At 68.5% G+C, this 112,247-nt stretch carries 107 protein-coding genes, 1 tRNA gene and 4 riboswitches (2 of these 112 only partly in view); of the genes, 61 read left to right on the forward strand and 47 right to left on the reverse strand.

All coding sequences use genetic code 11. From position 1 onward, the window contains the following. The 6 genes in view from RCO38_RS15510 to RCO38_RS15535 are tightly spaced (at most 27 nt apart) and all read right to left on the reverse strand, a layout consistent with a single transcriptional unit that may run on beyond the window. On the reverse strand, positions 1–919 hold the 5' portion of the coding sequence (locus tag RCO38_RS15510) for an acyl-CoA dehydrogenase family protein (protein ID WP_308329243.1). It extends 245 nt beyond the left edge of the window; only the first 919 of its 1,164 coding nucleotides appear in the window; it begins with the start codon at positions 917–919; its stop codon lies off the left edge, out of view. Positions 920–944: 25 nt separating this feature from the next. Continuing rightward, entirely contained in the window at positions 945–1,757 is an 813-nt protein-coding gene (locus RCO38_RS15515; protein WP_308329244.1) for a sugar phosphate isomerase/epimerase family protein, read from the reverse strand. 7 nt (positions 1,758–1,764) lie between these two features. Then, entirely contained in the window at positions 1,765–2,391 is a 627-nt protein-coding gene (locus RCO38_RS15520) for an NIPSNAP family protein (RefSeq protein WP_308329245.1), read from the reverse strand. A gap of 19 nt (positions 2,392–2,410) precedes the next feature. Continuing rightward, positions 2,411–4,144 carry an FAD-dependent oxidoreductase gene (locus tag RCO38_RS15525; RefSeq protein WP_308329246.1) on the reverse strand — a complete coding sequence of 578 codons (1,734 nt, stop codon included), beginning with the start codon at positions 4,142–4,144 and terminating at the stop codon, positions 2,411–2,413. Positions 4,145–4,162: 18 nt separating this feature from the next. Beyond that, on the reverse strand, positions 4,163–4,996 hold the full coding sequence (locus RCO38_RS15530) for an IclR family transcriptional regulator (RefSeq protein ID WP_308329247.1): 834 nt from the start codon (positions 4,994–4,996) through the stop codon (positions 4,163–4,165). 27 nt (positions 4,997–5,023) lie between these two features. Then, positions 5,024–6,061, reverse strand: a complete 1,038-nt coding sequence (locus tag RCO38_RS15535) for a Gfo/Idh/MocA family protein (protein WP_308329248.1) — start codon at positions 6,059–6,061, stop codon at positions 5,024–5,026. A gap of 127 nt (positions 6,062–6,188) precedes the next feature. Between RCO38_RS15535 and RCO38_RS15540 the strand changes: the two genes are divergently transcribed. From RCO38_RS15540 to RCO38_RS15560, 5 genes are all read left to right on the forward strand, one after another. Continuing rightward, positions 6,189–6,983, forward strand: coding sequence for a shikimate dehydrogenase family protein (locus tag RCO38_RS15540; protein ID WP_308329249.1), 795 nt, complete (start codon positions 6,189–6,191; stop codon positions 6,981–6,983). Between the two features lie 2 nt (positions 6,984–6,985). Continuing rightward, positions 6,986–8,719 (forward strand): FAD-dependent oxidoreductase, encoded by a 1,734-nt coding sequence (locus tag RCO38_RS15545; RefSeq protein ID WP_308329250.1) that lies wholly within the window; start codon positions 6,986–6,988, stop codon positions 8,717–8,719. 154 nt (positions 8,720–8,873) lie between these two features. Beyond that, positions 8,874–9,887 (forward strand): Bug family tripartite tricarboxylate transporter substrate binding protein, encoded by a 1,014-nt coding sequence (locus RCO38_RS15550; RefSeq protein ID WP_308329251.1) that lies wholly within the window; start codon positions 8,874–8,876, stop codon positions 9,885–9,887. 87 nt (positions 9,888–9,974) lie between these two features. Beyond that, positions 9,975–10,484, forward strand: coding sequence for a tripartite tricarboxylate transporter TctB family protein (locus tag RCO38_RS15555; protein ID WP_308329252.1), 510 nt, complete (start codon positions 9,975–9,977; stop codon positions 10,482–10,484). Continuing rightward, positions 10,481–11,974: a tripartite tricarboxylate transporter permease gene (locus tag RCO38_RS15560; protein WP_308329253.1), complete on the forward strand. Its 1,494-nt coding sequence runs from the start codon at positions 10,481–10,483 to the stop codon at positions 11,972–11,974. Before RCO38_RS15555 ends, RCO38_RS15560 begins: the two co-directional genes overlap by 4 nt. Positions 11,975–12,134: 160 nt before the next feature. On the opposite strand, the gene RCO38_RS15565 is transcribed toward RCO38_RS15560, so the two are convergent. Then, entirely contained in the window at positions 12,135–13,043 is a 909-nt protein-coding gene (locus RCO38_RS15565) for a helix-turn-helix domain-containing protein (protein ID WP_308329254.1), read from the reverse strand. A gap of 106 nt (positions 13,044–13,149) precedes the next feature. On the opposite strand from RCO38_RS15565, the gene RCO38_RS15570 reads away from it, so the two are divergent. Genes RCO38_RS15570 through RCO38_RS15580 form a run of 3 tightly spaced genes read left to right on the forward strand, consistent with a single transcriptional unit; the run spans position 13,150 to position 16,002 of the window. Continuing rightward, positions 13,150–13,974 (forward strand): SDR family NAD(P)-dependent oxidoreductase, encoded by an 825-nt coding sequence (locus RCO38_RS15570; RefSeq protein WP_308329255.1) that lies wholly within the window; start codon positions 13,150–13,152, stop codon positions 13,972–13,974. Positions 13,975–13,984: 10 nt separating this feature from the next. After that, positions 13,985–15,676, forward strand: coding sequence for an FAD-dependent oxidoreductase (locus tag RCO38_RS15575; RefSeq protein WP_308329256.1), 1,692 nt, complete (start codon positions 13,985–13,987; stop codon positions 15,674–15,676). Beyond that, entirely contained in the window at positions 15,673–16,002 is a 330-nt protein-coding gene (locus RCO38_RS15580) for an NIPSNAP family protein (protein WP_308329257.1), read from the forward strand. Before RCO38_RS15575 ends, RCO38_RS15580 begins: the two co-directional genes overlap by 4 nt. 6 nt (positions 16,003–16,008) lie before the next feature. Here RCO38_RS15580 and RCO38_RS15585 read toward each other — a convergent pair whose 3' ends face one another. The 4 genes from RCO38_RS15585 to RCO38_RS15600 are packed head-to-tail and all read right to left on the reverse strand — an operon-like array spanning position 16,009 to position 18,809. Then, on the reverse strand, positions 16,009–16,902 hold the full coding sequence (locus RCO38_RS15585; protein ID WP_308329258.1) for a DMT family transporter: 894 nt from the start codon (positions 16,900–16,902) through the stop codon (positions 16,009–16,011). Between the two features lie 60 nt (positions 16,903–16,962). Further along, positions 16,963–17,604, reverse strand: coding sequence for an FMN-binding negative transcriptional regulator (locus RCO38_RS15590; RefSeq protein WP_308329259.1), 642 nt, complete (start codon positions 17,602–17,604; stop codon positions 16,963–16,965). Positions 17,605–17,609: 5 nt separating this feature from the next. Next, on the reverse strand, positions 17,610–18,140 hold the full coding sequence (locus RCO38_RS15595) for an FMN-binding negative transcriptional regulator (protein WP_308329260.1): 531 nt from the start codon (positions 18,138–18,140) through the stop codon (positions 17,610–17,612). A 24-nt stretch (positions 18,141–18,164) separates the two neighbouring features. Continuing rightward, positions 18,165–18,809 carry a LysE/ArgO family amino acid transporter gene (locus RCO38_RS15600; RefSeq protein ID WP_308329261.1) on the reverse strand — a complete coding sequence of 215 codons (645 nt, stop codon included), beginning with the start codon at positions 18,807–18,809 and terminating at the stop codon, positions 18,165–18,167. Positions 18,810–18,882: 73 nt separating this feature from the next. Here RCO38_RS15600 and RCO38_RS15605 point away from each other — a divergent pair, with 73 nt between their 5' ends. Both RCO38_RS15605 and RCO38_RS15610 read left to right on the forward strand, forming a co-directional pair. Next, on the forward strand, positions 18,883–19,779 hold the full coding sequence (locus RCO38_RS15605; protein WP_308329262.1) for a LysR family transcriptional regulator ArgP: 897 nt from the start codon (positions 18,883–18,885) through the stop codon (positions 19,777–19,779). A 54-nt stretch (positions 19,780–19,833) separates the two neighbouring features. Then, positions 19,834–21,813, forward strand: coding sequence for an acyltransferase family protein (locus RCO38_RS15610; protein WP_308329263.1), 1,980 nt, complete (start codon positions 19,834–19,836; stop codon positions 21,811–21,813). Between the two features lie 6 nt (positions 21,814–21,819). Here the strand turns inward: RCO38_RS15610 and RCO38_RS15615 are convergent, their stop codons facing one another. Continuing rightward, positions 21,820–22,128 (reverse strand): AzlD family protein, encoded by a 309-nt coding sequence (locus RCO38_RS15615; protein WP_308329264.1) that lies wholly within the window; start codon positions 22,126–22,128, stop codon positions 21,820–21,822. After that, complete coding sequence (locus RCO38_RS15620; protein WP_308329265.1) at positions 22,118–22,840, reverse strand: AzlC family ABC transporter permease; 723 nt, start codon at positions 22,838–22,840, stop codon at positions 22,118–22,120. Before RCO38_RS15620 ends, RCO38_RS15615 begins: the two co-directional genes overlap by 11 nt. A gap of 89 nt (positions 22,841–22,929) precedes the next feature. On the opposite strand from RCO38_RS15620, the gene RCO38_RS15625 reads away from it, so the two are divergent. The 7 genes from RCO38_RS15625 (at position 22,930) to RCO38_RS15655 (ending at position 30,943) form a co-directional block, all read left to right on the forward strand. Next, positions 22,930–23,799: a LysR family transcriptional regulator gene (locus tag RCO38_RS15625; protein WP_308329266.1), complete on the forward strand. Its 870-nt coding sequence runs from the start codon at positions 22,930–22,932 to the stop codon at positions 23,797–23,799. A 152-nt stretch (positions 23,800–23,951) separates the two neighbouring features. Continuing rightward, complete coding sequence (locus RCO38_RS15630) at positions 23,952–24,689, forward strand: ABC transporter ATP-binding protein (protein WP_308329267.1); 738 nt, start codon at positions 23,952–23,954, stop codon at positions 24,687–24,689. A gap of 10 nt (positions 24,690–24,699) precedes the next feature. Further along, positions 24,700–27,069, forward strand: coding sequence for an ABC transporter permease (locus tag RCO38_RS15635; RefSeq protein ID WP_308329268.1), 2,370 nt, complete (start codon positions 24,700–24,702; stop codon positions 27,067–27,069). Then, positions 27,066–28,286, forward strand: coding sequence for an efflux RND transporter periplasmic adaptor subunit (locus tag RCO38_RS15640; RefSeq protein ID WP_308329269.1), 1,221 nt, complete (start codon positions 27,066–27,068; stop codon positions 28,284–28,286). Before RCO38_RS15635 ends, RCO38_RS15640 begins: the two co-directional genes overlap by 4 nt. 224 nt (positions 28,287–28,510) lie before the next feature. Next, positions 28,511–29,332 carry a hypothetical protein gene (locus tag RCO38_RS15645; protein WP_308329270.1) on the forward strand — a complete coding sequence of 274 codons (822 nt, stop codon included), beginning with the start codon at positions 28,511–28,513 and terminating at the stop codon, positions 29,330–29,332. Between the two features lie 23 nt (positions 29,333–29,355). Next, entirely contained in the window at positions 29,356–29,904 is a 549-nt protein-coding gene (locus RCO38_RS15650; RefSeq protein ID WP_308329271.1) for a superinfection exclusion B family protein, read from the forward strand. A gap of 85 nt (positions 29,905–29,989) precedes the next feature. Next, the gene (locus tag RCO38_RS15655; protein WP_308329272.1) at positions 29,990–30,943 is read left to right on the forward strand and encodes a hypothetical protein; all 954 of its coding nucleotides are present in this window, start codon (positions 29,990–29,992) and stop codon (positions 30,941–30,943) included. Between the two features lie 66 nt (positions 30,944–31,009). Here RCO38_RS15655 and RCO38_RS15660 read toward each other — a convergent pair whose 3' ends face one another. Next, on the reverse strand, positions 31,010–31,489 hold the full coding sequence (locus RCO38_RS15660) for a VOC family protein (protein ID WP_308329273.1): 480 nt from the start codon (positions 31,487–31,489) through the stop codon (positions 31,010–31,012). A 234-nt stretch (positions 31,490–31,723) separates the two neighbouring features. Between RCO38_RS15660 and RCO38_RS15665 the strand changes: the two genes are divergently transcribed. Further along, the gene (locus tag RCO38_RS15665) at positions 31,724–33,343 is read left to right on the forward strand and encodes a M28 family metallopeptidase (protein ID WP_308329274.1); all 1,620 of its coding nucleotides are present in this window, start codon (positions 31,724–31,726) and stop codon (positions 33,341–33,343) included. Positions 33,344–33,373: 30 nt separating this feature from the next. Here RCO38_RS15665 and RCO38_RS15670 read toward each other — a convergent pair whose 3' ends face one another. After that, positions 33,374–34,273, reverse strand: coding sequence for a LysR family transcriptional regulator (locus tag RCO38_RS15670; RefSeq protein WP_308329275.1), 900 nt, complete (start codon positions 34,271–34,273; stop codon positions 33,374–33,376). A gap of 102 nt (positions 34,274–34,375) precedes the next feature. Here RCO38_RS15670 and speB (RCO38_RS15675) point away from each other — a divergent pair, with 102 nt between their 5' ends. The 8 genes from speB (RCO38_RS15675) (at position 34,376) to RCO38_RS15710 (ending at position 42,487) form a co-directional block, all read left to right on the forward strand. Next, positions 34,376–35,326 carry an agmatinase gene (speB, locus tag RCO38_RS15675; RefSeq protein ID WP_308329276.1) on the forward strand — a complete coding sequence of 317 codons (951 nt, stop codon included), beginning with the start codon at positions 34,376–34,378 and terminating at the stop codon, positions 35,324–35,326. A gap of 16 nt (positions 35,327–35,342) precedes the next feature. Continuing rightward, entirely contained in the window at positions 35,343–36,341 is a 999-nt protein-coding gene (gene speB / locus RCO38_RS15680) for an agmatinase (RefSeq protein ID WP_308329277.1), read from the forward strand. After that, on the forward strand, positions 36,338–37,207 hold the full coding sequence (locus RCO38_RS15685) for a sugar phosphate isomerase/epimerase family protein (protein ID WP_308329278.1): 870 nt from the start codon (positions 36,338–36,340) through the stop codon (positions 37,205–37,207). The genes speB (RCO38_RS15680) and RCO38_RS15685 overlap by 4 nt, the downstream gene beginning before the upstream one ends. A 17-nt stretch (positions 37,208–37,224) precedes the next feature. Next, positions 37,225–38,307, forward strand: a complete 1,083-nt coding sequence (locus RCO38_RS15690; RefSeq protein WP_308329279.1) for an isopenicillin N synthase family dioxygenase — start codon at positions 37,225–37,227, stop codon at positions 38,305–38,307. A gap of 70 nt (positions 38,308–38,377) precedes the next feature. After that, positions 38,378–39,175 carry an ABC transporter substrate-binding protein gene (locus tag RCO38_RS15695; protein ID WP_308329280.1) on the forward strand — a complete coding sequence of 266 codons (798 nt, stop codon included), beginning with the start codon at positions 38,378–38,380 and terminating at the stop codon, positions 39,173–39,175. Positions 39,176–39,208: 33 nt separating this feature from the next. Next, a complete protein-coding gene (locus tag RCO38_RS15700; RefSeq protein WP_308329281.1) occupies positions 39,209–40,756 on the forward strand; it encodes an amino acid ABC transporter permease/ATP-binding protein in 1,548 nt (515 codons plus the stop codon). A 16-nt stretch (positions 40,757–40,772) separates the two neighbouring features. Continuing rightward, positions 40,773–41,525 carry a class II aldolase/adducin family protein gene (locus RCO38_RS15705; RefSeq protein WP_308329282.1) on the forward strand — a complete coding sequence of 251 codons (753 nt, stop codon included), beginning with the start codon at positions 40,773–40,775 and terminating at the stop codon, positions 41,523–41,525. Next, complete coding sequence (locus RCO38_RS15710) at positions 41,522–42,487, forward strand: 2-hydroxyacid dehydrogenase (RefSeq protein WP_308329283.1); 966 nt, start codon at positions 41,522–41,524, stop codon at positions 42,485–42,487. The genes RCO38_RS15705 and RCO38_RS15710 overlap by 4 nt, the downstream gene beginning before the upstream one ends. Positions 42,488–42,667: 180 nt before the next feature. Here the strand turns inward: RCO38_RS15710 and RCO38_RS15715 are convergent, their stop codons facing one another. Next, positions 42,668–43,228 (reverse strand): hypothetical protein, encoded by a 561-nt coding sequence (locus tag RCO38_RS15715; protein WP_308329284.1) that lies wholly within the window; start codon positions 43,226–43,228, stop codon positions 42,668–42,670. A 451-nt stretch (positions 43,229–43,679) separates the two neighbouring features. Between RCO38_RS15715 and RCO38_RS15720 the strand changes: the two genes are divergently transcribed. Both RCO38_RS15720 and RCO38_RS15725 read left to right on the forward strand, forming a co-directional pair. Next, the gene (locus RCO38_RS15720; protein ID WP_308329285.1) at positions 43,680–44,057 is read left to right on the forward strand and encodes a bleomycin resistance protein; all 378 of its coding nucleotides are present in this window, start codon (positions 43,680–43,682) and stop codon (positions 44,055–44,057) included. Between the two features lie 38 nt (positions 44,058–44,095). Then, positions 44,096–44,218 (forward strand): hypothetical protein, encoded by a 123-nt coding sequence (locus RCO38_RS15725; protein WP_308329286.1) that lies wholly within the window; start codon positions 44,096–44,098, stop codon positions 44,216–44,218. Positions 44,219–44,289: 71 nt separating this feature from the next. Here the strand turns inward: RCO38_RS15725 and RCO38_RS15730 are convergent, their stop codons facing one another. Next, entirely contained in the window at positions 44,290–45,177 is an 888-nt protein-coding gene (locus RCO38_RS15730; RefSeq protein ID WP_308329287.1) for an EamA family transporter, read from the reverse strand. A 7-nt stretch (positions 45,178–45,184) separates the two neighbouring features. After that, entirely contained in the window at positions 45,185–46,006 is an 822-nt protein-coding gene (gene aroE, locus RCO38_RS15735) for a shikimate dehydrogenase (protein WP_308329288.1), read from the reverse strand. Positions 46,007–46,084: 78 nt separating this feature from the next. Here aroE and RCO38_RS15740 point away from each other — a divergent pair, with 78 nt between their 5' ends. The 19 genes from RCO38_RS15740 (at position 46,085) to RCO38_RS15830 (ending at position 67,962) form a co-directional block, all read left to right on the forward strand. After that, on the forward strand, positions 46,085–46,738 hold the full coding sequence (locus tag RCO38_RS15740; RefSeq protein WP_308329289.1) for a DsbA family oxidoreductase: 654 nt from the start codon (positions 46,085–46,087) through the stop codon (positions 46,736–46,738). A gap of 81 nt (positions 46,739–46,819) precedes the next feature. Next, positions 46,820–48,862 (forward strand): sensor histidine kinase, encoded by a 2,043-nt coding sequence (locus RCO38_RS15745; protein ID WP_308329290.1) that lies wholly within the window; start codon positions 46,820–46,822, stop codon positions 48,860–48,862. After that, entirely contained in the window at positions 48,859–49,566 is a 708-nt protein-coding gene (locus tag RCO38_RS15750; protein WP_308329291.1) for a response regulator transcription factor, read from the forward strand. Before RCO38_RS15745 ends, RCO38_RS15750 begins: the two co-directional genes overlap by 4 nt. A 150-nt stretch (positions 49,567–49,716) precedes the next feature. Further along, a complete protein-coding gene (locus RCO38_RS15755; RefSeq protein WP_308329292.1) occupies positions 49,717–50,532 on the forward strand; it encodes a type II secretion system protein in 816 nt (271 codons plus the stop codon). A 31-nt stretch (positions 50,533–50,563) separates the two neighbouring features. After that, a complete protein-coding gene (locus RCO38_RS15760) occupies positions 50,564–51,460 on the forward strand; it encodes a pilus assembly FimT family protein (protein ID WP_308329293.1) in 897 nt (298 codons plus the stop codon). Next, positions 51,460–51,939 carry a hypothetical protein gene (locus RCO38_RS15765; RefSeq protein ID WP_308329294.1) on the forward strand — a complete coding sequence of 160 codons (480 nt, stop codon included), beginning with the start codon at positions 51,460–51,462 and terminating at the stop codon, positions 51,937–51,939. The genes RCO38_RS15760 and RCO38_RS15765 overlap by 1 nt, the downstream gene beginning before the upstream one ends. Beyond that, the gene (locus RCO38_RS15770) at positions 51,936–53,225 is read left to right on the forward strand and encodes a hypothetical protein (RefSeq protein WP_308329295.1); all 1,290 of its coding nucleotides are present in this window, start codon (positions 51,936–51,938) and stop codon (positions 53,223–53,225) included. Before RCO38_RS15765 ends, RCO38_RS15770 begins: the two co-directional genes overlap by 4 nt. A gap of 19 nt (positions 53,226–53,244) precedes the next feature. Then, positions 53,245–53,832, forward strand: a complete 588-nt coding sequence (locus tag RCO38_RS15775) for a hypothetical protein (protein WP_308329296.1) — start codon at positions 53,245–53,247, stop codon at positions 53,830–53,832. Further along, positions 53,832–54,515: a hypothetical protein gene (locus tag RCO38_RS15780; RefSeq protein ID WP_308329297.1), complete on the forward strand. Its 684-nt coding sequence runs from the start codon at positions 53,832–53,834 to the stop codon at positions 54,513–54,515. The genes RCO38_RS15775 and RCO38_RS15780 overlap by 1 nt, the downstream gene beginning before the upstream one ends. Further along, positions 54,512–55,306: a prepilin-type N-terminal cleavage/methylation domain-containing protein gene (locus RCO38_RS15785; RefSeq protein WP_308329298.1), complete on the forward strand. Its 795-nt coding sequence runs from the start codon at positions 54,512–54,514 to the stop codon at positions 55,304–55,306. Before RCO38_RS15780 ends, RCO38_RS15785 begins: the two co-directional genes overlap by 4 nt. 50 nt (positions 55,307–55,356) lie before the next feature. Then, positions 55,357–57,075 (forward strand): pilus (MSHA type) biogenesis protein MshL, encoded by a 1,719-nt coding sequence (gene mshL, locus RCO38_RS15790; protein WP_308329299.1) that lies wholly within the window; start codon positions 55,357–55,359, stop codon positions 57,073–57,075. Then, on the forward strand, positions 57,072–58,040 hold the full coding sequence (locus RCO38_RS15795) for a tetratricopeptide repeat protein (protein ID WP_308329300.1): 969 nt from the start codon (positions 57,072–57,074) through the stop codon (positions 58,038–58,040). Before mshL ends, RCO38_RS15795 begins: the two co-directional genes overlap by 4 nt. Next, complete coding sequence (locus RCO38_RS15800) at positions 58,037–59,554, forward strand: AAA family ATPase (protein ID WP_308329301.1); 1,518 nt, start codon at positions 58,037–58,039, stop codon at positions 59,552–59,554. The genes RCO38_RS15795 and RCO38_RS15800 overlap by 4 nt, the downstream gene beginning before the upstream one ends. Then, on the forward strand, positions 59,538–61,211 hold the full coding sequence (locus tag RCO38_RS15805; protein ID WP_308329302.1) for a GspE/PulE family protein: 1,674 nt from the start codon (positions 59,538–59,540) through the stop codon (positions 61,209–61,211). The genes RCO38_RS15800 and RCO38_RS15805 overlap by 17 nt, the downstream gene beginning before the upstream one ends. A gap of 2 nt (positions 61,212–61,213) precedes the next feature. Continuing rightward, a complete protein-coding gene (locus RCO38_RS15810) occupies positions 61,214–62,485 on the forward strand; it encodes a type II secretion system F family protein (RefSeq protein WP_308329303.1) in 1,272 nt (423 codons plus the stop codon). After that, on the forward strand, positions 62,485–64,689 hold the full coding sequence (locus RCO38_RS15815) for a hypothetical protein (RefSeq protein ID WP_308329304.1): 2,205 nt from the start codon (positions 62,485–62,487) through the stop codon (positions 64,687–64,689). Before RCO38_RS15810 ends, RCO38_RS15815 begins: the two co-directional genes overlap by 1 nt. Then, positions 64,686–65,897, forward strand: a complete 1,212-nt coding sequence (locus RCO38_RS15820; protein ID WP_308329305.1) for a type II secretion system protein — start codon at positions 64,686–64,688, stop codon at positions 65,895–65,897. The genes RCO38_RS15815 and RCO38_RS15820 overlap by 4 nt, the downstream gene beginning before the upstream one ends. Beyond that, positions 65,894–67,207, forward strand: a complete 1,314-nt coding sequence (locus RCO38_RS15825) for a prepilin-type N-terminal cleavage/methylation domain-containing protein (protein ID WP_308329306.1) — start codon at positions 65,894–65,896, stop codon at positions 67,205–67,207. The genes RCO38_RS15820 and RCO38_RS15825 overlap by 4 nt, the downstream gene beginning before the upstream one ends. 26 nt (positions 67,208–67,233) lie before the next feature. Beyond that, on the forward strand, positions 67,234–67,962 hold the full coding sequence (locus RCO38_RS15830) for a type II secretion system protein (protein ID WP_308329307.1): 729 nt from the start codon (positions 67,234–67,236) through the stop codon (positions 67,960–67,962). 42 nt (positions 67,963–68,004) lie between these two features. Here the strand turns inward: RCO38_RS15830 and RCO38_RS15835 are convergent, their stop codons facing one another. The 8 genes from RCO38_RS15835 to RCO38_RS15870 form a co-directional block, all read right to left on the reverse strand. Then, positions 68,005–69,558, reverse strand: a complete 1,554-nt coding sequence (locus RCO38_RS15835; protein WP_308329308.1) for a cryptochrome/photolyase family protein — start codon at positions 69,556–69,558, stop codon at positions 68,005–68,007. After that, the gene (locus RCO38_RS15840; protein ID WP_308329309.1) at positions 69,551–69,718 is read right to left on the reverse strand and encodes a DUF2256 domain-containing protein; all 168 of its coding nucleotides are present in this window, start codon (positions 69,716–69,718) and stop codon (positions 69,551–69,553) included. The genes RCO38_RS15835 and RCO38_RS15840 overlap by 8 nt, the downstream gene beginning before the upstream one ends. A gap of 13 nt (positions 69,719–69,731) precedes the next feature. Beyond that, complete coding sequence (locus tag RCO38_RS15845) at positions 69,732–70,337, reverse strand: glutathione S-transferase (RefSeq protein WP_308329310.1); 606 nt, start codon at positions 70,335–70,337, stop codon at positions 69,732–69,734. A gap of 19 nt (positions 70,338–70,356) precedes the next feature. Beyond that, entirely contained in the window at positions 70,357–72,285 is a 1,929-nt protein-coding gene (locus tag RCO38_RS15850) for a B12-binding domain-containing radical SAM protein (protein ID WP_308329311.1), read from the reverse strand. A gap of 43 nt (positions 72,286–72,328) precedes the next feature. Continuing rightward, complete coding sequence (locus tag RCO38_RS15855; protein WP_308329312.1) at positions 72,329–73,717, reverse strand: L-serine ammonia-lyase; 1,389 nt, start codon at positions 73,715–73,717, stop codon at positions 72,329–72,331. Positions 73,718–73,750: 33 nt separating this feature from the next. Beyond that, positions 73,751–75,010, reverse strand: coding sequence for a D-amino acid dehydrogenase (locus RCO38_RS15860; RefSeq protein ID WP_308329313.1), 1,260 nt, complete (start codon positions 75,008–75,010; stop codon positions 73,751–73,753). Between the two features lie 64 nt (positions 75,011–75,074). Next, positions 75,075–75,180: riboswitch (glycine riboswitch) on the reverse strand. A gap of 12 nt (positions 75,181–75,192) precedes the next feature. After that, positions 75,193–75,288: riboswitch (glycine riboswitch) on the reverse strand. A gap of 9 nt (positions 75,289–75,297) precedes the next feature. After that, positions 75,298–76,296 (reverse strand): Bug family tripartite tricarboxylate transporter substrate binding protein, encoded by a 999-nt coding sequence (locus RCO38_RS15865; protein WP_308329314.1) that lies wholly within the window; start codon positions 76,294–76,296, stop codon positions 75,298–75,300. Between the two features lie 39 nt (positions 76,297–76,335). Further along, complete coding sequence (locus tag RCO38_RS15870) at positions 76,336–77,508, reverse strand: M20 aminoacylase family protein (protein ID WP_308329315.1); 1,173 nt, start codon at positions 77,506–77,508, stop codon at positions 76,336–76,338. A 107-nt stretch (positions 77,509–77,615) separates the two neighbouring features. On the opposite strand from RCO38_RS15870, the gene RCO38_RS15875 reads away from it, so the two are divergent. After that, positions 77,616–78,512 (forward strand): LysR family transcriptional regulator, encoded by an 897-nt coding sequence (locus RCO38_RS15875; protein WP_308329316.1) that lies wholly within the window; start codon positions 77,616–77,618, stop codon positions 78,510–78,512. Beyond that, entirely contained in the window at positions 78,509–79,141 is a 633-nt protein-coding gene (locus tag RCO38_RS15880) for a trimeric intracellular cation channel family protein (protein ID WP_308329317.1), read from the forward strand. Before RCO38_RS15875 ends, RCO38_RS15880 begins: the two co-directional genes overlap by 4 nt. Before the next feature lie 51 nt (positions 79,142–79,192). On the opposite strand, the gene gcvP is transcribed toward RCO38_RS15880, so the two are convergent. The 9 genes from gcvP to RCO38_RS15925 form a co-directional block, all read right to left on the reverse strand. After that, positions 79,193–82,177, reverse strand: coding sequence for an aminomethyl-transferring glycine dehydrogenase (gcvP, locus tag RCO38_RS15885; RefSeq protein WP_308329318.1), 2,985 nt, complete (start codon positions 82,175–82,177; stop codon positions 79,193–79,195). A 32-nt stretch (positions 82,178–82,209) separates the two neighbouring features. Then, positions 82,210–82,581, reverse strand: a complete 372-nt coding sequence (gcvH, locus tag RCO38_RS15890) for a glycine cleavage system protein GcvH (RefSeq protein WP_308329319.1) — start codon at positions 82,579–82,581, stop codon at positions 82,210–82,212. Positions 82,582–82,617: 36 nt separating this feature from the next. Further along, entirely contained in the window at positions 82,618–83,754 is a 1,137-nt protein-coding gene (gene gcvT, locus RCO38_RS15895) for a glycine cleavage system aminomethyltransferase GcvT (protein WP_308329320.1), read from the reverse strand. Between the two features lie 68 nt (positions 83,755–83,822). After that, positions 83,823–83,927: riboswitch (glycine riboswitch) on the reverse strand. 12 nt (positions 83,928–83,939) lie between these two features. Further along, positions 83,940–84,039, reverse strand: a riboswitch (glycine riboswitch). Positions 84,040–84,089: 50 nt separating this feature from the next. Beyond that, positions 84,090–84,620: a hypothetical protein gene (locus tag RCO38_RS15900; protein WP_308329321.1), complete on the reverse strand. Its 531-nt coding sequence runs from the start codon at positions 84,618–84,620 to the stop codon at positions 84,090–84,092. A 78-nt stretch (positions 84,621–84,698) separates the two neighbouring features. Then, positions 84,699–86,813, reverse strand: coding sequence for an ArnT family glycosyltransferase (locus tag RCO38_RS15905; RefSeq protein WP_308329322.1), 2,115 nt, complete (start codon positions 86,811–86,813; stop codon positions 84,699–84,701). A 284-nt stretch (positions 86,814–87,097) separates the two neighbouring features. After that, positions 87,098–87,748, reverse strand: coding sequence for a nucleoside/nucleotide kinase family protein (locus RCO38_RS15910; RefSeq protein ID WP_308329323.1), 651 nt, complete (start codon positions 87,746–87,748; stop codon positions 87,098–87,100). Between the two features lie 24 nt (positions 87,749–87,772). Beyond that, on the reverse strand, positions 87,773–89,068 hold the full coding sequence (locus RCO38_RS15915; protein ID WP_308329324.1) for an ABC transporter substrate-binding protein: 1,296 nt from the start codon (positions 89,066–89,068) through the stop codon (positions 87,773–87,775). Beyond that, positions 89,065–90,384, reverse strand: a complete 1,320-nt coding sequence (locus tag RCO38_RS15920; RefSeq protein WP_308329325.1) for a TAXI family TRAP transporter solute-binding subunit — start codon at positions 90,382–90,384, stop codon at positions 89,065–89,067. The genes RCO38_RS15915 and RCO38_RS15920 overlap by 4 nt, the downstream gene beginning before the upstream one ends. A gap of 108 nt (positions 90,385–90,492) precedes the next feature. After that, positions 90,493–92,175: an electron transfer flavoprotein-ubiquinone oxidoreductase gene (locus tag RCO38_RS15925; RefSeq protein ID WP_308329326.1), complete on the reverse strand. Its 1,683-nt coding sequence runs from the start codon at positions 92,173–92,175 to the stop codon at positions 90,493–90,495. 139 nt (positions 92,176–92,314) lie between these two features. Here RCO38_RS15925 and RCO38_RS15930 point away from each other — a divergent pair, with 139 nt between their 5' ends. The 3 genes from RCO38_RS15930 to RCO38_RS15940 are packed head-to-tail and all read left to right on the forward strand — an operon-like array spanning position 92,315 to position 94,499. After that, on the forward strand, positions 92,315–93,097 hold the full coding sequence (locus tag RCO38_RS15930; protein WP_308329327.1) for an SDR family oxidoreductase: 783 nt from the start codon (positions 92,315–92,317) through the stop codon (positions 93,095–93,097). Then, positions 93,078–94,040, forward strand: a complete 963-nt coding sequence (locus RCO38_RS15935) for a DMT family transporter (RefSeq protein WP_308329328.1) — start codon at positions 93,078–93,080, stop codon at positions 94,038–94,040. The genes RCO38_RS15930 and RCO38_RS15935 overlap by 20 nt, the downstream gene beginning before the upstream one ends. A 9-nt stretch (positions 94,041–94,049) precedes the next feature. Further along, complete coding sequence (locus RCO38_RS15940; RefSeq protein ID WP_308329329.1) at positions 94,050–94,499, forward strand: acyl-CoA thioesterase; 450 nt, start codon at positions 94,050–94,052, stop codon at positions 94,497–94,499. A 6-nt stretch (positions 94,500–94,505) separates the two neighbouring features. Here RCO38_RS15940 and RCO38_RS15945 read toward each other — a convergent pair whose 3' ends face one another. Further along, positions 94,506–95,093 carry a peroxidase-related enzyme gene (locus tag RCO38_RS15945; protein WP_308329330.1) on the reverse strand — a complete coding sequence of 196 codons (588 nt, stop codon included), beginning with the start codon at positions 95,091–95,093 and terminating at the stop codon, positions 94,506–94,508. Between the two features lie 81 nt (positions 95,094–95,174). Between RCO38_RS15945 and pcaC the strand changes: the two genes are divergently transcribed. Further along, complete coding sequence (gene pcaC, locus RCO38_RS15950) at positions 95,175–95,552, forward strand: 4-carboxymuconolactone decarboxylase (RefSeq protein WP_308329331.1); 378 nt, start codon at positions 95,175–95,177, stop codon at positions 95,550–95,552. 75 nt (positions 95,553–95,627) lie between these two features. After that, a complete protein-coding gene (locus RCO38_RS15955) occupies positions 95,628–96,611 on the forward strand; it encodes a Bug family tripartite tricarboxylate transporter substrate binding protein (protein ID WP_308329332.1) in 984 nt (327 codons plus the stop codon). A gap of 33 nt (positions 96,612–96,644) precedes the next feature. Here RCO38_RS15955 and RCO38_RS15960 read toward each other — a convergent pair whose 3' ends face one another. Then, the gene (locus tag RCO38_RS15960; RefSeq protein WP_308329333.1) at positions 96,645–97,208 is read right to left on the reverse strand and encodes a PAS and helix-turn-helix domain-containing protein; all 564 of its coding nucleotides are present in this window, start codon (positions 97,206–97,208) and stop codon (positions 96,645–96,647) included. Positions 97,209–97,318: 110 nt separating this feature from the next. Between RCO38_RS15960 and RCO38_RS15965 the strand changes: the two genes are divergently transcribed. Both RCO38_RS15965 and RCO38_RS15970 read left to right on the forward strand, forming a co-directional pair. After that, positions 97,319–98,020: a CoA transferase subunit A gene (locus RCO38_RS15965; protein ID WP_308329334.1), complete on the forward strand. Its 702-nt coding sequence runs from the start codon at positions 97,319–97,321 to the stop codon at positions 98,018–98,020. Positions 98,021–98,031: 11 nt separating this feature from the next. Further along, positions 98,032–98,670, forward strand: a complete 639-nt coding sequence (locus tag RCO38_RS15970) for a CoA transferase subunit B (protein WP_308329335.1) — start codon at positions 98,032–98,034, stop codon at positions 98,668–98,670. A gap of 62 nt (positions 98,671–98,732) precedes the next feature. Here the strand turns inward: RCO38_RS15970 and RCO38_RS15975 are convergent. After that, a tRNA-Gly gene (locus tag RCO38_RS15975) sits at positions 98,733–98,806 on the reverse strand. A 176-nt stretch (positions 98,807–98,982) separates the two neighbouring features. Between RCO38_RS15975 and RCO38_RS15980 the strand changes: the two genes are divergently transcribed. The 5 genes from RCO38_RS15980 to RCO38_RS16000 all read left to right on the forward strand — a co-directional run bounded on the left by RCO38_RS15980 (position 98,983) and on the right by RCO38_RS16000 (position 104,497). Beyond that, positions 98,983–100,314, forward strand: a complete 1,332-nt coding sequence (locus RCO38_RS15980) for a tetratricopeptide repeat protein (protein WP_308329336.1) — start codon at positions 98,983–98,985, stop codon at positions 100,312–100,314. Continuing rightward, complete coding sequence (locus RCO38_RS15985) at positions 100,304–101,710, forward strand: sensor histidine kinase (RefSeq protein WP_308329337.1); 1,407 nt, start codon at positions 100,304–100,306, stop codon at positions 101,708–101,710. The genes RCO38_RS15980 and RCO38_RS15985 overlap by 11 nt, the downstream gene beginning before the upstream one ends. Then, entirely contained in the window at positions 101,688–102,335 is a 648-nt protein-coding gene (locus RCO38_RS15990; protein WP_308329338.1) for a response regulator transcription factor, read from the forward strand. The genes RCO38_RS15985 and RCO38_RS15990 overlap by 23 nt, the downstream gene beginning before the upstream one ends. A gap of 132 nt (positions 102,336–102,467) precedes the next feature. Beyond that, positions 102,468–103,751, forward strand: coding sequence for a DUF3047 domain-containing protein (locus tag RCO38_RS15995; protein WP_308329339.1), 1,284 nt, complete (start codon positions 102,468–102,470; stop codon positions 103,749–103,751). A gap of 254 nt (positions 103,752–104,005) precedes the next feature. Continuing rightward, complete coding sequence (locus RCO38_RS16000) at positions 104,006–104,497, forward strand: DUF1097 domain-containing protein (RefSeq protein WP_308329340.1); 492 nt, start codon at positions 104,006–104,008, stop codon at positions 104,495–104,497. Between the two features lie 34 nt (positions 104,498–104,531). On the opposite strand, the gene RCO38_RS16005 is transcribed toward RCO38_RS16000, so the two are convergent. From RCO38_RS16005 to RCO38_RS16045, 9 genes are all read right to left on the reverse strand, one after another. After that, positions 104,532–106,010: an NAD-dependent succinate-semialdehyde dehydrogenase gene (locus RCO38_RS16005; RefSeq protein WP_308329341.1), complete on the reverse strand. Its 1,479-nt coding sequence runs from the start codon at positions 106,008–106,010 to the stop codon at positions 104,532–104,534. 33 nt (positions 106,011–106,043) lie between these two features. After that, positions 106,044–107,120 carry an ABC transporter substrate-binding protein gene (locus RCO38_RS16010; protein ID WP_308329342.1) on the reverse strand — a complete coding sequence of 359 codons (1,077 nt, stop codon included), beginning with the start codon at positions 107,118–107,120 and terminating at the stop codon, positions 106,044–106,046. A 10-nt stretch (positions 107,121–107,130) separates the two neighbouring features. Continuing rightward, positions 107,131–107,415, reverse strand: a complete 285-nt coding sequence (locus RCO38_RS16015) for a cupin domain-containing protein (RefSeq protein WP_308329343.1) — start codon at positions 107,413–107,415, stop codon at positions 107,131–107,133. A gap of 15 nt (positions 107,416–107,430) precedes the next feature. After that, positions 107,431–108,390 (reverse strand): agmatinase, encoded by a 960-nt coding sequence (speB, locus tag RCO38_RS16020; protein ID WP_308329344.1) that lies wholly within the window; start codon positions 108,388–108,390, stop codon positions 107,431–107,433. A gap of 3 nt (positions 108,391–108,393) precedes the next feature. Next, the gene (locus tag RCO38_RS16025; RefSeq protein WP_308329345.1) at positions 108,394–108,999 is read right to left on the reverse strand and encodes a GNAT family N-acetyltransferase; all 606 of its coding nucleotides are present in this window, start codon (positions 108,997–108,999) and stop codon (positions 108,394–108,396) included. Positions 109,000–109,003: 4 nt separating this feature from the next. Next, complete coding sequence (locus RCO38_RS16030) at positions 109,004–109,822, reverse strand: ABC transporter permease (RefSeq protein WP_308329346.1); 819 nt, start codon at positions 109,820–109,822, stop codon at positions 109,004–109,006. A gap of 13 nt (positions 109,823–109,835) precedes the next feature. Then, complete coding sequence (locus tag RCO38_RS16035; protein WP_374694544.1) at positions 109,836–111,080, reverse strand: ABC transporter permease; 1,245 nt, start codon at positions 111,078–111,080, stop codon at positions 109,836–109,838. Further along, complete coding sequence (locus RCO38_RS16040) at positions 111,080–112,105, reverse strand: ABC transporter substrate-binding protein (protein ID WP_308329348.1); 1,026 nt, start codon at positions 112,103–112,105, stop codon at positions 111,080–111,082. Before RCO38_RS16040 ends, RCO38_RS16035 begins: the two co-directional genes overlap by 1 nt. Before the next feature lie 65 nt (positions 112,106–112,170). Then, on the reverse strand, positions 112,171–112,247 hold the 3' end of the coding sequence (locus RCO38_RS16045) for an ABC transporter ATP-binding protein (protein ID WP_308329349.1). It continues 1,006 nt past the right edge of the window; only the last 77 of its 1,083 coding nucleotides appear in the window; its start codon lies off the right edge, out of view; the stop codon is at positions 112,171–112,173.

Below are 112,247 nucleotides of genomic sequence, written 5' to 3' on the forward strand. Positions count from 1 at the left end.
CTTGGTCCAGCATCCAGGCGGCGTGGTAGACCATCCAGCGCGCGGCGTTGATCTCGATCACGCTGTCGGCCAGCATCTGCTGGACCATCTGGAAATCGCCGATGCGGGTGTTGAACTGCTTGCGGTCGTTCGCGTAGCTCAGCATCACCTCGCACACATGCGTGGCCTTGCCCACGGCGCGCGCGCCCACCTGGGCCAGGCGCACGACGTTGAGCGCGCCCATGGCCAGCTTGAAACCCTGGCCCTGTTCGCCCAGCAGGGCCGCGTCGTCCAGCACCACGTTGTCGAAGAACAGCTCCAGGTGCGGCGTGCCGCGGATGCCCATCATGGCCTGGTCCTTGCCGACGGTGAAGCCGGGCAGGCCCTTGTCCACCATGAACATGCTGATTTCTTTCTCGCCCGTCTTGGCGGAGACGAGGAAGAAGTCGGACCAGAGGCCGTCGCTGATGAAGTGCTTGCTGCCGTTGAGCACCCACTGGCCTTGCTCGTTGCGTTTCGCGTTGGTCTTGATGCCCGCAGCATCGGAACCGGCGCCCGATTCGGTGATGGTGATGGCACAGGTGCGGGTGCCGTCCACCGCCGGTTTGAGCCAGCGCTCCACCTGCTCGCCCTTGCAATGCAGCAGCGGTTCGTACACGTTGCCGAAGGCGCGGCGGATCAGGATGTCGGTGGTGTGGCCGAACTGTTCCTCGCAGAGGATGCGGTCGAGGTTGGAGAGGCCGCCGCCGCCCAGTTCGGCCGGCATGTTCAGCGCGTACAGGCCCAGCTCCTTGGCCTTCTGGTGGATGGCGATCGCCTTGTCCTGCGGCAGTGCGCCGGTGTTCTCCACCTCGTCTTCGAGGGGCTTGAGTTCTTCGGCGATGAAGCGACGCACGGTGTCGATCATCATTTTCTGTTCGTCGTTGAGGGCGAAGTCCATGGCGTGTCTCGTGGGGTTCGTGTGTTCAGCGGTGGGAGGTGAAGGGCAGGCTGGCGGCCAGGCAGGTGGCGGCCCATTGCAGGGGGTCGGCGGTCTTCTCGCGTTCGAAGTTCACCACCTCGACGCTCACCGGCAGGTCGGCGGGCAGGGCGTCGAACAGGCCGCGCACGTCGATGCTTCCGTCGCCGGGCAGCAGGCGCTCGCAGCGCGCGGTGTGGATCATTTCTTCGGTGCTGAAGTGCGTGCCGGCCACGGCGTCGCAGATCTGCGCGTAGTGCAGCAGGCCGCGCGGAATGGCGCGGATGTCGTCGAGGGTGGTGGTGGAACGACCGAAATGCAGCGCGTCCACCAGGATGCCGGCGTTGGCGGGCGTGCCCGCGTTCTGCACGATGCGCAGCGCGCTTCTCGCGTCCTTCACTGCGGTCCAGGGCATGAACTCCAGGTCGGCCGTGAGGCCATAGGGCGCCATCACTTCGCACAGGCGGGCGTAGTTCTGCGTCAGCCGCACCTCGTCCGGGTCGTCGCCGGCCACGAGGATGGCCTTGGCCTTCAGCGCGGCGCAGGCGTCGTAGAGCGGATCCCAGGTGTGCGGGTCGAAGGATTCGCCGATGCGGATGATCTCCACGTCGAAGATGCCCACACCCGTGTCGGCCATGGCGGCCTGCGTCTCCTTCAGCACGGCGGGCTGCCCGATCAGGAACTGCTGCGGCGCGCCCGGCGCGTTGGGCCACAGGCGCAGGCCGACGTACTGGTAGCCCGTGGCGGCCGCCACGCGGATGGCTTCGGGCGGTGTGCAGCGGTGGGAGGTCAGATAGGCGAGAGAGTGGACACGGCTCATGTGACGCTCACTTCAATGGGGACACCGCAGTCGGCAGCGCGATGGTCGAGACCATGTCGGTCGTCAGGTGCGCCGGCCCGCCCTTGGGCGGCCAGATGCCCTGGGCCACCGCGTCGGCGCGCGCCTTGCTGCGTGCGTCCAGCGTGGTGTAGGCCCAGATGTTGGTGAAGCGCAGCGGGCCGTCGAGCGCGACCATGGCGACCACGCAGGGTGAGAGCCGCTCGCGCGGTGGCACGTACTGTTCCCACAGGGCTATGGTGGGCTGTACGCCGCCCGGCTTGATGCCGTAGGTGCGGATCTCGTAGACCGGGCCGGTGATGCCGCTTTCGGCGCTGGGACGCACCGGCTTCATCCACGGGAAGCCCCGGTAGCTGTGCTGTTCCAGCGCCTGGAAGATCTCGCCGCAGCCGAACGGCGAGGCGCTGTGCTGCGTGCGCTCCCGCTCGGCCTGCAGGCTGGCCAGATCGGCGAAGCCGCGCAGCACGATCATCTGGTTCAACTGGCCGATGTCGGTGAACCAGCAGGCCAGCAGTTCGCCACGGGCTTCGGGGGCGGTGCAGAAGGCGCGCACGTTCTGCGCCGCGGTGGCCGCGGTGCCGAAAGGCAGGGTGAGGGTGGCGAGTTCGTAGAACATGGGGCGTCCTTGTGGAAGGTCAGAGAGGCAGGGCGTGGCCGGCCGCATGCTGCGCAGCGATCCAGCCGAAGGTCATGGCCGGGCCGAGCGTGATGCCGCCGCTGGGGTAGTGGCCGGCCATCATGGATTCCATGTCGTTGCCACCGGCGTAAAGGCCGGGGATCGGTGCGCCCCGGGCGTCCAGCACCTGGGCACTGGCATTGACCTTCAGGCCCGCAAAGGTGCCCAGGCTGCCGGCGACGATGCGCACGGCATAGAAGGGGCCGTGTTCCAGCGGGCCCATGCAGGGGTTGGACCAGCCACGTTCGGCGGCGAAGGGCGCGTCGCCCTGCATGCGGTTGTAGGGTGTCTCGCCTCTGGCGAAGTCGGTGTCCTGGCCGGCCAGGGCCATCGCGTTGTAGCGCTGCACGGTGCGTTCGAGACCATCGGCCGCGATGCCGCAGGCGTGCGCCAGTTCGGCCAGGGTGCGGCCCCGTTTCACGTAGCCGTTGGCCAGCATGGGGCCCAGCGGCATGGGGGCGGGCTTGGCGGCGCCCAGGCCGTAGTGGCGCATGAAGGCGTGGTCGCACACCAGCCAGGCCTGCACCGGCTGGCCGGCGGGCGTGGCCCGGAGCAGGGCCTGCATCACGTCGTGGTACGAGTCGGCCTCGTTGGCAAAACGACGGCCGTCGGCGCGCACCATGATCAGGCCAGGCTTGGCGCGTTCGATCAGGTGCGGGAAATGGGCGAATGAGCCGTCGCGCTGCGGCACCAGCGAGACGGGCGCCAGGGCTGCGGCCTGCAGACCGTCGGTGCCGACCCGTCCGCCAGCGCTCTCACCCAGGCGCAGACCGTCGCCGGTGTTGCCGCGGGAGGCTGCTGACCAGTGTTCGGTGCCGGTGGGCGCGTGCGGCAGCAGGGCGCGCTTGCGCTCGGTATCGTGCGGGAAACCGCCACAGGCCAGCAGCACCCCGCGGTCCGCACGGACCTCGACCGCGCCCTCGGGCGTCTGCAGGACCGCGCCGGTCACGCGCTCGCCATCGCGGATCAGCCTGCGGGCCGGGCTGGCGGTGCGGATCTCGACACCGGCTTCAAAGGCCGATGCCGCGAGTGCCGCCACCAGCGCGTTGCCATTGACCAGGCGCATGCCGCGGCCGTGCAGCAGCCGGTCTTTCCAGTGCGCCAGCACGCGCCGCGCGACGTACCGGAACGAGGCGGGCTTGCGCATCGCGTTGAGGAAGTGGCGCAGTTCGGCGCCCGAGGCGATGCCCATGCCCCAGAGCGTGGTCTCGGGCAGCGGCGGTTTGAGGTCGGCGATGCGCGCGCCCAGGCGGCGACCATCGAACGGTGCGGCACAGAGCGAGCGCCCGCCGGTGCACGCATGCGGCGTGCGGCCGTGGAAGTCGGGAATGGCGTTGCCGTCGATGAACTGCAGCGCGGTCCTCGAGCGGAAGAACTCGACCATGCGCGGCGCCGCTTCCAGAAAGGCGCGGGCGCGGACCTCATCGAAACGCTCACCAAGTTCGTGGCGCAGGTAGGCCAACGGTTCATCGATGGGCTCGACGATGCCGGCCTCGACCGCGAGCGGATTGCGCGGCAGCCACATCCAGCCGCCCGACCAGGCCGTGGTCCCGCCGAACCGCGGCTCCTTTTCCGCGACCATGACCTTCAGGCCCAGATGGGCGGCGGTCACGGCGGCTGAGAGCCCGCCGGCTCCGGAGCCGATCACCAGCAGGTCGCAGTGGAGGGAAGCAGCGGGTGACCGGTCGGGCATGAAACGGGGTGAACGCGGTCAGACCGCGTAGATCGGCTTGCGGCCGGAAGCGGGCGCAGTGCCACCCGTTTCGGCAGTGAGGTTGAAGAAGGGCGAGGCCCCGCTGGCGGCGGCCAGTTGCGAGGCCACCGACAGCAGCTCGGGCGCCAGCGTCTGCATGCGCTCCAGGGTGAAGCGCACCGTGGGGCCGGCGATGGTGATGACGCCGATGGCCGGCTGGCCGGCAAAACGCACCGGCGCCGAAATGGCCGACAGGCCCAGGCTGTAGGTGTCCACCGTGAGGCTGTAGCCGCGCGCGCGCGTTTCCTGCACCGCCGCCATCACGGCCTGCAGGCTGGTCGGCGCATTGGGGCCGAACTGTTCGGGCGCACCGAGACCCTGCTTGGCCACGAGGGCCAGCGCGGCGTCGTCGCTCAGCGTGGACATCAGCGCCCAGCCCGAGGACGAACAGGACAGGCGCGCGTCCGAGCCCATGTCGGGGTCGTAGCGCAGGCCCTGGCGTGCGCCTTGTGCACGCGCGACCCAGGTCAGGCGCTCGCCGTCCACCACCGACAGGCGCACCAGCTCGCCCGAGACCTCGGCCAGCTGGTTGAGCAGGGGCTGGGCGATGTCGACGATGCCCGAGTTGCTGAGGTAGGAGAGCCCCATGCTCACCAGCTTGGTGGTCAGCAGGTACTCGCCATGGCCGCGGGCCTGGCGCACATAACCCAGGCGCACCAGGTCGGCCAGCAGGCGGTGCACGCCGCTGCGCGGGATGCCCGTGTGGTCGGCGATGGCGGCCAGCTCCATGCCTTCGCCGTGCTGGGCGAGCAGTTCGAGGATGCCGAGGGTTCGTTCGAGGACGCCGTTCATGGTTCGTGTTCCGTGGGGATCAAAAACCTAGACGTTACACGCGACCGTGCCGCCACCGGAGGCCGCGTCGAGCAGCGCGCGGGTGGCCTGCAGGGTGCGAAGGCCGTCCAGCGCGCTGCACAGCGGCGCCTCTTCGCCGCGGATCACGGCCGCGAAGTGCAGCAGCTGGCGGGTGTAGGGGTCCGCCTTGAGGGCGGTGCGCTGCTCCCGCACGATGGGGCGGTGCCAGTGGCGTTCGCCCTCGTAGCGCCAGAGCGAAAGATCGGGCAGCGAGAGCGAACCTTCGGTGCCGGCGATGAACAGGGCGTTCACGTCCTGGCGCGGGTACTGGTCCTGCTCGCCCGCGCAGAAGTCCCAGCACCACGGGGCGACGGCGGTGTCCGACAGCAGCACCGTGCCCAGGGCGCCGTTCTGAAAGCGCAGCAGCGCGGCGGCCGTGTCTTCCACCGCAAAGCCGCGCACGGCGTTGCTGGCCAGCGCCTGCACCTGCACGATCTCACCGCAGAGGAAGCGCAGCAGATCGATCTCGTGGATCAGGTTGATCAGCACCGGGCCGCCACCCGGCTCGCGCCGCCAGGCCATGTCGAAATAGCCCTGGGGTTTGTAGAAGCAGGCCATGGCATTGGCGCCCACCAGGCGGCCCAGCTTTCCGCTGGCGATGGTTTCGCGCGCCTGCCGGGTGATGGGGTTGTGGCGCCGGTGGTGGCCCACCAGCACCGGCACGCCACAGGCGGCCTGCGCGTCGACCAGGTGCTGTGCCTCGGCCACGCTGTCGGCCACCGGCTTTTCCACCAGCGCCGCGACACCCCGGGTCAGGCAGTCCAGGGCCATGGGTACGTGGGACGGGTTGGGCGTGGCGACGATGGCGCCCTGGGGTGTGAACCGTTCGAGCGCGCTCAGATGGTCGGGTGCCCAAGGCACGCCCAGCGATTCGGCCAGCACGCGGCCCGCGTCCGACGGGTCGGCGATGCCGGCCAGCGCCAGACCGGGCGTGCGCCGGATGCGGTCGATGTGGGTGCGGCCGATGGCGCCGGCACCGATGACCAAAAGACGGGTGGTGTCCATGTGGGGTGTTTGTCTCCGGCCCGAAGTCTAGTCAAAAAAAGAACAACATTCAAGACTTGAACACAATTCCACTTTTTCATATGATCCAGGTCAACCACCCGATCCACACGAGATCCGAGCGAGACAGATGACACAGAACCTCAGCGGCGCCACGCGCCTGCACTACATCGTGGGCGACCCGATCGCCCAGGTGAAATCGCCCGCCGGCGTGACCCAGGCGTTGGCCGACCATGGCCGTGACGCGGTCTGCGTGCCGGCCCATGTGCCACCCGCCCACCTGGCCGACTGGGTGCGCGGTGTTTCGCTGGCGCAGAACGTGGACGGCGTCATCGTGACGGTGCCGCACAAGTTCGCCTGCGCCGACCTTTGCGCCACCACTTCGGACCGCGCGGCCTTCCTGCACACGGTCAACACCATGCGCCGCAACGCCGATGGGACGTGGCACGGCGACATGTTCGACGGCCTGGGCTTCGTCGCCGCCATGCAGGACAAGGGTTGCCAGCCCGCCGGAAAGAAGGCCCTGCTGGTCGGTGCGGGCGGCGCCGGCTCCGCCATCGCGTATGCGCTGGTGATGGCCGGTGTGAGCGAGCTGGCGATCCACGACCCCGACGACCAGCGACGCGCCTCGCTGGTGGTCCGCCTGGCCGGCCTGGGCCGGTGCCCGGTGGTGCACGGCAGCGCCGACCCGACGGGTTTCGACCTGGTGCTCAACGCCACACCGGTGGGCATGAAGGACGGCGACCCGTACCCTCTGGATGTGTCGAAGCTGGCCCCGCAGATGTTCTGCGGCTGCGTGATCACCGCCCCGGCGGTCACCCGATTCATCGCCGCGGCGCGAGAGCAGGGCTGCGGCACGATGACCGGCGCCGACATGTTCGCTCGCGTGCGTGACCTGATGGTCGGGTTCCTGTTGGGCCAGTGACCATGCAAGTCCTGAACGCGCTGACCCAACTCCCGGCCGATGCCGCCTACGACCTGGTCGTGGTCGGCGCGGGTGGTGCGGGCATGGCCACCGCGCTGTTCGCAGCGCTGGATGGCAAGCAGGTGCTGCTGGTCGAACGCACGGAATTCGTGGGCGGCACCACGGCCTGGTCGGCCGGCACCACCTGGGTGCCGGGTACGCACCACGCCGCCAAAGTGAACCCCGGCGACTCGCTGGCCGAGGCGGCGCGCTACCTCACCAACGCCATCGGCGAACGCACGCCCGCCGCCCTGCGCCAGGTCTTTCTGCACCACGGCGCCGCGGCCATCCGCTTGCTGGAAGACCAGAGCGACGTCCAGTTTCGTCCGTACCCGAAGCACCCGGACTACATCTCCGACCTGGCCGGCTCGACGCTGACCGGCCGCGCGCTGGAGCCGCTGCCGTTCGACGGCCGGCGGCTGGGCGAGCTGTTCGGGCTGGTGCGCCCGCCGATTCCCGAGTTCACCGTGCTCGGCGGGATGATGGTCGACCGCACCGACATCAACCACCTGCTGGGGCTGACCAGGTCGTTGGCCTCTTTCAGGCACTCGCTCAGGATCCTCCTGCGCCACGGTCTGGACCGGCTGAGCCACCCGCGCGGCACCCGGCTGGTGATGGGCAACGCGCTGGTGGCGCGGCTGCTGTATTCGCTCTCGAAACAGGCGGGTGTCACGCTGCTGCTGAACACTTCGGTCAGCGGTTTCGAGCGCGACGCCAGCGGTGTCACCGGGCTCACGCTGAAGGGTGGCGGCGAGCAACGCGAGACCGCGGTCCGCGGCGGCGTGGTGCTGGCCAGCGGCGGCTTCAACCGCCACCCGGATCTGCGCGCCCGGCTGCTGCCCGGTGCCGACATCGGCTGGTGCCCGGCCGCGCCCGGCCACACGGGCGAGGCCCATGCGCTCGCCAAAGACGCCGGCGCGGTCTACGGGCAGGGCGCGCTGAGCAACACGTTCTGGGCGCCGGTCTCCCTTCGACCACGCGCCGACGGCAGCACCGCCGTGTTCCCCCACTTCGTGATGGACCGCGCCAAGCCCGGCATGCTCACCGTCAACCGCCGGGGCGAACGTTTCGTCAACGAAAGCACCTCCTACCACCTGTTCGGCATGGCCATGCAGGCGACCGGCAGCGTGCCGGCGTACCTGGTGTGCGACACGGCCGCGCTGAAGAAGTACGGCATCGGCATGGTGCGCCCCGGCGCCAGTCCCAGGGACCTCGCGCCTTTCCTCGCCGACGGCTATCTCACGCAGGGCGCCACGCTGGACGAGCTGGCGCACAAGCTGGGCATTGATGCCGCCGGCCTGAAGGCCAGCGTGGACGAGATCAACCGCTGCGCCGACACCGGCGTGGACCCGCGTTTCCACCGCGGTGAAACGGCTTACCAGCAGAACATCGGCGACGCCACGGCTGGCCACAAGAACCCCAACCTGGGGCCGCTCAAGACCGCGCCGTATTTCGCCGTGAAACTCCACCCGGGTGACATCGGCGCCGCCACCGGCTTCGCCACCGACGGCGATGCCCGCGTGCTCGACGACCAGGGCCGGCCCATCGCCGGGCTCTACGCCGTGGGCAACGACATGCACTCGATCATGGGCGGGGTGTACACCGCACCCGGCATCACCATCGGCCCCGGCCTGGTGTTCGGCCACCTGGCAGCACGGCACGCCGGTGCGCGGGCCGTGGCCCGGTCTCAGGGATAACCCGGTTTCTGATCGATAGTCGATCACTCATGTTCTTTTATCGATCAGACGGCAAGGCTTTCACATGGACCGCCCACAGGCCGGGTCCTACAGTTCCAACCCATGAGTCCGGGTCACAGGGCTTGAACTTTCATCCAACCGAAGGAGACATCTGATGCAGCAGTTCAAACGTCAATTCCTGGGCGCGGCCGTCGCGGTCCTGGCCACGCTGGGCTTCAGCGGCCTGGCCCAGGCCCAGGGCTACCCGGAGCGTGACGTCACGGCCGTGATCCAGTGGGGGGCCGGTGGCGGCACCGATGTGGCCATGCGCGGTTACGCGCCCTACGCCGAAGAGGCCCTGGGCAAGAAGATCGTGCTGCAGAACAAGCCCGGCGCCGCCGGCGTGATCGGCGCCAACTTCGTGCTGCAGCAACCGTCTGACGGCTACACCATCCTCATGGGCGCCGAGCCGCAGGCCCTGTACCGCGTGATGGGGGTGGCCGAGTTCGACTACAACGAGTTCTACCCGATCAACATCGCCGCCGTGGCCAACACCATCCTGCTGGTCGCCAAGCCCGACGCGCCCTGGAACAACATGCAGGACCTGCTGAGCTTCGTGCAGGCCAACCCCAAGAAGGTCAAACAGTACCTGGCTGGCCAGGGCACCGTGCCGTTCACCATGAACGCCATGATGAGCACGCTGACCAAGTTCGAGACCATCAACGTGCCGTTCGACGGCGACGGCCCGGCCATCGCCGCGCTGCAGGGCGGCCACGTGGACATCGGCTTCATCGCCTCGGGCGCTGCCATCGAACACGTCAAGGCCGGCCGCCTCAAGGCCCTGGCCGTGGTGGACACCAAGCCCTACCAGGGCATTGCCCCCGTGACCGATGCGCCCTCGCTGCGCGGCATCAGCAAGTACCTGCCCTGGGGTTCCTGGTACGGCGTCTTCGTGAAGAAGGACACCCCGGACGCCGTCAAGGCCAAGCTCGTGGCGGCCTTCAAGAAGGCCGGGGACAACCCGCAGTACCGCAAGATGATGGAGGGCCGTGGCACCACCATGCTGAACATCAGCGGTTCGGAAGCCGAGGCCTTCATCAAGAAGTTCCAGTCCACCACCGCCTGGCTGTACCAGGGCGCTGGCGCAGCCAAGAAGAACCCGGCCGAGCTGGGCATTCCCAAGCCCTGATCCCCCGGGCTGACAGGGACGGTCTGAGGCGACGGTTCGCCCAGACCGTTTTTTTCACCCTTTGATCACCACAACGAGGAGAACACCATGCACACCAGCCACCCGCGGCTGCCCGGTGAGCTGACCTTCATGGTCCTGATCGTGCTTTTCAGCGCGTTCATGCTCTGGGCGTCGTACAACATTTCCCGCTTCGACTCGCTCTCGTCGCCGGGCTTCTTTCCCATGCTGTGCGCAGCCACCATGCTGGTGACCGGCCTGATGAGCCTGGTCAAGACCGCGCGCTCGAAACTGGCGCTGGCGCCCGATCAGTCCGTGCTCCAGCAGTTCGTGCAGAAGCTGGCGCCGCTGACGCTGGTGCTGTTCACCGCGCTGATCGTGGCCTACATGCTGCTGCTGGAGGTGCTGGGCTTCATCGTCGCGTCCTACCTGTTCCTGCTGCTGTCCATGCAGGTGCTGGGCAGCAAGCGCCTGGGTCTCAACCTGGTGGTCAGCGCCGTGGTGCTGGCGGCCATCTTCATCGTGTTCCAGACGGCCTTCTCCGTGGTGCTGCCCGCCGGCAGCCTGGTCGGCCCCCACCTGCCGGAGTTCCTGAAATGATGGAAGCCGTGGGTTACTTCTTCATGTCCTGGGTGGATGTGCAAATGCTGTTGCTGACAGCGCTGGGCACGTTCGCAGGCATCTACATCGGCGCCATCCCGGGCCTGTCGGTCACGATGGCGGTGTCCATCCTGATCTCCTTCACCTTCAAGTGGGACGTGAACCATGCGCTGGCGCTGATCTCGGGCATCTACCTCGGTGGCGTGTACGGCGGTTCGCGCAGCGCCATCCTGCTGAACATCCCCGGTGCGCCGTCGGCCATCGCCACGGGCATGGACGGCTATCCGCTGGCCAAGCGCGGCGAGGCCGGCCAGGCCATCGGCCTGACCACGGTGGTCTCGGTCTACGGCGGTTTTGTCGGCATCCTGGCGCTGGCCGTGGCGGCGCCGCTGGTGTCGGACCTGGCGCTGATGTTCGGCCCGCGCGACTACATGCTGCTGGCCATCTGGGGCCTGCTGCTGGTGGGCAGCCTCTCGGGCGAATCGCTGGCCAAGGGCATCTTCTCGGGTGCGCTGGGCGCGCTCATCGCCTGCGTGGGCCTGGACCCGATGACCGGCGAGAACCGCCTGACCTTCGGCAGCATGCAGCTGTCGGCCGGCATCGCCTATGTGGCCGCCATGATCGGCTTCTTCGGTGTGTCCGAGGTGATCGCGCAGATCCACGAGCTCAAGCTCACGGCGGTGAAGCAGAACGTCAGCAAGATCATTCCGTCCTGGGGCCTGGTGCGCAAACACCTGGGCCTGGCCACGCGCACCTCGTCCATCGGCGTGGTGGTGGGCGCGCTGCCCGGCGCGGGCGGTGACATCGCCGCGCTCATGGCCTACGACCACGCCAAGCGCACGGTGAAAAACCCGTCGCGCCCCTTCGGCGAGGGCGCCTACGAGGGCCTGGTGGCGCCCGAATCGGCCAACAACGCTGCGGTGGGCGGCGCCTATGTGCCCATGCTCACGCTGGGCATCCCGGGCGATGCGGTCACCGCCGTGATCATCGGCGCGCTCTACATCCACGGCCTCAAGCCGGGCCCGATGCTGATGATCGAGACGCCGCACCTGTTCTGGTTCATCGTCGGCTCGCTGGTGCTGGCCAACCTGTTCCTGCTGGTGTTCGGCTTGACCGGCATCAAGATCTTCGCCAAGATCGTCGAGACGCCCAAGCCGGTACTGCTGCCGCTGATCCTGGTGCTGTCGGCCGTGGGGGCCTACGCCATCAACAACAACCCGGTGGACGTGTACTGGATGCTGGGCTTTGGCCTGCTGGGCTATTTCCTCAAGATGTACGGCTTCCAGGTCGGGCCGGTCATCCTGGGCATGATCCTGGGCCCCATCATGGACCGCAGCTACCGCCAGGCCATGCTGTCCGCGGGCGAGGACGTGGGCGTGTTCGTCACCGAGTTTTTCACCACGCCGCTGTCGGCCATCCTGCTGGCCTGTGTGGTGCTGACGGTCGTCAGCCAGGCGGACTGGTGGAAGAAACTGCGCGGGAGCAAGTAACCCCCCTGCGCGGCTGCGCCGCTTCCCCCCTGGAAGGGGGGACCACGCCTGAGGCCCGGCGGAGCCGGTTCCTCGGCGTGTGCTGGACAAGACACGCGCTCCGGACAGCCTGTGCGCTTGACGAACCCCCGCTGCTGAAAGGCATCGGGGGTTTTCTGTTTCAGGGGCTGTTGGTGTGGGCCAGCTGCGCCAGTGCCTGCGCGCGGAAGGCGCGCGGGCTCAGGCCGGTGTGGCGCTTGAAGAAGCGGCTGAAGTAGGCGTCGTCTTCAAAGCCCAGCTCGGCCGCCAGCTGCTGGATGCTGCCCACGGTGTAGACCAGCTCTCGCTGCGCTTCGTGCACCAGGCGCGCGTGGATGACGTCCAGAGCCGACATGCCCAGCACCTCGCGGCAGACGCGCGAAAGTTGTCCGGCCGTCAGGCCCAGCGCACCGGCATAGGCCTGCACCGGGCGGTGGGCCCGGAAGTCGCGGTCGAGCAGGGTCTTGAACTGCTGGATCTGGCGCTGCTTGCGCGTGCCCGTCGCGCTGCCCACCGGGTCGGCATCGGCCGGCCCCGCCAGCCGCGCCACCTGCACCAGCAGCGCGGTCAGCAGCGCCATTCCGGCCGCGGTCTGGCCGGTGCTGTGGCTGCGCGACTCGCGCTCGATGGCCCCGAACAGCGGCATCAGCGGCTGCAGTGCATCATCGTCGGGCAGCGCGAGCACGCGCGGTGTGCGGATGGTGTCCAGCAGCCCGGGCATCACCAGCGTGGCCAGTGATTCCAGCACCTTCTGCGTCGCGGTCACCACCGGGCCATCGACGTCGTTTGAAAAGCGGAAGCCGTGCGCCGCACCTGCGGGCACGACGATGAGGCAGGGCGCCTGCGCCGCGACGCGCGCGCCGTTCATGCGCACCTCGCCCGAACCCGCCGTCAGGCACAGCAGCTGCACGAAGGCGTCGTGCCGGTGCACCTGGATCTCCCACTGGTAAGGGGCCGAGCGCTGCGGAATCCACTCGAAGTTGAACGAGTTGGACCAGGCGGGTGCGTCCTGGTCGCCGTACAGCGCGTAGTTGGGGATGCGGGCGGCCACCGGGACTCCTTGAAATGCACGAATTGTCCTGGTGCTTGCCGGGATCGTCAAACCCTCGCGAGGGCCCGGTCCGAACAATCGTGTCCATTCCAGACAGGAGACAACGATGTCCGATTCACCCACCCACTGGCTGGGCCTGCAAGGCCGGGTGGCCGCCGTCACCGGCGCTGCCAGCGGCATCGGTGCCGCAACTGCGCGCCAGTTTGCAGGAGCCGGGGTCCATGTGGCCCTGATCGACCGCGACGCCGAAGGCGCCCAGCGCCAGGCCAGCGCTCTCGCGGGCGAGTTCGGGCCGCAGGGCGTGCGCACGCTCGCCGTGGCCTGCGACATTGCCAGCGAAGAGCAGACCCTGGCTGCGGCCCGAAAAGTGCAGGCCGAACTGGGCGACGTCTCGGCCCTCGTCAACAACGCCGGCCTGTTGCGCCCGGGCGTGCTGGACAGCGTCAGCCTGGCCGACTGGAACACCGTGCTGGGCGTCAACCTCACCGGCTACCTGCTGTGCTCGCGCGCCTTCAAGCCGCAGCTCGAACGCACGCGCGGCGCGCTGGTGCACGTGGCGTCCATTTCGGCCAGCTTCCCGCAGACGGGCAGCGGCGCCTACAGCGCGGGCAAGGCCGGTGTGCTGCTGCTCTCGCGCCAGATGGCGGCCGAGTGGGGGCCGCTGGGCATCCGCAGCAACGCCATCTGCCCCGGAATGATCCGCACCGCGCTGTCGGCCAAGTTCTACGAGGAGCCGGGCTTTGAAGAGAAGCGCGCCCGCGTCACCGCCAGCCGACGCATCGGCGAACCGCAGGACATTGCCGACGTCGCGCTGTTCCTGGCCAGCCCGCGCTCGGCCTACATGAACGGCGCCGAACTGGCCGTCGATGGCGGCATGTCGTCGATGCTGATGGACATGGTGCCGCGCCCCGGCTTCAACAAGACTGCATGAGGAGACAGCCATGAACACAACCGAGTGCGACCTGATCGTGGTGGGCTCCGGCGCCGCCGGCCTGTCCTGTGCCATCACCGCGAAAAAGCGCGGCCTTGACGTGCTGGTGATCGAGAAAGAGCCTGTCTTCGGCGGGACCACCGCGCTTTCGGGCGGCGTGCTCTGGATCCCGCTTGGCCCGCACGGCCGCCTGCAGAACCCGGCCGACACGCGCGAGGCCGTGCGCCGCTACATGGTGGAAGAGACCGGCGCGTTCCACGACGAAGCCGCGGTCGAGGCCTTCATCGAGAACGGACCGAAGATGGTCGAATTCTTCGAGCGCGAAACGGCGATGCAGTTCGTGCCCACGCTCTACCCGGATTACCACCCCGACGTGCCGGGCGGCGTGGACCTTGGCCGCTCCATTCTGGCCAAGCCGTTTGACATCCGCGGACTCGGGGCGGACATGGCGCGGCTGAAACCGCCGCTCAGGACCATCACCTTCATCGGGATGATGTTCAACTCGTCCAACGCCGACCTCAAGCACTTTTTCCAGGCGACGAAGTCGCTCACCTCGTTCCTCTACGTGGCCAGGCGCCTGGCCACGCACCTCAAGGAACTTGCGCTCTACCGCCGCGGCATCAACGTCACCAGCGGCAATGCGCTGGCCGCTCGGCTGGCGAAATCGGCGCTGGATCTGGGCATTCCCATCCTCACCTCCACGCCCGCGAAGTCGCTGCTGATGGACGGCGAGGCGGTGCGGGGCGTGCGCAGCGAGAGTGCCACCTTCACCGCTCGGCGAGGCGTGGTGTTGGCCTGCGGTGGCTTCCCGCACGACGTGAAGCGCATCGCACAGGCCTACCCGCACGTGGCGCGCGGCCACCAGCACCTCTCGCCCACACCTGTGGGCAACACCGGCGACGGCGTGGCCCTCGCCGAGCAGGCGGGCGGCGTGGCCGACATCCGCTTCAAGGACAGTGCCGCCTGGATGCCGGTGTCGAAGGTGGAGTACGGCCACGGCGAGATCGGCGTGTTTCCGCACCTGCTGGACCGCTACAAACCCGGCGTGATCGGGGTGCTCAAGAACGGCCGGCGCTTCACCAACGAATCGAACTCGTACCACGACGTGGGCGCCGCGATGATTGCCGCCTGCGCCGACATGGACGAGACCGCGATGTGGCTGGTCTGTGACAAGACCACGCTGGCCAAGTACGGCCTGGGCTTCGTCAAACCAGCGCCCATGCCCATCGGCAGATTCCTTCGCAACGGCTACCTGTTCAAGGGCGACACCCTGGCTGAACTGGCGCAAAACGCCGGCATCGATCCGGTCGGTCTGGAGCAGACGGTCAGGGACTTCAACGTCGGGGCGGTCAAGGGCGACGACCCGGCCTTCGGCCGCGGCCGCACCAGCTTCAACCGCTACCTGGCCGACCCGGCCCACCTGCCCAACCCCTGCGTGGCGCCGGTTCAGACCGGACCGTTCTACGCGGTCAAGGTGGTCATGGGAGACCTGGGCACCTTCGACGGTGTGCGCACCAGCGTGGTGGGCGAGGTGCTGCGGCGCGACGGGTCACCGATTGCCGGCCTCTACGCCGTGGGCAACGACCGCGCCAGCCTCATGGGCGGCAACTACCCCGGCGCCGGCATCACCCACGGGCCGAACATGACCTTCGGTTTCGTCACCGGCAACCATATTGCCGACCAAGCGGGAACACGCGCATGAACCTGCCCCTCATAGATCACCGCACCTACACGATCGCCCTGCGCAAGATGCCCGAGTTCCTGGAGGTGTTCAACCGCCTGGCCATGCCCATCCTGATGAAAACACTGGGCCACCCGCTGGGTTTCTGGACCAGCTGGGTCGGACCGCAGAACCAGTTCGTGCACTGCTGGGCCTACGAAGACCTGGCCGACTACGAGCGCCGCTGCCGGGCGCGCGACGCCCACCCGGACTTTCCGGCCTACCTGCAGGCCTCGGCCCACCTGATCACGGCGCAGGAGACGCGGCTGATCCGCGCCGTGGACATGCCAGGCTGGACCCGGCCCTGAGGCCGGTCAGGGCGCCGGGTCGGTCACCCCGAAGATGCGGCGCAGCGGGTTGAAGCCGGTCACCAGCGCCGAGGCCACCAGCACCAGCGCGCCGCCGACGAAGATGCCCGGCGACAGGGCCTCGCCCAGGAACAGGTGGCCCCAGGCGACGCCGAACACCGGGATCATGAAGACCGGGCTCATGGCCGCCACCGGCGTCACGTGGCGGATGATGCGCAGGTGCGCCCAGTAGGCCAGGCCGGAGGTGACGATGCCCAGCACGGCCATGGCCGCCAGCGTGCCGGGGGTGAAGCGGGCCTGGGGCCATTGCCAGGCCGCGCCCGGCAGCACCACCAGCAGCGCCATCACATGGATGCCCGCGGCGATGGACAGCGGCTGCATGCGCGCGGTGGCGCGCTTCATCACGGGCGTGGCCATGCCATAGCAGGCGGCGGCGCAGACACAGGCCAGGGCCGCGACCAGCGTGGTGCCGTCCAGTGGCACCGGGCCCAGCCGCACGATGAGGCCGACGCCGATGAAGCCGATCAGGCAGCCCAGCAGCTTGCGGGCAGTGAGCGTGTCTTCCTTGAACCAGGCCGAGGACAGCGTGCCGAACAGCACGGCCGTGGTGTTGAGCAGCGCGCTGTAACCCGCCGGCAGGTACAGGCCGGCCCACGCATAGAGCATGAACGGCGCCGCGACGGACAGCACCCCCATCACCGCCAGCATGCGCCACTCCTTCCACGGCCAGGTGTGTCGCAGCACCGACATCAGCAGCACCAGGGTGAGTGCGGCCAGGCCGACCCGGCCGGCGGCCAGCACCCAGGGCCCCATGACCGGCACGGCCATGCGGATGAACATGAAGGAAGCGCCCCAGAGGGCTGAGAGTGCGACGAGCTGCGCGAAGTGGCGGGTTTTCACGCGGTCATTGTCGGCGCTCGCCGGTGCCGGCGGGCCAGGTGACAGACGCTTGCGGGACCCTCAGTTCCCCGCCCTGGGGGATGCCTGCTGCATGGCCTGCGCCAGGTCGCTGTTGCCCAGTGCGGCCAGACCGGCGGCGGCGCCCAGGCGGTCGCGCTCTTCCCGGTTCTGTCCGAGCTTGTACTTGCCCACCAGGCGGGTGATCTGGATCTCCAGACCGACGATCACCTTCAGCAGTCCGTCGATGTAGTCGGCGGGCGCGTCGCCCATCTTCCAGGGCTTCTCCTGCTGCGAGCGGGCCTCGTGCTCGCGCGTCAGCCGCGCCACCAGCCCGCGCAGGAAGCGCTCGTCGTCGCGCACCCGCAGCACGCCGTGCGCGTGGACCACCGCGTAGTTCCAGGTCGGTACGTGGCGGTGGTGTTCGGGCTTGCTCGGGTACCAGTTGGGCGAGATGTAGCCGTCGGTGGCCTGGAAGACCACCAGCACCTCGCTGTCGGCCGCCTGCTGCCACACCGGGTTGGCGCGCGCCACGTGGGCGCGCAGCAGGCCGTGCGGGCCGACGGCGGTGTCGAGTTCGAAGGGAATGTGGTTCGCGTCCAGCCCGTCGGGGCCGTGCGTGACCAGGGTGCCCAGCGGGCGCGCCTGCATGAGGGCGTGCAGGGCCTCGGGGCGGTTCATTTCGAAGGCGGCGGGCAGGTACATGGTGGTCAGTGGGGGGATGTGTTCAGTGCGTGCTGCACGAGCGCAGCCATTGTGCGCGCGGCCTCGGAGCCCGCAGCCCTGAGACCCACGACGGTGCCTTCGCGGTCGGCGCGCGCTTCGTCCTGGCTGGCCTTGAGCTTGCCTTCCAGCCGCTGGATGGCGATCTCGATGCCCGCACCATCGGCGGTCCACCGCACGGTGCCATGGGCATGGACCACCACGTAGTTCCAGGTGGGCACCACGCGGCCGTGTTCGGCCTTGCCGGGGTACCAGCCGGGGGAGATGTAGGCCTGCGGTCCGAGAAACACGACCAGCGACGGCGTGCCGGCCGGCACCGCGCGCGCCTCGGCGTCGTCCGGATCGATCCAGGCGCTCAGCGTGCCGTGGTCGCCGCGCGCGCGGTCCAGCGCAAAGGGCAGGTGGCTGGCGATCAGGCCGTCACCGCCCTGGCAGACCCAGGTGCCCAGCGGGTGGGCGTCGATGAGGTCGTACTGCGCTGCGCGGTCGTCGAACCGGTGGTAAGGGGGGCGGTACATATATGGAGGGAGTGTCGGACTGGCTCAGGTGCCCTGCAGCACGTGCCGCAGCAGCAGCACCGCCAGCGTCCACATGGTCAGGCCGATCAGGCCGTCCAGCACCTGCCAGGCGCGGGGTTTTGCGAACAGCGGCGCCAGCCAGCGCGCGCCGAAGCCCAGGCCACAGAACCAGACCAGGCTGGCCAGGCTGGCGCCGGCGATGAACCAGCCGCGCAGGCCGGCCGGCTGCTGGGCGCCGATGCTGCCCATCAGCATCACGGTGTCCAGGTAGACGTGCGGGTTGAGCAGGGTGAACGCGGCCACCTGCGCCATCGCGGCGCCGCGGCTCAGTCCAGGACCGCCGTCGGCCGCCTGCAGCCGGCTGGCGTGCCGGGCCCGTTGCAGCGCCTGCCAGCCGTACCAGGCCAGGAAGAGGGTGCCCGCCAGCGCCATGGCCTGCGCGAACCCGGGGTGCGCTCCCAGCGCCTGGGCCATGCCGAGCACACCGGCGCTGATCAGCGCCGCGTCGGCCACGGCGCAGAACAGCACCAACGGCACCACGTGCTCGCGCCGCAGCCCCTGGCGCAGGATGAAGGCGTTCTGCGCGCCGATGGCCACGATGAGACCGAAGCAGAGCACCAGACCCTGCATGAACACGGGCAGCGCCTGGGCGAAGGAAGTGGACAACATGACGCCAGCTTGCCAGTGCCTGCGCATGAAGACAAACTGTCTTTCCTTCATCCGCTTAAGGAAAACTGAAATCATGCTCGACTACGCCGCCCTCAACGCCCTGGCCGCCGTGGTGCGCGAGGGCAGCTTCGACCGCGCGGCGCGCGCGCTGCACGTCACGCCCTCGGCGATCTCGCAGCGCATCCGCCTGCTGGAGGAGCGCGTGGGCTGCGCGCTGGTGGTGCGCGGCCAGCCCTGCCGGCCCACCGACACCGGGCGCCGCATGTGCCAGCACATGGATCGCGTGCGTCTGCTGGAGGCGGAGCTGACCGACGCGCTGCCCGCCATCGCGCCCGAGGGCGGGGCGCGGGTGCACTTGCCGGTGGCGGTCAACGCCGACAGCCTGGCCACCTGGTTCGCGCCCGCGCTGGCCGCGTTCGCGGCCGAAGCGCCGGTGCTGGTGGAGCTGAGCGTGGACGACCAGGACCACACGGCCGAGTGGCTGCGCACCGGCGCGGTGGTGGCCGCGGTGACCGGCACGGCGCGGCCGGCCACCGGCTGCAACAGCCAGCCGCTGGGCGTGATGCGCTATGTGGCCGCCGCCAGCCCGGCCTTCATGGCGCGGCACTTTGCGCATGGTGTCGGGGCGGGCAGCCTGGCCCAGGCACCCAGCCTGCTGTTCAACACCAAGGACGAGCTGCAGGCCAGCTGGGTGCGGCGCCTGTGCCACCGCCATGTGGAGCTGTCACGGCACACGCTGCCCTCGTCGCACGCCTTCGTCACCGCCGCGCTGGCCGGCATGGGCTGGGGCATGTTTCCGCAGGGCATGGTCGCGCAGCACCTGGCCGATGGTTCCCTGGTGGAGCTGGTGCCCGGTACGCCGCTGGACGTGCCGCTGCACTGGCAGACCGCGCGGGCCGCGTCCAGCCTGCTCGACGGGCTGACGCGGCAGATGGTGGCCGCCGCGCGGGAGGCCTTGCGGCACCGGTGAGCCGGTGGCCTTTGTTAGGATGCTGCGCCCCCCGTTGTTCCCCGACCCTGTTACATGTCCCACCTGCCGCACGCAGAGAACTACCGTTCCGACATCGATGGACTGCGCGCCATCGCCGTTTCTGCCGTGGTCATCCACCACGCGTTCCCCGAGCTGTTCCCGGGCGGCTTCATCGGTGTCGACATCTTCTTCGTGATCTCGGGCTACCTCATCAGCTCGATCATCCTGGACAACCTGGCCCGCAACCGCTTCAGCTTCGCCGACTTCTACGCGCGGCGCGTCAAGCGCATCTTCCCGGCCCTGTTCCTGGTGCTGGCGGCCACGCTGGTCTATGGCTGGTTCGTGCTCGGGCCGCTCGAATACAAGGCGGTGGGCAAACACGCGCTGGCGGGCAGCTTCTTCGTCTCCAACTTCGCGTTCTGGCAGGAGGCCGGGTACTTCGACGCCTCGGCGGTCGAGAAACCGCTGCTGCACCTGTGGTCGCTGGCGATCGAGGAACAGTTCTACATGTTCTGGCCGCTGGTGCTGGTGGTGCTGCACCGCGTCGGGCAGCCCAAACGCATCTGGATCGCGGCCCTGCTGCTGGCCTCGCTGGCGTTCAACCTCTGGCTGGTGCGTCTGGACGACCCGAACCCGGCCTTCTACAACCCGCTGGGCCGCTTCTGGGAAATGATGATGGGCGCCTTCCTGGCCGCCAGCCGCCCGGCCCCGGGGGCGCCACAGGCCAGCAATGCAAGGGCGCAGTGGCTCTCCACCGCCGGCGTGCTGCTGATGGCCGCCGTCATGGTCCAGCTCGACCCCGAGCGGCGCTTCCCCGGCGGCTGGGCCTTTGCCGGCACCCTGGCCACCTGCCTGATGATCGCCGCCGGCCCCGCCGGCTGGTTCAACCGCTACGTGCTCTCGAGCAAACCCATGGTCTGGATCGGCCTGATCAGCTACCCCCTCTATCTGTGGCACTGGCCGCTGCTGGCCTATCCGCACATCGAACACGGCGGTGTGCCGCCCGTGCTCCACCAGGTCGGCTGGGTCCTGCTGGCCGTGCTGCTGGCCTGGCTGACCTACCGGCTGGTGGAGACGCCGATCCGCTTCGGCCACTGGCGCCAGTGGCGCTTCACCACCGTGGCCCTGAGCGCGGGGGTGGCCATGACCGGCCTGACCGGCTTCACCATCTACAAGCAGGACGGCCAGCCCGAGCGGCTGCAGCGCATGGCGGCCCGCCAGTCGGGGCAGGACGGCACGCCCGAACAGATCCAGGCCCTGATCCAGACGCTCTCGTCCAAAGGCGGCCGGCCCGCCATCATCGAAGGCTGGCGCGACGGCGACTGCATGCTCGACTACAAGCTGCCGGCCAGCCACTACAAGCCCTTCTGCGTCGAGCAGAAGCGCCCGCTGGTCTTCCTCTGGGGCGATTCGCACGCCGGCTCGCTCTATCCGGGCTTCAAGGCGCTGCAGGACAGTGGCAAATACAACTTCGGCCTGGGCGAGCGCACCGCGGCCATCTGCCCGCCGATCCTGGGCATCGACCCGCGCCCGCTGTGCAAGAGCCTGAACGACGACACCATCCGCGTCATCCGCGAGACCAAGCCCGACATCGTGGTGCTCTATGCGTGGTGGCACGAGGGCAAGGTCAAAGGGCGCTACAAGGACACCTCGGGTCTGGAACCCACCGTGGCCGAACTCAAGAAGGCCGGCGTCAAGCGCATCGTGCTGCTCGGCGCTGTGCCCTACTGGCGCGAAGACCTGCCCAAGCTGCTGCTGAAGGTGTGGCGGGAGCAGCAGCGCATTCCGCTGCGCCTGGGCGACGAGTACCTGGACCGGCACGTCAAGGCCGCCACCGCCGAGATGCGCCAGCGCGCAGCGGCCATGGGCATCGAGTTCATCTCCGGCATGGACTATTTCTGCAACCGCCAGGGCTGTCTCACGCGCATGGAACCCGGCTCTGCCGAGCCCCTGAGCTACGACTACGGGCACCTGACGCTGCCCGCGGTGAAGTACTACGTCGAGCAGATCGCGCCGCTGATCCTCAAGCCCTGAGCGCGCTCAGAACTGCCTGAACAGGGCCGCTGCCACAATCCCGGCCGCAATCGCCGGCAGCGGCTTCCTCAGCACCAGCATCACCAGGGCGGTGGTGGCCATTGCAGCGCGGGCGCCGAGGTCGCCCTGCGCGGCCAGCGGCGCCAGCACGGCCACCAGCACCGAGCCCGACATGGCCGCGATGAAGCGCCGCACGCGCGGCCCGATGGGCACGTAGGCCATGACGAACACGCCGCCCCAGCGGGTGGCCAGGGTCACCAGCGCCATCACCGCGACGATCAGCAGCGCGCCCCAGCCGGTGGATTCAACGCTCATCGCTCTCCTCCTTCCACAGCAGGCCCAGCAAGCCGCCGGCCAGCGTGCCCGTCACCACGTGGCTGTTCTCCGGCAGCCAGTGCCAGGCCGCGATCGAGGCGCCGGCCGCCACCGCCCAGATCAGCAGCATGCGCGGGTTCTTCTGCCCGCCGACCACCATGGCCAGCAGGAAGCAGCCCATCACCATGTCCAGGCCCCAGCGCCGCGCATCGGCGATCAGGCTGCCCACCTGCGTGCCCAGCACGGTGCCCATGATCCAGAACACCCACAGCGCCAGCCCACCGCCCAGCAGCAGGCCCAGACCCGGTTGCCCGCGCCCCATGGCCTGCATGGCCAGTGCCCAGTTGGAGTCCGAGGCCAGCGCCATCACGCCATAACGCCGGACGGTTGGCAACTGGCGCAGCCAGGGGTAGAGCGTGGCGCCCATCAGCAGGTGGCGCGCGTTGATCGCGAACACCGTCAGCGCCAGGGTCAGCATCGGCACCTGCGGCCCCCACAGCTCCAGCACCGCGAACTGCGCCGCGCCGGCGAACACGGCCGAGCTCATCAGCACCGTCCAGGTGGTGCCCAGCCCGTGCTGCATGGCCGCCAGGCCGAAGGCCGCGCCGAACACCAGCACGAACAGGGCGATGGGCAGCATCTCGCGAAAGCCCGCCCACACCAGGGGGCGGGTGAGGGCACTTTGTGTGCGCAGGTCGTTGGATGTGGTCATGGCGCGAGACTGTGCCGGCTTTGATGCATCCCGAAAAGCGCAAAATTCACATCGTTTCCATTCGATAAACGCATGCAAGGACGCCCTCCATGAAAGCGCAGGATCTGCAGATCGACTGGCTCCGGTGTTTTGTGGCGGTGGTGGACACCGGTTCGCTGTCGGCCGCGGCGGGCGAGGTGCACCGCTCGCAGTCGGCCGTGAGCATGCAGCTCAAGAAACTGGAAGACGCGGTCGGCCGGCGCCTGCTGGAGCGTGGGCCGCGCAAGCTGCAGCTCACACCCGACGGCCAGACCCTGCTGGGCTACGCGCGGCGCATGCTCGACCTGCAGGCCGAGGCGCAGGCCGCGCTGCACGGCGACGAGCTGACCGGCCGTGTACGCCTGGGCGTGCCCGACGACTACGCCGCGAGGTATCTCACGCCGGTGCTCAAGCGCTTCGCGCCCAAGCACAGCGGGGTCGAGATCGAGCTGCACTGCGAGCAGTCACCCGCACTGATTCCTCGCGTCGCGCGCGGCGAGCTGGACCTGGCCCTGGTCTCGCGCGACCACGCGCGGCGCGGCACCCTGCTGTTCCACGAGCCCATGGTCTGGGTCGGCTCGCCGCAGTTCGAGCTGTGGCGGCGCGACCCGCTACCGATCGCGGTCTACGAGGAGGCCAGTCTGGCAAGGCGCGGCGCGATCCAGTCGCTGGCGCAGCAGGGGCGGCGCTACAAGGTGGTCTACAACAGCTCCAGCCTGGCGGGGCAGATCGCGGCGGTGGACAGCGGCCTGGCGGTGGCGGTGCTCACGCAGTGCAGTGCGCCGCCGCACCTGCAGGTGCTGGGCGCTGAGCACGGCCTGGGGCCGCTGATGCCGATGGAGGTGGGCGTCTACCGCAGCCGCGAATCGCGCGGCAACAAGGCGGTGGACGGTCTGCACGACCTGCTGGTGAGGACTTTGCGGCAGTCGACGACGGGCTGAGCTGTTGGGGCGTGCAAACGAAATGAACCTTCCACCTACTTCGGCCGCCGGGGCGAGACACACGTGGAGCGCTTCCCGGACTGAGCCGAGGAATCTGGCCGGTTTCTGACACAAGTCATTGCAACTCCGGCCATCTGCGCGAACATCCGGGCATGGCTGTCACCACTCCCGAGATGTTCTCCGTCTTCACCGCCCGCGCCCTCACCAAGACCTATGGCGAGGGCGACACGGCCGTGCACGCGCTGCGCGGCGTGGACCTGGACATCGTGCGCGGCGAGTTCGTGGTGTTGCTGGGCGCCTCGGGCAGCGGCAAGTCCACGCTGCTGAACATCCTGGGCGGGCTGGACACGGCCACCAGCGGCTCGGCGAGCTGGACGCACGAAGGCCAGGTGCACGAACTCATCGGCGCGGGCGACGCCGAGCTCACGCGCTACCGGCGCGAGCACGTGGGCTTCGTGTTCCAGTTCTACAACCTCATCCCCAGCCTGACCGCCGAAGAAAACGTGGCGCTGGTGACCGACCTGGCCGAGGACCCGATGGACCCGGCCGAGGCACTGGCCCTGGTGGGCCTGGCCGAGCGGCGCCACCACTTCGTCTCGCAGCTCTCGGGCGGCGAGCAGCAGCGCGTGGCCATCGCGCGCGCCATCGCCAAGCGCCCGGCCGTGCTGCTGTGCGACGAACCCACCGGCGCGCTGGACTGCGCCACCGGCGTGATGGTGCTGCAGGCCATTGAGCGCGTGAACCGCGAACTGGGCACGACCACCGTGGTCATCACCCACAACGCGCCCATCGCCGACATGGCCGACCGCGTGCTGCGCCTGGCCGACGGCCGCATCGTCGAGAGCCATGTGAACCCCCACAAGGTGGCCGCGTCCACGCTGCGCTGGTGACACACACAAGATGAGCACGCTGCACACCAAACTCTGGCGCGACCTCAAGCGCCTGCGTGCGCAGGTGCTCACCATCGCGGTGGTGGTGGCCATCGGCGTGGCCGGCTTCGTGGGCATGTTCGCGGTGCACGACTCGCTCAAGACCTCGCGCGACGCCTTCTACGCCGACAACCGCCTGGCCGACCTGTTCGCCGGCATCAAGCGTGCGCCGGTGTCGCTGGGCGAGCGCCTCCGCGCCATTCCCGGCGTGGCGGAGGTGAAGCTCGACGTGGTGTTCGACGCCCAGGTCGACCTGCCCGAAGTGGTGCAGCCGGTTACCGGCCGCTTCATCGGGCTGGACCTGTCGGCCGCGCGGGCCGGGCGCCAGGGCCTGAACGCGCTCAGCCTCAAACAGGGCCGCTGGCCCGAGCGCGGTGCCCAGCTTGAAGCCCTGGTCAGCGACCGCTTCGCCGCCGCCCGCAGCCTCAAGCCCGGCGACGTGGTGCACGCCATCCTCAACGGCCGGCGCGAGCGCATCCACCTGGTGGGCACGGCCGCCACGCCCGAATACGTGTTCGCCTCGCAGGGCGGCGCACCCGACGACACGGGCTTCGGCATCTGGTGGATCGACGGCGCCCGCATGACCGAGCTGTTCGACATGCAGGGCGCGTTCAACCAGGCCTCGCTGCGGCTCGAAGCCGGTGTGCCCGAGCGCGCCGTGCTCACGCCGCTGGACCGCCTGCTCGAACCCTACGGCAGCATCGGCGCGGTGGGGCGCGACCGCCAGCTCTCCACCAAGATCGTCAGCGACGAACTGGCGCAGCTCAAGGTCATGGGCACGGTGCTGCCGGCCATCTTCCTGGCCGTGGCCATGTTCATCCTCAACGTGGTGCTCAGCCGCCAGGTGGCCACGCAGCGCAGCCAGATCGCCGCGCTCAAGGCCCTGGGCTACACCGACGGCGCCATCGCGTGGCACTACATCCAGCTGGCGCTGGTCATCGCCGGGCTGGGCGTGGCGGTGGGCCTGGGCCTGAGCCAGCTGATTGGCCGCGGCATGCTCAGCCTGTACGACGAGGTGTTCCGCTTCAACCGCCTGGCCTACGCCACCGACACCACCCTGGTGCTGCTCTCGGCCGCCATCGCCGGGCTGGCCGCCGCCGCGGGCACCTGGACCGCGATTCACGCCGTGGTGCGGCTGCGCCCTGCGCAGGCCATGCTGCCGCCAGCGCCGCCGGTCTACACCGCCACCCTGGTCGAGCGCCTGGGCCTGGGGCGCCTGCTCTCCACCAGCGCGCGCATGGTGGTGCGCAACCTCGAACGCCGGCCGCTGCGCGCGGCCTTCACCGTCACCGGCATCGCGCTGGCGGTGGCCCTGCAGATCTCGGGCGCCTTCTGGCTCGACGCCATCGCCCACATCGTGGACGTGCAGTTCCGCCAGGTGCAGCAGGGCGACGTGCTGGTCAACTTCCACCGCCCGGTGCCCGTGACCGTGGTGCGCGACCTGCAGCGCCTGCCCGGCGTGCTCGACGCCGAGGTCTACCGCACCGAACCGGTGAAGGTGACGCTGCGCGGGCGCAGCCACGACACCGCGGTGATGGCCCTGCGCGGCAACGCCAAACTCATGCGCCTGGTCGACGAAGACCGTGGCGCGCTGGCCCTGCCGGCGCAGGGCGTGGTGCTCTCGGGTTTGCTGGCGCGCGAGATCGGCGCCCGGGTGGGCGACCGCATCACGCTGCAGTTCCGCCTGTGGAGCCGGCGCAGCGTGGAGGTGGAGGTGGTCGACATCGCCCGCACCATGTTCGGCCAACTGCTCTACATGAACCTGGACACCCTCAACCGCCTGGCCGGCGATGGCGACGGCGTGGCCGACGCGGCGCTGCAGGTGGACCCGGCCGCCATGCCCGCCTTCTGGGCTGCGGTGAAGGCGGCGCCCGGCATCAACTCGGTGTTCGACAAGGCCAGCTCCATGGCCGAGTTCAACCACCGCACCGAACGCAACATGGGCGTGTTCAGCGGCATCCTCACGCTGTTCGCCGTGGCCATGGCGGTGGGCATCATCTACAACGCGGCGCGCATCTCGCTCTCCGAGCGCGCCTGGGAACTGGCCAGCCTGCGCGTGCTGGGCATGACGCGGGCCGAGGTCTCGGTGCTGCTGCTGGCCGAGCTGGCGGCCGAACTGCTGATCGCGCTGCCGCTGGGCGCGCTGGCGGGCTGGGGCCTGGCCACGCTGATGATGCGGCTCATGGCCAGCGACGCGATCGATTTTCCGGTGGTCATCGAACCGTCCACCTACGCCTCGGCCGCGCTCATCGTGCTGGCCGCCGGTGTGGCCAGCGCCTTGCTGGTGCGCCGCCACATCGACCGTCTGGATCTGGTCTCTGTCTTGAAGGTACGCGAATGAACAAGTCGAACAACGGTGCGGCCAAAAAACGCCGCTGGCTCATCGGCGGACTGGCCGTGGCCGCCCTGGCCGCCATCCTCTGGGCCTCCTACCGCCCGCGTCCGCTGGACGTGGAAACCGCCACCGTGGCCGAAGGCCGCTTCGAGCAGGTGATCGAGGAAGACGGCCAGCTGCGCCTGCAACAGCGCTACCTGGTCACCGCGCCCACCGCCGCGCAACTGCAGCGGCCCACGCTCAAGGTGGGCGACGCGGTGAAGGCCGGCGACGTGGTGGCCGTGCTCGCGCCCAATGCGCCCGGCATGATCGACGCGCGCACCCGCAACGTGCTGCAGCAGCGCGTGGGCAGCGCCGACGCCGCCGTGGCCGCCGCGCGCGCCAACGTGCAGCGCGCCCAGGCCGCGCTGGCCCAGGCCACGCTCGAAGCCGAACGCTCTGCGCAGCTCGCCAAGGACAACTTCATCGCCCCGTCCGCCCGCGACCAGAGCCGTCTGGCGCGCGAAGCCGCGGCCCAGGCCCTGAAAGCCGCGCAGGCCGAACAGGCCGCCGCCGGCCACGCCGCCAGCGAAGCCCGCGCCGCGCTGGGCCGTGCCGAGCCGAGCGGCGCCGTCCAAGGCATGTGGTCACTCAAGAGCCCGGTGAACGGCCGCGTGCTCAAGCTGCACAAAGACAGTAGCGAACCCGTGCAGGCCGGCGCGCCGTTGCTAGAGATCGGTGACACCGGCGCCATGGAAGCCGTGATCGACGTGCTCTCCGGCGACGCGCCGCGCATCGCCGCGGGCGCCGCCGTGCAACTGGCCACCGGCCGCAACCAGCCGCCGCTGGCCGGGCAGGTGGCCCGCGTGGACCCGGTCGCGTTCACCAAGACCTCGGCCCTGGGCATCGAGGAACAGCGCGTCAACGTGACGGTCGCGCTCCAGGCGCCGCCCGAAGAACTGCAGAAACTCGGCGACGGCTTCCGCGTCGACGCGCGCATTACCGTGTCAGCGCAAGACAGTGCGCTGCTCGTGCCCTCGGCCGCACTGGTCAGGCAAGGGGAGGGCTGGCAGGTGTTCGTGGTGGAGGCCGGCAAGGCCCGAGCGAGGGCGGTGAGCTTCAGCGACCGCAACGCAGACAGCGCCTGGGTGAAGGACGGGCTGAAGGCAGGGGAGACGGTGATTCTTTATCCGGGGAGCGGGATGAAGGAGGGGCAGCCGGTGCGGGTCAGGGTGGCTCGCTGACAGCTTTCGACCCGAAGCAGCCTTCCGGAACACTGAAAGCCCAAAAACATCACCTGCAACCGAGGCTGCCGGGTTTCGCGAGTTACATATACCGGTATAACTGTCAGGCGTTCACGCTCAAATGGTTGATCTGATTGCACTTTCGGAGGAATGACGTGACCAGAATATCCCGCACCGTCCAGAATATCCCGCAGTTTCTGCGGGATACATTACGTTAGGCTGCGATGCAGAACGAACCGAAGATTCCAGATCCACCCGAACCAGAAGATGAGGTTTTTGGTGGAATAAACCTACTCACGCGATCATTGCGTGACCTTGATGATCGAGGCTTAGTCCTCTCGTTAGCGGCATTCGCTGAAGAAGCCCTCGGCGAACTACTGAAGGCATTCATGACGCCCTCAGAGGCGACGACACAACTTATCGAGGGTTTCAATGCTCCTCTGGGAGCATTTTCTTCCCGTATTAAGGCAGCTTACGCCATTGGCCTAATCACCAAAGAGCAATTTCTCGATCTAGAGCGCCTGCGTAAAATTCGGAACGAATTTGCTCATAGCTGGAAGCCAGTTGATATTTCAAAGCAGCAGGTTGCGGCGCTGATCGACAGCATGGCCTTCAGTCGCATAGATGATCATTTCCCAGAAACCCCCATCGAGAAGATTCGCAGTTCCATGAGTTGTTTGTTGGTAGAGATTCGTTCATCGACCCATCAAATTCAAAAGAAGGGCCTCCAAGCGAGGCTGGTTGGAAATCATCTCATGCGTGGATTCTCTGGAGAATTTGACACTCAGATTCAAAACGCCCGTGAAGAGCTAACCAACATCTCCAAGAATTTGGACGGTGCTGAAGATAAGAAACGCAATTTCTATCTAACGCTTCTTCTCCGATTCAAGGACAGATTGACTGTATTGGCTAGGCCAGAAAGTCCTGAGCAGAAAAAAGTGCTTAGCGATTTTCTTGAGGAATTTAGTAGTGTGCTGCGTCAAGTCACAGCCCAACAATCCACTCCAGAGGGACGCTACGCCGGCAAGCCGGCTTCGCGCCCCTGAGCTAGTACGTTAGACCTCTCAATATGTTCGCTGACGCCGCCAAGACATTTCTTGAATTCCTGAAGCTCGCTCCACGCTATCTCATAGCGCTTGGTGTCATGGCTGCCTTTCTTCTCTTTGCCAACGAGGAGTTTCTCAAGTTCATCGGAGTATTTGAGCTTGCACAAAACAATCGCCCTATGCTGGGTCTTACCCTCGTTGTCACCGTCGCGCTTTTCTTGGTTTCCGTTATCGGCGACGGCATCGCTCTCGTAAAGCAATGGTGGTTCAGGAGGCGCCGCTATCGGCGTATCGAGGAGCGATTGCAGTGCCTGACCGAAGACGAAAAGCAAATTCTCCGGTACTACCTCGCGGAGAACACTCGCGCAAACACGCTCCGCATCGACGATGGTGTCGTGCAAGGACTCAAAGCCAGCGGCATCATTCACTTGTCCGCTTCGATGGGCAACGCCCTCGAAGGGTTCGCACACAATATCAACGAGTTTGCGTGGGACTATCTCCACGTACACCCGCATTTGCTCGAAGGAACTACCAATACTTACCGCACTGATAAACGGGAGTCGTATTGGTAGCACGAGACCCAACCCTGCAATCCAACGGCGCTGCGCGATAAACCCGCGCAGCGCCGGTGATTTTGAACGTTAGCCTCCAGAAATCATGAATCTTGTTGATACGCTGCGAAAAAAGATCGACGTGCTGGAGGATGGCGATTACGTTCCTGGATTGAAGGCGGTGCTACTTCATATTGAGACGGCCTTCCGACATCTCTCGCGTGGACAAGAGACCGACGACGAAACTGCCTTTACTGACGCAATCTATAGGACAAACCAAGCGTTTGAAGGCAGTGTCAAGGAAGCCTATCGAGTCTTGGCCGGCCAAGACCCTGCAAAGAAGCGTCCCTTCGACATCGAGAACTATCTTGAGCAGAACAACATCTTCCGCAGCAGAGTGCTTAGCCAACTGACTACGTATCGTACGGAGTGGCGCAACCCATCGGCCCATGACTACAAGCTGGATTTTGACGAGAGCGAGGCATTCCTTGCAATAGTTTCGGTATCGGCGTTCGCATGTCTTCTCCTCGATCAGATTGCTGAACGTATCGCTTATACGAGGTCGCTGGCGGAGGCAGAAGCGCAGAAGGCGGTACTCGAAGCGAGCCTCGCCCAAACTGTGAACGCCGACCTGCTGATCAGGCTCACAGATTTACTGAATCAGTTCTGTGCAATCCACTTGCCTTCTACATCGTCCTCCAGCAAAGCAACTGAGTCGCAAGTAATTGGCGCACTCCATGGCTTCTTGTCGTCGGCCGCTCCGGAGCTAGCGGTTGAGACCGAGGCCCGCTTAGATGCGGACAAGCCGTTTCGAGCTGACTTGCTTGTATCGCGTGGTGGGGAAAAAGTCGTCATTGAGATCAAGCGGCGGCTTATGAGGCAAAACTATGCGAATGCTGTCGCGCAGGTGGAGCACTACTTGCTCATTGGTGGTGTCAAGGACGGCATCCTGTTGTTCTTGCCCGATGCACCGAGCGATATGGAGAGAATCGACACAACCATTGCCGGCGTAGATGGTCGTCTTGTCGTACTGTCGCCTGTGGGGTCTAAATTACGTTGAGCGACTGTTTACCCGTTTGATCGAACGCCGCTCCTGGCCGAGAGCTGCCGACCAACGCAATTGCGGTCACCCACGCCAAGCCTTCTCAATCCCCGCCACATCAATCTTCCTCATCCCCATCATCGCGTCGAACGCCCGCTTGGCGGCTGCGCGGTCCGGGTCGTTGATGGCGGCGGTCAATACGCGCGGGGTGATCTGCCACGACAGGCCCCACTTGTCCTTGCACCAGCCGCAGGCGCTTTCCTGGCCGCCATTGCCGACGATGGCGTTCCACAGGCGGTCGGTTTCGGCCTGGTCGTCGGTGGCCACCTGGAACGAGAAGGCTTCGGTCTGCGGGAAGGCCGGGCCGCCATTGAGGCCGAGGCAGGGAATGCCCATGACGGTGAATTCGACGGTCAGCACATCGCCCTGCTGGCCGGAGGGGTAGTCGCCCGGCGCGCGCATGACCGCGCCTACGGCGCTGTCCGGAAATGTGGCCGCGTAGAAGCGCGCGGCTTCTTCCGCGGCGCCGTTGAACCAGAGGCAAATCGTGTTCTTGGCGGGCATGAGCGTCTCCTAGTGTTTTGAAGGGCACCCACGATAGCCGGAATGCACGGCGGTCGTCGAGGGGCGGGTGTTCTGTCCTGCAGAGGTTTCTTCGGTGTCTTTCTGTAAGTCGTCTTGGTGCCGCAGAGCCGCGGGGAGTACGCTGCCCATCCCCTCGCGGTCGGTCAGGCCGGGGTGCCAGTTGTTCGACGGCGGCGGGATCCGAAGCATCAACAACACACACAGGAGATGGACATGGAACACACCGGTTTGATGGGGCGGCGTCTGATGCGAGGGCGATGGGGCGCGGCGTTCGCCGCGACCTTGCTCGTGGCGGCGTGCGGCGGAGGCAGCGACTCGTCCGGCGACAGCGGGGGCGACCTCGCCACCGCCCGGATGCTGACGACAGAGGTGGCCGCAGTGGGAGGGGCGGCGGCCGCTGGATCGTCATCTCCCAGTTGCCTCAACCGGGTCAACAACACGTTCAACAAACTGCTGGAGTGCGTGACCCTGGCCGGTGTCCGGCGCCACCAGCAGGCGTTGCAGACCATTGCCGATGAAAACAATGGCATCCGCACCTCGGGCACACCCGGTTACGACGCTTCGGTGGACTACGCGGCCAAGGTGCTGCGTGACGCGGGCTACCTCGTCACCGTCACCGAGTTCCAGTTCCAGACCTTCATCGCGCTCTCGCCCACGGTGCTGGAGCAGGTGTCGCCGGGCCCCGCGGGTCCGCTGGCGAACAACATCATGGAGTACTCCGGCAGCGGCGACGTGACGGCTCCTGTGACGGCGCTGACACCGCCGCCGGGCGACGGCACCCCGGGCTGCGAGGCGGCGGACTTCGCCGGTTTCCCGGCGGGCAACATCGCGCTCATCAGCCGTGGCGCCTGCCCCTTCGCCCTCAAGGCCACCAATGCCCTGGCGGCCGGTGCGAGCGGGGTCGTGATCTACAACAACGTTGCCGGCGATCTCAACGGCACGCTGGGCGAGGCCTTCACGCTGGACATCGGCGTGACCGGCATCACCCAGGCCCTGGGCCAGCAACTGGCGGCCACGCCGGGGCTGGTGCTGCGGCTCAAGACCGACACCTTCCGCGGTGAGGCGACCACCAGCAACGTGATCGCCGAGTCGCGCACGGGCGATCCGAACAACGTGGTGATGGTGGGCGCGCACCTCGACTCGGTGAACGAAGGTCCGGGCATCAACGACAACGGCTCGGGTGTCGCGGCGATCCTGGAGACCGCGGTGCAGATGGCAAAGGTCAAGCCCCGCAACAAGCTGCGCTTCGCACTTTGGGGCGCGGAAGAGTCGGGGCTGGTGGGCTCCACGAACTATGTGGAAGGGCTGTCCCAGGCCGAGAAGGACCGCATCGCGCTGTACCTGAACTTCGACATGATCGGCTCGCCCAACCACGTCTTCTTCATCTACGACGGCGACGATTCGGACGGCACGGGCGAAGGCCCCGGCCCGGGCGGGTCGGACCAGATCGAGAAGGCCTTCGAGTCGTTCTACATGCAGCGCGGCGTGCCGTTCAAGGGCACAGACTTCGATGGTCGTTCCGACTACCGGGCCTTCATCCAGAACCTGATCCCGGCCGGCGGCCTGTTCACCGGCGCCGAAGGCATCAAGACCGCGGAAGAAGCGGCGCTGTGGGGCGGCACGGCGGGCACGGCCTACGACCCCTGCTACCACCAGGCCTGCGACACCTACGCCAACAACAGCGACACCGCGCTGGACATCAACGCCGACGCCGTGGCCTATACCACGCTGCTGTTCTCGATGAACACCTCGAGCGTGAACGACCAGCGCGGCAAGGGCAACTTCCGCATGCCGGCCCTCAAGCCGCTGCACCCGGAGCGCGTGGGGAACTGACCCCTGCACGCTGCTGCCCGCAGGCCCGATTCAACCCCGCATCTTGCGCAGCAGCAGCTCGCGCATGATCTGGATCGGTGCCTCGCGCCCGCGGCCGCGGCGCGTGGCCAGCATGAAGGGCGACTGGAAGCCGAAGCTGGCCGGCAGCAGCACGCGCAGCTTGCCCTGGTCCATCCACGGCTGGGCGTAGTGTTCGGGCAGGTAGCCCACGTAGCCGCCCGAGAGGATGAGGAACAGCTGCGCCTCCATGCTGTCCACCGTGGCCACGCTGTTCTTCATGCCGTGTTTGCCCAGCTCGGCCTTGCTCCAGTAGCTGCGGCGCACGACGTTGAGCTCGGACACCTGCGCCTCCGCGATGTGGCGCTGGGCGAACAGCGGGTGCTGGTTGCTGCAGTACAGCCACTGCTGTTCCCGGTAGAGGGGCTGGAACACCAGGCCCGGCGGGCGGGTGGGAAAGAAGCCGATCGCCAGGTCCAGCTCGTTGTTGAGGATGCCCTCCTGCAGGTCGTAGGGGTTCTTGACGAACAGGGCCAGGTGCACGGCAGGGTGGCGCTGGTTGAACGCGCCGATGGCGTCCGACAGGCGCAGGGCGCTGTCGGTGACGGTGGAGTCGATGACGCCGATGCGCAGCGTGCCCGAGAGGCCGCCCTTGAGCGAGGCGGCGAAGCTGCCGAAGCCGTCGATCTCGCCCAGCAGGCGCTGCACCTCGCCGAGCAGCAGCTCGCCCTTTTCGGTGAGCGAGAAGCCGCTGCGGCCGCGGTCGCAGAGCTTGAAGCCCAGCAGGCTTTCGAGCTGGCTCATGTAGGTGCTGATGGCCGAGAGCGTGAGGTTGAGCTCCTGCTGCGCCTTGGCGAAGCCCTGGTGGCGGGCGACGCTGGAGAAGATGCGCAGCAGCTTCATGTCCGGCAGCGGGGCGGTGGTTGAGGCCATGGTTGTGAAAAGTCTGAAGTGAGTTTTTGGTTCTGAGCATTTGTCGTGCCAGGGGACGCACGAAGAATGGGCATCAGCACACGACCACCGACCCGGAACCGAATGACCGCTCACTTCAACCAGCCCCAGGGGGGCAACGAGATGCCCCGTTTTGCGGGGCGGGGCACCATGCTGAGGCTGCCCGCCGCCGAATCGCCCGAGGGGCTGGACGCCGCCTTCATCGGCGTGCCGCTGGACATCGGCACCTCGCTGCGCGCCGGCACCCGTTTTGGTCCGCGCAGCATCCGCAACGAGTCGGTGATGATCCGGCCCTACAACATGGCCACCGGCGCCGCACCGTTCGATGGCCTGCAGGTGGCCGACCTCGGCGATGTGCCCATCAACACCTACAACCTGCTCGAATCGGTGCGCATCATTGAGGCGCACTACGACACGCTGCTGCCGCACAAGGTGGTGCCGCTGACGCTGGGCGGTGACCACACCATCACGCTGCCCATCCTGCGCTCGCTGGCCAAGAAGCACGGCCCGGTGGGGCTGGTCCATGTGGACGCCCACACCGACACCAACGACCACATGTTCGGCGAGAAGATCGCCCACGGCACCACCTTCCGCCGCGCGGTGGAAGAGGGCCTGCTGGACTGCAAACGCGTGGTGCAGATCGGCCAGCGCGCCCAGGGCTACACCAGCGCCGACTTCCAGTGGGGCGTGGACCAGGGCTTCCGCCTGTTCACCGCCGAACAGTGCTGGTACCGCCCGCTGGCCCCGCTGATGGACGAGGTGCGCCAGACCATGGGCGACGGCCCGGTGTACCTGAGCTTCGACATCGACGGCATCGACCCCGCCTGGGCACCCGGCACCGGCACGCCCGAGGTCGGTGGCCTGACCAGCATCCAGGGCCTGGAGATCGTGCGCGGCTGCCGCGGCCTGAACCTCATCGGCGGCGACCTGGTCGAGGTCTCGCCTCCTTACGACCAGAGCGGCAACACCGCCCAGCTGGCCGCCAACCTGCTCTACGAAATGTTGTGCGTGCTGCCCCGCGTGCCCGTGCGCTGATTCCAGAAAGCTGCTCATGACGACCACCACGTTCCCCCAGCCGCAGGACGCCGCCCAGGTGCCGCGTTTCGCCGGCCTGTCCACCTTCATGCGCCTGCCCATGGTCGAGCCCGACCGGCTGGACACGGTCGACATCGGCCTGATCGGCATCCCCTGGGACGCCGGCACCACCAACCGCGCCGGCGCCCGCCACGGCCCACGCGAGGTGCGCAACCAGTCGGCGCTGATGCGCAAGGTGCACCACGTCAGCCGCATCGCGCCGTACGACCTGGCGCGCGTGGCCGACCTGGGCGATGTGGCCCTGCCGCCCATGGACCTGATGCTGGGCCTGGACCTGATCGAAGCCTTCTACCGCCGGGTGCACGCGGCCGGTGTGCGCCCGCTGTCGGTGGGCGGGGACCACCTGGTCACGCTGCCGGTGTTCCGCGGCATCGCCCGCCAGGGCGCGGTCGGCATGGTGCATTTCGACGCCCATTCAGACACCAACGACAGCTACTTCGGCGGCCAGCGCTACACCCACGGCACGCCGTTCCGCCGCGCGGTGGAAGAGGGCCTGCTGGACCCGACGCGCACGGTGCAGATCGGTGTGCGCGGCTCGGTCTACGACCCGGCCGACCTCGACTTCGCCAAGGCGGTGGGCATCCGCGTGGTGCAGATGGAAGAGGTGGCGGCCCGCAGCAACGAAGACCTGCTGGCCGAAGCGCGCAGCATTGTCGGCGTCGCGCCGACCTACATCAGCTTCGATGTCGACTGCCTGGACCCGTGTTACGCGCCCGGCACCGGCACGCCCGAGATCGGCGGCATGACGACCTTGCAGGCGCAGCACCTGGTGCGCGGCCTGCAGGGCCTGAACCTGGTGGGCGCCGACGTGGTGGAGGTCAGCCCGCCCTTCGACGTGGGCGGCGTGACTTCGCTGGTGGGCGCGACCATGACCTTTGAACTGCTGTGCCTGCTGGCCGATGCGCACGCCCGGCTCGGCCGCCTGCCTGCAGCCAGCGTGGGGGCCGCCGCATGAAACTCGACCTGTTCCGTTCCCTCTGGGGCTGGCAGGGCGACTGGGCGACCTGCGCCGCCGAGGTGCGCCGCATGGGGGCCGTGGGCGTGGAGGCGCGGCTGCCCGGCGACCCCTTCGCCCAGCGCGCACTGCGCCAGAGCCTGCAGCAGGAGGGGCTGGACTACATCGCCGTGGTGTTCACCGGCGGCGACGTGGTGCCGCGCCAGGACTGGACGCTGCAACAGCACTGGGACCGCCTGCAAGCCAGCATCGGCGGCGCGCAGGCCGTGGGCGCGCGCTTCCTGAACGTGCTGCCCGGCAACGACCGCTGGCCGCTGGCGAAACAGGTCGAGTTCTTCGGCCGCGCGCAGGCCCTGGCGGATGCGGCCGGCGCGGTGTGCAGCTTCGAGGTCCACCGTGCCACCTCGCTCTACAGCCCCTGGGTCGCGCTGGAGGTGATTGCCCAGCTGCCGCAGCTGCGCTTCACCGCCGACATCAGCCACTGGGTGGTGGTGTGCGAGCGCCTGCTGGACGACCCGGCCGACGACCTCACGCCCTTCATCGAACGGGTGCACCACATCCAGGCCCGTGTGGGCTACGACCAGGGGCCGCAGGTGCCGCACCCGGCCGCGCCCGAATACGCCCACGCGCTGACCTTTCACCGCCGCGTGTGGGAACGCATCTGGGCCGCGCAGAGCGCCCGCGGCCAGGCGGTGACCACGCTCACGCCCGAGTTCGGCCCCGACGGCTACACGCACCTGCTGCCCTTCACCCAGGCGCCGGTGGCCGACACCTGGGGCCTGAACCAGTGGATGGCCCGCGCCGAGGCCGAGCACTTCGCCCAGTGGTCCGCCGCCCAGGCCCAACCTGTGTCCCTCGCTGACTGAACCCACGCCAAAACGCCATGCCCAGCACCACCGCCAACTTCGAATCGCTGCCCATCATCGACATCCGCGGCCTGTTCAGCCCCGATCTGGCCGAGCGCCAGGCCGTGGCCGACCAGCTCGGCCATGCGGCCCGCCACGTCGGCTTCTTCTACGTCAAGGGCCATGGCATTCCGGCCGAACAGATCGCCGGCCTGCGCCGCGCCGCGCAGCAGCTGTTCGCCCAGGACCTGGACTGGAAGATGCGCCACCACATCGGCCTGGGCCGCGGCCACAAGGGCTTCGTGCCCGAGGGCGAAGAGATTTATGGCACCGGCAAGCCCGACCACAAGGAGGCCTGGGACATCGGCTTCGAGGCCGCCGACGACCACCCCTTCGTGTTGGCCGGCCAGCCGCTGATCGGTGGCAACAAGTGGCCCGATCTGCCGGGCTTCCGCGAGGCGGTGGCGGCCTACTACGACAGCATCTTCGCGCTCGGCCGCACGCTGCTGCACGGCTTCGCGCTGGCACTGGGCCAGCCCGAGGACGCACTGGACCGCTACGTGACCTGTCCGCCGTCCAAGCTGCGCCTGATTCACTACCCGGTGGACCCGGCGGCCGAAGACACGCCCGGCATCGGCGCCCACACCGACTACGAGTGCTTCACCCTGCTGCTGGCCGACCAGGCCGGGCTGGAGGTGCTCAACGACCAGGGCCGCTGGGTCGATGCGCCGCCGCTGAGCATCGACGGCGAAGAGCTGTACGTCATCAATGTCGGCGACATGCTGGAGGTCATGACCGCCGGCGCCTTCGTCGCCACCACGCACCGCGTGCGCAAGGTGCGGCACGAGCGTTATTCCTTCCCGCTGTTCTTCGCCTGCGACTACGCCACCCGCATCGCGCCGCTGCCGGCCTTCGACCCCACGGGCGAGAAGGCCGCGCAGTACGCGCCCATCGCCATCGGCGAACACATGTGGAGCATGGCGCTGCAGACCTACCGCTACCTGCGCGAGAAGGTGGCCAAGGGCGAACTGCAGCTGCCGGCCAATGCGCGCGGCACCACCAGCTTCGGCCAGTTCAAGACGCTGGACCCGACCCCGGCGGAGCCCGCCACGACGCCCTGAAACCCAGTCCTGTTTGTTTCCCCGTGCCTTGCCCTTCCTTGTCCGTTCCTTTTCTCTCAGGAGTCTTGCCATGTCCCCACTGACCACTTCCTTCTCCCGCACCGCCCTGGCCGCCCTGGTGGGCCTCGGCTGCCTCGCCGGCGCCCAGGCGCAGACCATGGCCCCTGGCGTGCTCAAAGTCGGCCTTGAAGCCACGTACCCGCCCTTCGAGTCCTACGACGGCGACAAGATCGTCGGCTTCGACCCCGACCTGACCGCGCTGCTGACGCGCGAGATGAAGCTCAAGCCCGCACTGACCGACACCAAGTTCGTCAATCTGATCCCCGGCCTGGCCGCCGGCCAGCACGACGCCGTGGTCTCGGGCCTGTACATCACACCCGAGCGCCTGGCCCAGGCCGACGCCATTCCCTACGCCAGCTCGGGCGCGCTGATCATGGTCGCCAAGGACAGCAAAGTGGCGCCCAAGACCGAGAAGGACCTGTGCGGCCTCAAGGTCGGCCTGCAGGCCGGCACCTCCTGGGTCAAGCTGCTCAAGACCCTGTCGGACGACTACTGCAAGAGCGCCAACAAGGGCGCCATCACGGTGATGGAATTCCCCACCGCGCCCGAGGTGTCGCAGGCCATCATGTCCCGCAACGTCGACGCCCAGCTGGAGATCGCTGGCGCCGCCAAGATGATCGTGGAGAAGACCAAGGGCCGCGTGACCATCAGCTCGCCCGACCTGGTCTACCCGCAGACCCTGGGCATCTACGTCAAGAAGGGCAACACCGCGCTCAAACAGTCGTTCGAGACGGCGATGGCCGCGATCCGCAAGACCGGCGAATACGACGCGCTGGTCAAGAAGTACGAGCTCACGCCCGTCAAGTAAGCCGACGCCGCCCACGCCACAAGGACGCCGCCCATGGAACTGGACTGGACCTATTTCTTCTCGCTCTTTTCCATGGGGGCGTTCTACCGCGCCAGCGCGATGGTGATCGCGCTCGGCTCGCTGTCCTGGCTGCTCGGCCTGGTGCTGGGCTTCGGCCTGGCCCAGGCCGAAAGCTCGCGCCACGGCTGGCTGCGCTGGCCGGCCAAGGCCTATGTGTGGTTCTTCCGCAGCGTGCCGCTGCTGGTGCTGCTGGTCTTCGTCTACAACCTGCCGCAGATCTTTCCCGCCACCGGGGTGGTGCTGGGCATTCCCTTTCTGGCGGGCCTGACCGGCATGGTGATGACCGAGGCCGCCTACATGGCCGAAATCCACCGCGGTGGCCTGCTGTCGGTGGCCAGGGGCCAGCGCGAGGCCGGCCACGCCCTGGGCCTGGGCTGGTTCGCCACGCAGACGCGCATCGTGCTGCCTCAGGCCTTCCGCATCGCGCTGCCCTCGCTCATCAACGAGTTCGTCACCATCATCAAGCTCACCTCGCTGGTGTCGGTGATCTCGCTGCCCGAGCTGCTGCTGACCGGGCAGCGCCTGTACACGCAGAACTTCCTCATCCTCGAAACCCTGCTGGCGGTGGCGGTGTATTACGTGGCCATCGTCACCGTGTTCGGCGCGGTGCTCAACGCGCTGGAGCGCCGGCTGGACCTGCAGCGCCGCACGCCCGCGCCGGTGGACGAAGCGGGCCTGGCCCGGCTGCGCGCCGGCCTGCCCGAAGCGCCGGTGGTGACGCCGGCCGAGCGCGGGCCCGGCGCGCCGCCCGCGCTGGACCTCATGGCCATCCACAAGGCCTACGGCGGCCACGCCGTGCTCAAGGGGGTGAACCTGCGGGTCGGTGCCGGCGATGTGATCTCGGTGATCGGCCCCTCCGGCTCGGGCAAGACCTCGCTCATCCGCACCGTCAACGCACTCGAAAGCCTGGACCAGGGCGAGATCGTGCTGTTTGGCGAGAGCTACCTGCTCGGCGCCGCCCCGCAGGACGCCACACGCGTGCGCCAGGGCATCCGCCGCATCGGCATGGTGTTCCAGGGTTTCAACCTGTTCCCGCACCTGACAGTGCTGCAGAACATCCTGCTCGCGCCCGGCCTGCACGGCCAGGGCGACGCCACCAGCCGCCTGCACACCGCGCAGCGCCTGCTCGACAAGGTGGGCCTGCTGGCGCACCTGCACAAGTACCCGCACCAGCTCTCGGGCGGGCAGCAGCAGCGCGTGGCCATCGCCCGCGCCCTGGCCCTGCGGCCCGACGTGATGCTGTTCGACGAACCCACCTCCGCGCTCGACCCCGAGCTGGTGGGCGAAGTGCTCAAGGTGATCCGCGACCTGGCGGAAGAGGGCATGACCATGCTCATCGTCACGCACGAGATGGAGTTCGCGCTGCAGATCTCCGACCGCGTGGTGTTCATGGAAAACGGCCAGCTGCTGCTGGATGCGCCGCCCGAGCGCCTGCAGCGGCCGGACGCCGGCGACGAGCCGGCGCTGGCCCGCGTGCGCCGTTTCATGGGCCTGGACAGCAGCCCCGCCGTTGCGGCCTGACCTTCACGGAGACTTCATGACCCACACCCCCGAGGCCGACGAGGCCACCCTGCGCCGCGACCTGGCAGCGGCCTACCGCCTGGCCGCCCGTTTCGGCTGGGACGACACGCTCTACACCCACTTCTCGGCCCGGCTGCCTGACGGCAAGAAGGGCCAGCAGCGCTTCCTGCTCAATCCCTTCGGTCTCATGTTCAAGGAAGTCCGCGCCAGCGACCTGATCGTGGTGAACCTCGAAGGGAAAGTGGTGCAGGGCGACGCCGCCATGAACCCGGCCGGCTTCACCATCCACAGCGCGGTGCACACCGCGCGCGACGACGCGCACTGCGTCATCCACACCCACACCGTGCCCGGCATGGCGGTGGCTGCGTGTGAACAGGGCCTGCTGCAGCTCAACCAGATCTCGGCCGAGTTCCACCAGTCCGTGGGTGTGCACCCCTACGAAGGCGTGGCCTTCAACCTGGAAGAGCGCAGCCGCATCCAGGCCGCGCTGGCCGACAACATGGCGCTCATCCTGCGGCACCACGGCCTGCTCAGCGTCGGGCCCACCGTGGCCGACGCCTTCTGCATCATGTACTACCTCAACAAGGCCTGCGAGATCCAGCTCGCCGCCGCGCAACTGGCCAGCATCGCCGGGCCGGTCACGCGCATACCGCCCGCGCTCAGCACCCATGTGCGCAAACAGTTCCGCGGCGTGGAACACGAGCGCCAGCTGGTCTGGGCCGCGTGGCTGCGCGACCTGGACCGCAGCGAACCGGACTACCGCCTGTGAATGACGCCGCGCCGACCTTGCTGCTGTGCAGCGAGACCGACGACCTCTCGGGCCTGTGTGGCGAGTTCGAGCGCGCCGCCGCGCGGGACTGCCCCGGCCTGCGTGTGCGGTGCTGGACGCCGGACACCCCGACCACCGAACTGCAAAGCGTGGTCGCCATCGCGGGCTGGTTTGTGCCCATGGGTCTGCCTGCGCGCCTGCTGCGCCTGCGGCTGCTGGCCTCCATCGGAGCCGGGGTGGAACACCTGTTGCGCGACCCGCACCTGCCCCCCGATGTGCCAGTCACCCGCATCGTCGACCCGGCGCAGGCGCGCGGCATGGCCGGGTACGTGCTGTGGGCGGCCTTGCACTTTCACCGCGACCTCGATCACGTGCTGGCACAGCAGGTGCGCCGCGAATGGCGCATGCCGTCGCAGCGCCCGGTCAGCGCCTACCGCGTCGGCGTCATGGGCCTGGGCGCCATGGGCGCCGAGGTGGCCCGCACCCTGGCCGCCCATGGTTTCGACGTGCACGGCTGGGCGCGCAGGCCCGCTGCGCTGGACGGCGTGACGACCTGGGCCGGGCCGCAAGCGATGCGCCCCTTCCTGGCGGAACTGGACATGGTGGTCTCGCTGCTGCCGCTCACACCCGAGACGTGGGGTCTGTTCGACGCCAACTGGTTCGCCACCCTCAAACCCGGCGCCGTCTTTGTCAACTGCGGCCGCGGCGAACAACTGGTGGTGCCGGCGCTGTTGGATGCCCTGCGCAGCGGCCACCTGCGCGGCGCGGTGCTGGATGTGTTTGAACACGAACCCTTGCCGGCCGACGACCCGCTGTGGGCCGAGCCCGGCGTGGTCATCACCCCGCACATGGCCTCGTCCGCGTCCGCCGATGTGATCGCGGGGCAGATCGTGGCCGACGCGGCGCGGGTGCTGGTCGGGCAGGCGCCGCTGCACGCTGTAGATCGTCAGCGCGGCTACTGAGCATCCAACGCCGGGCGCAGCGGACGAATTCTTTGGCCGAGCGCCGGCGCGGGCGTTTGCAACGGATTGAGTGACGGTTGTGCAGCGATAGCCGTCTTTCGCGGCCGCGAACTGGCTTCACGGTGTCGACCCGGAGGCGTCATTCGCGACAGAGCGAAAAGCATGATGTGTTAACAGGCCCTAGTTGGAGTATCCACTCTGGGGTTTCGCAGGAGCCGAGCCATCATCGCTCTCAACGCTCTTAATCAGCATAGATGCTGTCCCTTGTTTGGCCTCGACTTTGGTGTAGGGCGATCCGACTCCCCATCCGGTCGGGGTTTCATTCGGCGCTACAGCAATGATGAACAGCTGCGTTGCGTTGGCAGTCATGTAGCCGACCAGGTTTTCCGAAGGAAAGGTCACGCTGATCGAGTCCACCTCCGTACCCAAAAAGCTGACCTTCGGTCCCAATTGAATAGTTCCGCTGGCAGGATTGGAAATCGCACCCAAGACGTTGTTGCAGGCTGGGTCGGAGTATGCGGTCGAATCGGAGAAGGTAGCGTTCACAGAAGTCGCCGTCGCCTTCTCAAAATTGTTCGTGACCCGTTTAAAGTAGGTCTTGCCGTCATTGCCCTTATAGGAAAAGCAGGCTGACCTCCAGGATCCGACATACCCATCGGCAGGGTCACTTGAGCCCCCACCGCAAGCGGCTAGGATCGTGAGCCCAGTCGTAGCAATAAGCGTTTTGAACAATCGATTCATGAAGCCTCCCTTTGAAAAAAATACCAAACAGTAGGCGGCATGTATGAGCCACACGCGTCTGAAATTAGTCTTGCAAAGTATTCTATTCACTCTTTAGTTGGGTTCGCGGGCATGGTCGATCCCATCAGCACATCAGCGTCAGGCCCGGCGCCATCGCACCTGTCTGAACACTTCGGTTTCCTTGCACGACGACACACGAGAGATGCACTGACAGTCAAAGCAGAAGGTTTGGAAGGGGCCAAGCTTGCATTTGAGTTTCTCGGAAAGATCGCCGTGCAGGAGTTGATGACAAACCCCAGCGTGAACACAACCATCAACGGATTTGAGCGGTTTGTGGATCGACAGGCGATTGACAATGACTTGCCCCCTGTAGACGTACCAATCAAAAGTGGAAGTCCGGGTGACCTGTCATCCCTACCAAATCAGCAATTCATCGACGCGCCCAGAACCCATGGCTCCCCCCCTCCTGCACCTCGCCATTCCGCAACTCCCAAGCGGAGACCTGCAACGCACGGCCGACTTCTTCCGTGACCGGCTGGGTTTCACGGACTTCAAGCTGTTTCCCGAGCACGGGCACCTCATCGTCCGGCGCGGATCGGCAGAGATCCACTTCTGGTTGGCCGCGTCGGAAGACGAGGCGCGGCACCATGGAAGTGCCAGCAGTTGCTACATCAGGGTTCAGCACGTCGAGCAGTTGCACCATGAGCTGGTGCAACTGCAAGCGCCATTTCGCTATGGCCTGACGCGCCAGCCCTGGGGCATGCACGAGATGCAGGTGGACGACCCTTTTGGCAACGCCATCCGCTTTGGTGAAGAGCTCAGCGACTGAGCCAATGACGCTCTTCCGCCCGATCATGTGGGCGCCCCATGAGCCTCGAATGGAGTGACAGCCAGGACACGATCAACCGGCACGAGTTGCAGAACCTCTACCGCCTGGCCCCGCTGGGTGACAAGTCGGCCGAACTGTTGCAGACGGTGTTCACGATTTGACGACCAGGCCGCGGCCATCGCGCGCGGCCACCTGGGCGAGGTCTGAGGCAGTCCGGCGGCGCCGGGTGGCCTCACTGCACGATTTCGTCCGCCGGCCCGCGGTGCGCGTCGGGTTTGGCTGTGGCGGCGCTGCCGGCGGCGGCGCTCATCACCAGCACGATGGCCAGCCACTGCAGGCCTGTCAGATGCTCGTCGAGCACCAGCACGCCCATCAGTGCCGCCACGGCCGGCTCCATGCTGGCCATGACGCCGAAGGCCGCCGGCGTGAGGCGCTTGAGGGCGACCATCTCCAGTGAGATCGGCACCGCGCTGGACACGGCGGCCACGCCCAGGCCGAACAGCAGGATCTCCGGCTGCAGCAGCGCGCTGCCCGCGTGCCAGACGCCGAAGGGCACCACCGTGACCGCGGCCATGGTCAGGCCCAGCGCGACCGAGTGACCGGCGTGCAGGTGGCCGACCTTCTTGCCGAACAGGATGTAGGCGGCCCAGAACACGGCCGCGCCCAGGCCGAACATCACGCCCACCGGGTCCAGGCTGGTCACGTCGTGGCCCAGCGGCAGCAGCAGGCCCAGGCCCACGATGGCGAAGGCGATCCAGAGGTAGTCGATGGCCCGGCGCGAGGTGAAGAAGGCCACGGCCAGCGGGCCGCTGAACTCGATGGCCACCGCGACGCCAAACGGAATCGTCTGGATCGACTGGTAGAACATCAGGTTCATGCAGCCCAGTGCCATGCCGTAGCGCACCAGGCTTTTCGCGTCGGCGCGCGTGGTGGTCCAGCGCCAGGGGCGCCAGATCAGCAGCAGGATCAGGGCCGAGAAACCCACGCGCAGCGCTGTGGTGCCCAGCGCGCCGACCTGCGGGAACAGCTGCTTGCCGAACGAGGTGCCGATGCCCAGGGCCACGACCGAGCCGAGCACGGCCAGCAGGGGCACTGCCTGTGCCCAGCGGTTCGAACTCACGTTGCGATCAGACCAGGGGAATGGTGAAGCGCTCGATGACCGGCTGCGTGTCCGGCCGCACGCCACGCCACCACTCGAAGGCCTCGGCCGCCTGTTCCACCAGCATGCCCACGCCGTCGGCCAGCTGCGTCACGCCCGTGGCCTGCGCCTGCTTCAGGAAGGGCGTGAGGCCCTTGCCATAGACCAGGTCGTAGGCCAGGGCGCCGGGCGCGAACACGCCCGCAGGCAGCGGCAGTTCGTCTTTCGACAGGCCGGTGGAGGTGGCGTTGAGCACCACGTCGAAGGCCTCGCCCGCGAGTTCGTCGTAGCCGCCGGCCTGCAGCGCCGCGTGGGCTGCGAAGTCGGCCTTGAGGCCGTGGGCCTTGGCGGCGGTGCGGTTGGCCACCGCGATCACGGCGGGCTTCTGCGCCGCAATCGGCAGGATGGCGCCGCGCGTGGCACCGCCGGCCCCGCAGATCAGCACACGCTTGCCCGTGAGCGACACGCCGAGGTTGCGCTGGATGTCGTTCACCAGGCCCAAGCCGTCGAAGTTCTGCGCGTAGATCCGGCCGCCCTCGAACTTGAGCGCGTTGACCGCGCCGGCCAGGCGGGCCGACTCCATCGGGTCGGTGGCGATCTCGAAGGCCTGCAGCTTGAACGGGATGGTGACGTTCATGCCTTTGCCGCCGTTGGCGATGAAGGCCTCGACCGTGGCCTTGAAGCCGTCGAGCGGTCCCTCGATGGCGGTGTACTCGATGTCCTGGCCGGTGGCCTGCGCGAAGGCGCTGTGGATCAAGGGGGACTTGCTGTGGCCAATGGGGTGGCCGATGACGGCGTAGCGGTCGGTCATGGTGCGGGACACGGGAGGAAACAGGGGGCTTTGGAGAGGCAGCCTGCGATTGTCGCGCATGGGGACTACCATGCCCCGATGACCAAGACCCTCAAGATCGATTTCGTCTCCGACGTGTCCTGCCCCTGGTGCGCCATAGGCCTGGCCGGCCTGGAGCGCGCGCTGGAACGTGTGCAACCCGACATCGCGGCCGAGCTGCACTTCCAGCCCTTCGAACTCAACCCGCAGATGGGCCCGGAGGGCGAAGACGTGGGCGACCACCTGACGAAGAAGTACGGCAGCACACCCGAGCAGCAGGCGCAGATCCGCGAGACCATCCGCCAGCGTGGCGCGACGGCCGGCTTCACTTTCAACAAGGACGGCCGCGGCCGCATCTGGAACACCTTCGACGCGCACCGCCTGCTCACCTGGGCCGAGGCCGAAGGCGCGCCGGGCCAGCAGCTGGCGCTCAAGCGGGCGCTGATGGAAGCCCACCACGGCCGCGCCGAAAGCCCCTCCGACCCGGCGGTGCTGCTGGCAGCGGTGCAGCAGGCCGGGCTGGACGTGGACCGGGCGCAGCGGGTGCTGGCCAGCGACGAGTTCAGCGACGAGGTGCGCGAGCGCGAGCAGTTCTACACCGGCCACGGCATCCATTCGGTGCCGGCCGTGATCGTCAACGACCGGCACCTGATTTCGGGTGGGCAGCCGGCCGAGGCCTACGAGCAGGCGCTGCGGCAGATCGCTGCGGGGTGAGGCCCGGACCCGGGCAGCAGCCGTGACCCGGGCACGGCGCGGCGGTGATTCGTTGTCTAATTTGCAACAAATTGCCGCACCATGCCCGCCGAAAGTTCCGCCTTCCTGCTGACCGAACCTCCCGACGAGGCCCTTTCGCACCACCCCGTCTCGCTGGGCTGGAGCGGCACGAGCAGCTTCCTGCTCGGCGTCCTGGTCATCCTGTGCATGGTGGTGCTTTATGTGCAGGTGTCGTCCCTGGCGGATGGTGCGCCCAGCCGGGCGCGGCACGGCCTGTACACCGACGAGCGGGCCGAGCTCGACATCACCGAAGTCGCCAGGTTGCCCCAGGGCGCATTTGCCTCGGCGCCGGACCAGGTGTCCCGGGGCTTCACCCGGGCCGCCCAGTGGTTCCGTCTGGAGACGCCGCCCGACCTGGCCGGCGAGGCGGTGGTGGTGGTGCAGCCGAGCTATCTCGACGACGTGCGGGTGTACACGCCCGATCCCGGGCAGGTGACCGGCTGGCGCCTGCACCAGCTGGGCGACCGCCACCCCGCGCCGGAGCGCTCCCGGATGGACCTGGGGTTCTCGGTGGCCTTCAAGCCCCAGGCGGGCGAGGTGGTGTTCGTGCGGGTGAGGACGCTCAATGCCCACAACATCCGCGTGCGGGTGCTTGAGCCGTCGGTCTCCGACCGGGAGAACGCGGCCCTGCTGGTGGGCTTTGGCGTGTACTGCGGGGCGGTTCTCGTGCTGACGGCGGCGGCGGCGGTCGCGGCACTGGCTTACCGCGACCGCCACTGGGCGGCGAATGCGGCGTTCCAGCTGGCCACGCTGGGGGCCATGGTGTTCTTCTTCGGTCTGGGCGGGCAGTTCCTGCTGCCGGACGACCCCCTGCTGGCCGACCAGCTGGCGAGCTGGTTCGGCTTTGCCCAGTATTTCACCGGTGCCCTCTTTTACCGGCAGCTGTTCCGCGAACATGGTGCGCCCGGCTGGCTGCTGCACCTGCAGTCGTTGCTGCTGCTGTTCCTGCCCCTGCAGATCCTGCTGACCATCGGCGGCCGCTTCGACCTGGCGATGCAGGCCAGCAACCTGATCCTGCCGCTGGCGGTGCTGGCCAGCGGGCTCGCGGTGGTGTTCGTGCGCAGCGACGACGTGGTGCTGCTGAACCTGCTGCGCATCAACACCATCAGCACCACGATGTTCTTCGTCCTGGCCTACGCGACCCACCGGGGCCTGATCGAAGCCCGCTTCCTGCACCTCTACCCGGGTGTGTTCATCAGCCTGGTGACGGCGGTGGTGCTGCACCTGACCCTGTTGCGCCGACGCGAGCTGCTGGGCCGGGAGCAGGAGGGGACGCAGCGCACGCTGGCGCTGGTGCGCCAGCAGGTGCAGTTCGAGCGGCGTCGCCGGCAGGAGGATGGGCGCTTCCTGGGCATGCTGATGCACGAGATGCGCTCGCCGTTGTCGGTGATTGCGGTGGCCACGGGTGCACTGGAACGCAAGCTCGGCGCAGAGGGTGGGGGACACGGCCTGGGCAAGTCCGCCGAGCGCGACTTGCGGCGCATCGGCACGTCCGTCGGCCAGATGCGCAGCGTGCTGAAGCAGGTGCAGGCGGTCAGCGAGCTGGAGCACCACATGGGGGGCCACGACTCGTCGGAGAGGCCCGGGTTTGTGCAGGACCGCTGCGAGGCCAGTGCCCTGGTGGGGCGCCTGCGGGCCCTGCTGGCGCAGGAGCCGCGGATGGACACCTCGGACCTGGTGCCCCGTGCCTCCGGGCGGCTGGTGCGCGGGTCCGCCCCACTGGTGGAGATGATGGTCCGCAACCTGGTGGACAACGCCCTGAAGTATTCGCCGCCGGAGTCCACCGTGCGCTGCTCGTGCGAGCTGCGCATCGGTGTCCACGATGAGGTCGGCCTGACGATACGGGTGACCAACCGGCTTGGGCCGGTGGGGGCTCCCGACCCGGCGCGGCTGTTCGGAAAGTACTACCGCGCGCCCCTGGCCCACCAGCATTCCGGCTCGGGACTGGGCCTGTACTGGGTGCGTGGCACGGCGCGCCTGTGCGGCGGTGACGTCGAGTTCGAGCAGAAGGACGATGACGTGAGCTTTGGTCTGGTGCTGACCTTTGTCGGAGAGAACGAATGACCCGGTTGTGGGATGTGCTGGTGTGCGAGGACTTTGTTGATCTGCGCGAGGCGCTGGTCGACTACCTGGAAGAGACGGGCCAGTGGCGCGTCCGCGCAGCGGGCAACGGTGCCGTGCTGCGGCAATTGCTCGTGGAGCGGGTGCCGCAGGTGCTGCTGCTGGATGTGGGCCTGCCACACGAGTCGGGCATCGACATCGCACGCTGGTTGCGCTCGACCTATCCCGAGGTGGGCATCGTGATGCTGTCGGGCCGCTACTCCGCGGCCGACCGGCTGGCCGGCTGGCGGGCCGGCGCCGATGCGTACCTGCTCAAGCCGGCCGAGATGGAGGAGGTCGAGCTGGCGCTCAAGGCCGTGGTCCAGCGCGCCCGACGCACGCCCGATGCCGCGGAGACCGCGGTGCGCTTCAACCGCCGCCAGGGCACGCTGACCGGCACCAGCGGCCAGGTGCACCGGCTGGCGCCGCGCGAGGCGGCGCTGTTGCAGGTGCTGGCGCAGTCGCCGGGGGCCATCGTGGAAGTGCACACCCTGCGGCGGCTGCTCTGGACCGAGGAAGACGCCGAGACCGACGTGAACAACGCGCTGTTCTCCCTGGTGCGCCGTTTGCGCCGCAAGCTGGAGGCCTGCGGACTGGACGAGTCCGCCATTTCCGTGATGCGCGGGCGCGGCTACCGGTTCAGTGCGGTCCTGGCCATCGATTCCTGATCCGCCCTGCGGCGTGGCGAGACGCCGACGAATTTGTCACGGTTCTTCTAACAAGTTGTTACCTGTGAAGGGTTGTGACAGCTTGTGACAGATTGCGTGCATCTGTAGTTCCTAAGCTTCATTCATCGCATCCTTGTCACGGAGAAGCTTATGAAATATGGATTCCGTCGCGGCCACGTCGCATCCGGGCGACAGCGGCAATCGGGTTTTACCCTCGTCGAGCTGGCCGTCGTGCTGGCGGTGATCGGTCTGATCATCGGCGCCATGGCCATCGGCAAGGATGTGCAGCGCAACGCCGAGTACACCAAGATCAAGAACAAGTTCATCGACCAGTGGGAGCAGGCCTACAACCAGTACTACCAGCGCACCGGCGTGGTGGTCGGGGATAGCCAGACCGCCCCGCGCCTGATGGTCAATGGCGCCACCTACACGGCTGCAGGCGGCTTGCCGCTGTCGGGCGGCAACATGGGGGCCGATGGGATCACGGCGTCAAGAGCTTGCGACAAGGCCGACGGTCCCAACATGACCGCGCGTACGGCCACCACCAACCTGCGCACCCTGATGACGCAGACCGGCATCCGCATGCCCCCGGGCCGCGCCGAAGGGTTCGAAGACCGCTACGTCTACCTGGACAGCAACGGCAACCCGCAGGAGGTGCAGGTCTGCTTCCAGTGGAACCAGCCTTCATCGGCTGAAGGTTCGGGCAACGTGATGATCATCTCGGGCCTCACCCCCGACCTGGCCCGCATGCTCGACCAGATGGTCGACGGCAAGCCCGACGCCCAGGAAGGCCGCTTCCGCAAGCAGGCCATCGCCAACGGCACGGCCAACGGTCCGGGTGTGCAGTGGAACCGCACCAACGACGACTCGATCGCTTCGACTGTGGATGCCGGTTCCGGCGACAACACCCGCCTCGACGAGAGCCAGGTGGCCACCCTGGTCGCCGTCTACAAGATGAATCAGTGACCCAGCGTCCAGCGGAACGGAAAGCACGACCATGAAGAAGTTTTCGACCTCCCGCCGCGCCCGCCAGGCCGGTTTCACCCTGATCGAGCTGGCCCTGGTGCTGGCAGTGATCGGTCTGATCATCGGCGCCATCGCCATCGGCAAGGATGTGCAGCGCAACGCCGAGTACACCAAGATCTCGAACAAGTTCCTCGAACAGTGGAAGATGGCCTACGACCAGTACTACCAGCGCACGGGCACGGTGGTGGGCGACTGCCAGCAGGCGCCGACCTATATGGTCAACGGTGCCGAGACCGCGATCGGTGGTTCCGGCGCCTGCGCACGGCCCGGTCAGCAGGCGGTGGCCGGCATTCCCGAGAACTTCACCAACACCGGTCGCAAGATCTGTGAAGGGCAGGGCTACGCGGCCAACCAGACCGGCGGCAGCGACGCCGCGCTGGCGACACAGACCCTGCGCACCCTCATGACCCGCCACGGCGTGCGCATGCCGGCCGGCCGCGGCGAGGGCCACGAAGACCGCTATGTCTACCAGGACACCAACGGCAACTCCACCGAGGTGCAGGTCTGCTTCCAGTGGAACACCGCCGGCACCACCAGCGGCGCCGGCAACGTGATGGTGGTGCGCGGCCTCACGCCCGACCTGGCTCGCTACCTGGACCAGCTGATCGACGGCAAGCCCGATTCGCGCGAAGGCCGTTTCCGCATACAGGGCCGTGCCGGTCACACCCAGGCCGTGGACGCCAACGCGCCCGGCACCGCCTGGGAGGCCAACAACACGGTGGCCAGCAATATCGGCGGCAACAACCAGGTGGGTGGTGACGCCACCGCCATCGGTGCCAACAACCCCGGCGGCGCCACCGCCACCGGCCGCCAGTACGACGAAGACCGCGTGACCCTGCTGACCGCCCACTGGGTGATGGACCAGTGATGGACGCGTCCCGACGTCTGCGTCTGGTCCTGCTCGGTGCCGCCACCCTGGCGCTGGCGGTGGCGGCCTGGTTTGCCTGGCAGGCTGTGGGCCGGCTGGGTCAGGCCCGGTCGGAAGCGGCTTCGGCGCGCGCCGAACTGAGCCAGCTGCGTGGCCTGGTGCCCGCGCTGGAGCAGCACGAGCGCTACGCCAGGGACGCCGAGGACATCAAGGCCATGATCGCCAAGGCCGGGTTCGACCCCGCCAAGTGGTCCAACCGCAAGCTGCAGCGGACCACCGCCATCCTCAGCCGCCGCGACGCCGAAACCCTGCTGGTGCAGCAGATCGGTGCCAACGGCGCGCAATGGTTCGCCGCCGACTACTTTGACGTGACCGTGGCGTCTCCTGGCGCCGGCCTGTTCTCCCCGGTGCTGCCGGACGACCGGGGCTTCAACGTCGAGATGGCCGGTGTCGTGTACTTCCCCCTGGTGAGCCGATGAAGCCCGAGCAGATCCTCCTAGTCTCCCAGCAGGGCTGGTTCCGATTCGCCGCCGGCGAGATGCGCGAGATCGCGCCCTGGCCCGACCTCGCCGGCGCCGCGGTGGTGGTGGTCGACTTCGCGGACTCGCAGGTGGGCATCCAGTCGACCAAGGGCAAGCCCGAGTACGCCGCGGCCCAGATCGAAAAAGTGGTGCGTGCCGAAGGTGCGGTCGAAGGCGCGATGCAGGTCTTCGTGCACAAGCAGGTGCGCCACACGGACAGCTGCCAGACGCTCTACACCGCGGTCGCGCTGGACGACTGGCAGCGGCATCAGGACTGGGCGCAGCGCCAGCCCGACCACTGCATGGTCGTGCCCCTGGTGGCGGTGCTGGCCAGCGGCATCGGCAAGGACGAGCCGCTGCGGCTGGTGCGGACCGGTCAGCAGATCCACGCCTACGGCGAATCCGACAACAAGATGCACTACGCCACGGCGGCGGCCATCGGCAACGACGCGACCGACTTCCTGGCGCCCGTGCGCACGGTGATGGCCCAGCTGCGCGCCAGCGGCTGGAAAGGCTCGGGCGGTGTGTGCTGGGGCGCCGTGCAGACCGAAGACGCTGGCAGCGAGCAGTCGCTGCTGACCAAACTCGGCGAGCTGGGAGCGCTGGAAGCGCGCCTGATGCCGCACGAATCCTTCCGCGCCGAAGGCGGCAAGGCGGCCTCGGTGCTGCCGGGCCTGCTGGCCGGCCTGCCGGTGCGCGGCTTTGTGGCCTCCGGTCTGCAGCGGCTGGCCTGGTTGAGCGAGGGCTATGTGATGCCCCTCGCCGCCATGGTGGCCGTGGTGTCGCTGGGACTTGGCGGCTTCGCCGTCTATGCCGAGCAGTCGGCAGTCCGGGAACAGCAGGCGGTGCGCACGCTGCGCAGCGAAATGGAGCCGCTGCGCGCACGCCTGGCCGCGGCCAGTGCCGCCGGAGGCACCGACGTGGAAAGTGCGGAACTGGCGTTTGCCCGCCAGCTCGGCTTTGCGGCCACCCACGACCCGGTCCGCATGCTCACCACGGTGCGCCAGGCGGCCGGCGCCGGGGTGCGCATCCAGCGGGTGCAGCTGGCCAAGGCCGACCAGGCGTCCAAGGCGCGCTTCAGGATCGACGGCGTGGTGGCCAACGGCTCCAGCGTCGAACTCAGCCGCTTCCTGGGCGCTTTGCGCGCCCAGGGCTGGGAAGCCGAATCGACCACGCCCAACGACGGTTCCGTGGGTGCCTTTGCGTACCACCTGCGCCGGGCGGCGTCGGGTGGCAACAGCTGATGTCCGGACACAACTCCCGATGAAATACGTTGCTCTCACACTGAGCCTGATCGCCGCGGCGCTGCTTCTGCTGGCCGCGGCAATGATCGGCAATCGCATCGGCGTCGAGCGCCACGCGCTGGCGCCGGTGCAGATGTCGCTGCCGCCCCTCTCGCCGCAGGCGGTGGCCGACCAGGCGGAGCTCAAGGCCTCGATGCAGGCCCTGCTGGATGCTGCGGCCCGCCGGCCGATGGGGCTGATGGCGGCCGGTCCGGTGGTGCCCGGCATCCGTCCGCTGGACAGTTACGACAGCCTGTTCGCCCTGCCGCAACAGACGCAGTTGGCCGGGCTGGCGCCCCAGCAGCCCCGTGTGGGCACCGTTCGGCAGCCCCTGTCGGCGGTACCGCTGCCCAAGGTGAGCGTGGTGGTCGAAGGCGCCGAGCGCAAGGCCGTGGTGAACGGCCACCTGGTCCGGGTGGGCGACGCCGTGGGCGACGGTCTGGTGGTGCGCGGCATCCAGGTCGGTGCGGTGACTTTCGGCTATGGCAAGGAAGAGCTGGTGGTGGCGGTGCCCCTGGAGCGCCTGCGCGTGCTGGGTGCCTTCCCCTCGAAGGTAAAGGCCAACTGATGAACAAGGGGGTCCTTGCCGGTGCGGGTCTGGGCGTGGTGCTGCTCGCCTTTCTCGGTGGGTACTGGCTGGCCAACAGCGCCGGGGCTCCCCTCGCAGGCTCCGCATCGGCACCGGCGCCGGTGACGGCGCCAGGCACCACGGGCAGTGTTTCCCCTGCCACCGGCACGGTGACGGCTGGTGCGCAGAGCGCTTCCACGCCGACCGCGCCGTCGTCCACCGTGGCGGACCCGGCCCGTTCCCAGGCCGACGCGGCGCCGCCGGCTGGAGCAGGGGGGTCGGCCACCGCGCCCGCGCAGCCTGTCTCGAAGCTCTCGCCCGAAGAGCGCCGCCAGATCCGTGCCAGCATCCGCGCCAAACTGGCTGCCCTCCAGGCCAAGGGGCCGAACGTCACCATCGCCGAGGTGCAGGCCGTGATGGACGAGGTCGAGCAACTGGGGCGGGGCGAGTTCGACCCCCGCTACTTCAAGGCCATTCGGGACATGCTCGGTTATTCGGCTCGGGTGCAGACGCTGAGCAAGGAGCTGCAGACCATCGCGTCCAGCGCGAATCCCAGGGACGTCGCCCGCCGGCAGGCGATCCTGGCCGAGATGCGCGACCTCAGCGACCAGATCAGCCAGACCTCTGCGGCCGTGCAGTCGTATGCGCGCCCGCTGCCGGCGCCGGCGGGGAAGCAGCCGTGAACACGGCCCTGAAGTTCCGGCACACGCTCGCGCGCGCGGCCCGTGCGCGGCGCGTGAGGGGCTTCTCGCTGGTGGAAGTGTCGGTCGTGCTGGTGGTGGCCGGGCTGGTCAGCTGGGCCGCGTTCTCCGCATTCGACACCGTGTCCGAACAGCAGGAGCGCGAAGGGGCGATGTCCCTGGCGCGGCAGATGCAGGGCAGCCTGCGCGCCTTTGCCATGCGCCACGGCCGCCTGCCGTGCCCGGACAGCGGGGCCACCGCAACCGGCTACGAGTCGCTGACCGGCGGCAGCTGCACCGCGGGCAACCAGGTGGGCTGGTTTCCCTACGTGGCGCTGGACATGGAGGTGCCGCAGGAATCGCTGCGTGCGCGCTACGCGGTTTTTCGCGCCGCCAGCGGCACGCCGGCCTCGGACGCCGACCTCGCCGTGGCGCTGGAGCGCACCGGAGACACCGCCGGTGAGGCCACCCACCTGGACGTCACCGACCTGATCGTGGCGCTGGGCAATGCCGCTGCACTGGCGCTGTCGACCTCGCGCGCGCACCTCACCGGCGACGCCGGTGCGTCCGGTGTCATCGACTGCGCGACCAACGCCGTCATGCCGGTCGCCTACTGGCTGGTGCTGCCGCTGGACGACCGCAGCGGCGACGGCCTGCGCCTGGACGCTCCTCACACCGCGGCGGGTACCTGCGCCGCCAGCCCCAACGCACCGATCCGGTCCACGTCCGACGACGTGGTGCTGGCCGAGTCGCCCGTGCAGCTTGCCGGTTGGCTGAGAAGAAGCATGCCCTGAGCCCGAGCACCGCCGCCCGTCATCCGAATTTCCTCGCAACCACCACCGCCATGCAAAAGATCCAACTGCCCTTCCCGACGACCGCACTGGCAAAGGCCGCCGCCGCCCTTTCGGTGGTGCTGCTGTCGGCATGCGTGGCCCCGCCGCCCCAGAGCGCCAAGTACCTGAGCGACCCCGATACCGAATCGGTCCGGCGCATACAGGAAGTGGCGCAGGCCGAATCACGCAAGCTGCTGGAACAGCAGGAGCGCCTGCTGGCGGAGCTGCGCAAGACGGCCGCGGCCAAGGTGCTGGAGCCGCCGGCACCGCAGTACGACCCGCTGGAAGGCCGCACCATCAGCGTGTCGATCTCCAACGGCACGATCAGCCAGATCCTGACCGCGTTCGCCGATGCGGCCAAGGTCAACCTCATCGTCGAGCCGGCGGTGGTGCAGCAGGGCGCGCTGACCGACATGTTCCTCAAGGACGTGTCGTTGCGCGAGGCCTTCAACGAGCTGCTGCGCAGCTACGACGTGTCGGGCGAGATCCGCAACCAGACCATGCGCATCCGCCTGCACGAAGAGAAGTTCTTCGCGATGAACTTCCTCAACGTGAACTCCCAGATGTCGCTGAACTCCGGCGGCAACGTGTTCGGCTCCAACTCCAGCAGCGGCAACTCGGCCATCTCCGGCGCCCTGTCGATGACGGCCTCGTCGACGCAGCGGGCCGACCCGTACACCGAGATCGAGAACAACCTGCGGGCCATCCTGGGCGAGAACCGGCCTGCCAACGAGTCGCAGCCGCCGGCCGCGGCCGGTGCGCGCACCCCGCAGGAACCCACCCAGGTGCAGCAGCCCAACCAGAACCAGGCCTTCACCCTCAACCGCACCTCCGGCACGTTGTTCGTCAAGGCCCGTCCGTCGCAGATGCGCGCGGTGGAGAAGCTGATCAAGCAGACCCAGGACATGCTGACCAAGCAGGTCTACATCGAGGCGCAGCTGATCGACGTGCAGCTGGGCGACGGCTACCAGCTGGGTGTGGACTGGACCCAGCTGCGCAGCCGCCTGGCGCTGAACTTCGGCGTCGACGCGCTCAACCTCACGCCCACCGGCAACGGCAGCCTGCCGGGTTCGCGCGGCAGCTACCCCGGCAGCAGCCTGACCATTCCGGCGCGGGCCATCGGTTCGTCCACCGGCCTGGCCACGGGTGGCATCGGCTACGCCGACACCAACGGTTCGGCGGTGATCAACGCGCTGCGCAACTTCGGCAACCTGCGCATCCTCTCCAACCCGAACATCCAGGTGCGCAACGGCACGCCGGCGATGCTCTCGGTGGGCACCAGCCTGAAGTACGTCTCGCGCTCCAGCGCGTCGCAGAACAACGTGGGCGGCGGCGCCACCACCACCTCGTCGGAAGTGCAGACCGACTCGGTGTTCTCCGGTGTGATGGTCGGCGTGCTGCCCATGATGCGCGACGACGGCAAGATCGAGCTGCTGATCAACCCGGTGCAGAGCGATGTGGACCCCAAGACGCTGGAGCTGGTGCAGGTCAACCAGTTCAACTCGGTCAGCCTGCCGCAGGTCGCCTACAAGGGCCTGACCACGACGCTGAACGTGGGTGATGGCGACGTGGTCGTCGTCGGCGGCCTGATCGACCAGAAATCCTCCGGCGCCAACAGCGGCGTGCCCTTCCTGGCCGATGTGCCCGTGCTTGGCAAGCTGGTGTCGCAGGAAGGGGATGCCCGCTCATCCCGAGAACTGATCGTCGTGCTGCGCGTGCGCCTCCTATGAGTCTGATTTACCAGGCCCTGAAGCAGACCGAACAGGAGGCACCCGCCGCCGTCGTGGCCAGCGCCTCCGCCGCGCCGCCGCGCGCGGTGCGGGTGGTCCCGCCGGCTGCCACCGGGCGTCTGCGCGGGCCCTTGCTGCTGGGTGCGGTGGTGGCCGGCGCGGGCATCGTGGCGGGTCTGTTGCTGTCGCAGCGCGAACCGGTGGCCGGGGTGGCCGCCCCTGCGGTGCCATCGGCCACCGCTGCCGTGGCCCCTGCGCCCGCCGACGTGCCGCCGCTGCCGACGGCTCCGGTGGCACCTTTGCCCGTCGCGGTTCCCGCCGCTTTGCCGGCTGCCGTGCCCGGTGCCCCGGCGGCCCTGCCCGTGGCCGAGCCGCCCCTGCCGACGGTGCCGCCGCGGCTGACGCTGTCCACGGCGCTGTCCGCGCGACCGGCCGCTGCCGCGACCGGGGCCACACCCGCCGTGGCGCCGCCGCCCGCCGCCGTTCCTGCGCCCGCTGCAGCGCCGGTCCCGGCCCAGCCGGTGTCGCAGGCGCGCCCGTCGCCGGCGGAGGTGACGGTGCGGTCCACCGGTGGTGCCACCGAAAGCGCATCCAACGAAGACATCAGCGAGCTGTTCGACGGCCTCAACCGCGCGCTGGAAGCCCGCGACGAAGCGCAGGCGCTGCGCCACCTGCAGGGCATCCGCAACCGCCTGCCCGAAGGTTCGCTGGCCCGCCTGCGCGCCGAGGGCTGGCACGCCTACCGCACCGGCGACGCCGAGCGGGCGCAGCGCGTCTACCGACGGCTGCTGGAGAAGCTGCCCGGCGACGAGAACGCCAGCCTGACGCTGGCCTCCATCGAGCGCCAGGGCCAGCGGCCCGACCAGGCCCGCGAGGTGCTCGCGCGTTCGCTGCGCAACAACCCCAACTCCACCGTGCTGCGCGCGGCGCTGGACCAGGCCAGCCAGTCCGAGGCCGCCCGATGAACGCGCGCAACAGCCACCTCGCCACGCTGGGACTGGTCCGCAACCCGTTCCCCTACACGCCGGACGCGGGCTGCTACTTCACCACGCCCCACCTGGAAGAGCAGCGGGTCGAGCTGGAACACTGCATCCTCTCGCGCAAGGGTTTCTGCCTGCTCACGGCCGAAGTCGGCATGGGCAAGAGCACCCTGGTGCGGCGCCTCATGGCCGACCTGGCACCGCGCCAGGTGGTCTCGGCCCTGGTGTTCAACACCTTCCTGCAGGGCCCGGAGCTGCTCTCGGCCGTGCTGCAGGACTTCGGGCTGCAGGGCACCGGCTCGATGGCCGCGGACATCAACGTCCTCAACACCTTCCTGCTGGACAACCACCGCGAGGGCAAGACCTGCCTGCTCATCATCGACGACGCACAGAACCTCACGGAAAGCTCGCTGGAGCTGATCCGCCTGCTGTGCAACCTCGAAACCGACCAGGAGAAGCTGCTGCAGATCCTGCTGGCCGGCCAGCCCGAGCTGGAAGCCACCCTGGCGCAGCACAGCCTGCGCCAGCTGCGCAGCCGCGTGGTCAAGCACGCCCGGCTGTATGGCCTCAGCAGCATGGAGATTGCGGACTACATCCGCTTCCGCTTCGAGTCTTCCGGCAGCGACGGCAGCCTGCTGCTGCAGGCCGACGCCTGTCAGCTGCTGCTGCAGGAGACCGCCGGTGTGCCCCGCCAGGTGCACCTGGTCATGGACCGCTGCCTTTACGGCCTGGCCGCGCGCAACGGCAAGGTGATCGACGCCGCGCTGATGAAGCAGGCCATCCAGGACTGCCGCATCCAGCTCGACGCGGGCGCTGCCCAGCCCGCCCAGTCGGCACCCGCAGTGCCGGCCGTGGCGACCGCGGCCAACCCGGTGCGGCGCTGGGCCCCGCTGGCGGCGGCCCTGTCGGTGCTGGTGGTGGCGGGGGTGTTCTGGTACCAGGGCGCGCTCCCCGTGCAGGCCAAGGCGGTGTCGCCGGCGGTTCCGCCAGCGGTGGCGCCCGCACCGGCCGTTGCCCAAACCCCGGAACCCGACAAGGCGCCCGCACCCGCGCCTCAAGCCGCACCGGCCGTGGCGCTTCAAGCCGCCGAGCCTGCGCCGGTCGCCGCACCGAACGGCGCCTGCGCCACGCCCCCGCCGCTGCAGCAGGACCGCGTGCTGACCACCCGGCCACTGCCCGATCTGGCGCACCGCCTGCTCGGCAGCCGGCTGGTCCGGCTGGACGACGTGTGCCTGGAGTCGCGCCAGGGCCAGCACTGGATCACCTGGGCTGCGCCGGCCGCCGGCTACGACGACAAGGACCGCCTCTCGGCGGCCCGGTTCCAGATCGCCCTGACGCGCTACGGCAGCCTGCTGCCGGCCGACGTCGACGGGGTCTGGGGCGAAAAGAGCCGCAACGCCCTGCAGCGCTTCCAGTCCGGCATCGGTCTGGAGCCCTCGGGCCAGGTCGACCCATTGAGTGGACTGATTTTGGAGAAGTTCTATGTACAAGAGCAGTGACGGTACCGACGTGGCGTCGGGAGGGGACCGTCGCACCCTGGGCAGCTTGCTGATGTCCAGCGGCCTGGTCACCCAGGTCGACATCGACTACGCCTGCCAGAAGCAGGCGGTCGAGGGCCAGAAGCTGGGCCGCATGCTCGTGGAGCTGGGGTTCCTGAGCGCCAAGGACCTGGCGCGCCATCTCGCCATGCAGCGCGGCATCGAGTTCCGCGATGTGCCGCCCGCCATCGACGAGGGCGTGGCCGCGGCCTTCAACCGCAGCCTCTGTCTGACCCACAACTTCCTGCCCATCGGGCGCGAGGGGGAGCGCATCCGCGTGCTGCTGGGCGACGCCGAGCCCGAGCTGGTGTCGGCCATCGTGCAGCGCCGCGTCGGCCAGGAGGCGGTGTTCTGGCAGGGCGACTTCTTCGCGGTGGTGGACGCCATCCACCAGCACTACTACTTCCAGGAAAACCCGGTCGAGAAGCTGATCGCCGCCGAGATCCGCAAGCTGTCGGACGACCGCGACCACGCCTTCAGCCCCGAGCGGCTGATGGAGCTGATCCTGCACACGGCGGTGCGCGAACGTGCCACCGACGTGCACCTGGCCCCCACCGCCAACAGCCGCACCGTGCTGATGCGGGTCGACGGCGTGCTGCGCCCGATGTTCGCCATGCCGCCCTCGCTGGACCGTCTGGTGGCGTTCATCAAGCTCAAGGCCGACATGGACGCCAGCGAGCAGCGGCTGCCGCAGGACGGCAGCTTCACCATCCAGCTGATGGACGCGGCCTACACCGTCCGTGTCTCCACCATGATTTCCGAGTTCGGCGAGCGCATGGCCCTGCGTCTGCTGGCCGAGCGCAGCGACCTCGACCGCCTGCAGGACCTGGGTTTTCTGGACGAGGACGTGGCCGAGATGGAGCGCTCGTTCTCGCGCCCGCACGGCCTGATCCTCATCACCGGGCCGACCGGCTCGGGCAAGAGCACCACGCTGCACGCCGCGCTGCGCGTGCAGCCGCTGGTCGAGCGCAACGTGCTGACGGTGGAAGACCCGGTCGAGTACCGTGTGCCGGTGGCCTGCCAGACCGAGGTGAACCGCCGCGCCGGCTACGACTTCGCCAGCGCCATGCGCCACTTCCTGCGCCACGACCCGGACATCATCCTGGTGGGCGAGGTGCGCGACGCCGAGACCGCCCGCGCGGCGCTGGACGCGTCGTCCACCGGCCACCTGGTGCTCTCGACGCTGCACGTCGGCGGCATCTTCGGCGTCGTGCCCCGGCTGCGCCTGCTGGGCGTGGACGCTGAAACCGTGGCCGAGAACCTGGTGGCGGTGATCAACCAGCGCCTGGTGCGCTGCATCTGCCCGCACTGCAAGACCAGCCGCGCAGCCACAGACGAAGAGCGCCGCTGGCTGGGCGAGGAGGTCGAGCAGGTGTTCCACGGCACCGGCTGCAACCACTGCCGCGGCAGCGGCTACCGCGGCCGCGTGCCGGTGTACGAGATCCTCACCGTGCGCCGCGAGCTGGCCGACGCCATCGTGGCCGAGGCGCCGCGTGCGCGCCTGCGCGAGCTGGCCGAGGCCGGCGGCCTCAAGCCCATGGAGCGGCTGGCCCGGCGGCGCGTGCTGGCCGGTGAAACCACGATGGACGAGATCCGTCGCGCCATCGGACTGGACTGACCATGAGCACCGCAGGTCTGCGCACCTACTTCTACCGGGTCCTGCTGCCGCACGGCAAGGTCCAGTCCGGCTTCCTGCGGCTGCTGGTCGAGCGCGACCACTCGGCGCGCCTGCGCCTGGAGCAGCAGACCGAGGGCACCGTGCTCACGCTCAAGCGGCTGCCGCAATGGATGTCGATGCTCGACGACCTGCGCCGCAAGCTGTTTGCCGGCCATGTGCGGCCGGTGGACCTGGCCGGCTTCCTGCGCGACATGGGCATCATGCTCGACGCCGGCGTGCCGATGATGGAAGCCCTGCGCACCCTGATCGAGGACCAGTCGGGCCACCCCGGCGTGGCCGACATCGCGCGCCGCGTGCACACCGACATGGGCTCGGGCATGCGCATCACGCAGTCTTTCTCGCGCCACCCCGACGTCTTTCCCGAGACGGTGCGCAACCTGGCCGAGATCGGTGACGAGTCGGGCGCGCTGCCCAGGATGCTGCTGGAGTCGGCGGCCCACGTGGAGCGGCTGATCGACATCAAGCGCGACATCCGCACCGCCATGATCTACCCGACGCTGGTGCTGGCGTCCATCATGGCCGTGGGTTTCTTCTGGCTCTACTACGTGGTGCCCAACCTGGCCCAGCTGTTCAAGCAGCTGCGCGCCAAGCTGCCGCCGCTGACGCAGTGGCTGATCAACGTGTCCGACGTGCTGGTGCAGTACCTGCTGCTGGTGGCCATCGGCGTGGTGCTGCTGGTGGTGGCCCTGGTCTGGCTCTACCGCTCGGTGCCCAGGTTCAAGCAGGGCTGCCACGAGCTGATGCACCGCCTGCCCATCCTGCGCACGCTCTCGACCTCGTCGGGCATGGCCTTCATCACCGAGCACCTCTCGCTGCTGGTGCGGGCGGGCCTGGACTTCATGATGAGCCTGGACGTGCTCTCGCGCGCCACTTCCAACGAGTACTACCGCGCCCGCCTGATCAAGGTGCGCGACGGCGTGGCGCGCGGCGAGGGCATCGGCGCCTCGATGCGCCGCGTGGGCGGCTTCCCTCCCATGGCCGTGCGCATGATCTCGGTGGGCGAGGAGTCGGGTTCGCTGGAAAAGCAGCTCGACCGCCTTTCCGACGAATACCGCAAGCGCCTGGACGTGGTGGTGAGGTCGCTGGGAGAGATCGTCAAGCCGGCGCTGATCCTGCTGGCCGGCGGCCTGTTCATCTTCCTGATCGTGGCGCTGCTGCTGCCGATCTACGACCTGGTGCGCCAGTCGGTCAGCCAGTCCATGGGAGGCGGCTGATGGCCCTGCGGGTGTCCCTGCCTTCGCGCCGCACCGTGCAGCGTGGCTTCGGCCTGCTGCAGGTGATGCTGCTCATCGCGGTGCTGGGCGGCCTGGCGACCATGGGATACCTGGAATGGCGCGAGCGCACCGCCGTTGAAAACGCGCGGCTGGAACGCCTGCACCTGTCGCAGGCCGACCAGGCGCTGCAGACCTTCGTCACCGTGGCGCGCCGCCTGCCGTGCCCCGACACCGACCGCGACGGGGTGGAGGACTGCGGCGGCACCGAACAGAAGGGCTGGCTGCCCGCCACCACGCTGCGCATGGCCGGCGCCGATCCGGGCGTGGACATCGGCCAGATCCGCTACCTGGTGCAGCGGGGCGCGGGCGACTTCGACCTGACGGTGCTGGACGATGCCTGGCGCCCGCTCGAATACGACGACGACGGCGCCAGCTTCTTCGCCATGCGCGAGACGCCCACGGCGGGCACCTACCAGGCCAACATCCGCACCCTGGCCGATTTCTGCCAGCGCCTGCAGGCTGGCGCAGACACCGCGCTGGCCGCCGGCATGGCGCAAGTGAACGCGGCACCCGCGCGCACCGTGGCCTACGCCCTGGCCCACCCGGGCGACGAGGACACCGACGGCGACGGCTCGCTGTTCGACGGCGCCAACACCGGCGCCACCAGCGTGCTGGAGGACCCGCAGCGCAGCCCGATCCTGGCGGCCTACGACGACATCGTGCTCGACCGGCCCTTTGCATCCCTGCAGACGGCCTTCCATTGCAGCGTGCTGACCGATTCCATCAACACCGTGGCCTTGGCGCACGACATCTCCAGCTCGGTCGACGAGATGAAGCAGGAGAACATCGAGTCGGCCCGGCGCGCCATCATCTTCGCCTCCATCGGTGCCGCCATCACCGCGGTGGAAACCGCGGCCGTGGTGCTGGAGGGCGTCAGCGACGCCGGCAACGCCGCCGGCGAGTGGGCCATCTGCATTGCCTCGCTGGGCATCGCGGCCAACGCCTGCGCGGCCGCCGGCATCCACACCGCGTCGGCGGCGCTCACGGCCGGCGTGATCGTGGCCAACGTGGCCTCCATCGCCGCCAACGTGACGGCCGCCGTGCTGGCCGGCAACGCGCTGGCGCTGGCCGACAGCACGGTCAACGCCTCGTCGCTGAGCTGCACGGTGCCCGACCTGACGACCCAGCTCAACCAGGCGCAGGGCGAGCTCAACGACGCCATCGCCGACCGCCAGGCCATCGTGAATCAGATCGCGGCCAAGCAGATCGAGCTGAACAACGCGATCGCGGCGCGCAACCAGGCCATCGCCAACCTGCGCTTCTGGGTGCGCTGGGGTTACCCCTGGTCGAGCATCGACGGCCGGGTCGACGCGGTGATCTCGTCGGCCGGCACCTGGGGCACCGCCAACAGCAACTACTCCGACGCGACGGCCCGGGTGCAGCTCTACCAGGACGCGGTGACCAACTGGACCGCCACCCGCGACGACTACGCGAACATGATCGCCAACCGCGCCTCGATGATCAGCCAGCTGCAGTCGGAGATCGCGGCGCTGGACACGCAAATCGCGGCCGAGACCAACACGACCACCCGGGCGGCCCTTCAGCAGCAGCGTCTGGAGAAGACCGCGCGCCTGTCGCTGCTGCAGGACGCCACCGCCCTGCAGAACGAGTACAACCGCGCCGTCACCAACCTCTCTCAAGCGCAGTCCGACCTGGCCGCCGCGCAGGCCGCGCAGAGCGCCGCCCTGACCTCGATCACCTCGGCCCAGTCGTCCTACGCCAGCAACTACAACAGCCTGCAGAACCCGGGCCGCTACCAGCTCCAGGTGCTGCCCAGCGTGGTCTGGGCCTGCGCCACCACCGCCATCAACGTCTGCCAGCCCGGAGACATCAACACCTATTCGGCGATCCAGAGCGCGCTCTACGACCTGTTCGGGCCGGCCACCAACGTGACCCAGGCCCCAGGGCCGGACAGCCGCTACTTCCGGCCGGAGCAGATCCAGCGGGAGATCGACGCGCTGCAGGATTCGCTGGACGCCGCGGACGACCGCATCGATGCGGCGCAGGACTCCTACGACTCGCTGGCGGCCCAGGTGGCCAACCCGCCGCCCTGCAACATCACGGGCTCGGGTGTCACGCCGATGCCGCCCGCCGCCGCAGAAAGCATCCTGATCAACGTGGACATCAAGGGGGGCACGCGATGAGGCGGCCACCGTTCAGACAGCGTGGCTTCTCCCTGGTGGAGATGGGTGTGGCCCTGGTGGCCATCGGCATCATCGGCGTGATCGCCTGGCGCTGGGTGGCGACCACGCAGGCGCCGATGGAACGCACCGACATGCAGCGCCAGCTCAACGAGGCCCAGGCGGGTGTCGAAGGCTTCCTGCTGGCGAACCACCGCCTGCCGTGCCCGGCCGCCGGCACCGACGGCGTCGAAGCCTGCGGCAGCGCGACCGCGGTGCGCTTTCCCTGGCGCACACTGGGCATGGGCAGCGAACTGGCGGCGCTGCACTACGGCGCCAACCGGGGCGGCGGCGCGGACCTGGCGGTCTTGCCTGCGGCCCAGGACTGGCCCGACTTCGGCCTCACCTTCACCGAGGTGCCGGTGTTTCCCGCGCTCAGCCCTGTGCCGGCCGACGTGACCGCTGCGGGCGCCCGGGTGGGCGCTTCCTACGCCGCCGCGGTCGCCCGGCGCCCGGTGGTCAACGGGCTGGACTGGTGTGCCGTGGTGCGCCGCCTGGCGGCCAACAGCGCTGCTTCGGGTGTGCTGCGGGCCGGTGCCACCGGCGGCAGCGTGCCGGTGGGCTTCGTGATCGCCCACCCGGGTGCGAACCGCCAGTTCGACGGCAACAACGCCGAAGGGGCCAGCGCCAGCTTCCGCTTCGACCTGCCGGGCCGCTCGCAGGACCTCAACTACGACGACCTCATGCTCGCCGTCGGCCCGGGCGACCTGTCGGCTCGGCTGGGCTGCGCGGTGCGCCTGAGCGAGTTGCAGGTGGCCATGCAGTCGAGCTACGCGGCCTACGACACCGCGCGGGTGATGCAGCAGTACTGGTCGTTGCTGCGCTTCGACATCGACCAGGCCGAGTCCGCGGTGGACGGCGCCGAATCGGGCGTGGCCCTGGCCGCCATGGGCCTGGCCCTGGCCACCACCAGCGCGGTGCTCAGCATCGCCTCGGCGGCCAACACCGAAGGCGTGACCGCCTTCGTGGTGGTGATGGCCGCGGTCAACGTGGCGGCGTCCATCGCCGAGACGGTGCTGGCCGCGCAGGACCTGACGGCGGCCCAGGAAGACCTGCAGGCCGCCCGCGACAAGCTGGTGGCCGGCAACGCCTACGCCATCCATGTCTACGACACCCTGGCCGACGCACTTGACAACGCGGAGGTGGTCGACCGGAAGGGACTCAACCCATGATGAAACGCCGCCAGGCGGGCTTTTCGCTCGTCGAGCTTTCCGTTGCGCTGCTGGCGCTGGGCCTGGTGCTGCTCGGCGCGGTGGTGTACTGGCAGTTCCAGGAACGCCAGCGGGTCGGCACCGCGCAGATGGACGTGCAGCTGCAGGCGCGCGATGCCCTGGTGGGCTTTGCCCATGCACAGCACCGCCTGCCGTGCCCGGCCACCGACGCCAACGGGGTCGAGTCCTGCGCGGCGGGGGCCGGCCTGCGCCAGGTGGGCTACGTGCCCTGGCAGACCCTGGGCCTGCCGCGTCCGGAGGCGGGCCGTCTGCGCTACGGCGTGTACCGCGAGGCCTCGGCCACCGCGGCCGGTGACCGCGACCTGGCGGTGGCGCTGGACCGCATGAACCCCCTGCGCGCACTGACGCCGAACCCGCGCCCGCAGAACGGCAACGGTCCCAACCCCAACATGCCGCCGATCCCGTCGCTCGCCACCGTGCAGCTCGGTGCGACCGAGGCCACCAGCGGCACCGACCCGCTGAACGCCGCCTGCAACGCCGCCAACAGCCCCCCGTGTCCGGTGGGTGGCGCGCAGTCGGTCAACCAGATCGACCTGTGCCTGGCGCTTAACACTTCGACCGACGCGCTGGCGGGGCCGGCCGGGCGGCTGGCGGTGTCGGCCTCCGGTTCGCGCCGGGCGGTGGCCTTCGTCATTGCGGCGCCGGGCATGCTGGACGCCGACGGCAACGGGCTGGCCTTCGACGGCCTGAATGCTGCGGCCAGCGACGCCGACCCGACCTTCGCCGCACCCCGGACCACCATCAGCGACGCCTACGACGACCAGGTGATCGCAATGAGCGCGGCCGAGCTGTTTTCGGAACTGCGCTGCGGCGGCGCGCTGTCTGCCGCATCACACGCCCACTTCAACGCGGCCACCGGCGCACTGGTGATGGAGCGTGCGCTGTACGACTACCGCGACCAGCTCTACGTGGCGATCCGTCTGGCCGAGGCCGATGTGGCCGCATCGGCGGCGGGGATTGCAGGCGCCGTCTCGGCCGATCTGGACGCGGCCAAGGAGATGCTGTCGGCCGTGGGCGACACCACGATGAGCGCGGGTGCGCGCTCGTTCCAGATCGGTCTGGCCGCCGCCGGCATCGTGGCGGCGGTGGCGGGCACGGCCGCGGCCGCGGCTTCGATGGTGCTGTCGGTGGAGGCGCTGACGGCGGCCCAGCAGGACCACGCCGATTTCGCCGCGCGCACCACGGCCGCGACCGACCTTTCCATTTCCGTGAACCGCAATGCCCTGCGGGCCGACGCCATCGGCTTCTGAACGCGGCGGACCCCGAGGTGAAACCCATGAACAAACCTTCCTTCTCTGCTCGCCGGCCCGGCCTGGCCCGGCAGCGCGGCTTCACCCTGATCGAACTGGGCGTGGCCCTGCTGGTGATCGGCCTGCTGCTGGGGGCGGTGGCGGTGGGGCGCGACCTGCAGCGCAACGCGTCGTACCAGCGGCTGTCGACCGACTTCGTGCAGGGCTGGCAACTGGCCTACGAGGCCTACGTCACCGGCGTGGGCTACCCGCCGGGCGACAACCCCACCGACCCGACCGGTCGCGTCAACGGCAACACCGCGCCCGCGGGCACCGCGCTGTGCGGCGACGATCTGATCAATGCCTTCCTGGCCGCCGGCGTGCGCCTGCCAGAGGGCCGCACCGAGGGTCAGCAGGACCGCTACGCCTACCTCGACAGCAACGGCAACCCGCAGGAGGTGCAGGTCTGCTTCCAGAGCGTGGCCTGGGCCGAGCCTGGCGCCACCGTGGGCACCTACGTGACCCGCACGCGCAACGTGATGTCGATGCAGAACGTGACCTTCTCGCTGGTGTCGCTGCTGGACCAGCAGGTGGATGGCAAGGGCGACGCCCGGTTCGGCAAGCTGCGCGACATCTCGCTGGCGAACTCCACGGCGGTGACCACCGGCCAGGTCTGGCCCCTGAACGACCGCATGGCCTTTGGCAGCACGGTCGAAACCACGCTGGACGAGTCGCAGGTGGCGGTGACCACGGCGTACTTCCAGATGCTGCGCTGAGGCCCGCACCGGCCTCGCTGCACCAGCCGCTCGTTGGCGCTGTCAGGTCTGGGCAGCCCGGTGCGCCCTGGCCTGCGTGGCGATCGCCTCGCGTGCTTCGGGCTCCAGCCGGTCCAGGTTCTTCATCTGCATGGCCATGCGCGGGTTCTGCCGCAGCAGCGCCTCGTGCCGCATCAGGAAGTCCCAGTACAGCGTGGTGAGGGGGCAGGCCTTCGGTCCTGTGCTCTGGGCCGGGTCGAAGCGGCAGCCGCGGCAGTGGTTGCTCATGCGCTGGATGTACTTGCCCGTGGCCACATAGGGTTTGCTGCCCAGCAGGCCGCCGTCGCCGTACTGGCTCATGCCCAGGGTGTTGGGCAGTTCCACCCATTCCACCGCGTCCACGTAGACGCTCAGGTACCACTCATGAACGGCCAGCGGCCGCACGCCCAGCAGCAGCGCGTACAGGCCGGTGACCATGAGGCGCTGGATGTGGTGCGCGTAGCCGTGCGCCAGCGTCTGCTTGATGGCCTCGCGCAGGCAGGCCATGTCGGTCTCGCCGGTCCAGTACCAGGTGGGCAGCGGGGCCTGGGCGTCCAGCGCGTTGCGATCCAGGTAGCCGGGCATCTGCGTCCAGTAGATGCCGCGCACGTACTCGCGCCAGCCCAGGATCTGGCGGACGAAGCCTTCCACCGCCGCCAGCGGCGCGTGTCCGCGGCGGTACGCGGCTTCGGCCGCGGTCACCACCTCGCGCGGGTTCAGCAGCTTGAGGTTGAGCGCCGCGCTCAGCTGCGAATGCCAGAGCCACACCTCGCCGGACCACATCGCGTCTTCGTACTGGCCGAACAGCGGCAGGCGGTTTTCGATGAAGTCGTGAAGCGCGCGCAGGGCGTCCGTTCGGGTGACGGGCCAGGCGAAGCTGTGCAGCGAACCCGGGTGGTCGGCAAAGCGCGCGCTGACGAGATCGATGACCCCGCGCGTGATCGAGTCAGGCGCCACGAAGAACGGCGGTGGCACGTTCTGCGGGCCGGCCTTGCCGAAGCTCTCGCGGTTGTCGGCGTCGAAGTTCCACTGGCCTCCCGCCGGCTGCTTCCCGTCCATCAGCACGCCGTGTTTCTGCCGCAGTTCGCGGTACCAGTATTCGAGCCGCAGTTGCTTGCGGCTCCTGGCGTGCGCGGCGAACTCGCGCACGGTGGAAAAGAAGTGCGTGTCGTCGCGCAGGTCCATCGGCAGGGTGGTCTGTGCCGCCACAGCGCGCAGCGCCTGCAGCACGCGCCAGTCGCCGGGGGCGGTCATCACCAGCTGTCCGGGCCGCCACTCGGCGATGGCCCGTTGCAGTTCGCCGGCCAGGGTGCCGGTGTTGCCTGCGTCGTCCACCCGGACGTAGCTCAGCGGCAGGCCCCGTTCGCGCAGTTCGTCGGCGAAGTGCCGCATGGCGCTCAGGAAGACCGCGATGCGCGGTTTCGAAGACCAGACGTGGGTCGACTCTTCGGCCACCTCGGCCATCCACACCACGTCCTGTGCGGGGTCGAAGCCGTCGAAAGCACCGCTGTCATGGTCCAGCTGATCGCCCAGCACGAGGACCAGGTGGCGGATCGGGGAGATGGGCTGCTCAGCCATGGGAGGTTGGCGCGTTCTTGCGCGCGCGGCAGGCGTCCGAGCAGTACTTCACCTCATCCCAGTTCCTGGCCCAGGCCTTGCGCCAGCTCATGGGCCGGCCACAGACCACGCAGGGCTTGCTGGGCAGGCGGGCCTTGTTGCCTTTGAAGTCGCTTTTCACTGCGGCTGCGTTCTCAGCCTGCGCGGTACGTGCTGTCACCGTGAGGCGCGGCCACGAAGGCGGGCAACGCCTCGGCGGTCCGCGAGAACGCGACCAGCTTCGGGTAGCGAACGGCCGGCACGACATGCGGCACCATCTTCTGGATGAACTCCCAGGCGACGGCGGTGCTCACGCCGGCCTGGTCCATGCTGCCGGGCATGGCCTGTTCCAGTCCGTCGCAGGCCGCCAGCAACTGGCCGGTCACGCGGTCCAGCCAGGGCTGGTGCAGTTTTTCGGCCGGACGCAGACCGTGTTCATAGACGATCTGGACGGACTTCTCGCAGGCGGCCAGAGCCAGTCCGACGGTGCGCAAAGCCTGCGCCAGAGCCCTCGGCTCGGAAGGCAAGAGGCTGCGCCCGGCCAGTGCTTCGGCGTACTGCAGGATCAGGGTCGAGTCCATCAGCACCGTGCCGTCGTCGCACACCAGGGTGGGCGCTTTCACCACCGGGTTGATCTGGCTGAACTCGCTGAAGGTGCGGAACACCGACAGCGACTGGTGCTCGAACGGCAGGTCCAGCAGCTGCAGGGAAATGGCGACCCGGCGCACGTAGGGCGAATCGAGCATGCCGATCAGTTTCATGGGTCGTTCTCCGATAGGGTCAGTGGTGCGCCGCCAGCGCCTTCGAGATCTTGCCGCGCTTGACCGTGGGCCGCGGCACCTGGCAGGGCAGGTGCTCGAACCAGCGGCGCACGTCGTCTTCCACGCACAGACCGTGCATGTAGTTGTAGATGGCCTTGCGCAGGCCCTGGCCCAGCACGTCGTGGTCCACGCCGGGCGGCATGGGCGTGGGGTCGGTGAAGCCGATGTCGTTCTTGGCGAAGCTCACCTCGGGCAGCGGGATCAGTTCGACGCCGTAGGCCGCCGGGTCCATGCCGACCGGTGAGTGCACCGTGCAGGAAAAGCGGTGGAAGAAGCCGCTCTGGATGCAGCCGTTCTCGAACAGCTGGCGCACGTATTCGAGCGCGTCCACCGTGTCCTGTAGGGTCTGCGTCGGGAAGCCGTACATGAGATAGGCGTGCACCAGGATGCCAGCGTCGGTGAAGCCCTTGGTCACCCGCGCCACCTGCTCGACGCTCACGCCTTTTTTCATCAGGTTCAGCAGCCGGTCGCTCGCGACCTCCAGCCCGCCGCTCATGGCGATGCAGCCGCTTTGCGCCAGCAGCTCGCTCAGCTCCGGGGTGAAGGTCTTCTCGAAGCGGATATTGCCCCACCAGCTGATTTGCAGGTCGCGGCGGATCAGTTCCTCGGCCAGCGCCTTCAGCGCCTTGGGCGGCGCGGCCTCGTCGACGAAATGGAAGCCGGTCTGGCCGGTTTCCTGCACGATCTTCTCGATGCGGTCGGCCAGGGTGGACGCGGTGGCTGTCTCGTAGCGGCCGATGTAGTCCAGGCTCACGTCGCAGAAGCTGCACTTCTTCCAGTAGCAGCCGTGCGCCACGGTCAGCTTGTTCCAGCGGCCGTCGCTCCAGAGCCGGTGCATGGGGTTGAGCATGTCCAGCAGGCTCAGATACCGGTCGATCGGCAGGCCGTCCCAGGTGGGCGTGCCCACGTCTTCAAACGGAATGTCGGGCTCGGCCAGGTTCACGTACTTCACCTCGCCGTTCTCGCGCAGGAAGGTGCGCTGCAGGCGCTGTTTGCCGCGCCCGCCGTGCAGGTGCTCGATCAGCGAGAGCACCGGCCGCTCGCCCGCGTCCAGGGTCACGTAGTCGACGAAGTCGAACACGCGCGGGTCCTTCAGTTCCCGCAGCTCCGTGTTGACAAAGCCGCCGCCCAAGCCGATGCGCACGTGCGGGTTCTGCGCCTTGATGGTCTGAGCGATGCGCAGGGCCGCGTACATGGCGCCGGGGAAGGGCACGGACAGCAGCACCAGGGCGGGCTGGTGGCGGTGCAGGGCGGCCAGGGTCAGGTCGTGCAGCAGCTCGTCCACCAGGGTGGGTGGCGCGGCCAATGCGTCGGCCAGCGGGTCGAAGCTGGGCTGGCTGCTGGCCAGCGACTCGGCGTAGCGCACGAACTCGAAGCGCTCGTCCGCCGCGTCGCGGATCACGTCCGACAGGTCGTTGAGGTAGAGCGTGCACAGGTGGCGCGCCTTGTCCTGCACGCCCAGGGCACCGAAGGCCCAGCCCAGCGGGTCGCCGCTGCCGTCGTCCACGTAGTTCTCCAGCGCGGAAAAGCGCGGCCCCTCGGGCAGCAGGCCGCGCGCGGCGATGCGGTAGGCCAGGGTCGAATCGCGCCCCTGCAGGTAGGCGATCACCGGGCCAATGGTGGCGCGGTAGGCCTCGAACTGGTCGAGGAAGCTGTGCACACTGGCCGTGCGCTGTGCCTCGGGCTGGGCCAGTGCGCAGCCGCGCAGCGCCTCCAGCCCGGCGGGTGTGAACAGCTTGAGCACCAGCGCCAGCGCCAGGTCTTCCTGCACCGCATCGATGTCGCGCGAGCGCAGGAAACCGGTCAGGTAGGCGGTGGACGGGTAGGGCGTGTTGAGCTGCGTCATCGGCGGGATGAGGCTCAGCACGCGGAAGGCGGCGGCTGTCATGCCCCGATTGTGCCGACAAGGGTCGGCCAGGCGGGCGTCGGGGTCAACACTCCACGATGTTGACGGCCAGGCCGCCGCGCGCCGTTTCCTTGTACTTGGTCTTCATGTCCGCGCCGGTCTCGCGCATGGTCTTGATGACCTTGTCCAGGCTGACGTGGTGGGTGCCGTCGCCACGCAGCGCCATGCGCGCGGCGTTGATGGCCTTGACCGAGGCAATGGCGTTGCGTTCGATGCAGGGGATTTGCACCAGGCCGCCGACCGGGTCGCAGGTCAGGCCGAGGTGGTGTTCCATGCCGATCTCGGCTGCGTTTTCCACCTGCTCCGGCGTGCCGCCCAGCACCGCGCACAGGGCGGCGGCCGCCATGGAACAGGCCACACCCACTTCGCCCTGGCAGCCGACCTCGGCGCCGCTGATGCTGGCGTTCTCCTTGTAGAGGATGCCGATGGCCGCGGCGGTGAGCAGGAAGTCCACCACGCCGTCGTCGTTCGATCCGGGGACAAAACGCCGGTAGTAGTGCAGCACCGCCGGCACGATGCCGGCCGCGCCGTTGGTGGGCGCGGTGACCACGCGGCCACCAGCGGCGTTTTCTTCGTTCACCGCGAGTGCGTAGAGGTTGACCCAGTCGAGCACGGCCAGCGGGTCGGTCAGCGCCTTCTCGGGGTGGCCGGTGAGGTCGCGGAACAGCGCGGGCGCGCGGCGCCGCACCTTGAAGCCACCGGGCAGCACGCCGTCGGTGCTGCAGCCGCGTTGCACGCAGGCCTGCATCACGTCCCAGATGCGCAGCAGGCCGGCGCGGATGTCGTCGTCGCTGCGCCAGTGGCGCTCGTTGGCGCGCATCACGCCCGCGATGGACAGGCCGTGTTCGCGGCAGCGTTGCAGCAGTTCGTCGCCGGTGCGAAAAGGAATGGGCAGTTGGGTGACGTCGGGTGCGATCACCTTCTGCCGTTGGCCATCGGCCATGACCTCTTCGCTCACCACGAAGCCGCCACCCACCGAGTAGAAGGTGCGCTCGGACAGCACCGCGCCCGCCGCGTCCCACGCGGCGAGGCGCATGCCGTTGGCGTGCAGCGGCAGGGCTTGGCGGTGCAGGGTCAGGTCCTCGCGGTCGGCCCAGGCGATGGTGCGCGTGCCCATGAGCGCAATGCGCCCCTGTTCGCGGATGGCGCGCACAGTGGGCTCGACCGATTCAATGGGCACCGACTCCGGCTCGTGCCCGCACAGGCCCAGCAGCACCGCCTTGTCGCTGCCGTGGCCGCGGCCGGTGGCGCCCAGCGAGCCATAGAGCGCGCACTGCACCCGAACCACGGAGGGCAGCAGGCCGGCGCTCTCCAGTCCTTGCGCGAACAGCCGCGCGGCGCGCATGGGACCGACCGTGTGCGAGCTGCTGGGACCGATGCCGATCTTGAACAGGTCGAAAGCCGATACCGCCATGGGAGTCTCCTGGTTGTTGTGGTGTGGCGTGCGTCAGGCCAGGGCCGGTCGGACCGCAGCGCGACCCGAGCGCGCATCTTCCCACTGCGCGACGTGGCCGGCCAGCTGGTGCGCGGTGATGGCCGAGAGCGTCCAGCCGAGGTGTCCGTGACCGGTGTTGTAGAACACGTTGGGCAGGCGGCCGGGGCCGACGCGGGGCAGCATGTCCGGCATCATGGGCCGCAGGCCGGCCCAGGGCTCCACGCGGCGCGTGCTCACCCCCGGGAAACACTGGTTGACCCAGTCCACCAGCGGCTTGATGCGGTCGGCGCGGATGTCGCGGTTGAAGCCGTTGAACTCGGCCGTGCCGGCGACGCGGAAGCGGTCCGCGCCCAGGCGGCTGGTGACCAGCTTGGTCTCGTCGTCGAGCAGGCTCACATTCGGCGCAGCGGCCTGGCTCTGCGCGTCGTTCAGCATGACGGTGATGGAGTAGCCCTTGACTGGGTAGACGTTGAGGCGGTCGCCCAGCTGCGCGCCGATGGCGCGGCTGTGCACGCCGGCGCACACCACGACCGCGTCCGCGCTCACCACCTCGCCGTCGGCGAGGGTGACGTGCGCGGTCTTGCCCGTGCTTTGCACGCGCGCCACGGCGCGGCCGGTCAGCAGTCGCACGCCGCGGCGTTCGCAGGCCAGGCTCATGCCGTGGGTGTACTTGTGGATGTCGCCGGTCGAATCGCTCTCGGTGAAGTAGCCCCCGTAGTAGTCACCGGCCAGCGTGGGCTCGATGGCGCGCATCTCGTCGGGGGTGACGGCGCGGCGTGGCAGGCCGCCTTCGGCCAGCAGCTTGGAGACTTCTCCCGCGTGGTCGAAGCCCGCCTTGTCGCGGTAGATGTGCAGGATGCCCTGCTTCTTCAGGTCGAAGTGAATGCCCTCGGCCTGTGCCCAGCCGAACAGGTGCTCGCGCGCGGCAATGGCCAGCTTCGCGGTGGCGATGGTGTTGTCGCGGTACTTGGGGATGGCGGCCGCAAACTCGGCGAACCAACTGAGCTTGTGCCAGCTGGGCTTGGGGTTGACCAGCAGCGGCGCGTCGGCCTTGAGCATCCACTTGATGCCCTTGATGAGCGTGGACGGGTGGGTCCAGGTTTCGGCGTTGGAGGCCGACAGTTGCCCGCCGTTGGCGTGGCTGGTTTCCATGCCCGCGTAGCGGTGCTGTTCGATCAGGGTGACCTGGTGGCCTTCGCGGGACAGGGCGTAGGCGCTGGTGACGCCGGTGATGCCGCCGCCGATGACGATGATGTGGGTGGACTGGGCCATAGGAAATCTCTCAGGAAAGGCCGTCAAACAGGGATGGGCACGACCCGCACACCGTGTGCGGACCATGACCCCCTCTGTTTGTGACCTGAGAGATTCACCCGCCATGCCGGCGGGCTTGCTCCTGCGGTGGGCCGGGGGACGAATCCCGGCCGCTCTTCAGAGTGTGGCGCTGTGAGCGCGCTGAACGCCGATCGGTCCTTTTGCCTGAGAGTTTCCGGGGCGGTTGCTCCTTCGGCGCCGGTTCCCCTCGCGGGGCCGGGCTCTCCCGATCGACGGAAGAAAGGCGCTTATTGTGCCTGCAGTCCGATGGATTTGACGATGGCCCGGAATTGTTGGGTGCCGTCCGTGTAGGCCTTGTCGGCTTCGGCCAGGGTTTGCGGTTTCGGCAGCAGCTGGCTGTTGGCTTCCAGCGCGGCGTGCACGGCCGGGTCGCCCAGCGTGCCGGTGATGGCCTTGTGCAGCGCGGTCACCACGGGTTCCGGGGTGTCCTTCTTGACGAAGTAGCCGGTCCAGATCTTGAAGGTGAAGTCCTTGAGCTGCTTGCTTTCGCTGACGGCCGGGTACTGCTTCACGCTGTCCAGCCGCTCGCCGTTGAGCATGGCCAGCACCTTGACGCGGCCGGTCTTGTGCATCTCGTCGTACTTCTTGCCATAGGGCGCGAGGAAGAAATCGACCTGGCCGGCCATCAGGTCCTGCTCGGCGGGGGCCGCGCCCTTGTAGGGCACGTGGATCATCGGGATGCCGGTGACTTTCGACAGGTGCTCGCCCAGCAGGTGGTAGAACGAACCGGGGCCGACGCTGGCAAAGGTCAGCGGCTTGCCGTCCTTGGCGGCCTTGCGCGCGTGGTCCAGGAACTCGTCCACGCTGTTCACCGGCAGGTCCTTCTTGGCCAGGAAGGCGATCTGGGCGGTGGCGATCATCTGCACCAGGCGGAAGTCCTCGCTCTTGAACTTGATGGACGAAATCGCCAGCGGCGCGAGGATCAGCTCGTTGGGTGAACCCTGGAAGATGGTGTAGCCGTCGCTGGGACCACCGAGCACCTTGGTGGCGGCGATGGAGCCGCTGGCGCCGCCCAGGTTTTCCACGATCACCGGCTGGCCCAGCTGCTTGCCCAGGGTGGTGTTGACCGAGCGCGCGATCACGTCCGACAGACCGCCCGCAGGGTAGGGCACCATCAGCGTCACCGGCTTGGACGGGAAGGTCTGGGCGGCGGCGGTGCCGGCCATGCCGGAGGTGGCCAGCGCGGCGGCGGCCAGAGCGAAGTGGATGCGGATGCGGGCGTTCATGGTGTCTCTCCGGTGTGGGCGTGAAAATGCCGAGGGGGCTCAGGGGGTGGGGGAAAGCAGGTCCTGCACCAGCGCGACCCAGTAGGCTGCACCGGGGGCGATGTTCAGGTCGTTGAAGTCGTAGGCCGGGTTGTGCACCATGCAGGCGCCGGGCTCGCCGTCCGCGCCGTTGCCGATGAACAGGTAGCTGCCCGGCACGCGTTCGAGCATGAAGGCGAAGTCCTCGCTGCCGCTGACCATCGGGCCCTGCGGATTCACCTGCTCCGCAGGAAAGTGCTTCTGCGCCACCGCCAGGGCACGGGCGGTCTGCGCCGAGTCGTTGACCAGCACCGCGTAGCCGGCACGCCAGGCGATCTCGGCACGCACGCCGAAACTCTGGGCCTGCAACTGCACCAGTTCGCGGATGCGCTGTTCCACGCTGCGCCGCACCTGCGGGGCCAGCGTGCGCACGCTGATTTCCAGCCGCGCCTCGGCCGGGATCACGTTGTTGGCCTCGCCCGCGTGGATGGCGCCCACGGTGACCACGGCCGGCTGCAGCGGGTCGACGTGGCGCGAGACCACGGTCTGCAGCGCCATCACCAGCGAGGCCGCGGCCACCACCACGTCGGTCGCCTTGTGCGGCATGGCGCCGTGGCCGCCGTGGCCGTGCAGGGTGACGGTGGCGTAGTCGGACGAGGCCATGGCCGGGCCGCTGCGGAACACCAGCTGGCCCTGCGGGATGCCCGGCATGTTGTGCATGGCGAAGATGGCCTCGCAGGGGAAGCGCTGGAACAGGCCGTCTTCCATCATCCTGAGCGCGCCGCCGCCGCCTTCTTCGGCCGGCTGGAAGATCAGGTTCAGCGTGCCGTCGAAACGGCCGTGCTGGGCCAGGTGGTGCGCGGCGGCCAGCAGCATGGCGGTGTGGCCGTCGTGGCCGCAGGCGTGCATCACACCGTGCTCGCAGCTGGCCCAGGCCGCGCCGGTGGCCTCGGCAATCGGCAGGGCGTCCATGTCGGCGCGCAGGCCGAGCGTGCGGGCCGAGCTGCCGCGCTTCAGTTGCCCGACGACGCCGGTGCCACCCAGGCCGGTCGTGACTTCGTAGCCCCAGGCCCCCAGCTGGGCCGCCACCAGGGCGGCGGTGCGGCGCTCGCTGAAGGCCAGCTCGGGGTGGCGGTGGATGTCGCGGCGGACGGCGATGAACTGTTCGACGGCGGCGTCACTGAGGCGATCCATGCAAAGCGCTCCTGAAACATGAACTTTGTTGCATGTTAGGAAGCGGTCGGTTTAAAGTCCAATGCATTGATCATCAACAATCAATGCATTTGCATGGAGGTTTTCGGATGACGCTGGTGCAGCTGCGGCACTTCGTGGTGCTGGCCGAACGCGGGGCCTTCGTGCAGGCGGCCAAGGCCCTGTACCTCACCCAACCCGCGCTCACGCGCAGCATCCAGGGGCTGGAGGACGAGCTGGGCGGGCGCCTGTTCGACCGGCTCGGGCGGCGCATCGCCCTCACGTCGTTCGGCCACGAGGTGCTGCAACGCGCGCGCCGGCTGGTAGCCGATGCCGAGGCGCTGAAGCAGACCGGCAAGGGCCTGCACGCCGGCCTGATCGGCACGCTGCGCATCGGCCTGAGTTCGGGGCCCGGTGCGTTGCTGTCCACGCCGCTGATGTTGCACATGGGCGAACACCACCCGAAGCTGCAACTGCAGATCTCGCGCGGCAACACCGGCGTGCTGGTCGACGCGTTGCGCGACCAGCGGCTGGACGCGGCGGTGCTGGACGTGCGCTCGGTGCGGCCCGCGGCCGACCTCGCCATCGCACAGGTCTTCGAGCTGGCGGCGGGGTTCCTGGTGCAGCCGGACCACCCGCTGTTGCAGCTGGGGCGGCCAGCGACCATAGAGGACGTGCTGGCCTACCCCATCGCTTCCACGCCGCTGAGCGACGAAGTGGCGCGCATCCTGATCGGGCGCTACGGCCCGCAGGCCAACCCGGACGACATGGTGACCCTGCGCAGCGACGAAACCCTTACCATCGTGGAGGTGGCGCGCCGCAGCCACGCCATCGTGCTGACCGCGCACGCCGCGGCCGAGGGGCTGGTGCCGCTGGACATGGCGCCGGCGCTGGACGCCACGGCGCGCTTCGGCCTGGTCACGCTCAGCCGGCGCCAGGAAGCCCCGGCCCTGCGCATCCTGCGCGAGTGGCTGACGGGCTGGCTGGTCCAGAATGGGGCCGCATGAAACTCACGGCTCTGCTGATCGCGATCGAGGTGGGCGGCACGGTGGCCTTCGCCATGTCGGGCCTGATCGAGGCCATGCGCAAGCGCATGGACGTGGTGGGCGTGTTTTCGGTCGCCTTCGTCAGCGCTTTCGGCGGTGGCACGGTGCGCGACCTGCTCCTGGACCGTCGTCCGCTGTTCTGGGTCGAACACGAGGCCTATCTCTGGCTCGTGCTGGCCATGGTCGTCACCGCGCCCTGGTGGCTGAAGCTGGCGTTGCGCGACACCGGCACCCGGCTCATGGAGTGGGCCGACGCGTTCGGTCTGGGCCTGTTCGCCATCTCGGGCACCGGCATCGCGGTGGCCGCCGGCATGTCGCCGGGCGTGAGCGTGCTGATGGGCGCCACCACGGCCATCGTCGGCGGCGTGGCGCGCGACGTGCTGTGCAACGAGGTGCCCAAGGTGTACCAGGACCACCGGCCTTATGCGCTGTGCGCGGTCGCGGGCAGCGTGGCCTTTCTCGGGCTGGGGGCCCTGGGCCTGGGCTCGGAACTGGCCAGCCTGGCCGGCATCGCCGTGGCCACCGGCAGCCGCCTGCTGGCCATCGCCTTCGACTGGCAACTGCCCGGCTGGCGCCTGCCCCAGAAATGAAAAACGCCGGCGAGTCCCCTCACCGGCGCTGTCCCCGGCACAGCCTGAAGATCAGGCCAACTCGCTCACCGGCACGCAGCTGCAAAACAGGTTGCGGTCGCCGTAGACGTTGTCGACACGTCCCACCGACGGCCAGTACTTGGTGTTGACCGCGTGGCCAGATGCCACCGCGGCGACTTCGCGCGGGTAGGGGTGGGGCCACTCGCTCTTGAGCACGCTGGCCGCGGTGTGCGGGGCGTTCTTCAGCGGGTTGTCGTCCTGCGGCCATTCGCCCTTTTCCACGCGGCGGATTTCCTCGCGGATGGCGATCATGGCGTCGATGAAGCGGTCCAGCTCCTCGCGCGTCTCGCTCTCGGTGGGTTCGACCATCAGCGTGTTGGCCACCGGGAAGCTCAGCGTGGGCGCGTGGAAGCCGTAATCCATCAGGCGCTTGGCCACGTCCTCGGCCATCACGCCGCAGGTCTCCTTGAAGCCCCGCAGGTCGAGAATGCACTCGTGTGCCACATGACCGTTGGCCGAGGCGTAGAGCGTGGGGTAGTGGTCGGCCAGACGCTTGCTGATGTAGTTGGCCGAGAGGATGGCCGCTTCGGTCGCGTGCTTCAGACCCTCGGCGCCCATCATGCGGATGTACATCCAGCTGATCGGCAGCACGGCCGCATTGCCCAGCGGGGCGGCCGAAACCGCCCCCACGCTCCACCGCTCGCGCGGGTCGCTGCCCCCCGAGGGGGCTGATCCGCCTTGGGACGGCCCGGCGGCGGATCGGTCACCCGCGCAGACGCCACCCGGCTCGGCGCCGCGGCCGTGACCAGGCAGGAAGGGCACGAGGTCTTCGACCACGCAGACCGGGCCGACGCCCGGGCCGCCGCCGCCGTGGGGAATGCAGAAGGTCTTGTGCAGGTTCAGGTGGCTCACGTCGCCGCCGAACTCGCCCGGCGCGGCCACGCCGACCAGCGCGTTCATGTTGGCGCCGTCCACGTACACGCGGCCGCCGTGCTGGTGCACCAGGGCGCAGAGTTCCTTGACGGTGGTCTCGAACACGCCGTGCGTGCTGGGGTAGGTGATCATCACCGCCGCCAGGTTCGCGCTGTGCTGTTCGCACTTGGCCTTGAGGTCGGCCATGTCCACGTTGCCGTTCTCGTCGCACTTGGTCACAACCACCTGCAGGCCGACCATCTGGGCCGACGCCGGGTTGGTGCCGTGCGCCGACGAGGGGATCAGGCAGATGTTTCGGTGGCTCTCGCCGCGCGAGGCGTGCCAGGCCTGAATTGCCAGCAGGCCGGCGTATTCGCCCTGCGAGCCCGCGTTGGGCTGCAGGCTGATGCCGGCGTAGCCCGTGGCCTGGCACAGCCAGGCGCGCAACTGCTCGTCAAGTTCTTGGTAGCCCGCCAGCTGGTCGGCCGGGGCGAAGGGGTGCACGCCCGCGAATTCCGGCCAGGTGATGGGAATCATCTCGCTGGTCGCGTTGAGCTTCATGGTGCAGGAGCCCAGCGGGATCATGCTGCGGTCCAGCGCGAGGTCCTTGTCGGACAGCGCGCGGATGTAGCGGAGCATGCCGGTCTCGCTGTGGTGGCTGTCGAACACCGGGTGCGTCAGGTAGGCACTGGTGCGGCGCAACTCGGCCGGGATCAGCGGCTCCACGCCCTTCTCGAAGGCGTCGAAACTGGGCAGGGCCTGGCCGTCGGCGGCGAACGCCGACCACAGCAGGGCAATGTCCTCGCGCGTGGTGGTTTCGTCCAGCGACATGCTGACGAACTGGCCCCAGGACAGGCGCAGGTTGGCGCCCTGCGACCTTGCCTTGGCCACGATGGCCTGGGCCTGGGTGGCGTCGGCGGCCTTGACGGTGAGCGTGTCGAAGGCCGACTCGCTGGTCAGCGTGTGGCCCAGCTGCTGCAGGCCGGCGGCCAGCACGGCGGTGTAGGCGGCCACGCGCTGGGCGATGCGCTTGAGGCCCTGCGGGCCGTGGTAGACGGCGTACATGCTGGCCACGACGGCCGGCAGCACCTGCGCCGTGCAGATGTTGGAGGTGGCTTTTTCACGGCGAATGTGCTGCTCGCGCGTCTGCAGCGCCAGGCGGTAGGCCGGGTTGCCGTGGGTGTCCACGCTCACGCCCACCAGACGGCCGGGCAGTGAGCGCTTGAACTCGTCACGACAGGCCATGTAGGCGGCGTGCGGGCCGCCAGCGCCCATGGGCATGCCAAAGCGCTGGGTGGTGCCGACCACGATGTCGGCGTCGAATTCGCCCGGGGGCACCAGCAGGGTCAGGGCCAGCAGGTCGGCGGCGACGATGAAGGCGGCCTGCTTGCCGTGCACGGTTTGCACCTCGGCGCGCAGGTCGTCGATGCGGCCGCTGGTGGACGGGTACTGGGCCAGCACGGCGAAGTAGTCGTCGGCGGCCAGGGCTTCGGCCCATTCGGTGGCCGAGTTCGCCAGCTTCACGGTCAGTCCCAGCGGCTTGGCGCGGGTCTGGATCACCTCGATGGTCTGCGGATGCGCGTCGCCGGCGACCACGATCACGCTGCCCTTGGCCTTGACCGAGCGCTTGGCCAGCGTCATCGCTTCCGCGGCGGCGGTGGCCTCGTCGAGCATGGAGGCGTTGGCGATCGCCATGCCGGTGAGGTCGGTCACCATGGTCTGGAAGTTGACCAGCGCCTCCATGCGACCCTGCGAAATCTCGGCCTGGTAGGGCGTGTAGGCGGTGTACCAGGCCGGGTTTTCGAGGATGTTGCGCAGGATGACGCCCGGCGTGTGCGTGCCGTAGTAGCCCTGGCCGATGAAGCTCTTGAAGACCTTGTTCTTCGAGGCGATGGCCTTGAGTTCGGCCAGCGCCGCGGCTTCCGTGGCGGCGGGCGGCAGGTCCATGCCGGTGCTGCGCGCGATGCTGCGCGGAACGATGGAGTCGATCAGGGCGCGGCGCGAGGCCTCGCCGATGACCGACAGCATGTGGGCTTCATCGGCTTCACTGATGCCGATGTGGCGGGCGATGAACTCGCTGGCGTTTTCTAGTTCACCCAGGGGTTTGACGGACGGCATCAGCATGGCGCGGCTCTCGGCAGATCAGGTCGGGACAATCAGGCGTTCTTGGTGAACGATTCGTAGGCGGTGGCGTCCAGCAGGGCGTCGACTTGCGAGGCGTCGCTGAGCTTGACCTTGAAGAACCAGCCGGCACCCAGCGGATCGCTGTTGGCCAGCGAGGGGTCGTTGCGCAGGTCTTCGTTCACCTCGGTGATCTCGCCGCTGACGGGCATGTACACGTCGGCCGCGGCCTTGACCGACTCGACCACGCCGGCCACGTCCTTCTGGGCGAAGCTCTTGCCCACTTCGGGCAGGTCGACGAACACCACGTCGCCCAGCGCGTCCTGCGCGTGGGTGGTGATGCCGACGGTGGCGATGCCGCCGTCAACGGTGATCCATTCGTGGTCTTCGGTGTACTTGGTGGTCATGGTGGGCTCCGGTGAAGAAAGTTGCAAAGGGCTGAATCAGCCGCGGAAGTATCGGTTGGGAACGAAGGGCATGGGCGCGACCTCCATCGGCACGGCCTTGCCGCGCACCATGGCGTTCACGCGCGTGCCGGCGGCGGCGCAGTCGGGGGTGACGTAACCCATGGCGACCGGCTTGTCGGCGCTGGGGCCGAGCAGGCCGCTGGTGACTTCGCCGATCTTCTGGCCGTCCGGGCTCTGCAGCTCGACGTGCTCGCGCACAGGCACGCGCTCCAGGGCGACCAGGCCGACGCGCTTGCGGGCCAGCGCGCGGCTGCCGTCCAGCTGGGCCAGCACCACGTCGGCGCCCGGGAAGCCGCCGGCGCGTTCGCCGCCCGTGCGGCGCACCTTCTGCATCGCCCAGTTCAGCGCCGCCTCGACCGGCGTGGTCGTGGTGTCGATGTCGTTGCCGTAGAGGCACAGGCCGGCTTCCAGGCGCAGCGAATTGCGCGCGCCCAGGCCAATGGGTTTGACCTCGGGCTGGGCGAGCAGCGCGCGGGCGAAGGCGTCCGCGCTGGCGGCCGGCACCGAAATTTCAAAACCGTCCTCGCCGGTGTAGCCGCTGCGGGTCGCGTAGAGGTCGGCACCGTTCCAGCCGAAAGCCGAGCCGGTCATGAACACCAGGTTTTCCACGCCGGGCAGCAGGCGCTGCAGCGCGCTCACCGCCAGCGGCCCCTGCAGGGCCAGCAGGGCGCGGTCGAACTGCGGGGTGATGGTGCAGCGGCCGCCGATGCGGGCCTGGATGTGGGCCAGGTCGCCGTGCTTGCAGGCGCCGTTGACGACCACGTAGAGGTGGTCGCCGCGGTTGACGAACATCAGGTCGTCGATGATGCCGCCCTGGTCGTTGAGCAGCAGGCCGTAGCGCTGCTTGTTCACACCCAGGCCGATCACGTCCACCGGCATCAGCGACTCGAAGGCCGCCGCGGCGTCCGGGCCGGACAGCAGCAGCTGGCCCATGTGCGACACGTCGAACAGTCCGGCGGCGCGGCGTGTGTGGTGGTGCTCGGCCATCAGGCCTTCGGGGTACTGCACCGGCATGGAGTAGCCGGCAAAGGGCACCATGCGCGCACCGAGTTCGAGGTGCAGGGCGTTCAGCGGGGTCTGGAGCAGGGCGGAGGATTCGGCAGGAGCGGACACGGGCGGACCTCGGTGGTGGGGGCAGATGCCATGGCACGGGGCCACAGCGACGACACGGTGCATCCGTGTGCTGCCCCCCTGTCCGCTTTACCTGAGAGATTCGCGCGGGCGATGCCGCACTTGCTCCTTCGGTGGACCGCCTGCTGCGGCGGTCTCTCTCCAGTGGGGGACACCGGCCATTCAACCGGTGGTCATCAGTCCTTTTGCCTGAGCGTTCAGGGCCGTTGCCACGACCGCCTGCGCCTTCGGCGGCTCCCCGGGGGAGCGCTCTCCTGATGTGTGGAGTTTACCGGATGCGACGTCGCAAAACCGATGGCGGAAGCTCGGCAGGCGTGTCAAGGGCTCGATTCCAGCACATGGGCCGGCAGCAGCTTGGCCAGGCGCTCGCTGATGCCGTCGGCGCGTTCGCTGCCAGCCAGGGCCTCCACGTCGGCGATCAGGGCCCGGCCCACGGCCAGCATCGCCTGGGGGTCGCGCGCCTCGCGCAGCGCATCCCGGTAGCGGTGGGCCAGCGCCTTGTCGCGAGGGGCAAACAGCCGCTCGCTCAGATCGAACAGGAACATGCGGGCGGAGGCCAGCGAACGGGTGCCGGCGAACTGTTCGCCGTGCGCGGAAGGGCCCTGTGCCCGCGCCGGTGGGGGCGGTTCCAGCGCCGGGGACTGGCTCGAAGCCGGTGTTCGCCGCTGCAGATAGCCCTGGGCCAGCAACTGGTCGATCAGGCGTCGGCCATCGCCCTGGAACAGCTCGGCCATTTTCGATTCGCTCTGCTGGCCATCGGCCACCAGCAGCAGGGCGCGCTCGCGCTGTCCCAGGCTGCGGTGGCCCGGGCGCAGTTCAAGGCGACCTTTTTCGGTCTTGATCAGCATGGTTCACTCCAACGACGAGCGGGCACTTTGCCGCCGTTTCGTGTCGTTGTCGTGAAACGCCTGGGTAAGGAGAGGATTTCAGCCGACGACCCGCTCGGGGCCGGGAGGATGCTGCCGGCGCCGCCAGCGCAGCCACAGCGTGCGCACCACCAGCACCAGTGCCAGCAGCATCATGGGATGGGCCGGAGACGAGTAACGCGGGATGTTGTGGCTGAGGAAGGCGTAGAACACCAGCAGGCCCACCGGCAGCACGGTCACCGCCACCCACTGGGCGTGGCGCCGGAACAGGCCGTAGCAGAACACGCCGAACAGGGCCACACCGGCGAACAGGTTGAGCAGTTCGCCGATGGCGTCCTGCGTCTCGATGGACACCAGCGGCACCTCGACCTTCTTGAAGCTCCAGAACCCGTGCCAGAAGAAGGGCACGGTCATCGCGACATGGCGCCAGGGCCGCTCCTTGAGCATGGCCATGGCCTCGCCCTTCATCTCGTCGCCCACGGCCTGGTCGGGATAGGGGTGGCCCTCGTCGCGCTTGCGGAACACCCGCTGGTTGTACTGGGCGGCCAGGTTGTAGTGGAAGCTGACGGCATTCTGGGGATGCCCTTCGTAGGCGGCACGCCGGTCGGATTCCCAGAAGGTGGAGAGGTAGCGGTTAAGGCGCTGCCAGCGGCCACCGCGCTCGAAGTCGCCCGGGGCCTCGCCCAGGTGGGTGCCGGCCACGGCGCGCCGGTACAGCGTGGGGCTCTTGTCGTAGATCAGGCCGAGCACCTCTTCGTTGCTCATGTTGTTCATGTGGGCGCGGCCCCACAGGATCAGGCCGCCGCGCTCGGTGATGCGGAAGTTGTCGAAGTGCACGTAGTTGCGCACCACCCAGGGCGAGAGCGTGAGCAGGAACGCAGAGCCCATCACCAGGCCCCACACGATCACCTGAGAAAAAGCGAACCGGTCGGGGCGCCGGGCGATCAGCAGCGCGGCCATCAGCAGCGGCACCGCCACCACGCCGATGTACGCGAACGAGGCCTTGCCCAGGGCCAGCAGGCCCATCAGCATGCCCGAGCCGAAGAACCAGCCCAGCGACTGCCGCTGCACCGCCCGCAGCAGGCCGTAGGTGGCCCAGATCATCAGCGTGGCGGTGGACAGCTCGGTGTAGAGCGTGTCGATGTAGGTGTTGCCGTGGAAGAAGATCTGGAAGCACAGGCCGGTGGCCACGAAGCCCGCCAGGTTGCTGCCGCCCAGACGGCGTGTCAGCGCCCAGATACCCACCAGCCCGGTGAAGATCCACAGCAGGTTGCTGAGCTTGACGGTGCGGGTGAGGTCGCCGGAACGGAAGTCGGCGATGGGGCGGTCTGCCGCCGCCGGCACGGCCAGTTTCAGGTGCAATGCCACCACCAGCGGGTCCAGCGGCTCGCGGAAGTTGGTGGGCTTGGGGTTGCTGTTGTTGTCCAGCGAGAAGGTGCCGTGTTTGAACAGGTTCACGGCCATCAGCAGGTTCTGGATGCCGTCGCCGACGATGGGGTCGCTGGAAATGCGGTCCGAAGCCTTCCAGGTCAGGCCCAGGCAGACCACCAGCGGGAGCAGCCAGCCGCGGGCCACGGCCTGTCTCAGGCCCTGGTGCCATTGCGGGCGCTCGCGGCGCATCCAGCCCAGGGCAAGTTCCGCGGCCAGCCACACCAGGCCGGCGACCAGCGCCACGCCGAGCGCCACTGGCCAGATCTGGCGCGTCGGCGGGTTGATCACCTGTTTGGGCAGCCGGTACACGAAGTGGGGGTCCGCGCCGGTGACCTGGAAGCGGATCATCTCCGGCTCCACCGCCACCACGGTGAGATCGCTCATGCCCTGGATCGCCTCGCGCAAGGCCGGGCCTTGCAGGGTGAGCAGGCCCCAGCGGCTGCGCAGTTCCAGCGCACCGAAGTCCACCCGGCCCGGCAGGGTGGTCGGGTCCATGCGCACCTGGGTGACCTTGCGCAGCGTGTTGACGCTGATGCTGTGTCGCTGCCATTCGCCCGCCCGGGTCGAGCGGGTGTAGTTCAGCCGTTCGCTGAAGTTGCCCTGGTCGTCGGCCAGGTAGACCTGGTAGGGGCCGGGGCGCTCGACCCGCAGGTCGAAGACGATCTGCAGATCGCGGCTGAGCCGGGCCTGCAGGAAGACCAGGAGGATGGCGAAAAAGGCGACGGCGAGCGACCGGAGGGCCACTTTGCGCGGGGATTGACCAATTGGCTCACTGGTGAGCGCCTGATGCATGCAAGACCACCCGTTTGTTTGTTGTGTCTCCTGGCGGTGCCTGCCGGCCCATTCAGGGAAGCTGCTCTGGCGCCCTTCGGCGCGCGGGGTCTGCCGACGAGTAACAAAAGCTTAAGAATGATAAGGGGGGTCACTTAAGCGACGTTTACGGCCCCTCGCCGTTGGCCACCCCGCCCGGGGGAAATGTTGCGCTGCGGAAACAGTGCGACCGCCGGCCGCCGGGCCGGCTGCGGCGCTTACGCAAACTGGCCGAGGCGCTCGTCCCAGCCCACCCGGCGTTGCGCGCGGTGCGCCGAGGCCTCGATGCGCCGCGCATTGGGTTCGTCGGTCTGCGCGATCCAGGACATTGCCTGTTCGCGCGTGCGGCCGAACTGCATGTGCCGGGCGGCGAGCCGTTCCAGCCGCAGCGCGGCCGGTACATCCAGGTACCAGACCTCGTCGAGCAGCGCCGCCACCGGGGCCCAGGCCGGGTCGTCGTCCAGCAGCAGGTAGTTGCCTTCGGTGATGACCAGCGGCGTGCCGGCGAACACAGGCAGGGCGCCGGCCACCGGCTCTTCGATCTCGCGCCGGAAGTCGGGCGCGTAGACCGTCTCGCCCGGGGCCTGCTGGCGCAGGCGGCGCAGTAGTGCAGCGTAGCCGGCGGCGTCGAAGGTGTCCGGCGCGCCCTTGCGGCCGGCGCGGCCCAGCCGCTCCAGTTCGACCTGTGCGAGGTGGTAGCCGTCCATGGGCACGGCCTGGGCTCGTTCACCCAGGGCCTGCGCCATCAGCGCCGCCAGGGTGGACTTGCCGGCGCCGGGCGGGCCGACCACGCCGAGCAGGCGGCGGGGCCCTGCGGCGAGGGCCTGGAGTCGTTCGATCAGATCGGGGTGCAGTCGGGGGACAGTCATGGCGCGCCAATGTAGCGCAGCGGCTCAGGTCTGCGGCGCGCTCAGTGCCCGGTTTCTCGCCTGCTGCAGGTGTTCGCGCAGCGTGTACCAGCGGTCGGCGTAGCGGTCGGGCAGTTCCATCTTGTCCACCTGCTGCTCCAGCACCACCAGGCGGCGTGCCACGGCGCGCAGCCGGACCGGGTCGGGGTTGGGATTCCGGGACAGATCCTCTTCCAGGAATTTGAGCTCGCCATAGAAATGGAGGATCGCGGCGTCGACGCGCCAGTCGATGTAGCGGGGCGCCCGCAGCAGCAGCAGCGTGCCCGCCAGGCCCACGGGCAGCAGCGCGTAGAGCACCAGTTCGGCCCACTGCGCCAGGCCGTAGGGCAGGATGGTTTCCATCCAGGGCCGCCCGCCCCGCAGCGCCCGGCGCGCCACCGGGGACACCGGGTAGTTGCTGCCGACAGCGGTCGGGTAGAGCCCCTGGCCCTCCAGGAAGCCGGACATCACGTGCAACTCGCCGGCCACGTCCACCAGCGCGCGCTGCAGCGCAGGGTGCAGGTCCTCGCGCACCATCAGGTGGGTCTGGGTGACCAGGGTGGGCAGGTCGGCCGGTGGCAGGTTGGCGCGGAGCTCGATTGAGCCCTGCGGCATGACCAGGGCGCGCAGCCGCGGCTCCCGCGAAGCCAGCTGCCCGGCGCGCTCCACACCGAGCAGGTGCACGCCGTCCAGCCGGGCCAGGGTGGCCGCGGTCTGCGAGTCGCCAGCGGCCACATGCACCACAGCGTCCACGCGACCGGCGGTGATGGCGTCGATCGCGCTGTCCCCGACGTCGTCGGTGAACCCCACCTCGTCCTTGGCCAGTCCGGCGTGGCGCAGCAGCAGGTCGGCCGCGATGCGGTTGGACGACCCTTCCACCGAGGCCGCCACACGCCCGCCGCGCAGCTGCTCCAGCTGGTCGATGCCCTCGCGCGCGAACACCCAGACGATTTCGTGACCCACCACGGCCAGCGCCTGCACCGCCGGCCCCTTGGGCGCATACAGCCCCTGGGCGAACGTGACATCGATGCCGCGTTCGCCCGCGGCCATGCGGTCCAGCGCTTCCTGGGGCCGGTCGTGGGCCACGATGTCGGCCTCGATGCCCAGGGTCTCCAGCCGGGCCGCGTAGTTGCGGGCCAGTTCGAGGTAGCTGCTCTGGCCGGGCCCGGTGCCGATGACCACACGCTGGGGCGGCAGCGGTTTCCAGACCCACAGGATGGCCACGACCGCGGCGCACAGCAGCAGCAGCAGCGGCAGGTAGATCAGGAGCCAGCGGCGCTGGTAGAGCAGCAGGATCTTCATCGGCCGCGGTACTCCCGGATCCGCTGGCGCACGAAGTTCACATGCTGTCGCAGTGTGTAGCAGCGCTGCGCCAGCTCCGGCGGCAGCCCCTCGCCGACGATGGCCACCTCCATGCTGTTGAGCCGGCCGTGGATGCGGCTGAGGTCCATGCCCCCCAGGTTGACGGCGTTGTTGGCGAGGTCGTTCTCGATGAACCGCAATTCGCCGTACCAGCGGGTGACACGGTTCTCCAGCCGCCACCGCACCCAGGCCGGCACCAGCCGCACGAGCACCAGGGCGAGCAGCAGCAGGGGCACGCCGATCACCAGCAGGCGCTGCAGCACCTGCGCCCACCAGAAGGGGAGCAGCGCTTCCAGCCCGCCCAGGCCCTGGGACAGCACCCGGCGCGCTTCGGGTGCCGAGGGAAAGTCGCTGAAGCGCAGGGCCGGGAACTCGCCGGCCCGGTGGAACGTGTCCGCCGCGCTGTGCACCTCAAGCTCCACAGCGGTGGCCAGGCGCTTGAGGGCCGGGTCGAGGTCCTGGCGGACCAGCAGGTGGGTGGGCGTGGTCAGGACCGGCGTGTCGCGCGGCGGCTGCCGGGGCGCCAGCGCGTCCTCGGGCAGCAGCCGGCTTTCCAGGTAATTGTTGCGTTCAGAGATCGCCGCTGTCCGGCGCAGAGATGCCAGATGCACCCCGCGCGCCGCCAGCAGGGCCGCGATGCCGGGCGCGCTGGGCGAGGCGACCATGAACACCGCGTCCACCTCGTGGCGCAGCAGCGCATCGCGCGCGGTGACGCCGCTGTGCGCCGTTAGCGCCACCTGGCCGAGGTCGACATGCATCTGCCGCAGCAGGCGCTGCAGCATGGCCCGGTGGCCGCTACCTTCGGGTCCGGCGGCCACCCGCTTGCCCGCGAGGTCGAGCAGGGAGGTCATCGGCTGTTCGCGGCTGAACAGCCACAGCACCTCGATGTCCACACTGCCCAGCGTCTGGACGTCGGCCGCGCTGCGGGCGGCTCCGGCCGCGGACGACCAGCCGAAACCCCCTTGCACCAGGGCCAGATCGGTCTGCGGCGGGCGTGCCTGCAGACGTTGCAGGTTGGTGGCCGAACCCTCGGAGGAATGGATTTCCAGCGAGATGCCATGGCGGGCGAAGGCCTCGGCGTACCGCAGGGCGTGGCGCTGGTAGGCCCCGTCTGCCTGGCCGCTGCTGATGGTCAGCTGCGTGGGAGGCATCGGGTACAGCCACCACCAGGCCGCCGCCGCCATGACCACCATGGCCAGCACGATCGGCAGGCGGATCAGCAGCCAGCGGTGGCGGTAGAGGTGGGCGTAGGTCATTGGTGAACAAAAGCCTTCGCGAGGATACGGGTTCTGTATCCCTTTCAACCAGACGCCGCCACAAAAAAGCCGCCCGGGAGGGCGGCTGCTGTCAGGAAACCACAGGGCTCACATGCCGGCGTAGTTCGGCCCGCCGCCGCCCTCGGGCGTGACCCAGACGATGTTCTGCGTCGGGTCCTTGATGTCGCAGGTCTTGCAGTGCACGCAGTTCTGCGCGTTGATCACCAGCTGCTCGGCGCCGTCCTTTTCCACGAACTCGTAGACGCCGGCCGGGCAGTAGCGGCTCTCGGGGCCGGCGTACTTCGCCAGGTTGATCTTCACCGGCACGCTGGCGTCCTTGAGCGTCAGGTGCGCCGGCTGCTGTTCCTCGTGGTTGGTGTTGCTGATGAACACGCTGGAGAGGCGGTCGAAGGTGATCACGCCGTCTGGCTTCGGGTAGCTGATCCGGGGGCTCTCCGCCGCCGGCTTGAGCTTGGTGTGGTCCTTGGTGGTGTTGTGGATCGTCCAGGGCGGCACGCTCACGCCCACCTTGGGCAGGAACCAGTGCTCCACGCCGGTCATGAGCTTGCCCATGAGCGGGCTCTTCTTGAACCAGTTCTTGAAGTTGCGGTAGGTCCAGAGCTCCTCGTGCAGCCAGCTGGACTTGAAGCCGCTCTCGAAGGCGGTGAGTTCGTCGGACTGGCGGCCGGCCGTCACGGCCTCGAACGCCGCTTCGGCGCAGAGCATGCCGCTCTTGATGGCCGCATGGCTGCCCTTGATGCGCGCGGCATTCAGGAAGCCCGCATCACAGCCGACCAGTGCGCCTCCCGGGAACACCGTCTTGGGCAGGGCCTGCGGCGTGCCGTTGTTCAGCGCGCGGGCGCCGTAGCCCAGGCGCTTGCCGCCTTCGATGTGGGCCTTGATGGCCGGATGGGTCTTCCAGCGCTGCATCTCCTCGAAGGGCGACAGCCAGGGGTTCTGGTAGTCCAAGCCGATCACGTAGCCCAGCGTGACCTTGTTGCCCTCGAGGTGGTAGAGGAAGCCGCCGCCGAAGGTGTCGTCGGCCAGCGGCCAGCCGGCGGTGTGCACCACCAGGCCGGGCTTGGCCTTCTCGGCCGGGATCTCCCACAGCTCCTTGATGCCGATGGCGAAGGTCTGCGCGTCCTTGCCCTCGTCGAGCCGGTACTTCGCAATGAGCTGCTTGCCCAGGTGGCCGCGCGCGCCCTCGGCGAACACGGTGTACTTGGCATGCAGCTCCATGCCGATCTGGAAGCTGTCCATGGGCTCGCCGTCCTTGCCCACACCGAGGTTGCCGGTGGCCACGCCCTTGACCGAACCGTCGTCGTTGTAGAGCACTTCGGCGGCGGCGAAGCCGGGGAAGATTTCCACGCCCAGTGCCTCGGCCTGCTCGCCCAGCCACTTGGTGACCGCGCCCAGGCTGATGACGTAGCAGCCTTCGTTGTGAAAGTTGCGCGGCATCAGCCAGTCGGGTGTGCGCTGCGCACCGGTTTCGCTGAGCACCAGCAGGTCGTCGCCGGTCACCGGCTGGTTCAGCGGCGCGCCGAGTTCCTTCCAGTTCGGGAACAGCTCGGTGATGGCCTTGGGGTCCATGACCGCGCCCGAGAGGATGTGGGCGCCGGGCTCGGAGCCTTTCTCCAGCACGCAGACGCTGACCTCGCTGCCTTTCTCGGCGGCCAGCTGCTTGAGGCGGATGGCGGTGGACAGGCCGGCGGGGCCGCCGCCGACGACCACCACGTCGTATTCCATGGCTTCGCGCGGGCCGAACTGGGCAAGGATTTCTTCAGAGGTCATGGGGGGTCTCGCGGATAATGGTTTTGTACTTTCGCCGCCACCTGGCGCGGCGCCTGTCGTCGGGCGGACAGCATTCTATTGCTGCGGCGCCAGAAAATCGAACGATCGTGCTAATTTGCACCTGCCCGGAGATTATCCCGTGACCTACCAGATCGACCTTTCGGGCCGCGTGGCCCTCATCACCGGCGCTTCCGGCGGCCTGGGCGAACAGTTCGCCAAGACCCTGGCCAAGGCCGGTGCCGCCGTGGTGCTGGCCAGCCGCCGCACCGACCGCCTGATGGCGCTGCGCGCGCACATCGAGGCCGAAGGCGGGGACGCCCACGTGGTCGCGCTGGACGTGACCGACACCGCCTCGATCCGGGCGGCCGTGGCGCACGCCGAGACCGAGGTCGGCCCGATCGATATCCTGGTCAACAACTCGGGCGTCAGCACCACGCAGCGCCTGCAGGACGTGACGGAGGAAGACTACGACTACGTCTTCGACACCAATACCAAGGGCGCCTTCTTCGTGGCCCAGGAAGTGGCCAAGCGCATGCTGGCCCGCGCCAAGGGCGCGGCGCCCGGCACCTTCGTCGGTGGCCGCATCATCAACATCGCGTCGATGGCGGGGCTGAAGGTGCTGCCGCAGATCGGCGTGTACTGCATGAGCAAGGCCGCCGTGGTGCAGATGACCAAAGCCATGGCCGTGGAGTGGGGCAAGTACGGCATCAACGTGAACGCCATCTGCCCCGGCTACATCGACACCGAGATCAACCACCAGCACTGGCAGACCGAACAGGGCCAGAAGCTCATCGGCATGCTGCCGCGCAAGCGCGTCGGCCAGCCGGCGGATCTCGACGCCATCCTGGTCATGCTGGCCAGCAACGAGAGCCATTTCGTCAACGGGGCGGTGATCGCGGCAGATGACGGTTTCGGTGTCTGAACGCGCATTGGCGGGGCTGCCGCCCGGCATGGCGGCGGGCGTGGCGGCCGGGCTGGGGGCGGGCGCATTCTGGGGCACGACCTTCGTCGCGCCGCTGGTGGCACCCGGGTTTTCTTCAGTGGATTACACCGCGGGGCGCTTCGTCGCCTGCGGCATGTTCTCGCTGGCCTGGATGCTGTGGCAGACGCTGCGGGTGCCGTCGCCTCAGCGCGCCGGGCAGTGGCCCTCCTTCGCACAGGCCAGCGCAGCGCTGTGGCTCAGCGTGCTGGGCTACACCGGCTACTACCTGCTGCTGGTCTATGGCATTGCCGATGCCGGCGCGGCGCTGCCGGCACTGATCATCGGCACGCTGCCGGTCTGGATGATGCTGCTGGGCAAGCCCGCGCACCTTCGCTGGGAGGCGCTGCTGCCCGGTCTGGTGCTGACGGCGGCCGGCATGGTGCTGATGATGGACGCCACGGCGGAAGAGGTGAACGCCTCAGGATCGGGGCACTTCTGGCGCGGCGTGCTGCTGGCGGTGGGCGCCATGCTCAGCTGGCTGGCCTTCGGCATGCTCAACGCCCGCTGGATCCGAAGCCATCCCGAGGTGAAATCCACCGCCTGGGCCAACTGGCTGGGTCTGGCCGCAGGTCTCGGAGGTCTCGTGCTCGGGCTGGGCTGGGGCACCGGCTGGGCCGAGCTGACCGGTCGGCCCGGCTTCGGCCGCTTCGTCTTCGTGTGTGTCTTCACCGGCATCGGGTCGGCCTGGATCGCCTCGGTGATGTGGAACATCGCCAGCCGCCGGCTCAGCACCAGCCTGGCGGGCCAGCTGGTGGTGAGCGAAACCGTGTTCGCACTGATCTACGCCTTCGCCTGGAGCGGCGACTGGCCGGCCGCCACGCAACTGCTGGCCTGTGTGCTGTTCGTGGCCGGGATCCTGGCCTCGATCAAGGCCCATCAATGAGGGGACGACATGAAACTCGAACTGCCTGCCGAGAAACGCCTGGTGCACGAAATCGTGGTGCCCATCCGCTGGGGCGACATGGACGCCATGGGTCACGTCAACAACACGATCTACTTCCGCTACATGGAGATCGCCCGCCTGGACTGGTTCTTCGGCATGGGGTTGCCGGCCGACCCGCAGGGCGAGGGACCGGTGATCGTCAACGCCTTCTGCAACTTCATCCGGCAGTTCGAATTCCCGGGCGAGGTGCTGGTGCGCACCTACGTGGGCACGATGGGCAGAACTTCGTTCGACACCTTCCACGAGATGCTGCGCACCGACGACCCGGCCACGGTGTACGCCAACGGCGGCGCGACCGTGGTCTGGGTGGATTTTCCCAAGCAGAAGTCGGTGCCCATGTCCGACCGGGCGCGCGCCCTGATCGAGGGCGCCGGCCACCCGCCGCTCCTGGGCCGGTGATCTGGCTTATTTCTGTTTCGGGACTCTGCCCATCAGATAGAACTCGGTGTTGGGCATCATCCCGCTGAAGCTAGCCATGCGGTTGGACAGGCCGAAGAAGGCGGTGATGGCGGCGATGTCCCAGGCGTCCTCGTCGCTGAAACCGTGGGCGGCCAGGGCCTCGAAGTCCGCGTCGTCGATCTCGTGCGAGGCCAGGCAGACCTTCATCGCGAAGTCGAGCATGGCGCGCTGGCGCGGGCTGATGTCGGCCTTGCGGTGGTTCACCGCCACCTGGTCGGCCACCAGCGGCTTCTTCTCGTAGATGCGCAGGATGGCGCCGTGCGCGACCACGCAGTACAGGCAGTGGTTGGCGGCGCTGGTGGTGGTGACGATCATCTCGCGGTCACCCTTGGTGAGCCCGGACGTGCGCCCGACCGACTCGGGGACCATGAGGGCGTCGTGGTAGGCGAAGAAGGCGCGCCACTCGGCCGGGCGGCGGGCCAGCGCCAGGAACACGTTGGGCACGAAGCCTGCTTTCTCCTGCACCTCCAGGATCTTGGCCTTGAGGTCGTCGGGCAGGCTGTTCAGGTCGGGCAGGGGGTAGCGCTCGCTCATGTTTGTCTCCGGTCAGGTTCTGGGCAAAAGGCCAGCTTATCCTCGCGCCTTGCACCGACTCTGACACCTGGGGAACAAATCATGCAAGACGAGCAATACCACCGAGGCCTGAAGACCCGCCGAGAGGTGATGGGCGACGACTTTGTCGACCGCGCCCTGGCGGGCACCACCCCCTTCACCCAGCCGATCCAGGACCACATCTCGCGCGCCGCCTGGGGCGACGTCTGGCAGCGGCCCGGCCTGGACCGCAAGACGCGCAGCCTGATCACTGTGGCGATGCTGACCGCATTGGGCAAGCAGCACGAACTCAAGGGCCATGTGCGTGGCGCGCTCAACAACGGCGCCACACCGGCGGAGATCCAGGAGGTCCTGCTGCACGCCGCCGTCTACTGCGGCATCCCGACGGCGGTGGAGGCCTTCCGCACGGCGGCCGAGGTGGTCCCTGCGGACGGTCTGTGATCCGTTTGATTGCTGGTCAATGTCAAAAACAGCCGTCAAAACATTAAACATTGTTCAATCAACAAGGAGTTTGTCATGACCTCAAGCCGCCGTTCATGGATGCTGCGCTCGTTTGCAGTACTCGCCACTTCATCGGCCCTGCTGTCGCCGTTCACGGCCCACGCACAGGCTTCAACCACCCGAATCCTGGTCGGCTTTCCGGCCGGGGGTGGCACCGACGCCATCGCCCGCATCCTGGGTGAACGTCTGCAGGTCGAACTGGGCCGCAACGTGGTGGTGGAGAACAAGGCCGGTGCGGGCGGCCAGCTGGCGGCGCAGGCGCTCAAGGCGGCCGCGGCCGACGGCCACACGCTGTTCCTGAGCCACGACCACAGCGTGTCCATCCTGCCGCTGACCATGAAGAACCCGGGCTTCGACCCGGCCAAGGACTTCGTGCCAGTGGCTGGCTTCGCGACCTTCGTCAACGCGGTGGCGCTGTCGGGCGGCACGCCGGCGCGCGACTTCAAGGCCTGGATCGAGGGCGTGAAGGCGGCCGGCGGCAAGGCGACCATGGGCATCCCGGCGCCCGCGTCCACGCCGCAGTTTGCGGTGCAGGTGATTGGCAAACAGTTCGGGCTGGATCTGGTGGCTGCACCCTACCGCGGCAGCGCCCCCATGATGGCCGACATGCTGGGCAACACCATCCCGGCCGGCGTGGGCTCGGTGCCGGACTTCATCGAGAACCACAAGGCCGGCAAGCTGCGCGTGGCGGCCGTGATGGGCACCCAGCGCCAGGCTGCGCTGCCCGAGGTGCCGACCTTCACCGAACTCGGCATCAAAGGCTTCGAGGAGTTGCCGTACTACGGCCTGTTCGCGCCCGCCGGCACACCCAAGGCCGAACTCGACAAACTGGCCGCGGCCCTGCAGAAAGTGATCGCTCAGGCGGATGTGAAGGACAGGTTGACCGCCATGGGCCTGACCGTGGGTTTCATGAGTGGCGCCGAACTGGGCAAGCGCGAGGTGGCTTACCGCGAGGTCTGGGCGAAGATCATCCAGGCCAGTGGCTACCAGCCCCAGTGAACCCGACTCCCGCGTTCCGGCGCCGGAGCGCTGTCAGGTACCTGCGATCAACCGGTGCACCAGATCGGGCGTGCTGTGAGCCTGGTACTTGCGCATCAGCCGCGCGCGGTGGATTTCCACCGTGCGGTGGCTGATGCCCAGCTGCTTGCCGATCTCCTTGCTGGTCAGGCCGTCCATCAGGCAGGCGGCGACCTCGCGCTCGCGCGGGGTCAGCGCGGCGCCCACCGGCCGGCGCGCGCTCAGGTCTTCAAAGCTCCAGATGCCCGCGGCGTGCGGATCGGCCGGGTCCAGGGCGCGCCCGGTCACGTGGCACCAGAAGGTCTCGCCCTTGAAGCGGCCGTCCACGCGCTGCATGATGCGCTCGTCCGCGTAGGTGCTGGCCCCGCGCTTGATGATGGGTTCGATGCGCGCGCCGGTGCGCTCGTACTCGTCGGCACTGGGGTAGAGGATGCGGAAGCTCTGACCCACGAGCTGCTCGCGCGAGGCGCCGAACATCTCGCACAGCGCCTGGTTGCAGTCCACCATGGTGCGCTGGCGCGAGAGTGCCAGGCCCACCGGGGCGAGGTCGAAGGCGAGGCGGTAGTCGATGCGGTCCATGGGTGTGTGCGGGTTGGTCCTTAGGTCAAACTACGTATGTGGATACGTAGTATCGTTCCGCCACCCGGTTTTTTCGATCCCTGTTTGTTCAACCACTGGAGTCTTTTCACGTGAACAAGATCTATCCCAGCGCGGCCGAAGCCCTCAAGGGCGTGGTGGCCGACGGCCAGCTGATCGCCGTCGGCGGTTTCGGCCTCTGCGGCATTCCCGAGGCCCTGATCGACGCCCTGCGCGATTCGGGCGTCAAGAACCTGACCGCCATTTCCAACAACGCCGGCGTGGACGACTTCGGTCTGGGCAAGCTGCTGCAGACGCGCCAGATCAAGAAGATGATCTCGTCCTACGTGGGGGAGAACAAGGAGTTCGAGCGCCAGTACCTGGCCGGTGAACTCGAACTCGAATTCACGCCGCAGGGCACGCTGGCCGAGAAGCTGCGCGCCGGCGGCGCCGGCATCCCGGCCTTCTTCACCAAGACCGGTGTCGGCACCATCGTGGCCGAGGGCAAGGAACTGCGCGAATTCAACGGCGAGACCTACGTGATGGAGCACGCGCTGTTCCCCGAGGTGGCGCTGGTCAAGGCCGACGTGGCCGACATGTCGGGCAACCTGCGCTTCAACCTGACGGCGCGCAACTTCAACCCTGCCGCCGCCATGGCCGGCAAGGTCTGCATCGTCGAGGTCGAGCGCATCGTCGCCACCGGCGAGATCGCGCCGGACGACGTGCACCTGCCCGGCATCTACGTGCACCGCATCGTGCACAACCCCACCCCGGAAAAGCGCATCGAGAAGCGCACCACCCGCGACCGCAAGTAAGGAGCACCAACATGCCTTGGACCCAAGACCAGATGGCCGCGCGCGCGGCGCAGGAACTGCAGGACGGTTTCTATGTGAACCTCGGCATCGGCATCCCGACGCTGGTGGCCAACCACGTGCCCGACCACGTCGAGGTGTGGCTGCAGAGCGAGAACGGCATGCTGGGCATCGGCCCCTTCCCGTATGAGGACGAGGTGGACGCCGACCTCATCAACGCCGGCAAGCAGACCGTCACCACCATCAAGGGCTCGTCGATCTTCGGAAGCCACGAGAGCTTCGCCATGATCCGCGGCGGCAAGATCAACCTGTCCATCCTGGGGGCGATGCAGGTGACGGCCAGTGGCGACCTGGCCAACTGGATGATCCCCGGCAAGATGGTCAAGGGCATGGGCGGCGCCATGGACCTGGTGGCGGGCGTGCCGCGCGTGATCGTGCTGATGGAGCACGTGGCCAAGAAGAAGGACGGCAGCACCGACCTCAAGATCCTGCCCGAGTGCACCCTGCCGCTGACCGGCAAGGGCGTGGTCGACCGCATCATCACCGACCTGGGCGTCATGGACGTGACGCCCGAAGGCCTGAAGCTGGTGGAGCTGGCCGACGGCGTGACGCGCGAAGAGATCCAGAGCAAGACGGGCGTGCCGCTGATCTGACCGGTCCGCTCGCCCACAAAGCCGAAGGCCCCGCTGCTTGCGCCGCGGGGCCTTCGTCATTCTGGAGCGGGTGAAGGGAATCGAACCCTCGTATGAAGCTTGGGAAGCTGCCGTTCTACCATTGAACTACACCCGCAATGGGTGGCGATTGTAGCGGTGCCGGCCCGGGCCTCGACGACCAACCGGGCATTTTGCCCGCCGCGGCCCGGGCGGCCTGCCCTGCGCGCCGCTGGCCGCCCACAAGCCCTGCGTTCCTTCCTAGCATCGCGCCACTCCCGAGCCCGGGAGCCCCACGACACGAAGGAGTCCCTCATGCGCCGGTTTGTGACCACCGCCCTGTTTCTCACCGCCCTCGCGGCGTCTTCGGCCTGGGCGGCCGACGGCGCCTCAGGCGAGCAGCTGCTGCCCATGCCGCCGGAGCGGGTCTGGCGGGCGTTGCACCAGGCGCTGGCCGACCGCAGCGCGGGTCGCGCCGAGGTGCTCGCGCTGGACGACGGGCGCTACGAAGCCCGCCTGCGGCCGGAGACCTTGGCCGGGGCCGACCTCCGGCTGGATGTGGACTGGGACACCCGCACCGGCGGCACGCGCCTGCGCTGGTCCGCCACGGCAGCCGGGGCGCAGGCCCAGGCTGCGGCGTGGGTGCAGCGGCTGGCCGAACGCGCGGGTCGGCTGCGAGCCAGCAACCAGCTCTGCCGCGGCCCCCATCCGACCGCCGAGGAGATCGAGGCCGCGCAGATTGAGATCCCCGCCAGCTGCGAGTACAGCACCGGCCATTTCTCCACCGCGCTGTTCGAACTGGAGAAGTGCGGCGACTTCGACACGGCGCTGCAGATCATGGCCGACTGCGTGAAGCGGCGGCATGCGGGCGGGCTGATCCGCCTCTCGCAGTACTTCGACCTCGGCTACGGCGTGCCCAAGCGTCCCGAGCGGGTGGTGGAGTTCCTGCGCCAGGCCATGGACAGCGACAACGAGGGCTATGCCCGGCTGGCCCGGCTGCACTACGCGACGGCGCTGCATTTCGGCCTGGGTGTGGCGCCCGACCGAGGGGCCGCGCGACGTCTGTTCGAGGACCTGGCCCGGGAGGGGCAGGCCGATGCGCAGGAGTTCCTGCGCCTGGGGCACCACGGGGCCTGGCTGCGACCCGACGGCCAGCGTTTCCGGGACGCTCCCGTCGCCTCGCCGGCCGCCGCGGTGTCGCGCGACGACTCGGGCAACGACATGAGCTACGGCGCGTTCGTGAACAGCGACAAGCGCATCAAGTGCCTCTATGGCTACGCCGCCGACAAGACCGGCGACCACGCGGCGGCGGTGCGCATCTTCGAGGACTGCATCAGCCGCTGGAACGACCCCTACTCGATCATCTGGCTTTCCCACCTGCTGGAGAACGGCCATGGTGTGCCCAGGGACCCGGTGCGGGCGGCGCAGCTGCTGCGCCAGGGTGCGGAACATCCGGACACCTCGGGCTACGCGACGCTGGCGCGTTACCACTACGGCATGGCGCTGGCGCAGGGCCAGGGCGTGCCGGCCGACCCGGTGCAGGCGCGCCACTGGCTGCAGCGCGCGGCGCAGGAAGGGCTGGGCGAGGCGCGCGAGGCCCTCGCCCGGCTTGATGCCGGACCCGACAATCGGGCCCATGCCCGCTGAGCCCGCTTCTGTTGTTTCCGCCGTCCCCGGCTACCGCCTGCAGCGCCGCCTGGGCGCCTGGCTGCTGGCGGGGGCGGTGCTGCTGCTGCTGGCTTCGGGGGGCTGGAGCCTGTGGCGTGTGGCCTCGGCGGTCGACCCGCAGCTGCAGCGCCTGGCGCGGACCATCGAGCGCCTGCGGCTCAACGAGCTGGGGGCCGAGCCCGGCGTGTTCCAGGCCACGCTCTCGGGCGCGGAACTGCAGAACCTGGTCGGGCTGGGCGAACTGGTGCCGTTCTGCCTGACCGTGCGCAACATCCACGGTCTGGCGGTGGACCAGCGTTGCCTGGGCGCCGCCGGGGCGCATCCCGGTGGGGTCGAGCCGCTGCTGCGGGCCGCGGCCGGCGGGGAGGCGGGTGCGCTGCTCCCGCTGGTGCGCTACCCCGGCACCCGCGTCGGCGAACTGGCCCTGGCGCCGCACTGGCCGGCGCAGTCGGCTCTGCTGTGGCAGCACTGGTGGCAGACCCTGGTGAGCGCGGCCGGTGTGCTGGCGGTGGCGGCACTGGCCTATCTGGCGGCGCGGCGCGCGCTGCGGCCCACCGGGGCCATGATGGCCACCTTGCAGCGGCTGGAAGCGGGCGACCTCTCGGCCCGCATGCCGTCCGCTGGCCCCAGAGAGTTGCAGCGCATCGGCGCCCAGTTCAACCGCATGGCCGACCGGCTGCAGGACACGGTGGGCGCGCAGCGGCAACTGGCCGACCGGCTGCTGACCGTGCGCGAGGAGGAGCGGCGCCACCTGGCTCGCGAACTGCACGACGAACTGGGCCAGTCGCTGACCTCGATCCGGGCCGAGGTGGCCTTCGTGGACGAAGTGGCGCGCGAGTCTGTGCCGGCGCTGCTGCCCAGCGCCGACGCGCTCACGCGCACCTGCGAAGGCATGGTGACCGCGGTGCGTCACATCGTGCAGCAGCTGCGCCCACCGGGTCTGGAGGCCTTCGGGCTCACCGCCTGCCTGCAGCAGTTGGTGGACAGCTGGCGGCGCCGCGACGCGGGGCGCTGCGAGTACCGGCTGCAGATCGACGGCGACCTCGACCGCTGGGACGACACGCTGTCGGTCAGCGTGTTCCGCCTGGTGCAGGAGGGGCTGACCAATGCGGTGCGCCACGGCCAGGCCTCACGGATCGAGGTGCTGCTCAGTGAACGCGCCGACGGCCTGCATCTGCAGGTGCAGGACAATGGCCCGCTCCTGCAGCCGCCCGCGCTGCCCGCCACCGGCGGCCAGGGCCTGCTGGGCATGCGCGAACGTGTGCTGGCGCTGGGCGGCACGCTGTCGCTGGAGGTGGCCGAGCCGCACGGCCTGCGGCTGCGCATCCACCTGCCGGTTCACGAAGGACACCATGCTGCGCCTGCTGATCATTGACGACCACGCCATCGTGCGCGAAGGCTACCGACGCCTGCTGGAGCGGCGGCAGGATCTGCGCATCGTGGCCGAGGCCGGCACGGCGGAAGAGGGCTACGAACAGTTCAAGACGCACGAGCCCGAGGTGACCCTGCTGGACCTGAGCCTGGGCACGGGCAGCGGCCTGCGCCTGCTCGCCCAGATCCTGCGCCACAACCCGGAGGCGGCGGTGCTGGTGTTCTCCATGCACGCCGAGCCGCTGTACGCGGTGCAGGCGCTCAAGGCCGGCGCGCGCGGTTACGTGACCAAGGGCAGCGCGCCGCAGGTCCTGGTCGATGCGGTCTACCAGGTGGCGCGCGGCCAGCGCGCGCTCAGCCCCGACCTGGCGGGCGAGGTGGCCGGCATGCTGCTCGACGGCGAGGGCGAACACGCTGGCCTGACGCCGCGCGAGTTCGACATCCTGCGGCTGCTGATGCAGGGGCTGGACGTGGACGCGATCGGCCAGGCCTTGCACATCAGCCCCAAGACCGTGCGCAACGGCCACTACCAGCTGAAGGCCAAGCTGGGCGCGCGCAGCGACATCGAGCTCACGCGCAAGGCCTTGCAGCTCAAGCTGTTGGACCGCGGCGACCCTTCGGCCGGCTGAGCCGGGACAGGGACCCGCGCGGGGCCGGGCAAAACGCCCGCCGGGCCGGTCGCGACCGCGGTGTTTCCTAGCATGGGTCGCAGCCCGCCCGGCATCCGGTCCGGCGGGCGTTCACCCCATCAGGAGACCTCTGTGACCCGTTCGACCACCGCACCCGGCACCACTGCGCCACCCCATCACCACAACCACTGCTGCGGCACCCACGCGGGAGATTCCGGCAGCCCACCGATGCCCAGCGCCAGCCGCCGCCAGTGGGTCAAGGGTCTGGCCGCGGCGCCGCTGCTGGCAGGCCCCTGCGCCATGGCCCATGCCGACAGCCCGAAGCCGGCGCCGGGTGCCATCCGCCCGGCGGCCGAGCTGGCACAGGACTTCCGGCATCTGGCGCGGGGTGTCGAGGCGGTGGCCCGCATCGAGTCCTTCACCCTGGCGCCATCGACCCTGCCCTGGAGCCCCTCGCTGGGTGAATTGAAGGCCGGGCAGCAGGTCACGTTCTTTCTCAACGGCCTCTGGTGGTTCAGCAAGGAGCACGGCCGCTGGCTGGAGCCGGGCTTCGTGTTTTTCGCCCGCGTTGCGGGCAGCGGCGGCGCCAGCGCCATCCACAACACCATGCAGAACACCGGCACGCTGACGGCGGACCGCGCCGGCCGCCTGCAGATCGCGCGCTCGGCGGGTGAGTTCGCCAACCCGCAGGGTGATCTCGCGGTGCCGCTGGCGCAGTACCTCGCCGGCGAGGGCAGGGTGGAGGGCGTGGCCGTGGTCTGGAACGGCCCTGCCGAAGACGGCCTGCTGGCGCTCTCGGCCCGGGGTGACGTGCAGGGACTGGTGCGCGCCGAGCTGCAGCGCCAGCGCCAGGCGCGGCTGATGCCGGCGGGCTGGCACAACTTCTTCGCTTTCGGCGACGGCGGCATCTTCACCGAAGGCCCGGGCCAGCGCATCGACTGCGAGACGCACAAGAACGTGGGCATCCTGCAGTACCCGCTGGCGGACCAGCCCTTGCGGCCTGGGCTCACGCTGGACTGGCAGTGGGTGGTGGACCGGTTGCCCTCGCACCTGCCGGAAAACCAGATCCTCACGCACGACTACCTGTCCATCGCCGTGGAGTTCGACGACGGCCAGGACATCACCTACCTGTGGAGTTCCAGTCTGCCGGTGGGCCAGGTGTTCCGCTGTCCGCTGCCCGGCTGGGATGCGGTGGAGACCCATGTGGTGCAGCGCAGCGGGCTGGCCGACCTGGGCAAGGCCTTCGACGAGCGCCGCGACCTGTTCGAGGACTACCGCCGCATCGTGGGCGGCAAGGCCACGCGCGCGGTGCGGGTGTGGCTGATCGCCAACTCGCTGTTCCTGCGCCAGGTCGGGCGCTGTGCCTACCGGCGCATTGCCATCGGCCAGACCGGTCAGTTGCAACGCATCCTGTAGCCACACGGGAGCTGTGTGTCGCATGCCCGCCCGCGCGGACTGTTCCGTTGAAGCGCAACACGGTCACTTCGGTGACAGGGTCTGGACATGCTGCAACGCGGCAAGCTGCACCGCAGCATGCAGGAAAAGCCAATGGAATCATGGGCGCTCTCAAACTGAGAATTTCTCCGGGAAGTGGCACGGAAGTTGACTCCTTGCCGGCGTCCTGCCGCACCTGGGCAGGACGTTTTCATTCCACCAACGAGGAGACATTCATGAGTTTGTTGTTTGCATTGGCCATTTCCATCGGGCTGCTCGCCGTCGTCGCCACCTGGCTGTTCCTGGGGCCGCTGGCCGCCTTTCAGATGCAGGTCTGGCAGGCCTTCGTGGCCTGGGCCAGCTTCTTTCACAACGGCGGCAAGACCGACGGCTTCGTCAAGACCGTGGTGTGCATGTCGTTTGGCGCGCTCGTGGGCATGGCGTCGGTGATGCTGATCGGCCCGCTGGGTGCGCTCGGTGGTCTGGCCGCTCCGGTGGCCGTGGGCATTGGCGCGGCCGTGATCGTGCTGGCGGCACACCTGCCGTTCCTCTCCACGATTCCGTCCAGCGTGTACGGCTTTGCCACCGTGGCCGGCCTGATCCTGCTGGGCAAGGACATGACGCCGACGGCGGCCATCCTGCCCACCATCCTGTCGATTGCCGTGGGTGCGGCGTTTGGCTGGGTGTCCGAGCAACTGGCGGGCAAGCTGACCAAGCCGGCGGCCTGATCAGACGCATCCGTTCGCCGTCAGGTGCCGCAGATCACTTGAGCACGTCGCCGATGCAGACGTACTTGATCTCGACGTAGTCGTCCATGCCGTAGTGCGAGCCCTCGCGGCCCAGGCCCGACTGCTTGACGCCGCCGAAGGGCACGTGCTCGGTCGCCAGGATGCCGACGTTCACGCCGACCATGCCGTACTCCAGCGCCTCGCTGACGCGCGTGATGCGGCCGATGTCGCGGCTGTAGAAGTAGCTGGCCAGGCCGAACTCGGTGTTGTTCGCCGCGTCGATGGCTTCCTGTTCGGTCTTGAACTTGAACACGGGCGCGAAGGGGCCGAAGGTCTCTTCGCGCGCGCACAGCATGTCGGCCGTGGCGTCGGCCACCACGGTGGGTTCGAAGAACTGGCCGGTGAGGCGCTTGCCACCCACCAGCACGCGGCCGCCCTTGGCCTGCGCGTCGGCGACGTGGCGCTCGACCTTCTGCAGCGCCGCTTCCTCGATCAGCGGGCCCTGGTTCACGCCGTCCTCGAAACCGTTGCCGACCTTGGCGGTCTTGACCTTGGCCGCGAATTTCTCGACGAAGGCGTCGTACACGCCTTCCTGCACGTAGAGGCGGTTGGAGCAGACGCAGGTCTGGCCGGCATTGCGGTATTTGCTGGCGAAGGCACCTTCGACGGCGGAGTCCAGGTCGGCGTCGTCGAACACGATGAAGGGTGCGTTGCCGCCCAGTTCCAGCGACATCTTCTTGACCGTGGGCGCGCTCTGCGCCATCAGGATGCGGCCGACTTCGGTGGAACCGGTGAAGCTGATGTGGCGCACCACGTCGGAGGCGCACAGCACCTTGCCCACGGCGATGGAGTTCTGGTCGTCGGCAGTGAGGATGTTGAGCACGCCGGCCGGGATGCCGGCGCGGATGGCGAGCTCCGCCGCGGCCAGGGCGGTCAGCGGGGTCAGCTCGGCCGGCTTGATGACCACCGGGCAGCCGGCGGCCAGCGCGGGAGCGACCTTGCGGGTGATCATGGCCAGCGGGAAGTTCCAGGGCGTGATGGCGGCGCAGACGCCGATGGGCTGCTTGAGGATCATCAGGCGGCGGTTGTTGTCGAACTGCGGCAGGGTCTCGCCGTTGACGCGCTTGGCCTCTTCGGCGAACCACTCGACGAAGCTGGCGCCGTAGGCCACTTCGCCCTTGGCCTCGGCCAGGGGCTTGCCCTGCTCGGCGGTCATCAGGCGGCCCAGGTCGTCCTGGTTCGCCATCAGCAGGTCGAACCACTTGCGCAGGATGATGCTGCGCTCCTTGGCGGTCTTGTTCTTCCACGGGCCCCAGGCCGCGTTGGCAGCGGCGATGGCGCGCTCGGCGTCGGCGGTGCCCAGATTGGCCACGTCGGCCAGCTTCAGGCCGGTGGCAGGGTCCAGCACGTCGAAGCGGCTGGCCCCTTTCACCCACTCGCCATTGATCAGGCCGTCGGTCTTGAGCAGGGTCGGGTCCTTGAGCAGGGCCAGGGGGGAGGTCTTCATGTCCATGCGGGTCTCCTTGAATGCAATGGGTGGAATGTTCTATTTCAGCGCGTCGGCGAGCCGCTTTTCGATCTGCGCGCCATTGCCCACCCAGAACGTCGGGTTGAAGGCGAGCGAGCGGCGCAGGTTGCCGGGGGCCGAGGGCAGGTCGCTGGGGGCCATCGACAGGTCGATCAGGTGGGCGTCGTCCACCACGCGCTTGCGCCCGTTGTCGTACTGCAGGATGGCGTTGTAGTGGGTCGGGCCGTAGGTGATCTCGCGCGAGAACGCGAGCTGGGCCGCGTCGGTGGTGGCGAAGTTCACGAAGGCGCGCGCCTGTTCGGCCCGGGGCGAACCCTTGACGATGGCCCAGTAGTCGATGTCGTAGATGGCGTCGGTCCACACTGTCGACAGCGTCGCGCCATCGGCCACGGCGGCCGAGATGCGGCCGTTGTAGGCGGTGCTCAGCACCACCTCGTTGTCGGCCAGCAGCTTGGGAGGTTGCGAGCCGGACTCCCACCAGACGATGTGGGGCTGCAGCTGCCGCAGCTTGGCCAGGGCGCGCTGCAGGCCGGGCTCGGTGGCCAGCATGTTGTAGACGTCGCGGCGGTGCACGCCGTCGGCCATCAGCGCGAATTCGAGGTTGTAGCGCGCGCCCTTGCGCATCGCGCGCTTGCCCGGGAATTTCTTCACGTCCCAGAAGTCGGCCCAGCTGCGCGGGGCGGTCTTGAGCGTGGCGCTGTTGTAAGCCATCACTGTGGACCAGACGAAGGCGCCCACGCCGCACTCCTGCACGCTGCCGGCCAGCAGCATGGACGCGTGGGGCAGCCTGCTCCTGTCGACCGGTTCGAACAGGCCTTCCCTGCAGCCGGTGGTCAGCTCGGAGGACTCGACCTCCACCACGTCCCACTCGACCTTGCGGGCCTGCACCATCTTGCGCACCGCGCCCAGGTCGCCGTCGTATTCGACCCCCTTGGCCGGCACCTTGCTGGCCTGGGTGAAGGGCCTGAGGAAGGCCACTTCCTGGGCTTTGCCGTTGGCGCCGCCGAAGTTGGCGACCACCAGTGGCTGGGACTGGGCCGAGGCCAGTGCAGGGATGGCGAGGGCCAGCAGAAGGAGAGGTCTGGAGAGGTGCATGGGCGTGGCGTCAGCGCATTTCGATTTCCACGAACACGACCTCGTGCGCGGTGGGGTTGATGACGTTGTGTTCCACGCCGACGTTGCGGGTGTAGGACTGGCCGGGGACCAGCGGCGAGGTGCGTTGGCCCTCCGGTGTTTCCAGCAGCAACTCGCCGCCGGTCATGGGCACCACGACGTAGTCGTGGGCGTGGCGGTGCCAGCCGGTCTCGGCGCCGGGCGCAAAACGCCACTCGGTCACGATGACGCGGTCGTTGGATATCTGGACCGTAGGGACGGCTTGCGGGCGGCTCATGGGATTCCTCTGTGTTCAGCGGTAGGCGACGCCGGGCAATACGCACAGCATTTCAAACAGCAGGTTGGCGCCGAGCAGCGCGGTGTTGCCGCTGGTGTCGTAGGCGGGCGAGACCTCGACCAGGTCGCAGCCCACCAGGTTCAGGCCGCGACAGCCGCGCACGATCTCCAGCGCCTGCGGCACGTTCAGGCCGCCGATCTCGGGCGTGCCGGTGCCGCCCGCGTAGGCGGGGTCGATGCCGTCGATGTCGAAGCTCAGGTAGGTGGGCGTGTCGGGGCCGATCTTTTCCCGGATCTGCGCCATCAGCGGCGCCAGCGACTGCCACCAGACCTCGTGCGCCGGCACGATGGTGAAGCCCTGCTGGCGCGGCCAGTCGAAGTCCTCGGCCGAATAGCCGCTGCCGCGCAGGCCGATCTGCCACACCTTGTCGCCGATCAGCAGGCCTTCCTCGACGGCGCGGCGGAACGGCGTGCCGTGCGCGATGCGCTCGCCGAACATGTCGGGGTTCACGTCGGCGTGGGCATCCACATGGATCAGCGCCACGGGGCCGTGCTTGGCCTTCATCGCGCGCAGGATCGGCAGGGCGATGGTGTGGTCGCCGCCCAGCGTGAGCGGGATGCAGCCGGCGTCGATGACCGGCCGGTAGTGCTGCTCGATGAGGTCGACCGACTTGAGCAGGTTGTAGGTGTTGATGGGCACGTCGCCCAGGTCGGCCACTTGCAGCGCATCGAAGGGCGCGGCGCCGGTGGCCATGTTGTAGGGGCGGATCAGGCAGGACTCGGCGCGGATCTGGCGCGGGCCGAAGCGGGCGCCCGGACGGTGGCTGGTGCCGATGTCCAGCGGGACGCCGATGAAGCCGGCGTTCAGGCCTTGGGCGCTGCTGGCGACGGGCAGCCGCATCATGCTGGCCAGGCCGCCGAAGCGCGGCATTTCATTGCCGCCCAGCGGCTGGTGGAAGGCGGTGGGGTCGGTCATGGGTCAGGTTCGGGGTTTGCTCAGCTGAAAGTCCAGATGGGCTTTCACGCTCGGCCATTCGCTGGCCACGATGCTGTAGACGCAGGTGTCGCGCAGCGCACCCTGTGCATCGGGGTGGCGGTTGATCTGGTGCGAGCGCAGCACGCCGTCGAGCTTGGCGCCCAGGCGCTCGATGCCGCGGCGGCTGGCGTGGTTGAACCAGTGGGTGCGGAACTCCACCGCGATGCAGTCCAGCGTTTCGAAAGCGTGGGCCAGCAGCAGGCGTTTGGCCTCGGTGTTGAGCGCGCTGCGCTGCACCGCCTGGCGGTACCAGGTGGAGCCGATCTCGACGCGGCGGTTCGCGGCGTCGATGTTCATGTAGGTCGTCATGCCCACGGCTTTGCCGCTGGGGTCCAGCACCGCAAACGGCAGCATGCTGCCGGCCTTCTGCAGCCCCAGGCGGCGCTGGATCTCTGCGGCCATGCCCTCGGGTGTGGGGATGGCGGTGTACCAGAGCTTCCAGAGTTCGCCGTCGCGCACCGCTTCGACCAGGTCCTCGTGGTGCCCGGGTCGCAGGGGCACCAGTTGGACGTGCCGACCGTGCAGCGTGGTGTCGTGCGTGAAGGGCATCAGATCACTTCCTTCTGCCGCGCAGCCACTCCAGCGTCAGCATCAGGGCCGTGGTAAACAAGATCAGCAGCGTGGCGACGGCGGCGATGGTGGGGGAGATGTTCTCGCGGATGCCGGTGAACATCTGGCGCGGCAGGGTCACCTGTTCGGGACCGGCGAGGAACAGGGTCACCACCACCTCGTCGAACGAGGTCGCGAAGGCGAACAGCGCACCCGAGATCACGCCCGGCGCGATGACGGGCAGCGTCACGCGGAAGAAGGTCTCCAGCGGGCTGGCGCCCAGGCTCAGGCTGGCTTTCACCAGGTTGTGATTGAAGCTCTGCAGCGTGGCCAGCACGGTGGTCACCACGAACGGCGCGCCCAGCGCGGCGTGCACGATCACCAGCCCGAGGTAGGAGTCGTTCAGGCCCCAGCGTGCGAAGTACAGGTAGGCGCTGACGCCGACCACGACGATGGGCACCACCATGGGCGAGATCAGCAGGCCGGTGATGAAGCCCTTGCCCAGGAACTTCGTGTTGGCCAGGCCCATGGCGGCCAGGGTGCCCAGCGTGGTTGCCAGCAGCGTGGCCAGCGGGGCCACGATGAAGCTGTTCCTGGTGGCGCGCGACCAGTCGTCGGAGGCGAACATCTCGTGGTACCACTTCAGCGACCAGCCTTCGATCGGGTAGGCCAGGAAGGACGAGTCGCTGAACGACAGCGGGATGATCACCAGCACCGGCATCAGCAGGAAGGCCAGCACGGCCAGACCCCCGGCGCGCAGGGCGAGCCAGCCAAGCTTGTCGAAGAAGGTGTAGTAGGCGGGAAAGTCGGGGAGCTTGAACATGGTGTTTTCCTGATCAACCCAGACTGAGTTCGGCCTTCGAGACCTTGCGGTAGATCGAATACAGGATCAGCGTGGTGGTCAGCAGCACGCCGCCGAGCGCGCAGGCCATGCCCCAGTTGACTTCGACGTTGGTGTACTGCGCGACGTAATAGCTCAGCATCTGGTCGCCCGCGCCGCCCAGCAGCGCCGGGGTCACGTAGTAGCCGATGCTGGTGATGAAGACCAGCAGGCCGCCGGCGGCCACGCCGGGGTAGGTCTGCGGCAGGTAGACGCGCACGAAGGCGGCGAACGGTGCGCTGCCCAGCGAGATGGCAGCGCGCAGGTAGTTGGGCGGCACCGACTTCATCACGCTGTAGAGCGGCAGGATGGCGAAGGGCAGCAGGATGTGCACCATCGCGATGATCACGCCCACACGGTTGAACAGCAGCGGGATCGGCGTGTCGGTCAGGCCGATCCACATGAGGAAGCGGTTGACCAGGCCGTTGTTCTGCAGCAGCACGATCCAGGCGGCGATGCGCACCAGCACCGAGGTCCAGAACGGCAGCAACACGAGGATCAGCAGGATGTTGGCCTTGCGCTCAGGCAGGGTCGAGAGCCAGTAGGCCAGCGGGTAGGCCAGCAACAGGCAGAAGAAGGTCACGACCGCGCTCATCTGGAAGGTGCGGCCGAGGATGTCGGAGAAGGCGGCCTCGTCGTCGGCGACTTTCACGATGTCGCCCTGCGGCGTGCGCTTGAGGTCGACCGCGGCCAGCAGGTAGTCGGGTGTCCAGCGCGAGCTGTTCTGGGCGATGGCCTGCCAGTAGGGCAGCTCTTCCCAGCGCGCGTCCTGCTCGATCAGCTTGGCCTTGGCCTGATCGGAGGACAGGTCCTTGAAACCCGAGTCTTCGGATTGCACGGCACGGTAGGTGCCCATGACCAGCGAACGTCCACCGGGGACTTCGCTGTTGAGGCGCCGCGCCAGCACGCCGGCCTGCGCGGTGTCCTCGATCGCCGAGAGGTCGGCGATCACCGCCGCGTAGGCGGCGGCGTCGGGCGGGCTGTTTCGATCCCAGCCGGCCAGCGCCTGTCCCGTGCGGGGCAGGGCGTCGGCGACTTCGGGGTTCTCCACCGCCCGCACCAGCAGCGATGCCAGCGGAACCAGGAAAAACACGACCAGAAAGGCCAGCAGCGGCAGCGTGAGCGCCACCGCGCGCTGTTTGCGGCGCCGCTCGGCGCGGCGCAGCTGCGTGGCCAGGTCCAGGGTTCCGCCGGCCATCATCATTGCGCCGCCCAGGCCGAGAAGCGCTTCTCCAGGGCTTCACCCTGGTCGGCCCAGAAGCCGACGTTGAACTGCAGCGCGTCCTTGCTGTTGGCAGCGGACGTGGGCAGCTGGCCCAGCACCTTGGCGTCGAGCTTGCCCAGCGCCTTGGTGTTGGTCGGGCCGTAGCTGATGTTCTTGGCGTACTCGGCCTGTGCATCGGCCGAGCTGGCCAGCGCGATGAACTTCAGGGCGGCGTCCTTGTTGGGCGTGCCCTTGGGCATGACCCAGTAGTCCAGGTCGTAGATGCCGCCGGTCCAGGTGATCTTCAGGTTCTTGCCTTCGCGCTGGGCGGCGTCGATGCGGCCGTTGTAGGCGGTGGTCATGGCCACGTCACCGGCGACCAGGAACTGCGGGGGCTGCGCACCGGCTTCCCACCACTGGATGCTGGGCTTGAGCTCGGTCATCTTCTTGAAGGCGCGCTCGGCACCGTCCTTGGTGGCCAGCACCTTGTAGACGTCGGCGGGCTTGACGCCGTCGGCCATCAGGGCGAACTCAAGGTTGTAGCGGGCGCCCTTGCGCATGCCGCGCTTGCCCGGAAATTTCTTGGTGTCCCAGAAATCGGCCCAGGTGGTCGGGGCGGTCTTGAGCTTGTCGCCGTCGTAGGCCATCACGGTGGACCACACGAAGGTGCCCACGCCGCAATCGTGCACGGCGGCCTTCTGGAAGTCGGCCTTGTTGCCAACCTTGGCCCAGTCCAGCTTCTCGAACAGGCCTTCGTCGCAGCCGCGGCTCAGGTCGGGGCTCTCCACTTCGACCACGTCCCAGGTGACCTTCTTGGCTTCGACCATGGCCTTGATCTTGGCCTGCTCGCCGTTGTATTCGACGGCGGTGATCTTGCCGCCCGCCTTCTCGAAGGGCTCGAAGTAGGCCTTCTTCTGCGCGGCGCCGTTGGCACCACCGAAGTTCACCACAGTCAGGCTCTGGGCCATGGCGGGCAGGGCCACCAGGGCGGCCACGGCAATCAGAACGGGTTTGAGTTTCATCTGGAGGATCTCCATGGGTTGAGGAACAGGGGAACGGGAAAGGGGAAACGGAAGCGGACGGGATCTCAGCGGTAGACGCGGAGATGTGTGGCGGGCAGGTGCAGGTGCACCGTCTGCCCGGCCTGCATGTGGCCCAGGTGCT

Source organism: Hydrogenophaga pseudoflava (genome assembly GCF_031020795.1).
GTDB classification, from domain to species: domain Bacteria; phylum Pseudomonadota; class Gammaproteobacteria; order Burkholderiales; family Burkholderiaceae_C; genus Hydrogenophaga; species Hydrogenophaga pseudoflava_A.

Coding starts and splice junctions, on each gene's coding strand:
- RCO38_RS15765 (WP_308329294.1), top strand. CDS start 51,460: ATGGACGCGTCCCGACGTCTGCGTCTGGTCCTGCTCGGTGCCGCCACC.
- RCO38_RS15605 (WP_308329262.1), top strand. CDS start 18,883: ATGCTCGACTACGCCGCCCTCAACGCCCTGGCCGCCGTGGTGCGCGAG.
- RCO38_RS15940 (WP_308329329.1), top strand. CDS start 94,050: ATGAAACTCGAACTGCCTGCCGAGAAACGCCTGGTGCACGAAATCGTG.
- RCO38_RS15810 (WP_308329303.1), top strand. CDS start 61,214: ATGAGCACCGCAGGTCTGCGCACCTACTTCTACCGGGTCCTGCTGCCG.
- RCO38_RS15645 (WP_308329270.1), top strand. CDS start 28,511: ATGCAGAACGAACCGAAGATTCCAGATCCACCCGAACCAGAAGATGAG.
- RCO38_RS15515 (WP_308329244.1), bottom strand. CDS start 1,757: ATGAGCCGTGTCCACTCTCTCGCCTATCTGACCTCCCACCGCTGCACA.
- RCO38_RS15610 (WP_308329263.1), top strand. CDS start 19,834: ATGTCCCACCTGCCGCACGCAGAGAACTACCGTTCCGACATCGATGGA.
- gcvP (WP_308329318.1), bottom strand. CDS start 82,177: ATGCTGATGCCGTCCGTCAAACCCCTGGGTGAACTAGAAAACGCCAGC.
- RCO38_RS16015 (WP_308329343.1), bottom strand. CDS start 107,415: ATGAGCCGCCCGCAAGCCGTCCCTACGGTCCAGATATCCAACGACCGC.
- RCO38_RS15705 (WP_308329282.1), top strand. CDS start 40,773: ATGACCCACACCCCCGAGGCCGACGAGGCCACCCTGCGCCGCGACCTG.
- RCO38_RS15670 (WP_308329275.1), bottom strand. CDS start 34,273: ATGGCCTCAACCACCGCCCCGCTGCCGGACATGAAGCTGCTGCGCATC.
- RCO38_RS15655 (WP_308329272.1), top strand. CDS start 29,990: ATGAATCTTGTTGATACGCTGCGAAAAAAGATCGACGTGCTGGAGGAT.
- RCO38_RS15835 (WP_308329308.1), bottom strand. CDS start 69,558: ATGGCTGAGCAGCCCATCTCCCCGATCCGCCACCTGGTCCTCGTGCTG.
- RCO38_RS15725 (WP_308329286.1), top strand. CDS start 44,096: ATGAGCCTCGAATGGAGTGACAGCCAGGACACGATCAACCGGCACGAG.
- RCO38_RS15720 (WP_308329285.1), top strand. CDS start 43,680: ATGGCTCCCCCCCTCCTGCACCTCGCCATTCCGCAACTCCCAAGCGGA.
- RCO38_RS15615 (WP_308329264.1), bottom strand. CDS start 22,128: ATGAGCGTTGAATCCACCGGCTGGGGCGCGCTGCTGATCGTCGCGGTG.
- RCO38_RS15820 (WP_308329305.1), top strand. CDS start 64,686: ATGAGGCGGCCACCGTTCAGACAGCGTGGCTTCTCCCTGGTGGAGATG.
- RCO38_RS15570 (WP_308329255.1), top strand. CDS start 13,150: ATGTCCGATTCACCCACCCACTGGCTGGGCCTGCAAGGCCGGGTGGCC.
- speB (WP_308329276.1), top strand. CDS start 34,376: ATGACCGCTCACTTCAACCAGCCCCAGGGGGGCAACGAGATGCCCCGT.
- RCO38_RS15795 (WP_308329300.1), top strand. CDS start 57,072: ATGAGTCTGATTTACCAGGCCCTGAAGCAGACCGAACAGGAGGCACCC.
- RCO38_RS15850 (WP_308329311.1), bottom strand. CDS start 72,285: ATGACAGCCGCCGCCTTCCGCGTGCTGAGCCTCATCCCGCCGATGACG.
- RCO38_RS15580 (WP_308329257.1), top strand. CDS start 15,673: ATGAACCTGCCCCTCATAGATCACCGCACCTACACGATCGCCCTGCGC.
- RCO38_RS15635 (WP_308329268.1), top strand. CDS start 24,700: ATGAGCACGCTGCACACCAAACTCTGGCGCGACCTCAAGCGCCTGCGT.
- RCO38_RS15775 (WP_308329296.1), top strand. CDS start 53,245: ATGAAATACGTTGCTCTCACACTGAGCCTGATCGCCGCGGCGCTGCTT.
- mshL (WP_308329299.1), top strand. CDS start 55,357: ATGCAAAAGATCCAACTGCCCTTCCCGACGACCGCACTGGCAAAGGCC.
- RCO38_RS15650 (WP_308329271.1), top strand. CDS start 29,356: ATGTTCGCTGACGCCGCCAAGACATTTCTTGAATTCCTGAAGCTCGCT.
- RCO38_RS15525 (WP_308329246.1), bottom strand. CDS start 4,144: ATGCCCGACCGGTCACCCGCTGCTTCCCTCCACTGCGACCTGCTGGTG.
- RCO38_RS15860 (WP_308329313.1), bottom strand. CDS start 75,010: ATGGCCCAGTCCACCCACATCATCGTCATCGGCGGCGGCATCACCGGC.
- RCO38_RS16040 (WP_308329348.1), bottom strand. CDS start 112,105: ATGAAACTCAAACCCGTTCTGATTGCCGTGGCCGCCCTGGTGGCCCTG.
- RCO38_RS15915 (WP_308329324.1), bottom strand. CDS start 89,068: ATGAAGATCCTGCTGCTCTACCAGCGCCGCTGGCTCCTGATCTACCTG.
- RCO38_RS15630 (WP_308329267.1), top strand. CDS start 23,952: ATGGCTGTCACCACTCCCGAGATGTTCTCCGTCTTCACCGCCCGCGCC.
- RCO38_RS15830 (WP_308329307.1), top strand. CDS start 67,234: ATGAACAAACCTTCCTTCTCTGCTCGCCGGCCCGGCCTGGCCCGGCAG.
- aroE (WP_308329288.1), bottom strand. CDS start 46,006: ATGACCGACCGCTACGCCGTCATCGGCCACCCCATTGGCCACAGCAAG.
- RCO38_RS15800 (WP_308329301.1), top strand. CDS start 58,037: ATGAACGCGCGCAACAGCCACCTCGCCACGCTGGGACTGGTCCGCAAC.
- gcvH (WP_308329319.1), bottom strand. CDS start 82,581: ATGACCACCAAGTACACCGAAGACCACGAATGGATCACCGTTGACGGC.
- RCO38_RS15875 (WP_308329316.1), top strand. CDS start 77,616: ATGACGCTGGTGCAGCTGCGGCACTTCGTGGTGCTGGCCGAACGCGGG.
- RCO38_RS15970 (WP_308329335.1), top strand. CDS start 98,032: ATGCCTTGGACCCAAGACCAGATGGCCGCGCGCGCGGCGCAGGAACTG.
- RCO38_RS15985 (WP_308329337.1), top strand. CDS start 100,304: ATGCCCGCTGAGCCCGCTTCTGTTGTTTCCGCCGTCCCCGGCTACCGC.
- RCO38_RS15945 (WP_308329330.1), bottom strand. CDS start 95,093: ATGAGCGAGCGCTACCCCCTGCCCGACCTGAACAGCCTGCCCGACGAC.
- RCO38_RS15530 (WP_308329247.1), bottom strand. CDS start 4,996: ATGAACGGCGTCCTCGAACGAACCCTCGGCATCCTCGAACTGCTCGCC.
- RCO38_RS15815 (WP_308329304.1), top strand. CDS start 62,485: ATGGCCCTGCGGGTGTCCCTGCCTTCGCGCCGCACCGTGCAGCGTGGC.
- RCO38_RS15575 (WP_308329256.1), top strand. CDS start 13,985: ATGAACACAACCGAGTGCGACCTGATCGTGGTGGGCTCCGGCGCCGCC.
- RCO38_RS15695 (WP_308329280.1), top strand. CDS start 38,378: ATGTCCCCACTGACCACTTCCTTCTCCCGCACCGCCCTGGCCGCCCTG.
- RCO38_RS15555 (WP_308329252.1), top strand. CDS start 9,975: ATGCACACCAGCCACCCGCGGCTGCCCGGTGAGCTGACCTTCATGGTC.
- RCO38_RS15590 (WP_308329259.1), bottom strand. CDS start 17,604: ATGTACCTGCCCGCCGCCTTCGAAATGAACCGCCCCGAGGCCCTGCAC.
- RCO38_RS15600 (WP_308329261.1), bottom strand. CDS start 18,809: ATGTTGTCCACTTCCTTCGCCCAGGCGCTGCCCGTGTTCATGCAGGGT.
- RCO38_RS15740 (WP_308329289.1), top strand. CDS start 46,085: ATGACCAAGACCCTCAAGATCGATTTCGTCTCCGACGTGTCCTGCCCC.
- RCO38_RS15625 (WP_308329266.1), top strand. CDS start 22,930: ATGAAAGCGCAGGATCTGCAGATCGACTGGCTCCGGTGTTTTGTGGCG.
- RCO38_RS15960 (WP_308329333.1), bottom strand. CDS start 97,208: ATGGACCGCATCGACTACCGCCTCGCCTTCGACCTCGCCCCGGTGGGC.
- RCO38_RS15855 (WP_308329312.1), bottom strand. CDS start 73,717: ATGGCGGTATCGGCTTTCGACCTGTTCAAGATCGGCATCGGTCCCAGC.
- RCO38_RS15770 (WP_308329295.1), top strand. CDS start 51,936: ATGAAGCCCGAGCAGATCCTCCTAGTCTCCCAGCAGGGCTGGTTCCGA.
- RCO38_RS15925 (WP_308329326.1), bottom strand. CDS start 92,175: ATGACCTCTGAAGAAATCCTTGCCCAGTTCGGCCCGCGCGAAGCCATG.
- RCO38_RS15550 (WP_308329251.1), top strand. CDS start 8,874: ATGCAGCAGTTCAAACGTCAATTCCTGGGCGCGGCCGTCGCGGTCCTG.
- RCO38_RS15900 (WP_308329321.1), bottom strand. CDS start 84,620: ATGCTGATCAAGACCGAAAAAGGTCGCCTTGAACTGCGCCCGGGCCAC.
- RCO38_RS15545 (WP_308329250.1), top strand. CDS start 6,986: ATGCAAGTCCTGAACGCGCTGACCCAACTCCCGGCCGATGCCGCCTAC.
- RCO38_RS15955 (WP_308329332.1), top strand. CDS start 95,628: ATGACCTCAAGCCGCCGTTCATGGATGCTGCGCTCGTTTGCAGTACTC.
- RCO38_RS16000 (WP_308329340.1), top strand. CDS start 104,006: ATGAGTTTGTTGTTTGCATTGGCCATTTCCATCGGGCTGCTCGCCGTC.
- RCO38_RS15560 (WP_308329253.1), top strand. CDS start 10,481: ATGATGGAAGCCGTGGGTTACTTCTTCATGTCCTGGGTGGATGTGCAA.
- RCO38_RS15825 (WP_308329306.1), top strand. CDS start 65,894: ATGATGAAACGCCGCCAGGCGGGCTTTTCGCTCGTCGAGCTTTCCGTT.
- RCO38_RS15595 (WP_308329260.1), bottom strand. CDS start 18,140: ATGTACCGCCCCCCTTACCACCGGTTCGACGACCGCGCAGCGCAGTAC.
- RCO38_RS15760 (WP_308329293.1), top strand. CDS start 50,564: ATGAAGAAGTTTTCGACCTCCCGCCGCGCCCGCCAGGCCGGTTTCACC.
- RCO38_RS16030 (WP_308329346.1), bottom strand. CDS start 109,822: ATGTTCAAGCTCCCCGACTTTCCCGCCTACTACACCTTCTTCGACAAG.
- RCO38_RS15665 (WP_308329274.1), top strand. CDS start 31,724: ATGGAACACACCGGTTTGATGGGGCGGCGTCTGATGCGAGGGCGATGG.
- RCO38_RS16025 (WP_308329345.1), bottom strand. CDS start 108,999: ATGCCCTTCACGCACGACACCACGCTGCACGGTCGGCACGTCCAACTG.
- RCO38_RS15640 (WP_308329269.1), top strand. CDS start 27,066: ATGAACAAGTCGAACAACGGTGCGGCCAAAAAACGCCGCTGGCTCATC.
- RCO38_RS15535 (WP_308329248.1), bottom strand. CDS start 6,061: ATGGACACCACCCGTCTTTTGGTCATCGGTGCCGGCGCCATCGGCCGC.
- RCO38_RS15715 (WP_308329284.1), bottom strand. CDS start 43,228: ATGAATCGATTGTTCAAAACGCTTATTGCTACGACTGGGCTCACGATC.
- RCO38_RS15620 (WP_308329265.1), bottom strand. CDS start 22,840: ATGACCACATCCAACGACCTGCGCACACAAAGTGCCCTCACCCGCCCC.
- RCO38_RS15660 (WP_308329273.1), bottom strand. CDS start 31,489: ATGCCCGCCAAGAACACGATTTGCCTCTGGTTCAACGGCGCCGCGGAA.
- RCO38_RS15805 (WP_308329302.1), top strand. CDS start 59,538: ATGTACAAGAGCAGTGACGGTACCGACGTGGCGTCGGGAGGGGACCGT.
- RCO38_RS16005 (WP_308329341.1), bottom strand. CDS start 106,010: ATGGACATGAAGACCTCCCCCCTGGCCCTGCTCAAGGACCCGACCCTG.
- RCO38_RS15745 (WP_308329290.1), top strand. CDS start 46,820: ATGCCCGCCGAAAGTTCCGCCTTCCTGCTGACCGAACCTCCCGACGAG.
- RCO38_RS15700 (WP_308329281.1), top strand. CDS start 39,209: ATGGAACTGGACTGGACCTATTTCTTCTCGCTCTTTTCCATGGGGGCG.
- speB (WP_308329277.1), top strand. CDS start 35,343: ATGACGACCACCACGTTCCCCCAGCCGCAGGACGCCGCCCAGGTGCCG.
- RCO38_RS15750 (WP_308329291.1), top strand. CDS start 48,859: ATGACCCGGTTGTGGGATGTGCTGGTGTGCGAGGACTTTGTTGATCTG.
- speB (WP_308329344.1), bottom strand. CDS start 108,390: ATGACCGACCCCACCGCCTTCCACCAGCCGCTGGGCGGCAATGAAATG.
- RCO38_RS15865 (WP_308329314.1), bottom strand. CDS start 76,296: ATGAACGCCCGCATCCGCATCCACTTCGCTCTGGCCGCCGCCGCGCTG.
- RCO38_RS15980 (WP_308329336.1), top strand. CDS start 98,983: ATGCGCCGGTTTGTGACCACCGCCCTGTTTCTCACCGCCCTCGCGGCG.
- RCO38_RS15780 (WP_308329297.1), top strand. CDS start 53,832: ATGAACAAGGGGGTCCTTGCCGGTGCGGGTCTGGGCGTGGTGCTGCTC.
- RCO38_RS15845 (WP_308329310.1), bottom strand. CDS start 70,337: ATGAAACTGATCGGCATGCTCGATTCGCCCTACGTGCGCCGGGTCGCC.
- RCO38_RS15755 (WP_308329292.1), top strand. CDS start 49,717: ATGAAATATGGATTCCGTCGCGGCCACGTCGCATCCGGGCGACAGCGG.
- RCO38_RS15920 (WP_308329325.1), bottom strand. CDS start 90,384: ATGACCTACGCCCACCTCTACCGCCACCGCTGGCTGCTGATCCGCCTG.
- RCO38_RS15690 (WP_308329279.1), top strand. CDS start 37,225: ATGCCCAGCACCACCGCCAACTTCGAATCGCTGCCCATCATCGACATC.
- RCO38_RS15880 (WP_308329317.1), top strand. CDS start 78,509: ATGAAACTCACGGCTCTGCTGATCGCGATCGAGGTGGGCGGCACGGTG.
- pcaC (WP_308329331.1), top strand. CDS start 95,175: ATGCAAGACGAGCAATACCACCGAGGCCTGAAGACCCGCCGAGAGGTG.
- RCO38_RS15910 (WP_308329323.1), bottom strand. CDS start 87,748: ATGACTGTCCCCCGACTGCACCCCGATCTGATCGAACGACTCCAGGCC.
- RCO38_RS16010 (WP_308329342.1), bottom strand. CDS start 107,120: ATGCACCTCTCCAGACCTCTCCTTCTGCTGGCCCTCGCCATCCCTGCA.
- RCO38_RS15685 (WP_308329278.1), top strand. CDS start 36,338: ATGAAACTCGACCTGTTCCGTTCCCTCTGGGGCTGGCAGGGCGACTGG.
- RCO38_RS15935 (WP_308329328.1), top strand. CDS start 93,078: ATGACGGTTTCGGTGTCTGAACGCGCATTGGCGGGGCTGCCGCCCGGC.
- RCO38_RS15540 (WP_308329249.1), top strand. CDS start 6,189: ATGACACAGAACCTCAGCGGCGCCACGCGCCTGCACTACATCGTGGGC.
- RCO38_RS15990 (WP_308329338.1), top strand. CDS start 101,688: ATGCTGCGCCTGCTGATCATTGACGACCACGCCATCGTGCGCGAAGGC.
- RCO38_RS15870 (WP_308329315.1), bottom strand. CDS start 77,508: ATGGATCGCCTCAGTGACGCCGCCGTCGAACAGTTCATCGCCGTCCGC.
- RCO38_RS15520 (WP_308329245.1), bottom strand. CDS start 2,391: ATGTTCTACGAACTCGCCACCCTCACCCTGCCTTTCGGCACCGCGGCC.
- RCO38_RS16035 (WP_374694544.1), bottom strand. CDS start 111,080: ATGATGGCCGGCGGAACCCTGGACCTGGCCACGCAGCTGCGCCGCGCC.